Origin of the sequence: Cohnella yongneupensis (genome assembly GCF_042655785.1) — a bacterium.
Taxonomy (GTDB): domain Bacteria; phylum Bacillota; class Bacilli; order Paenibacillales; family Paenibacillaceae; genus Cohnella; species Cohnella yongneupensis.
Genome location: NZ_JBHSNC010000051.1, coordinates 1 through 115,343 on the forward strand (window position 1 = coordinate 1; position 115,343 = coordinate 115,343).

The following is a 115,343-nucleotide window of genomic DNA, read 5'->3' on the forward strand; positions in this document are numbered from 1 at the left end:
TATATCGGTCTATGTTTGGACATCTTTTACCGGCTAATTTCGGTCATGGTAGGTTAGCGGAAACAGCTTACTTTGGAATGAGTACTGCAAGAACTGCCGGTCGTGCCGAGAGATCCCACTCATGTATTCGCAATTCTGCCACCACTATCAGCAGTACACAATGAAATCGAACGCCACCATGCGTATTCATCGCAAGCCGGGTGAACAACTTGAAGTGGATTGGGCCGGGCAAACGGCGTCCATCATTGACCGAGAGACGGGCGAGATGGTTACCATGTATGTTTTTGTAGGTGTTCTCGCCTACAGTCAGTATGCGTATGTAGAGGCCTTTGCTTCGCAAAATCAGGAAAGCTGGATTACCGCCCATATCCATATGTATCATTTCTTCGGGGGCTCGACTCGTGTACTCATACCGGATAATCTAAAGACCGGCGTGGATAAGGCATCTGGGCACGAGCCAGTAATCAACAAGATCTATCACGAGATGGCCGAGCATTACAACACTGCCGTCATTCCTGCACGTGTCCGTAAACCCAAGGACAAGCCCAGTGTTGAGGGGGCCGTTGGCGTGGTCTCCACATGGATTCTAGCCGCGCTGCGCAAGCAACAATGTTTTAGTGCTGTGGAGTTAAATCAAGCCATCCGGGAGAAGCTTGACGTCTTAAATGAAAAGTCCTTTCAGAAAAAAGAAGGGAGCAGGAGCAGTGTATATATGACGGAAGAAAAATCGTATTTACTCCTACTGCCTGCTACCCCCTATGAGTTGGCGACCTGGAAGACCGCCACTGTCCAATTCAATTATTATATAAGCATTGAGAAAATGCACTACTCCATTCCTTATGAATATATCAAGCATCGCGTAGATGTACGAATGACACGCAACGTTATCGAGATCTTCTTCAACAATAATCGCGTATGCTCCCACCCGCGCCTCTATGGGAAACCGGGGCAATACAGCACACTAGAAGATCACATGCCGGACAATCATAAGAAATTCATCCAATGGAACGCGAATCGCTTTATCTCTTGGGCGCAAAGTGTTGGCACACATACAGCCACCACTGTCCAAGCGATTCTCACTTCCCATAAGGTAGAGCAGCAAGGCTATAGAAGCTGCATGGCTCTGCTCAAGCTTGCTGACAAGTACGGCATAGTTCGTCTCGAAGCGGCTTGTGCTAGAGCATTATCGTACACGCCAAGGCCTAACTTCCAGAGCATCAAAACGATCTTAATTACCGGACAGGATCGGTTTGAAGCACAACTGGAAACAACGGATTCATCACTCTCTTCTGAAAGCCATGGATTCATCCGCGGCGCAGATTATTACGGGAGGGCTTAACGATGATGCAAGAACCGACCTTGCGCAAACTCCAAGAAATGCGCCTCTCCGTTATGGCGGAATCGTACCGAAATCAATTGTTAGACCCAAACTTCCAAGTCCTATCGTTTGAAGAACGTTTTGGACTCCTTGTTGACACAGAGTGGTCCAGGCGAAAGAACAACCGACTATCTTCGTTAATCCGTAAAGCTGACTTTCAGCAAAGTAACGCCTGTATCGAAGACGTTGAATATCACGCTGATCGAAAGCTTGACCGGACTCAGGTCCTTCGTTTGGCAACCGGCACCTATATTCAAGAGAAGCTAAATATCATCATCATGGGTGCATCAGGCGCTGGAAAAACCTACTTGGCATGCGCCTTCGGTATCGCCGCCTGTAGGAGCTTCTATCCGGTCAAATATGTACGGTTATTACCCGAATTGCTGAATGAACTGGCAGTAGCCCGGGGCGATGGCATCTATCAAAGAGTAATGAAGACCTACGAGAAGATACCATTATTAATCCTGGACGAATGGCTACTTGTCTCACTCAAGGAGAGCGAGGCTAGGGATCTGCTCGAGATCGTAGAGGCTCGCCATCAACGAGGGTCCACGATTTTCTGCTCACAATTCGCCCCTGCCGGTTGGCATGGGAAAATCGGTGAAAGCACATTGGCAGATGCTATTCTCGATCGGATCGTACAGTCATCCTATACGATCACAATCGAAGGCATGGACTCAATGCGCAAACGTAAAGGACTCATCACCTAGCTATCAACTATCTAATTCAAGGGGCTGCCGCAAGCTGGCGGCTCCTACCACCAGAAGGGTGGCTCATTTTCTCCGGAGGGCTGGCTCACTTATCACCGGAATGATGGCTCTATTTCATCGAAATATTCAATCGCTTCATGTTACGGCTTGGTATGTCGCTCGCCCTGTCTCCGACAAATACTTTCGTCGATACGCTATTACGAACAGATTTCGCCATAGGCAAGTATCCTAGCTATGCGAGGGCTTGGCCCCTATGGCGACTGGACTTTCACCGGTTAGAAAATGCGTGCCTCTGGACACAAAAGAAACCCTCTCGATTTCCAAGAGGGCAATCCATTAACCATTCCATCAATTAATCATTATTTCCTTTATAATAAACCAGTCATATCCTGTATCGCCCGCACCATCGATTCTTGCTTTTATTCTTGTTGCCCCGTCAGGTATATCCATATCCAATGATACCCATTCCTGATTATACTTATCGGGCCCATAATTGAAAGTTGCAACATTTACCCATTCATTGTTCACTTCTGCATCCCAATAAAAGTTAATACCATTCGACATATTAGGTTGTTTAGCTCCGGATGTTAATCCAAACGTTGCGTGTGCCTTAGTCTCTTTCTCTATCGGAAATACAATTTCAGCGGGGGGATGAAGAAATAACGCGTCTACCCCATATTCTTTAAGCATATCGTATTCGATTGGCGAACTAATATTTTGAGGTTCCTTATTCATTACATTCTGCCATACAGCAGTTAAACTACGGTAATTTTCTATTGGTAATTTAGTATACGATATGTCTTTGAAGAGACTTATATGGATATTAGTGTGATAAAAAGATGAGTTTTTCACTTGAAACTTTACGCTTACCACCTTATTGATATTTTGCCCTGACAAAAATTTAAGAACATCTTTATTACCCATCAAAACGGACGATATTAGCGTTGGCTCAGATATCATTTCTGGTATGATCCTAAATGTTCTACTTTGTTGATCCTCTAAGGTGACAACTATCTCTACTATTGGCGGCTTAAATAGTAGCGTTCCAAGTTTCCCCTTCAGTGTTTCCTCAAATTGTGCGGTAATATATAGGGGATTACTCAAATTGGGGAGCGTGAACTCTTCATTGAATTTCACATTTCTCTCAGCGACAATATCCAACTTAGGCAATGCGTGAACATTATCATCTCTCTTAAATAATAAATATCCCTTATCATTAAAAATCGGGGTATATCGATGAAATAAGGACCGAACCCATAAATTATCATCGAGAAGCGGCAATCGATTATCAATGGTTTCATTACTAAATAAGACATACTCCGATGGTTTTTGTAGAATGTGTTTCTCATTTATTTTTAACAACCCAGAGGTATACGCAGCATAACTTTGAAAAGCGGGTCGCGGGACCCAATTTAGATTGTTACTAATTAAACGTGACTGATTATAGTTATAGATGTCTATTGTGTCCTCTTGAACAATAGCTTTAATTTTAGGTATTTCATTTGCCAACTGGTACGCTACTGTCTGTGCCTCTAATGATGCAAGATGTTCTTTTAAGTGAAATAGATTTGAAAGATTACTCTTTGTTACTGTTATTTTACCGCGTACTAATTCAAATGAAAGAAAATTTTTATAGAATGCATAATTTATTGTCATTATGGAAATCACACTTATCATTACAAGACAACAAATTCTTAAGTGACCTGTCTTAATCAATTTTTCATTTTTATTATCCATGAACTTAAGGCTAACAATAATACGACCTTCTACACTCTTATTCGAATCACGGAAATTTTTCAGAAGAACAATAACAAATGCTGGGGCAACTATTAGATACATGAAAAATTGTGTGTAATGAAGGTCATGCCGAACATAACCCTCTTTCCATGCAATAAAACCTATTCCAACAATAGAAAGAAAAAAAAGCAGAAAAGAATAATTCTCTCTGTATTTTACTAACATAACCTTATATATAACACATATACACAAAAGGAAAGCCAATAAAAGCCCCACAACAATGGTTGTGTTGCTCCCTACTAGAGACATCGCATCAGAATATCCATTTGAATACTGCCAACTATATTTCATATAGGAGAACCAGTTTGATAGATTTTGACCAGATAACATCCAAATTAAAAATTGGGATATTGCAAATGAAAACAATACCAAATAGGTGCTGATTTTATTCTTTTGCAAGAATAAAACGATAGCCATTAATACTAAGATAAATATAGAAGTCAAAAAATAGGTAAATTTGATGTAACCAAAAACAGACAAGATAATTACGCTGGATATGATAATAATTGTTCGAATTGCATTACTATTTCTATACAAAATTAATAAGAGTAGCATTCCAATCTGACAGGAAAAATAGAAAGTATCGTCACCCGCATTTAAGACAAATCCAGTCGCAAGAAAAATCGTAGATAAAATGCCAGCCTGCATTCCAATACCAAATAATTGAATGGAGACTATACCAGAAAGAATTAAAGAAAATACAACTTTATACCAAAATAACTCAGATGCAAACGAATTCATGAAGTAAGGAGCTAGTGGGCCATAAGTAAATACGATATCGTCACCAAATTGAAAATTATTCTTGATCGCATAATCTAAAGCATTATGCCACGATGGATCTAGTCCTTCTCCAAATAAAACTTGACCAATTCCCATAATAAATAAAAAACTTATGAATGATATCATGAATATACCAATAAATTTTAGCCTTAATCTTAATGCCATTATTTGCACCTCAATAATCTCAATATATAGAATGAATTTAGTAAGAGTCCTTTTTTATAAAATTTCCATTTGATAACCAATTTAATTTTGTTTATCCTACCAGGTTTCCTTAAAGCTAAATATGCTGTCAAAGTGTTTATTAATCGATCATCCATTATGTCTTCAAATGATCTAAACAGAATAAAACACTGATTAATATTAGGATCTATAGAAAAGGGTTCCCGAATCTTCGCTACTGCACTTTTGAACCTATATCCATTAGTGCCGACCTGGTTCTTCCCATGCTGTCTATAAAGAATGGTTCCCTTGTTTAAATGCCCGATATGTCCAAAGCAACTTGCGACCAGACCAATCCACCAATCATGCATCATACAGTGTTGGGGAATCGGTTGGCATACCTGGGCAAGCTTGCGATTAATCATCATTGTACATCCCGTAATTACATTTTGTACAAGAAGTTGGTTTAGTTGCGTTCTTGAAGGGTCTAAATTTTGATAATCCCAAAAGGATGGAGAGATCACATTTGCTATTTCATCGCATATGATTAGATCCGTATGGATTAGAACAGGCTCACCTGGATGTTCATGCTCCAATGCTTTCATTCTGGTGAAAGTACTTTCAATTTTATCTGGCAACCAAATATCGTCCTGATCTGCAAACATAAAGTATTCATATTTGAAATTATTCTCAGTGTACTCCAATAATCGGTTAAAACTTAGCTTAGCGCCCAGATTCGATCTTTCTTCCAAAAGATGAAGGGTTAGTTTTTCTTTGTATGTCTCGATAATACTTACTGTCTCGTCACTTGAGCCATCGTCTCTAACAAACAAAATAAAATTTTGGTAGGATTGTGAGGCTAACGAATCTAGAAAATCTTTCAAATATTTATGTCCATTGAACGTGGAGAGCAATAGCGCAATTGTGCTAGATTGATCCATACTCCCTCCCAGCCCTTCAATCAACTTGTTTCCACCTATTTCAACATCAACTTAGTCCTCTCGATGCCTTCAAATAAACTCATCTTTGGTTCCCAAAGCAATAATTTCTTTGCTCTCTGAATATCAAGGACGTTTACAGGAACATCAAGTTTTCTCCCACCAATATAATTAACATTCAACGTTGTATTTGCAACGTGTTCTATGATTTCAATTAATTCAATTAAGGTTTTACCTACGCCGCTTCCTATATTAAAGATCTTCTCTTTTCCTTCATAATCCAATAGCTTTATCGCTGCAGATACTACATCAGATATATAAATGTAATCTCGAATGACGCTACCATCACCCCAGATTTCAATTTTTTCATTCTTAAGTGACCGATTCAAGAAAGTCGCAACGACTCCCTGGCCTCTATCGGGTAATTGACCCTCCCCATACGGGTTAGATATTCTCATAACTGAATAATCAAGACCGTAAAGCTCGAAGTACATATGTAAATACTTCTCTACAGTAAGCTTATGTATCCCATAAGAGCTCGTTGGAAAAGTAGGGTGCGTTTCTGGGATAGGAATTATCGATGGCTTTCCGTAGACGGTCCCTCCCGAAGAAGCAAAGATAATCTTTTTAATGCCTTGATCTTTAGCCGCATCTAATAGTTGCAAAGTTGGAATAACATTGGACGACATGTCTATTATTGGGCTGTCATTCGAAGTCTTTGGATTTGTCGTACTTACTAAATGAAAGATTATATCAATATTCATCATCGACTTCTTTATAGTTTCAAGATTTGAGAAGTCTCCCATAATCCATTCAACATTATCTAATATAAGTTTATTTGCCTTGTCGGGTTGAGTCCTTCCAAGAACTCTCACGTGATGCCCTTCACGAAGTAGTCCTTCGCAAATATGAGTACCAATAAACCCGCCGCCGCCCAGCACTAGACAGTTCAATGTGCCGCCCCCATTTTTACCTCCCTCCATAGACTAGTCTGCATTTCTTGCACATACCTAGCGATATTAAGAGGCTCCTTTATGTGAGTTGAAATTTCATGAATCAGATGCCTGTTATCGGAGATGTGTTTAATTGTGTCAGCTAAAGCTTTATAGTCGCCTGCCGGGAAAGTATATCCACTGGTTCCGCTCTCCACCAATGAAGATAATCCTCCTAAATCCGAGACAACTAAAATACGTTTGGCCGCCAGTACCGATAACGCGGTCAGTGGCGTATTCTCATACCAGATCGAAGGTATGACGACGACATGTATGTCACGTAGAACATCGGCAAACTTCTCTTGCGGAAAAACGCCGCAATAATGAATTTGACTGGAGTTCCCAGACAGCTCTTTAAGCGTCATCTCGAATTTTTCGTTTTCCGCGGCGCCCCAAATATAGTACTCGATGTTGGTTTCATCTTTTAAATGCCTTGCCGCTTGAAGAAGAATTTGCGGTCCCTTCGATGGTCTCAGCGTGCCAATAAACGCTACTTTTAGCACCCCGTCTTTCTTTGCCAGAGGTAGATTAACCGTGCCTCTTGACTGCTCAGGAATAGGGAATGGGATTATGTATTCGTTTTTGTTTTGGAATTTATTGTCGTGGAAAATGGATTGAATAAATGGATTCGACCATACTACGCCATCTATCATTCCGAAAAAGTCTTTATGACGGTTAATTCTAACCCCTAATGATTTTATGCTGGAATTCGCTCCTGTGTTTACCCGCGATGCGATGCGTGGCAACCGCTTTGCTACCTTAAATTTGACAGGAACTTTTGCCATGCCCTTGGTATATGCATCGATGAGGCACGAAAAGCACTTTGTATCGCTTGGCCCACTGCATAGTTTGTTATTGTACTTAATCAATTGATAGGTCGGGCACATTACCCAAAAATCGGTTACGGTCAAGCAAAACGGGATACGATGCTGTTTAACTACTTTGGCAAAAGTCTGCGTTAATCTCATCAAATGAAAACAATGCACGATATCCGGCTTCCAGCTATTGATAATCGCGCTAACATGTTGCTCTATCGATGGATCATTGGATTCGCTTTCTAACCTCTTGATCGGATCATGGACCTCGGGTATGACGAGTTTCCATACCGTAATTCCTCGTACGGACTCCTCGCGGCATTCGACTTTCTCTGGTACGGTGTCACCCGGTAAGATTGGCTCCGTCGTGAGTATGGCCACATCATGTCCTAATCTTCTTAATTCCTCTGCTACTTCTAGAGTAAGCGTTTCAGTTCCCGTATAAAATCTGGGGAAAAATTGATGGCATGCAAGGAGAAATTTCCCCAAATCTTACACCCCCTTAGAGTTTTCCTCGATAAGTAAAGCAATATCATGCGGCACTACGCCTTTTTGTTTATAACTTGCATAAGTCTCGCCGTACAACCCGCCAACCATACTGCCTACGATTTGATCGACCGTATCATTCAATTGTTCATTAGTCGCGTTTGAATACTGTTCTTTAATTAATTGCAGGACGTAATTTATATGATTCTGAAAAGCCAGCACTATACCTGAATTGACTGCCGAATTCAACTCCGCTCGCTTTGCAAGCTTCATAATAAACCAATAGATAGCCTTTATTGATTTGCTTTTCTTTAGCAATTTTAATGAATACCCTTGACCTGCCGACTTATGACCTAGTTCTTCGTGAATCTTTGAAGCCATTTGATTCGTTTTTTCCGTTATCATCAATAAATCATTGTATTTTAGGAAAGTCATGTCTCTTTTCAGTTTTCCCATTACTTCTGCACATACAACATTATCAATAATCGCTCTTCTAAAGCGGTAATTGGGACTACGATTATGAGAATGGTGTACCTTAACGCGAGGATCATACATTATGACATGCCCTTGCTTAATTACTTCAAAAGCCCATGCCATATCTTCACCGAATGGTACGTCTGGGAATGGAGTCTCCAACAATACTTTCTTTTTATAAATCGCGCAAACGTTGTCAAATCTTATTCTACGAAGACCTTCATCAAAGGGAAGCATCTCGAATTCCTTTATGGAACCAATCTCTTGAACTATCGGAGCGTCACCTAAATATTTCGAATGATAATCTACTTCGAATCTTGCGTATAGATCGGCATCATGATGTGGAATTTGTTGTCCATATGCTGCTACCACATCATTATCCTCAAGCGCGCTGACGAGTCGTCCAAGCCATTTTTCATCTACTGGAATAGCATCTTGAACCAACAAAACGACATTCTCATACGAAGTCATGGCCACCGCTTGATTTCTCGTTCTGCTATGATGGAAATCCTTATTGCTGATCGTATGCACGATGGCGCCTGCACTCTTTGCAATCTCCACTGTATTGTCGGTAGAGCCTGAATCGATCACTACTATTTCAATGGGACGAGCAAAGTCTTGCTTTAGCAACATTCCCACGGAATGTTCGAAAATCGAACCGCCGTTAAATGTAGGGATTACTATGCTTACGCCTGATTCCATCTAGATTGCCCCCAAGATTATCTATTTTTAGCTCGTCTTCTTATAAACCTCTCAATAGCCCGCAAAGGTCTTCCAAGCTTCCACGATAAAGTGGAAGTCATGTCGGCAACCTCCATCCTATATCTGCCTATCTTTTCTTCACGTTGCTCGATTTTTCTGTTTAACTGTTGAATTTCCTCGCTGAGATCAACAATCGTTAACTGTAATCTTTTGATTTCTTCGATATTATTGACAATGTTTTCTCTGAATTTTACGTTATTATCATTCAAAATTTTGATTTGCTCATTCATTCTTGAATTCTGAATTATGTATTGTTCGCTAATCTCTTTATGCTTATCAACCTCAGCTTGTCTTTCCGCCACCTGCTTTTTAACAAGTAGGATCGTTTGATCTTTTTCGTCAACCGTCTTAAGATGTCCACGATTAACGTCAGCAAGTAGTTGGGCATATTTCGATTCGACAATTGTAGCTATTCTATAAACAATCTTAATAGAGATTATCTCTTGAAGTTTTGCTGCTTCTGGGATACTTACAAATATTTGAGGATCATCGGACATGGAAGCAATGGAGTAACAATCATCTATTGCGATCGATTGCGAGTTCAACTTATCAACCGATAGATTAACGAAATTATTACTGCTCGAGATTCTGAACGCGCCGTTATTAAACTCGACATCAATACTCAAGATATCTATAAAACAAGATACTCCACTCGGATCTATGCGCAAGTTACCTTGAACTCCCTTGGGGAAGTACAAAGTATATTCGTTGAATCTTCCATTCGCCTGTATATTTCTCTTTATTGAGCTTGCTTCATTAAAAGTCTTGTTATCTGTCTCCCAAAAAACTTGTAAAAACGTATTGGTTGCATCGTCTGATAAAAGTTGACTTGTCGATAAATAGTTTAAGTACAATTTGCTAATATAAAGATTAAATGAAGCGGAGCCCAAATCGTTACCGTCAATTTCTTTGCAGGCATTGTATACTTCCTTAATCGAATGCAAATGCTCGTTCCGTTCCAATTTATTATCCAACGACTTATTTCGCCGCAACCCCGGTTTGATAAACTGACTTATACGAGCATGCGCGGTCACTTCATCGCAAGGCCATATAATGTCCAGGCCATTAGTGATTGTTTCCAAATCTTCTTTCCAGTGTTCTAAAAAACTCTCATACTGTACAACTGTCCTGCTACAGGAACTGGTCCAGTACAAAGATGACAAAGTATAGTTATACCAGATCCCTAACGACTTCTCTTCAGAAAATCCGTCCCTCTTTTGAAGCGATAGACTTACTTCGTTTGGATTTCTCATGCAAATCAAATACTTGATCTCGAATTCAAGTTCTAACGCGATTTCCTGCCAAAGAGGTAATAATAGACACGTCCTTGGATCTTTCCATGCCCATAGCGGTTTATCTATAAAGCTTTTATCGACAATCTCGATCAGCTCTTTTTTGCATTCATCAATTTCCGGTAGCTTCGTCCAACCACTTGGCAATGGAAACGCAGTATCCCACCGCGATTGCAAAATATCAAGTATTTTGTTGTGTGTCGTAACGATCCCTGTATGTTCCCAATAGCCTTCAGGATTGTCTTCAGTCGCAGGCATCAAATCATGGTCTTCACCCAAATAAGCTCCCAGTAAATTCAATGTGCGAGTGAAGACCGATGTGCCGCTGCGATGCATACCAAGTATGCAAACCGCCGTTGATTTCGTAGTTCGCATAACTAGTACCCCCCCATTTTTTTGGAAACAATCATTTTCTGTCTACAAAGTTTCTGAATGGACGGTTGGACTTAATCCAAAGTCAACAAAACCATTAGCCAAGGATCCGTGATCCCTCTCCGAGAATGCTGGTCGGTGCTCCCCCAAGTTCAATTCCTTGTGCTGTTTTTATGTGATAATTTCCGCGCCCGATTTTCGTATCTCAACGACTCCGCTACTATCTTAGGGTCGTACATGGCTTGCAGTTTATTAGTTAACGATGTTAATAGCCGCCCGAATAATTGCAGAACCCTGTACCGAAAATCTCCAGGGGGAATACAACTTTTTTAGGGTTCCATGCGACACTACTCATAAAAAGTCTCCTCTAAAGGCTAATAGGACTATATCAACACTTGTCCTTTTAAGAAGGATATGATTTTTGAAACGCCCTCTTCCACCGACAATTGATCCGTACGGATTTCGATTTCTGGTTCAATTGATTCTTCGTATGGAGAACTTATACCCGTAAATTGTTGTAATTGGCCGTTTCTGGCTTTGCGGTACAACCCTTTCGGGTCTCGTTTCTCGCACAACTCCAGCGGACAATTCACAAATACTTCAATGAACTCTTTTTCCGAGAACATCTCTCTCACTTCGACTCTATCTTCTAAATAAGGTGATATGAATGCGGCAATCGAGATTAATCCCGCACTAACGAATAATTTCGAGACTTCTCCTACGCGTCTGATATTTTCTTTACGGTCAGCAGGGCTAAACCCCAAGTTTTTATTCAATCCTTGGCGGATATTATCGCCATCTAACACATAAGAACTTAACCCATTATTAAAAAAATACTGATCCAAAGCGTTTGCTAAAGTGGATTTTCCCGATCCTGACAACCCAGTCAACCATATTACAAAGCTTCTGTGCTTATTCTTAGCTTGACGATCTTCTTTAGAAATCGCATAACTTTGACTGATAATATTAGGGTTTATGTTCATCTATCTCACCTATTCTCTATTATTGCAGCTGATATCCTCCACGTACCAAAACAATCAATCCCTTAGCCTGCTTAGGATCCGCCTCGACTCCCCGTCCGCCTCTTGGGAACAAAATGAGGTGATTCGTCTTGATCGGCTTACCAGGCGCGATATCAATGCCGTCCGTCATATCGGACAATCCGTTAGCATCAGCACTGTATGCGATCGCTTTGCCGGTGCGTACGATTAACTCCCCGCCATCGGCGACGATAATTTTACTGCCCAGCGGAACTGTAACGACTTCTAGCTTCGACGAGGACGACGCCTCGCCGCCTCCAACGCCAGCCGCGAGTTGCTTTTGTAGCTCTATCTGAACCTGTTCGGCGATACTCTTATCCACATAGCTTTTCGTTACGATCGGATCATTCGTAGACCCCGGATTCGATGAACTATCAGCTTCGGCAGATTGATACCAACTGAAAGCGCCAATTAATGCGACTGAAAGAGTTGCCGCCAAAAGCGTAGTTTTTCGCTTATTCATTTATAGTTACTCCCCCCACTGTCTTAGTTGAATTAACGCGATCCCAGAAAAATGGATGCATGCTGCACTTTTTGCGTAGCTTTGAGGGTAACTTGTGATGTACCAACCCCATTCGATAGCCTGCATACTTAACAACCGTCTCAGCTGCCAGTCGTGGAAGCCACCGCCACTCGCTTGGCGATTTCAGATACGACAATTGTCTTCTGATAAGTCGAAAGCCTTCTCCTTCAGCTCTAGCATAAGCCAATATCCAGTTGTGGAGTTGCAAAGAGCCACCTATATCAAAATAGCGGGTGAAAAGTTGCTTTAACGAATAATTGTGGGAATGAACGACCTTAGCTTCTGGAGCGTACATTATGACGTGGCCAGCCTCTATCATTCTAGCAGCCATGATCATATCTTCATTGCTTACGATCGGCTCTACGAATCCTTGCAATTCACGAAATACGGACGCACGATAGGCTGCACATACGTTGGACAGGAAGAAGGTTTTAATGCCGAATCGTTTAATATCTGCAAGCGATTTCTTCATCGGCTCGGTCGGATAGTTAAACTCTCGATTCATCCTCTCAAGAATATGGGCATCGGGGTATGCAACTTGTCTGCCGCCTACAGCAGCTACTTTCTCGTCTGCGAAAGGTTTAGCAATCCGTTCAATGAAGGAATCATCAGCCGGAATGGCATCTTGCGTCATGAATACAAGAACCTCGCCGGATGCATGTGCAGCCGCCAAGTTACGCGTCTTGCCATGATCGAAATGACGGCGCTCTATAGAAAGAACAGTAGCCCCCCTATTGGAAGCCATTGACGCCGTACGATCTTCTGATGTCGAATCTACTACTAGAATCTCGAAAGGACGGACGGTTTGATTCTGAAGCGAGTCTAGCAAATCAGAAATATACTTCTCCGCGTTTAATGTAGGAATGATAACTGATACTCTGATCGGACTCGCCTCCTCTTTAGCTTTGCGTCCTCAGTAAGCGCCCGAGCCCTTAATTACTGCAGGAATCGTCTTAATCAAGATCTTCATCTCCAACGCAAAACTCCAACGTTCGATATAGTAAATATCCAAGTCGATCCAATCTTCGAAATCTAGATCGCTTCTACCACTAACTTGCCAAAGACCAGTCATTCCCGGCAGAACGTCCATTCTACGCCAATGGTAATCTGTATATTGCGCGACTTCCGAAGGTAGCGGCGGCCTAGGGCCAATCAGACTCATCTCGCCTTTGAGCACGTTCCATAGCTGCGGGAGCTCGTCTAATGAATATCTGCGCAACCATGCCCCGATTCTTGTTACCCTTGGATCGTTACGCATTTTGAACACGGGTCCCGAAGCCTCATTAGCTTTAAACAATGCACGTTGTTCCCACTCTGCCCCTTGTTGCATGGAGCGGAACTTGAGCATTTGAAACGGAATGCCATTTTTACCGACTCGCGATTGTTTGAAAAATACTTCACCCTTGGAATCTAGCTTTATCCATATGGAGAGTACCAGTAGAAGAGGTGATGTTAGTAGTAATAGCAGAAAACTTCCTACAATATCGGCTACTCGCTTTAAAAATACGTTGATGCCCCTTAAAGGCGTCTTAACGATTTGCAAGCACGGCAGCTCCAGGTCGCTTCGGAATGCGAACACCGTTGCCATGCGATCGAACATCTCCGGGATAATCCGAATATCTACATCATACTTGTAAACGGTATGAAGCATCGATTCAATGATGTGTCTTTCGGATGGAATTGTTATGTAGATCGTATCTATATGTTGCTGTTGGATGATTCTCTCTAACTCCGAAGTTTTCCCCAAAATATCTTTCCCTTGCTTACGATCATCAAGGTAGCCGATTACGTCATGCTTTAAGTCGGCGGATTGGGATAGTTGTTCCTGTAATTTCGTCCCTACTCTACCTGCGCCGACAATAAGCACTTGTTGTTTAACGACGCCGGCTCTATAACGTTTGTTAATGATCACTCCCTTTACGCCTAACAATATCAACGACTCCAACATCACCATTACTAGGAAGGTTACTAGCGTTACCCTAGAATACAGAAATGTCGTCTTGAGCAAGAATGTTATGCCTAGCGTAATTAGGAAGGCATAGACAAGTGATCGAAAACTTAGCCGATACTGTTCGAAAAATGATCTTTCCGCTTTACCCGAAAACAATTGATTTTGTACAATTGCGAATGCATGAATGACTAAGAAAATCAGTAAGAAAATCGCATAATCGGTGAACACCGATATTTCACGCGACCATTCTATGGGGTTAAATCTATTGATTTGAGGATAGTCCTGCAACACCTTGGCAGCCATCAGCAAATAGAAGGTGACCACATAGCCCACATATTCCATCGCTATGAACCATCTGCCGAGGAATACCAAGCTTCTCTTCTTAGTTAATCTTTCTTTGGCAACCGTTCCAACAGTGCGCACGCGATGAGGATACACTTGCTGATTCGCCAATTCGCTAATTCGCATAAGGGACTTCCCCATTATTTAAAATATTTTGATTTAATCTTATCACAGTTCGCCTATTCCAAGGCTAAATATTGTCCTAAAAGCACGGAATAGCGAGCCATTTGTCTATTCCAATAATGCCTGTAATTGACTTGCTTCATTCGAATTTGCGGCAACTAATTTCTGATATAGCGCGTCATCGTCTTGACCAAGCTTACGAATCGAAGCTAGATAGTATCTTGCGATTTCTTGATCTACAGCACCGGTTAATTGTTCCATTAAGCCTTGCTTCAATTCGCTTGCGGCAACCTCATACTTTTCTTCGTAGAAAGCCAACTTACCGACATTCAATCGCATGTTAGGAGTAACCATATAGGCACGATTAATGATGATTGCTTTAGGCAGTTCTTGCAGCTTCTTTACTTGCTCTTGAACTTGTCCATATATGTCTGCGATCTTCTTACTCTCGCTCTCCATTGATGCGCGATCCGAACGATCGTAAGCTTCTTTCCATAGGTTGTACCGATCGATAATCGATTGCTCGTAATAGGACAACTCATATGGATAGTGCTGTATAGCAAGGTCGAGCGAATTAACCGCCAGCTGCTTATCGCCCATTACCATCGCTCGTGTGTACGAGATATTTGGCAATGCTCTATACTTAGGTTCAGACTCGCTCAATCGGTTCAAATATTGGTCAGCAATATTCAAATAATTTTTGTCCTTCGTCTGCTCATAAGCCTGATAGTTCAACCCTGCCGCTCTCTCGAGCAAATAAGGATGGTTCGGCAGTTGCTTCAAACCAGCTTCAATTGTCGCCATCACTCGATCCATGCCCTGTTGTACTTGCAGCTGTTTGGAGCTAGTCAGATACTTCCCATTTACGTATAGCGTTGTAGAGACACTATATAACAGTACGATTGCAATAACACCCCAGGCGGCTCCTGTGACGCGCTTAATTACAATCTGACGTTTCACTAGCGATACGTTCGTAATTGGTTCATTATGTTTTCCGGCAAGAATACCTAGACAGAAAAATACAATCGCATTAAACAGGAAATAGCTCATCTCGAAGTCGATTAAGCTATGAATGAGGATACTGAGCGCAATCAATAATACTAGTAAGCTTTCGCTACCGTCGGCTGCTTTTTCTCTAAAATAACGAACAACATACGAAATTACGATGTACAAGATAAATAAGCTAGTTAGCAATAATCCTATAATTCCTGTCTCCACGAGAAGTTGCACAGGATAACTATGCGTCTGCGAGCTGCTATAAGGATAGGACTGATATTGATCATACAGTGCCTCCCACGCTCCGCCACCGCCTCCAACTAACGGGCGGTCTAGCCACATCGAGATAGAATCTTTGTAGAAAGTCAGCCGTTCTAGAACGCTGTGCTGCTGAAAATTAATGCTACTCAATCTTTCGGATAGCGCAGCCGGCAAAATTGAATTTAATACACCCGTACCGATGACAATGATTCCGATAACACATAAAATCACGAATACTCCCGGCAACCAATACCTAGAAGATTTCTTATGTTCCCACTGCTCTAATCTGTTAGCTAAACGGCTTAGTAAATATTTATTAAAAAATAACACGAAGATCGACATCGCGACCGCAATCCCCAATACCCTTAGCCAACCGCTCAGCGAATCCGATGTAAACCATCCGACTGTGGTTATAAGTTGCTGGGCCGCAATCATTTGCTGGGTGCTTTGATAAACCTCGTTACCACTGTTCGTCAAATAGGATTGAATCAAGAGCGACAATATCATCGAGACGACAAAATATACACTCATGAGGATTTGTTTTCTAAATCCGGATACAATAAGCGTTACTAGCGCTATGACCGGTATAGCGATAATTGCTCCACGAGATAACGTTAACAACAACGAAGCTGTAATGAGCGCAAGCGAGAAACCTAACGATAGTAGCACCCATGTCTTACAGACCTTAACCAGATAGTGTAGATTAACCAAAACAAGAGTCAACAAAAATACGGCGTATGCGTTCGGATACGTAAACACAGATGCTAAGCGTACATTCTCCACAAACATCAGAGAATCTAGTTTATAGCGATTTCCTATCAGATAGGTAAATCCGTATAGTACGAATAAACTCCCTATAGTTAAATAAGCCTGAAGTAATAAATTGATTATTTTTTTATTATCTGATAGATATATTCCTGTCAAATAGAATGCATATACCGCTACGCTGAAAAGCACTGAGATTCTAGATAAGTATGACGATTCCGCATTAAACGAACTGATCAAATAGACCAAGGGTATTATTAATCCAGCTAAAGTTAGCAGATGTTTGCGTTCGAATTGTTTCGAGCGAAGGATATACATTAATGCAAAAATAAAAGCCGGTATACCAAACATAACTCCATACATAAGGCTTTTTTCAAATAAAATTTGATTCGCGCTATGTAAACCTACACCATTAAAATACCCATAGTTGAATAATGAAACTAGAAGAAATAGAATAATCATTCCGCCAGTCAAATAACTTAATAAATCCATTTGATTATTAATTGTACTGGTCTTTTTGCTAGCACCCACGAAGTACTGCCTCCCCTGAAATTCCACTACTTGTCTCCGTGTATTATAACATACAAGATAAGACAAAAACTGCCGGACGTTATGTCCGGCAGTTCCTGATTATTCCGAGGATCTAATCATCCATTCGTAATCTTTGCTTCCGATCAATCGCTTATTACCATCAAGCTCTTCGTAGACATTAAGTTTATATCCGTTAAAGGTCGGTACTTTACTGAAGAACTGGGAATCATTGAACGATAGCGTAATGCTTTTGTTTTTGCCCAGTTCCAAATAATCGCCAGTTGTCGAGTTCAAGCTAATTTCCTTTTCATACGTTGCTCCGTGAGGATCGACGAGCTCAACGATGATATTACGAACGCCTGCGCTCCAGTCGTAACTCTCCAAGCCTTCCGCATAATCGTAATCGAATTCCAACTGGAAGCTCTTCTCATCGTGTATTTGCGCAAGCACATGTCTGATCGATAACTGGTTTGTACCAAGTTGGAATGTTGTGAGTCCAGTTGTTTGTGCCTTCGTAAAAATAATGCTAATGGATACCGGATTGTAGAGTGCCTTTTGATCTCCCGCGTTAAGCTCTTCTCCAATTATGAGATGGAGATCTTCAAGAGAGACATTCTTCGGAAGGCTCGCTTCGATTAAAGCCTGCCCCTTACCGTTAGGTCCTAAATCAGTCTTAGTCGGGAGTACAATATTGGCTGGATAAATATCGCCTGCGGTGTTAATTAAATACGATTTCAGAGTCTTAACAGAGCCGAGTCTGCTCTCTAGGTTCTTATAGTCAAGTTCTACAGCGACAAGATCTGTCTTCGTACCTTCATATGCTATTGCTTGAGTCGCCGTAAGCTGCGAGCTCTTGTCATACGAGTTCCAGAACTGATTGAGTTCTTTCTTGTTAATAATCATGCCTTGCGGAATATTCGTCTTATATTTTGCAATTGTAGACGTTGTAGTCTCGCCCTTGGACTTCAGTTCAATCGTTATCGTGCTGTACTTTTCCTTGTACGAAAGAGGTACAAGTACAGTGATATGCTGATTGGACTTAGCCGAAATCAGGTTATTGCCATCCGTCACGATAATTGGTTTAATACTTACTCCAACGCCATTGAGCGCTATCGAGGCTTCAAGATTCGGCGACTTAAGATCGACTTGAGTCGGGTTGTTAATAATAAAGCTTGCTGCGAACCAATCCTGCGACTGATCAGGGTAACGGAAGATTTGTTCTCCTCTGATCGAGATATCTTGCTCTTCATACGTAAAACTCACGGATTTATCAAACGCTACTGCGTTTGAATCGTCTGTCGAGGATCCCGATCCCTTACCTGGTGTAGGGATTTGATAAGTGACATATGGCATAAGCGAATTCGTCTTGCTTTCCTTCGTACCTATAAGCAGTACAGCATTTGCAAGATTTACGCTTAATGGAATTTCTCCATTGAGTTCAATAGATTTCGTTTGTTGCGGGAGTAACGACATCGTATCGTCTTTAGGCTTCAATGGATAGATATACCCTGCCTGCGTACGAATATAGTACAAGGTTTCTTGTCCTAACGATGCAGCCCATTTACCTGTATTGGATAAATCAATGATAATCTGATACTTCTCCGTATCATCTTCCGTATAGCGCTGAGAGGACTTAATCAACGATTTAAGCGTTGTAGTCCCTACCGGGAAGCTAGCTGTCTTGGATGCAGCAACAACCTTAGTGTAACCGGCTGGTATTACGATCGTACCAATCGTTCTTTCATAGTTCTTAGCAGAGAAATCCCATTTCACGCAAACGATGTTGAACTCATCCGCTTTTCTCTTCTGGCCTACATCCGCGATAAATACGAGATCTTGATAAGATCCAGTAGCTACAGGTTTGCTCTGATCCGGTTGTACGAGTTTCGCCGTATAGCTCTTGCCTTTCTTGTCTTTGAGTCTAAACCAGTAGTTAAGAAGATCAAGGCTAGTCGATTCATTATTATAAACTCTCAAGCGAATTACAAATTGCTCTTTGTCCTCATTAGGTACTACATCCGCAGACAGCAGCTGCACAGAGCTTTTCTTGGATAAGTAGACGAGATTAGGTGACTTTACAGCGGTAGTGGTAGTTGCCGCATTAGCAATAGAATTGTTCAGAACGTTATTTGGTACTATTACACCGCCAGTAATGGCCATACTCATAGCTAAACATATTGCCACGATTTTGTTCTTGGAGTTACTCATATTTTATATTCACCTCGTATTAGTAGCTACTATATATACGAGTAAAAGCACCAAAAAGTTCTAGTAAACGCAAAAAGACTTCGGGGAAACCCGAAGTCTTTTTGTGGTTATTGGTATTTAGCCAATTACTACCGTGATCGTAACAGATTTGTCAGCGATGACAGACGTTACTTTGTATTTGTCGCCGGTGGAACCGGAGAACGTCACAGGACCCGTTACTTTAGAAATGACACCAGCAGGGGTCGTTACATATACCGTAGCTTGGTTGCTCAGGTACGTTGTACCGAATTGGTCCTTAACTTCTACATAGAAAGTGCCGGACAGAGTGTCGTTGTTAGCTACTGTGATAGTACCATTAGCAGCAATAACAGTATCATCCGAAACCTTCTTCACTTGGATCGAAGCTGCAACAGGTGTTGCATACGAGATCTTAACTGGAGCTTGAACAACGATTGGTGTACCGTCTACTTTAGAGATCGTTACGTTAACAATCGTGTTAACATCTGCAGTCGTAGGAAGTGCCCAATATGCTGAGATAACACTGTCGCCGTCTGTATTAAGAATCGCAGAGTCAGCCGCCGAAACTCCTTGTAGAGCATTATCAGGCAATGCTACTTTCGTGCCGGAAGCATCGACTGCAGAAACAGTAACTTCTTTTGCAAAATCAGATCCCAACCAACCATCATCATATCCGGAGATCGTACCGATAGCATCTACTTTGTAAGTAAGTGCTTCATCAGCTTTCGCGGATTTGATCGTTACCGTTCTGGAGTCGATCGCAACGCCAGCCTTAAGCAATTTAACCGTTACAACCGTTGTTTTGTCATGACCAACTGGAGTCAATGTAATACCAGTATCATTCAGAGCAGCAACGGTCGAATCAGCATGTGCAGCACCGAAATCAGTGTTATCTACTGCGAACTGGATGTTCGCACCAGCGTCGGAAGTGATTGCATCGCCGTATTGATCAAGGAACGTAGCTTTCAATGTTACAGTTCCGGAATGACCGTTAGCGTACACAACTTTCGTTACGTCTGGTACCAATGCACTGATGGAAGCAGCATATTTCGCGTCAACAACAGTCAGAGCGATCGTGGAAGACTTACCAGTCGAGTTAACAGTAACCGTCAGGTTAGCCGTACCGTTAGCAGCAGCATCTACAGTTACGTATGCTTTGCCGTCAGCCGTCGTCACGAAATCACCTGCAGTACCAACTACAGAGAAAACGCCAGAGTTGCCGCTTACTACCGTAAGTTTGCCAGCAACAGCCAGATTGTTGATTTCGTCAGCAGTCAGTGCGTTGCCGAATTGATCTTTAACTTGAAGCTCTACTTTGAATGCATTGTCGTTAGCGCCGAAACGAGACGTAGGAGCTACGAGCGTAGGTTCAGCCAACGTTTTGTTGCCAGTTGCCGTGAAAGTGATCGTCGATACTTTACCAGTAGCGTTAACGATAACCGTCAGAGTAACCGATTTGGAACCTTCGAAGCCAGCCTTAGTATCGAAAGTCAATTTTTCGCTAACGATAGCAATGGAAGCTGCGTCAACTACAGAGGAATCGCTGGAGATGAACGTAAGGCCCGTCGTATTAGCAAGCGTAACAGCGTTGCCGAATTGATCTTTCGCAGCATACGGAAGAACTACGTCCGTTTTGCTAACGCCGATCGTCGTATCGCCAGTTGGAACAACTGGAGCTTGAAGCGTTACTTCAGCTACAGCTTTGAAAGCTTCGATAGAGATCGTTTTCGATACGGACTTAGCGTTAACTACGTCAACGATCGTCAGGTTGATGGAAGTGTTACCACCAGCGCCAGCGCCGATAATCGTGATCGCTTTGTTTGCAATGCTGATGTCACCATGACCAGCAGTAGCAGTACCTTTAGAAGAAGTTACGATGAAGTTCGTAGCAGTTTGTGCAGCCGTGATGTCTTCGCCGTATTGGTTCAGTACTTTAAAGCCAACAGCAGCGTCGTCTCCGCCAGCAGTCGTGCGGTATGCACCAGCATCAACCGTGATGGAATCAACTTTCTCAGCAGCTACAGTGAAGTTAGCAGCAGCTTTGCCTTCAGCGAAAGTAAGGCCGCTAGCCGTTACCGTGTAGTCGCCAGCAGTAAGAGCTACAGTCGTTTCAATCGTAGCGATCGTTTTAGCATCGTTCCACGTTACCGCGTTGATGTTGGAACCGATCGTACCTTTTTTAACTGCGAACGATACTTTGGAAGTATCAACAGCTTTTTTGAACGTTACAGTGACTTTCTTAACGCCTGTTACAGCAGCGGAAACAACTTCAGCTTTGGAATCGAAGCCAGGAAGCTTCAAGAACTCGCCGAGTGTTACGCCAAGAGCAGGAATTTCAGTGTTAAGAGCAGCGATGACGCCTACGAACGTGTCGCCACGAACAGCAGGAGCGTCAGCTTTTGCGCCAGCTGGCAAGATACCAGCAGCGATTGCCAACTCAGTAGCATGTGCATAGTCGTCCGTGCCAAGAGCACGAAGAACGATTGCAGCGAATTGTTGGTTCGTCAACTCTTCGTCCCAACCGAATTTCGTTGCGGAGTGGCCGAGGATGTAACCTTTCTCTCTAGCCCAGGAAAGGTATCCGTCGTACGCAGTACCTTTAGCGTCTTTGTACGTGTGGGATTTAGGCGTAGCTTTAGCTGCAGGTTCTACACCCAGCAAGCGGGAAAGAATAACAGCGATGTCTTGGCGCAACCAAGTGGAATTTTCCATCAGGTTGCCGTTTTGGTCGCCGATAACGACGCCCAGTTCTTTCAATTTAGCGCCAGCTTCAGAAGCTGTTGGCGTTGCTGCGGATGCCATGGCGGAGAACATTCCGAAAACCAGGGCGATCGCTAGCAAAAAGGATAAACTTTTTTTCATAACCTTTTTTTCTCCTCCTCGAGAAAGTATCTGTTTTGATTGATGGGAAGAATTATAGCTCGAATCTCTCATCGTTGTTTCACCCCCTTCCTTGAGTAGAGCATTGTCTATAATTGATGTCTGCTGGCATGCCTATGTAGTAGATACATGTCGCAGAAACTCGTAAACAAAGGTAGAGACGCAAAATGGGCAGGGTAAATTATGCCACTTTCCCCATTATACATGAGCCGCAGGTTAAGCGTAAAGAGGATTTTAGTAGAACATTCAAGAGATTAGGGCTACAGTCCCTCTCGCAAGACTCATCATGTTAAACGCATGAGCGGCGAAAAAGTTGCGGATGAAACGGAAATCCCTGAACTTTTTTTGTTCTATTACGCCTCAACGACTCCCGGATACTTATGTAAGGGCTTAAGACTTCTTTAGTATAGCGGGGACTAAGTCTTTCGTCATTGTATAATCTTTACCTATTGCGCCAAGAAAGAGTAACAAGTAAGGGAGTTGCCAATTGCGCAACTCCCTCTTGTCCTATTAATCTAACTTAAGTTTTTAGGGAAGATACTCGTATTCTTGAGCAACAGTGCCACCGCGATCTTGCCGGCTTCCGCGCGCGTCATGTATCCCTTAGGGTTGAAGCTGGTAAGCGGCTTCGCCTGGCCAGGAATCGTCGTAGCCGAGCCCGTCATGATCTTAGCCTTATTGACCGCTTCTACTGCCGGCCTAGCGTAGTAACTGACGCTACCGGAGTCTACGAACGCTTTGGCCAGATTGCTCTCAAGCTTACTGTTGTTGATCGACATCTTGAGTTGCAGTGCCTTGGCGATCATTACAGCAGCATCTTCGCGGGTGATCCGGATATCCGGACCGAAGAATCCTTCGCTTAGTCCGTTGACGATACCAGCTCTCGCAGCCGTCTCGATATGATCGTAATCCCAAGTTGCGGATCTCGTATTTGGCGTAATGTCAAAGAACGTTTGGTTGCCTTCCGACTTCAGCGGGAGGTTCAGTCCTTTGACGATCAGCGTCGCGAACTCGCCTCGCGTCGTCAGGTCGTTAGCACCGAATTCATCCACGCGCATATTCGTCATGATTCCTTTGGAGTACAAAGCGTTAAGAATGTTACGCGCCCATCCATGGTTCGTAACGTCGTTATACCCTTTTCTCAGCTTCACGACTTGGTAATAACCGAAATCGTCGAACGGTACCGTAATGGTGCGGGCTTTGGTGTTGACTTCGCCGCCCACATTCTCCCATGAACCGGCATCCGTATAACGGAATACGGTGACGGTGTAGCTTACATCTTCTACGACGCTACCGTCGAAAGCGATGGTGAGTGTTCCACGTTTGGAAGGAACGACTTTGCGTCCTGCTTCGTATTCCGTGAAGTTGCCTTCAATAGAGTACGGTGGCAATCCGTTCGTCGCCGGCTTATAGCCGATGTCGCCACGGTTGCCTAGCTCGCCTTCGCCACCGCTGATCCAGTAAATCGGCGAGATGCGGGTAAAGTTGCTCGTATTCGTATTATTGGCGAACCGCAACGCTATACGATCCGGAATAATAATTTGCGATTTACCTTGGGACGTTCGAGCGTCGAAGTCTACATTAATAATGTTACCGTAATCGTTTTTACGCTCGACGACACCGTCAGTAGCGTTTGCGATTCCGAACAACAGCTTCGTATCGTTATAGAGCTTTGGCGCCATTAGACTGTTTACGTTCACCGACTGAAGAACCGTGCCTTTAGGGAACGTAAGCTGCAAGCCTTTGTTGAACACTGAATGCTTCGTACCTAGCTTCTCCATGTACTGACTGTCGATCTGTACCGTACTCGTGTAGAACACTTGGATCTTATCATTCAACGTGCTATCCGCACGCTTGATCTGAATCTTGATTTCCGACAGCTTGTCAGGCTTCAATCCAACATAATCATACACGAACCGATCGTTCATATCGGAACGCTTAGTAGCTTTTTGGCCTTCGATCAGTACGTCGGTCGCGCCTTCGGCTTCAATGTCGAAACGAACGAAGTTTTTGTTCACGATGATTTGATTTCCAACCGTAGGCTGTGGCGATAGGATGCGATATGCCGATACCTCGCGCGTAATCTCCAACGTTTGGTTCGTTCTTGCGCCTGTACCGTTGATTAATTCAAGATTATAAACGTGCGTACCCGGTGCAGCGAAAGGAATCGCTCTTACGCGGAAAATAAAGTCGTCTTCGTCCCCCGCGAAATCGTACGTGTACGTTACGTTATCAACTGGCGACGTGAAAGGTTGTCCAATCACTAGCTTGCTTGCAGCCGGGTCTCCATCGAGCGGGATATTCTTCGTGAATATCACTTGGGAACCCAACTTCAGGTTCATGATCGTGGCACCGCTGCCACGTATAACAAGATCGTAGCTTGTCTCGCTCGTAAAATACTTATTGTCCTTTAGAAGAAATTCAGGCGCTACGGAGAAGATATCCGACATCTGCTTTTGCGTATAAGTCGTCAAATCCTCGGAGAAAAACGGTTGTCGCGTACTGACGTTAAGCGTCGGCATGAAATCCTGAATCAAGGATAAGTTCTTATCGGTAATGTAAATGCGGACTTCCTTGATAATATCCTGTTTGTTGCCGTTTCCGATATCGTTGGTGCCTTTAAATACGATTCGGTTCTCGCCGAACACCAACGGTCCATTATTGGTAACCGCCAACTTGAGATTAAAATTGCCCGACCCTTGAACCACAGACTTAAATGTCGGATCGGTCGTGATCGTGGAATCCGTATCCAGGTACTCAATCCCGTTAACGAAATATTGCGGAGTTGCCACAACCCCGTTAAAGCCTAAGAAGCTACCTGAAACATCGACCGTGTTCGATTGTTTGGAATCTAGTTTGATTTCCTGCCCATCGAAAAGGTTGGCAACATAGATATAGCTTTTGGAAATGTACGAAATATTCACGATGAAAGTCGAAGCTGAATCGTGCAAACTAAATTGGACTTTTTGTTGTCCGTTCGGGAAAGCGGAAATTTTGTAAATCCGTTCGTCGTCACCCAAACCAGTAGCCGTGGACTTATCTATAGCAGTACCGATCGTGAACGACGCGCCACTGAACGGTAACAAAACGCCCTTCAAATCATCTAAGTATGTTGTATTCGTCGAGCTCCCTTTCACTAATACGTAGAAGGACGGACTACTCACTTCGGCATTATTGAGCGGTTGCCTATCCGCAACAGGGCCAGACCCGCTGTATTTCGGCAAGTATTCCATATTAACGATAGCCGTTTCGCCAGGCAAATATTTAAATTTGGCTTGGAACGTAGCTTGGTAATTGCCGACTTTAACCGTCAAGTTGTGAATTTGGTCTTTCTTATACTTTATGCCGTCATCTTGCAATGGGAAGACGTTAGGCAGTTCGAATGTGACGAGACGATACTGCGGATTACCGTCTTGGCCAGGGATGACAATATCGGCTTTGACGTCGCTCGCATATACCGTCGTGAACACGCTTGTCGAGTTAATGCTGTAGCTACCGGTTCCCGCGAAGCCTGTCGGGGCGTCAGAGTCTCGAATGAGCATCTGAACCTGCATGCTCGCCGTTTGTGGCGGAGTCAGCGTATTACCCGTTCCATAAGTAATCTGAGGAACGTTGTTCGTCAGAGGATACAGCGTCTTGCCTGGTTCCATTCGGATTAGGTTAACGTCCGTGAACGGATTGTTCTGATCGAAGAAATAAATCTGGCGAACGACATTAATCGTATTCGAGCCGTTCGTGATCGTTAAATTAACGGTATTCAATCCCGCTTTAAGCGTCATTGCAGGTGTGAAGAACGACCCGTCGTCGTACACGGTTGTTACCATCTGAGATCCACCGTTAACTCCCGAGGTTACTTTGGTCGCATTCTTGGCAACCCCTTGCAACGATACGGAAGCTGTCGGGACGACCACTTGCGTTCCTTCGTTCAGATCGACAAGCGAAGAGCCGCTCGTAACCTTCAAGCTTTGAATATACGGAATTTGATCGAATAAGACGTAGAATACGTCGGAGCGTTGCAGGTTGCCTTCGTTACCGCTAAACGTAATTCTGTTCATACCGCTGAACAACGTCAGATTACTCGCCGTAAAGCGGTTGGTAGAATTCGCATCCGCCAACACGGTGCCCGTCGTGAAGTGAGACGGATCCGTAGTCCAAGTGCTGTTCGCATTCAAATTTAGCTGCTCGATTTTGACGGTCATCGAATTCGCGGTTACGTGCGAGAACGCGCCGGTAATCGTAAGATTTCCGCCATTCGTCGTAAATGCCGACGTTCTCGTTAGTTGCGCCGTTCCGCTGGTTGCCATCGGATCAAGCGCCGCCGTTTTCCGAATAAGGGTATTGTCGGGAATGAAGTAAGTTGCCGTGCTTGACGGCGCCGCGTTGGCCACGCGAACAAGTCCCGGAGGGATCAAGGTCACGAGAAGCAGTACCGCGAGCATCGTTGCTAATAATCTTTTCACGTAAGTTCCTCCTTATGTATCACTAAGAACCATCAAGGTTCAAATTTAATGAGATCGATGATAAAATGGCCATCTCTTGTCCGAAGGGCTTGTTCGATTGCGTTCCTCCCCTTTGGCGTAAATGAACATCTTCGTCAAGATATACCATTAGACGTGTCATTTCCGCAAAAGTTCTGTACTGTTGTTATCGGTTTTTCGGACAAAATGTTTAGTTCTGCGCGCGAAAAAAAGACTCAATGGCTTGTCCTTTGCGAAAAGGATCAGCAATTGAGTCTTTGGTCTTAGGTTGTTGCGACTTATTTACCGCGAGATTCGGTTTGCGGTTTCATGCGGAACCGGCCGATAAAGTCGAGCACCGGACGACGCGATTTGTCCACGATACCGATAAGCTCGGCGCCGATCTGGAGCAAGAAGACGAGCGCGCAGATAACGATGAACGTAATCCAGTTGCCGAGACCCGTGTTGGATATGCTCGCCTGGATAACCGCGCATGTACCGAAGAACGCCGCGATACCGTAGATGATGAGCACCGTTTTGCGGTGGCTGAACCCGAGTTGCTGCAAGCAATGATGCAGGTGGCCTTTGTCGGGCGCGAAAATCGGTTTCTTCTGAATCCAACGACGCACGATCGCGAAGAATGTATCCGACAACGGTACGCCGATGATCAGTAATGGCGTAACGAAGGAAACGACAGTAATCTGCTTGAACCCGAGCATCGACAGCGTCGCCAGAGCGAAACCGAGGAATAGTGAGCCCGAGTCTCCCATGAAGATTTTCGCGGGATGGAAGTTAAAGAACAGGAACCCGATAACGCTGCCGAGCAAAACCGTTGATAGCAAAATAACGGCCGAGTTGCCCATGATGATGCCCATGACGAGAATCGTTCCGATTGCGATACCGGATACGCCGGCCGCTAGTCCATCGAGACCGTCGATCAAGTTGATCGCGTTTGTGACGCCGACGATCCAGAAAATCGTGAGCGGGATACTGATCCATTCGCCGAGCGGCTGCATAGCCTCTCCGAACGGTACGTTCAGCAAATTGATCTTAACGTCGAAGCCGAAGACGACGATGCAAGCTGCCCCAATCTGAATAAGCAACTTCAGCTTGGCGGACAAATCGAATTTATCGTCGAGCGAGCCGAGCAATACAATCAAGGTGCCGCCGGTCAACAACGCGCCGATAAGATGGCGGTCATGATTGCTGAGCATACCCTCAGGCAGCCAAGGCAGCAACAATAATAGTCCTACGGTAAAAGAAGCATAAATAGCGAGGCCGCCCATGCGCGGCATAATGCGTGTATGAACTTTTCGTTGGTTCGGTACGTCGACCGCGCCTATGCGCACGGCGAACTTTTTGACGAGCGGCGTTAAAATAAGCGCTAAGGCCAGCGCGATCGCAAATCCGGACAATCCGATTCCTAGCAACCAGCCAGAAAACATCTTCAACTCTCCCCTTTGTGTACACCGGAATGAATTATACTCCCGTCATGCGGATTACAACAAGGCGACAATTCTGTCGTTTTCAGCCCTTTTCACCGATTTAGATCATTTTCATAACTGTTTTCATGACGGCTTGGTCGGTTTCAGGACTTTTTCGCCGTCTTTAATCACTTTAAGCGCAAACCGGGGCAATACCAGCATTCTCTTGTAGCGCGAAGGCTCCTGCAGCAGACGGTAAAACCACTCTAAATTCAATTTTTGGAAAAGTACGGGGGCCCGCTTGACCTTGCCGGCGACGACATCGAAACTGCCGCCTACCCCCATAATGACCGGAACACCGAGCACCGACGCGTATTTCTCGATCCACGGCTCCTGGTTCATCGTGGCCCGCGCGACGAACAACATATCCGGGTTCGCCGCTCTGATCTCGGCGATTACCGCACCGTCTTCGCGATCCGTAAAATAACCGTCCCGATAGCCGACGAACCGAACGCCGGGGTATTTGCGCTTGAGGTTATCGTGCGCCGTCTTAATGATGTCCGCGCTCGCGCCCAGCAAATACACGCTCCAGCTCTTCCGATCTCCTTCTTGCAGCATTTGGTGCATAAGATCGAAGCCCGCGACGCGTTCCTTAACCGGTTGCTTCAGACGACGCGCCGCCCAAACGACGCCTGCCCCGTCCGGAACGACGAGATCGGCCGTTGCGAGCGCGCGATGAAAGTCTGGGTTTTCAAGGCCGACCATCAGCATGATCGGATTACCCGTAATGACGCGGTTCGGTCTTCTGGATTCAATAGCCTCCGTCAAATAAGCGACGGTCTCCTTCATATTCATTTTGGAGAACGGCACGCCGTAGAGGGATACCGTCGGATACGGTCTTGTGTTCAAAGCCTTCAGCCTCCAACTTATACGTTAGATACGCATGTAATCGACAATTTGTTGCGCGGGCCTGATCGCTTCCCGCTTAAGCTTAGAGACCGCGGGCCCGCACGCCGTAAGCCATTCGGCCGGTTTATTAATGATTTCTAATGCCTGCTGCGCGGCGTATTCCGGGTCGAGCTCCTCTGTCGTTCCGACGGCGCGCTGTCCTAGCCGCGCGAGGAACTGATCGATCTTGGGATCGTACGAGATCCCAAGGAGAGGCACTTCGCGATTCGCTGCATAGATCAGCGAATGAAGCCTCATGCCGATGAGCAGCGCGCATCGGCCGACCTCCCGCAGCATGCGCTGCGGGTCATCGTGCGCCGGAGCCAGCTCCGCGGCGCACGTCAGCCGTTCCATCACGTAGCGCGACGCATCTTCGTCGCCCCCGTGATGGAACGGCAAGAAGCGCAGCCGGACGTCGCAGCGTCCGGCGAGCGCTTCAAGCGCGGCGGCCACGCGGTCCATGTCCGCGCGGTCGCCGCGCCAAAACCGGACGGACACGCCGACAATCGGTCGTGTGTCCTCTCCTGCCCCCTGCGAACCCGCAATCTCTCCTGCACTCGCCACACCCGGCGGCATGCCCATAACCGGGTCCGGCACGATTTCTACCTTTGCCTCAGGCACGCCGTAACGGCGCAGCAGCGTTGCGGACTCCTCATCGCGCACCGAAACGTATTTGGCCTTCTTGAACGCGCGAGCGATGAACGGCTGGAACAGCTTCCGATTAACCGGTCCGATTCCTTGCGCATAGACGAATGTCGGCTTGCCGCACCAACGCGCGAGCGCCATGATTCCCAAGTAATACGGAATCGAGCCGAGCCCCGTCGCGTCTTGCAGCAAACTGCCTCCGCCGCTGATGAGTCCATCGCTATTTTTAAGTGCACGACGCACTTCGGCTAATTTCATCCTAGGCACCGCTTCGACATCGTAATGCTTGCTTGTCCACTCCGGATCCCCGGAGAGTACGACCGGCACGATCTTGATGCCGGCCGCCGTGCCCGCTTCTTCCAATGCGGTCAATATGCTCTTCAGAACAGCCTCGTCGCCGCTATTGTGAAACCCGTAATAGCCGGACAACACGATACGGCGAACATTAGACTGAGGTCCCTGATTGTTCTTGTGTCCCAGATTACCCTGATCCCCCAGATTTCCATCAGTGCCCAGATGCCCCCTACTTCCCTTACTCCCTACGCTTCCTGTCTCGCCCATCGTGCTTTGACTCCTTCACCGATTTGCCAAACCGCGATACCGACTAGTCCGATGCATACGCCCAGACCAAGGCCGAGCATTACGCGAATGACCGACAAGATCATTGGCGTATGAATATGAGCGAACGTATCGACCATCGATAGCTGTGCAATCGTACCAGCGATAATAAGCGCCATCGCCCAACGATAGCGAAGCGCAAGGAAAATACCGACGAGGAACAACGGATGTCCGAGCAGGAACTCCTTGGTGCGCGGACGCACGCCGAACGTATTTTCCAATAGCGAACGGAACTTCAACTCAACGCCGGACACCGTACCCGCATTGCCGGTTCGCGTCAAATAGTACAGGCCCGCTACCGCGATAACGCCAACGCCGACGATCCAGAGCACGGTAAGTGGCATTGCGAGAATGCGTCTCGCGTTGCCGAATACCGTGTTGCCCGAGCCGTAGAGGACGACATATAGGGCGACCAGCGCGATTGGTACTAAATGAAGCAAGCTCACCCCTCTGAATTGCTGAAGGACGAGGTTATATTCGATTTCGTTAAGCAACGCCACGATGAACGGAATCGCCACGATCGACAATACCGTCGTCCGCGCGAACAAGATTAGGGATCCGCCTAACCGTCTTGCTGCCGAGAGACGACCGTCCGCCGAACTTTCCCGCAGCTCGCGCAATCTCTTCACGAGCAGAATAACCGCGGTCGTCGGAGCGGCGATCCCCACGAAGAGCGCAAGCGCTTGTAGCATCGTGTTAGGACTTAGCACATAAAGCCCAGCGGAACCAATAGCACCGATTACGAAGGCAAGCACCTGCAGCCCCGGGAGGAACAATCCGATCAGAATAGAGATTAACGCGATTGCCCCTAGCGCCGCGACTCCTTTCAACACTGACTGCTGAGGTGCGCTGTGCACTTCGAATGCTTTCGGTTCGCCCAAGTTAAAGCCGAAATCTTCGATTTTCTTAATTACGCCCGTAGAACCGTCGTAACCCCCGAGCGTCTCGGTTATTTTGTCCAAAGGGTTATAGACGAGACCTTTGATCGTATCTTTAGTCGCTACGGCGTTCAAATAAATAAAGCGGATATTGCGGTCTTTCACCGCAAGCACGAGTCGATCCTCGATCGGCGCGTTTTTCAGCACCGTCATTTCGCCTTCGCTGATCGAATGGGCGCGAACCGCGTTATATTCGAGCAGGTTCGCAAGCTTGGCCATGCCCTTCATCGGAACCTTCAAGTTCTCGAACATCGCGATTCCCATGCCATGCTCGTCCAACATTTGCGCGAACTTTTTCACGTCTTTCGGGTTTTTGCCCTCGCCATAGCCGGTAATGGCATCGCCGTCGAACAAGACGCGGGTAACGCCGAGCGCTTGGAACGAATCGAGCCACTTGTTCATCTCCGCGGCATCGAACGGCAAAATGCGGTTAGAGAGCCTCGGGAACACTTGGAAGCCTTGGTCCTTGAGCGCCTGCATGGCGATCGGGTTCGGCTGCATCGGATGCATAATGGCATCGTCATAGCCCATTCCGATGCTTAAGCCGGATAGTCCTCCGACAGTCCAGTCTTTAATATCCGCGCCATAGTGGGTGAAAGCCCACTCGATGATCGGCCGCAACGTAGCGGCATGCTCGGCGTTATGGAAAACCACATAAGTGCGATTATCCGACGGCGGCGAAACGCGTTGCTCGAGCATCGCGGCTTGCGTCGCGTTATAGACGTTGATTTCGCCCGCCCAGCCGAGCTCCTCCAGCGTGCTTTCGAATACGGCCATGCCGTTAACGCCCGCCGCCTTCAGCTTGGCGAGCTCCTCTTGCAAATAGGCTTGCGGGACTTCTTTCGTAGAACTAACTTGCAACAAGTCGCGATAATCCATCACAAAGGCAACGTCTTTAGCCGAAGATTCGGTCTGCGCCCGCGCGTACATGACGGGCAAAGCGGCGATAACGCCTACGAGCACGACCCACCATAGCAATTTCGACAATCTAGAATTCCATGTATGCAGCCATTGGGGCACGACCGTTCACTCCATTATTCGATAGTTTGATCTTCGCTTTGCGACCCGCGAACGCGAATTTGCTCGCATGACCCGCAAAAAGCAGCGGCTGGTCTTCACCCTCCGCTGCTCCTTAATTTAAGCTTCGCCGTCCACGCGGATCATGACCGTCCGGACTAGCTGCTGCAAGGCGGCCGATGCTTCCTCGAGATTGCTTCCCCGTACGGCGAAGTACACTTTGATCTTCGGCTCCGTCCCGGATGGGCGCAAGCAGAACCATGAACCGTCCGCGAGCATATATTTCAGCACGTTCTCGACTGGCAAGCCGTCCAAGCCGAGCCCGTAATCGAGCACTCGTTCAACGGCGACGCCAGCTATCTGCTGCGGCGGATTCGACCGCCAATCGTCCATGATCGCTCCGATTTGCGCCACTCCGTCTTTGCCTTTGAGCGTACGGGACTCCAGCTTCTCCAAGTACGTTCCGTACTTCTCGTATAGCTCAAGCAATACGCCGTATAACGTCTTGCCTTGCGATTTGTAATAAGCCGCTGCCTCGCAGATCAGAAGCGAAGCGACGACCGCGTCTTTATCTCGCGCGTACGTACCGGTTAAGTAGCCATAGCTTTCTTCGTAGCCGAACAGGAACGCGTGCGAACCGTCCGCTTCGAATTGCGACATCTTCTCTCCGATGTATTTGAAGCCCGTCAACGTATTAATAACGGCGCAACCATAAGAGGCGGCGATATCCGCACCCATCTCGCTCGTTACGATCGTCTTGATGACGGCGCCATTCACTGGTAGTTTACCCTGAGATTGCAAATTCGATAGCAAATAATGAACCATTAGCGCTCCGGACTGATTACCGGTTAGCACGACATATTCGCCTTTGTCGTTTTTGACCACCGCGCCCATGCGGTCGCAGTCTGGGTCGGTACCGACTATGATGTCCGCGCCGATCTCGTCCGCAAGCTTCATCGCGAGCGTGAACGCTTCCTGCTCTTCCGGATTCGGCGACTTCACGGTGCTGAACATGCCGTCCGGCTGCTCTTGCTCCGCGACGATATTCACGTTAGTGAACCCGGCTTGCGCCAAAACATGGCGAATAGGCATATTACCCGCTCCATGCAACGGCGTAAACACGACGCTCAACGCTTCTCCCGCTCCGCTCTTCAACACATCGGGACGAACGGACTGCGCCACCACCGTATCGACGTAACGCTGATCGTCCGCGTCGCCGAGCCAGACGAGCAATCCTTGCTCTTCCGCTTCGGAACGGGAAATCCGCTTCACTTGATCGAACGACGCGATGTCGCGGATTTGCCCTATGACTTGTTCGGCTTGATAAGGTACTAATTGGCCGCCATCGGCACCATATACTTTGTATCCATTATATTCGGGTGGGTTATGGCTCGCCGTGACGACGATGCCGCCGGTAGCCTTCAGATCGCGAACCGCGAAGCTAAGCTGCGGCGTCGGGCGAAGAGACCGAAAAAGGTAGGTGCGAATGCCGTTCGCGGCAAGCACGCAAGCAGCCTCGAGCGAGAAAGTATCCGAGTTATTGCGGGAATCGTGCGCGATGACGACCGATGGCTTATCGGTTTCCCCCAGCAAAAAGTTGGCGAAGCCTTGCGTAGCTTTGCCGATGACATACCGGTTCATCCGGTTCGTGCCCGCGCCCATAACGCCGCGCAGCCCTCCCGTTCCGAACTCCAGTTCCCGATAGAAGCGATCCTCGATTTCCCCCGGCTGAGCTGCGATTGCGCGAAGCTCGTTCTTCGTTGCTTCATCTACGTTAGCATCATTCAACCATGCTGCGTATAGCTCTTGCGGCGTATTCGACATCCTTCATCTCTCCCTTTTCCCTCTTTGTTTAACCTTTGTTCGGGTCGGACAACGCGAACATCAGCTCTCCCTCGGCTACTACGGTATCTCCGACCTTGGCGGTCGCGCGTCCTTTGCCGATCGGCCCCTTAAGACGGGTAATCTCTAATTCCAAGATGAGCGTATCTCCCGGCTTAACTTGACCGCGGAACCGGAACTCGTCTATGCCCGCGAAAAATCCGAGCTTGCCGCGGTTCTCTTCGAGAGCCAAGATAGCAACCGATCCGACTTGAGCAAGCGCCTCGACGATCAATACCCCGGGCATGACCGGGTATCCCGGAAAATGTCCGACGAAGAAAGGTTCGTTCATCGTGACGTTCTTCAACCCGACTGCGCGTTTGCCCGGCTCCAGCTCCAATATCCGGTCCACTAGCAAGAACGGCGGACGGTGGGGAATAATTTCTTGAATTTGTACGATATCGAGCACTAAGGCTTCCTCCTTAATTCCGCTATTACGCGGTTTGTCTTTTGATTTCAGCGCTAATCGCGCATAAGCCGCCAATCGGCGGCAATACTAGCATTATCCCTTTGGCGAAACTGCAGTCGCGAAGGTTGACTATAAGAGAGCTCGCCTCGGTCTGCCCCTGTTGTTCAGCCCTTGGGCGAGCTCTTTTGTCGGAACAGTTACGACGATGCACGGTTTAGCATTCTGAATTTAACGAAATAGATGCCCGACGCTACATAGGATAATCCGATACCGCACCATAGCACTGCTGTGCCTCCCGGTTCCTCCAAGAAAAGCAACAGGATCGCGAGATAATACACGACCGCCGTCAGCTTGCCTAGTCTGTTAGCGGGAACGGTCTTGTATCCCGTAAAGTAAAAATAGGCAGTAGTAATAATCATACCGACTTCCCGGAATGCCATTACGCCGAACGCCTCCCAAGGAAGCGAACCTCCGGCAAGCAGCGCGACGATGACCGCGAGCATCATCAACTTATCCGCCAACGGATCAAGCATCATGCCTGTCACCGTAATCTGGCCATTGCGCCTAGCAATATATCCGTCCAGTACGTCGGTCAATCCCGCTAGTAGGACAACGATCAATGCCGCAATCGAATAGTCATAGAAGTATAACGCTAAAAAGAGGGGGATAAGTATAAATCGGGACATAGTCAGCGTATTAGGTACGTTCATTCCCGCCCCCCTTTCTCCGAAGTTCCACATTATTATAACCGTTCACCCCTACAAATGAAAACTCCCCGGACGTTAAGCCGGGGAGTTTGCCGTCCCGGTCAAAGGGCGGCCGGCAGGGCATTAGCTGCCCTCCGCGAACACGAGATCGTACATATGCTTCCAGGTTTGCGCATCGAACACTTCGGACAGCGGCTTGTCGCCTAGCACGACGTAACCGATCGCCAGACCGATGATAAGCGCCGTAATGCACAATACCGGAATGATAAGTATTTTGAAGCTGGTCCATAATATGCGTAAAATCGTCCGTCCAGAAGAACCCGATGCGCGTTTTTTCTGATCCGACGAACGGGTAGTTACTGTCATTTCGGTATCTCTCCTCTTGCAAGCAACCGCGCAGGCTTATGCGCGCATGTTATTCGCCATAGCCATCATTTGATCGCTGGAGCTTAGCGCTCGGGCACTTAATTGGTAAGCGCGCTGTACGACCATCAAATCGGCCATCTCGTCGGTCATGTTGACGTTGGAGTTCTCCACGAAACCTTGACGCACCGATATGCCTAACGTCTCCGCCGGTAGCTGGGTCACGTTTTTTACGACGTCGGCAATATTAATATTTTCCGGAACGCCGTATAGGTTGTCCGATATCGCCTGAAGAAGCTCCGGATTCGTTGCTTGCGCCATCTTTAGTTTGCCCAAATCGATCGGCGCCGAGCCTTGCGGTCCGACTCCCATCAAAGTGCCGTCGGGTTGGATGCTAAGATTGTAGCCTTCCGGCACGACGATGAAGCTGTCCACTCCTCCGACTTCGGCAACGACGGGATAACCCGAGTTCGTGTAAAGCGTCCGATCCCCGCCTCCCGTAGAGACGAGTTGGAACGATCCGTGTCTCGTGAATGCCCGAGAACTATCCAACGTACCGCCCGTCCGAACTTCGAATAGTCCGTTGCCTTCGATCGCGACGTCGGTCATGTTGCCGGTCTGCTGCAGCACGCCTTGAGACAGATCAAGCTGCATCGACGACATTCGTGCGCCCCAGCCTTGGGTAATCCCAAGCGGCGTTCGGCGACCAGGTTGTTCGAAATCTTGTTCCTGCGGGTTGAGGCTAGTCAATATATCTTCGAATACGGCCGTCTTGCGCTTATATCCGACCGTATTAGAGTTTGCGATATTATCCGCGAGAATATCAAGCTTCTGTTGCAATGCGCCCATGGAGACGGAAGCAGAGATCATTGAGCTATTCACTTAATCGTCCTCCTCTTATACGCGTCCGACTTCGTTCGCGGCTTTCTCCAAGCTTTTGTCGTAGAACTGGATTACCTTCTGATTCGCCTCGTAGGCGCGAAGCGCCGCCATGATGTCGACGGCGGATTGCGCCGAATCCACGTTCGAACGTTCCAGGAAGCCTTGACGGATTTCTACTCTTTCGTCCGCCGCGATTTGCCGAATGCCTGCCGCTTCGCCCTCGTAGCGGAACCGGCCGTCGCCTTCGCGAACTAGCATGTTAGGATTGTCTACTCGCATGATACGCAGCTGCGGAGCACCGTCGAGCGGTAATCCGGTCTTGTTGTTCATGAGTTCGCCGGTCGCGGACACCTTAACGTCATCCCAAGAGACGTTCACTTGAATCGGTTGACCGTTCGCGCCGAGTACCCGCAAGCCGTCGGACGTTAGCAACGTTCCGTCCGGAGCGGTTTTGAAGCTGCCGTTCCGCGTGTAACGCTCTTCGCCTTCCGGAGTCAGAATGCTGAAGAGAGCTTGAGGCTGGTAAGTGACCGATCCGTTCGCGTCCACGTATTTGCCCGATTCGTCAAATTGAGCGCCGGGAACGAGAATGTCGGAGATGAGAGCCAAATCCTGCGAGCGGTTAGTTTGCTGAAGGTCGCCTTGTCCCATGGAGAGCAGGTTCTCTTCGGTGAACACGCCCGTGCTAAGCTTGCCGATCGAGCTGATCGAAGGATCCGGTCCGCCCATTGCCGAGAGTAACATATCGGGGAAAGAGCGCTCGACCGCATTCGTACCTTTAAAACCCGGGGTGTTAAGGTTCGCGATGTTGTTCGTGATCGTGTCGTGGCGCCGTTGTTGCGCCGTCATTCCTGAGGCTGCCGTGTATAACCCTCTAAGCATTGGGAGAACCTCCTTGTGTCGTACCGGCCGAATCGTGACAATCGCGCGCTGATTCGACCTAGCTCTGTATTAGCCCATTTTGCGAGTCATTTTATCTAAATGGTCCAGCATAATGCCGGTACCTTTAACGACGCAATGCATCGGATCTTCCGCGATCAGCACCGGGACTTTGATTTCGTCCGCGAGCAACGCGTCCAAACCGTCAAGCAGCGCCCCGCCGCCTGTCAAAATGACGCCGCGGTCGATAATGTCCGCGGACAATTCCGGCGGCGTGCGCTCGAGTACGGTTTTCGCGGAGGATACGATCGACATGACAGGTTCCCATAGCGCTTCGCGCACTTCGTCCGAATGGATCGTGACGGTAAGCGGCAAGCCGGAAACCATATCGCGGCCGCGAATGTCCATCTCTTCGCGACGGCCGCCCAGATGGACCGTGCCGATCTTGATCTTAATGTCTTCGCTCGTGCGTTCGCCGATGAGAAGCTTATATTTGTTCTTTATGTACTTCATAATCGCGGCGTCGAACTTGTCCCCTGCGACTTTAAGAGAAGAGGCGGTCACAACGTCGCCCATGGACAGCACGGCGACATCCGTTGTACCTCCGCCTATATCAACAACCATATTGCCGCTCGGCTGGAAAATATCCATTCCCGCTCCGATTGCGGCCGCTTTCGCTTCTTCCTCTAGGAAAACTTCTTTGGCGCCGCTGCGTATTGCAGCTTCGCGGATCGCCTTTTGCTCGACAGACGTAATATTCGAAGGCGCGCAGATCAAGATGCGCGGACTGCTGTACCAGGTCCGCCCCCCGACGCGTTGAATGAAAGCCTTCAGCATCATATCGGTTACTTCGAAATCTGCGATAACCCCGTCTCGCAACGGGCGAATCGCAATAATATTGCCTGGCGTCCGTCCGACCATTCGCCTTGCCTCTTCACCGACAGCGAGCACTTTCCTCGTGTTGCTCTCGATAGCGACGACCGAAGGCTCGTCAAGAACGACGCCCTTGCCTTTAACATGTATGGATACGTTAGCCGTACCTAGATCGATTCCGATGTCTTTGCTAAACATGCGTTTAGGATCCCTCACAACGTATGGAATGTCTGCTACTGAATATGAAGCGGTATCGTAATAGTATAATATTCGCCGCGAATGCTGCAAACCCTTCTTTTCGTCGACAAAGTTCCAAAAATTATGCTTTGCCTACTGTCATAACCTCCCGTTTTTTGATAGTCGTCTTTTTGTATTTGATCTTGGTAGCTTCCCCGCCTCTGAGGTGCCGTATCGACTTATGGTACTCAAGAATGTGCTTTACTTGGTCCGCCAAATCGGGATTGATTTCCGGCAAACGCTCAGTCAGGTCTTTATGCACCGTGCTTTTGGAGACGCCGAATTCCTTGGCTATCGTACGCACCGTATGGCGCGTCTCCACAATGCATCGGCCAATCTTAATCGTGCGTTCCTTGATATAGTCGTGCACGCTCCCGCCTCCCTGCTGTGATTGATTGGTACAGTATATGAGGGGCGCGTTCACTTATTCTTTGTTGCCAAGCCTGACAAGCTAGGAAAGTCCCGATTCTTGCTTCTTAAGCCCTATACGAAAAGGCGGAAGGGGGGATCCCTTCCGCCTTTGAACCGTCTTGGATTCGTTTATTTGTCGGCTTTGCCGGTGATTACGACATTATTAAGCTCCTGCAAATCCAAGATATAGGGCAGCTTAGCAACCGTACCGTTCGCTTCGCAAAAGATTTGCACGACCGGACGGTTCATGGGACGACCTGCCGTCTCCAATACGACTCCGATCTGTCCGGTGCTCAGCTTTACGACCGATCCGATCGGATATATCGTCAAGTACTTCAGGAACACTTGCACGAGCGAAAGATCGAAATCGTAATTGCCGGAGGCGAATAAATATTCCGTCGCTTCGCCTGGCGCGAACGGTTTGCGATGGTGACGCGGGGAGATCAATGCGTTGTACACGTCCGCGAGCCCGACGATTTGCGCGAATTCGGGTATTCCCTCCTGCTTAACGCCGAGCGGATATCCTTCTCCTCTATACCGCTCGTGATGCAATAACGCGATCTGGGCCGAAGAAGTCGGCACATCCTTCATTCCTTTAAGCAAATGGTAGCCTTCGGTCGTATGCTGGCGCACCATCTTGATTTCGGTTTCGCTAAGCGCGCGGTTGACTTTCGTCAGTTCCATCGGCAGTCTGGTCATCCCGATGTCGGAGAACAACGCGCCTAGCGAGAGCTCGTACATCTTGGCGCTATCGAAATTTTTGGCCGTGCCAATTATGTCCGCGCACAGCGTTACGTTCATGGCGTGATTGAACAGGATGGGATCCGTCAACATCATGACGCCGAGTTCTTCCGCGAACTCCCTTCGCGACGCGATCTCATGGAGCACGTCACGGAAGTTGGCGCGAAACTTCTCTTCCGGCACCGGCAAAATAAGCCGATCCTGCATAAGTCCCTTGTCCGCGAAATCAGCGACGAGCTTGACCGCCTTCTCCCTTGCCTTATCGTCGTCCTTCATTCTATCGATATCAGGCCGAATCCAATGCGGGTCAAAGAACGACGGGGGCACCTTGCCGCTACGATACGAAGAGTCGCTCCCTCCGTTAATACGCGGTAACAGATGTACGGCATTAATCCGAAGATTTCTAAGACGATTGATATATTGTTCGGTCAGCACGGTGCCGGCTTCAAGCATAACGACTCCATTGCGACCGTGTACAGCTTTGCCTAGCACGTCCCCGCTTTCTAGCTCCGCGATTCCTACTAACCTCACTTCATTTCCCACCTTTTCTATGCTCGCGATCAAGTTGTCCGAACGATTTCTTATGTTAAAAATTATGCCATAGATTTTATAGATTTGTCGATATAAAGTCTTAGTGCAAATTCGCTACTAAACGACACTTTGCGGGCATTTTCTAGTACTCTTGTCGCTAAAATAGCAAAAATACGCCCCTGCTAGACAGCAGGGGCGTATTTTTCTTCAATTGCTAGTTATTTATTTTCTGCCTTGATCAAAGATGCGGGATTTACCGAGTTGCCGTTGCTGCGAACCTCGAAGTGTACGTGGTACCCTTCGCTTGCTTCTTGCTCGCTTTGGCCGGCAGTCGCGATCAGATCGCCTTGCTCGACTTGGTCGCCGACTTTCACTTGCAGGTTATCCAAGCTTTGGTAGACGGTTACGAGACCGTCGGCATGCTTGATTTCCACTACGAAGTTGTTGTTAGGCGTTTGCTCCGCTACCGTGACTTCTCCGCTAAGCGCCGCGAGTACGTCGAACGTTTTGGCGTCCTCTCGTGCCAGGTCGATAGCCATGTGCGGTTTGAAGTTGCCCTTGTACTCTACCATGGCAGCTTCGCGAGCTTCCAAGGATGCCGATTCGTCGTAGAACGGCATGGTCGTCTTCATGTCTTCCATTTTGTCTACCGGCCAGCGTAGCGTTTCAGTATTCGCTACTACTGGTGCGGCATCCGAGTCTTTCGCGCCGGTCGTCGCATCGCCATTGACCTCTGTCGGATCGGTAACGGTTTGCTTGGCTTCGTCTTTGCCCGTCCCCGAATACACCCAGAGAATCGCTACGATGATTGCTGCCGCGGCCATGTAAGCTGCAGGGAAGACCCAGCGTTTGGAGAGCAGCTTTTTCCATCCGGAAGGCCTGACAGCGGAAGACGATCCTACTACCGACTTAGAAGACTCTTCGATCTTGCGTGGCGTTTTGTTGTTTCCATCATTCATTGTTATCATCACCTCAGTAAAGCATTCTTACCAGGTGAAGAGGTTTTATACCTGTTCGGGTTGAAAGATTGCAATTTTTATAGTTAGGAAATGCGATTGGCGTATTCCGGTAGCTTCGAAGCTTCAGCGATTCGCGCTCCGGAATAGTAGTGTTCCACGATTTGCTCGGCGCTGCTGCCTTCCTTGGCCATGCCCTCGGCTCCCCATTGGCTCATGCCGACCCCGTGGCCGTTCCCGTAAGTCGTGATCCGGATTTGGCCGTCTTTTATCTTCCAATCGAACGACGCCGAACGAAGTCCCAGCTTGCCGCGAACCTCTTCGCCCGTGAGCTTGACGGAGCCGACTAGCAATAGTTTCACGCGATGACCTTCCGTCCACTCTAGCACGCGTATGTTAGGCTTGCTCGCCCCTTTGCCTAGTACGGCGAACGCGGAGACATCCAACTTGGCGAAAAAATCTTGCAAAGACATCGAGACCGTCTCTACCGAGTTATGGACGCTCTCTTTGTCCCCGGGGCTTGGTACCGCGCGAAGGTAAGGTAGCTTGTTAGGAAACACTTCCTCCGAATCTTCCGTATAGCCATTGCTAGCCGAGAAAAATAACGCCTCGATCGGTTGGTCCTCGTAAGTGAGCACGAGATCGCGCGTACGCTCTACCGCCAGCCGAGCTTTGCGCAGCCCCTCCGGATTCGTCTCTTGCAAAGCGTTCACTTTTGCTAAGGACAAATAGGCTTGATGCGTCACTTGATCGGTTACGAGCGCTTTGCGGTCCGGCACGCCCTCTCTATTGTCCGCTATCCATCTACGCACGATATAGGTCCGCGCTGCCATCGCTTGCGCTTCCAACGCGGCCTGCTCGAATTCCAAAGGCATCTCCGCCGCGACTACGCCGAGCACGTATTGCTCTAACGGCACGTTCTCGACCTTACGCTTGTCCGATATATATACGCTTATGTTAGGTTGGTTCTCATCTGGTACCGCGGCGCTTTCGGTTGTATTGGTGTTGCTGCTATTATGGCGGTTGGGGTTGCTTGGTGCGTTACCGTTATCGGTATTGCTCGTTGGCCTCTCATCCGTCGTGACGTAAGCCGTATTCTCAGACTGCAGCGTATACGGGATCGCCGTATTCCCAGCGGATGCGCCGCTAAGATGAATGATGATCCATGCCGTAATCGCTATAGCCGCGCCGCCCGCGAATGCGCCGCCCAGCACGTCCCACTTCAGCTCGCCGGATGGCATAAACCATTTTCCCATTACCCTTTGCCTCATTCCGACTCACCTCTATCCGTGAACTCCAATGCTCTCAAAATATGCAAGAGTGAGAGGAGCTAGAACGAGATGTGGGGATGTTCATAAATGGGGGATGCTACTCTCTAACCTCGTCTCATTCCGTTACAGCGTCAATCTCCTAGGATGCGGCGTTCTAACCTCGTCTCGCACCGTTACAGCGTCAAATTTCTAGGATGCAGCGTTCCAACTCTCCGTATTTAACATGATTAGCTTACTCTTGCGGAAGCGACTAATTTGGTATATGTTTTGTTTATACGCGTGAAGCACACCGTCCACTCCCCTATTCGGGGCGTCGGGCGGTTATTTTTTTGCCCAGGGAGAGGCGATTGTGGATGAGTAAGTTTGAAAAGGTTTATGCGGAATGGCTTGCTGGACATAAGTCTGAAGCAAGCGGGGAGCGATTGCGCAGGCTGACGAAGAAACACGGTTACGGAGAAAAATTGCTACTCGAGCAGGCATGGTGGCCGGTTATAGGTAACCTCGATCATCTGTACCCTGAGTATGAATTCATCAACAGCGAAGGGGGCTATTACTATATCGATCTGGCGTACGTTCGCTTGCCTCGGCCCGCCGCCCTTGAATCCGACAGCTTCGGTTCTCATGCTAGGGACATCGATAGGGATAAGTTTTCCAGGGACCTCGATCGCCAGAATGATATAGTCTTGGCCGATTGGAACATCCTTCGTTTCTCTATAGACAAGCTAAAGGAAAATCCGATCGGTTGCCAAAATACGCTCCGCCGTATGCTGGTTATTTGGTATGGTGCAGAACATTCGAACATGGAGGGATTGAACGTTTACCAAAGAGAGATAGTTCGGTTTGCAATACGGTCGGGCTCCGCTTTCTCGGTTGAACAAGCCTGTGGTCTGGTAGGTAGAAAAGAGAAGTTTGTACGTAAACAGCTTCACGAGTTGCTGGAGATGGATATTCTGGAATCTGCATCAATTGGATCACGCGTTTGTCGTTACAAAATAAAACCCAACGGTTTAATAGATCGTTGAGCGAGTGTGAAGATGGTTGTTGGCGGTTCAACGGTCTTGCAGACTGTTGAGCGGAAGCGGCGGTGTTGGTTTGGCGGTTAAAAGGTCTCGCAGACTGTTGAGCTTGCGTTATGCTGGTGGTTTGGCGATTCAACGGTCTCGCAGACTGTTGAGCGGACGCGGTGTTGGTGGTTTAGCGGTTCAGCGGTCTCATGGAACGTTGAGCGAGCGTGGTGGTGTTGGTTTGGCAGGTCAACGGTCTCATAAGCTGTTGAGCGGACACGATGGTTGTGGTTGGACGATTCAACGGTCTCATAGACCGTTGAGCAACCGTGATGATGGTGGTTTAACGGTTCAACGGTCTCACAGACCGTTGAGCGACCGTGAGAATAGTGGTTTGACGGTTCAGCGATCTCACAGACCGTTGAACGGATGCGGTGGCGTTGGTTTGGCGGTTCAGTGGTCTCACAGACCGTTGAGCGAGTGTGATGGTGATGGTATAACGGTTCAACGGTCTCACAGACCGATGAACTCGCGCGATGGTGGTAGTTCGACTATTTAGTGGTCTCATAGACCGTTGAGCTGGCGCTGCGGCATTGGTTACCCAACCCCCAAAAAAAAAATCCCCCTGCCCGAAGGCAGAGGGATTCGTAAAACTACCGTATGAATAAGTACTAGGCTAACGTTGGTTGAACCTTCATCGAGCTAGGCTAACGTTGGTTGAACCTTCATCGAGCGGATGACTTCGGCAGGCGCGGATGCGCGTTGCTCCAGCTGTTGCAACAGGTTCTCCGGCTGCAAGGACGCTTTCTCAGCTTCTTCGAGTACTTCTTCCGGGGAAGGCGCGCGATAAATATCCGCGCCGATTGCCGCCAGCTTGCTGACGAGATCCATATAGCCGCGTTCGATATGATGAATGCCGCCAACCTCGGTGCTACCATCAGCAACCAACGCCGCGCAGATTAGCGCCGCGCCGGCGCGCAGATCGGTAGCGCACACGCTAGCGCCGGACAGCTTCGCGCCGCCGGTAATAATCGCCGTACGTCCGTCTACTTTAATCTCCGCCCCCATCTTGACGAGCTCTTCGACATGCATGAAGCGATTTTCGAATACGGTTTCCGTCACGATGCTCGTTCCGTCGGCGACGAGTAAGAGCGCCATCATCTGGGCTTGCATATCGGTAGGATACCCCGGATAAGGAAGCGTCTTAACGTCAACGGCCTTAAGCGGATGCTTGGCGATAACGCGAATGCCGTTCTCTTCGCACTCGATTTGAACGCCCATTTCCTCCAGCTTCGCGACGACCGGACCCAGATGATCCCGAATCGCGCCTTCAACGTAGACGTCGCCGCCCGTGATCGCGGCAGCGATCATATAAGTCCCGGCTTCGACGCGGTCCGGAATGACATGGTGTTCGACGCCGCGAAGCTTCTCGACGCCTTCGATCCGAATGACGCCCGTGCCTGCTCCGCGCACTATCGCGCCCATCGCATTAAGGAAATTCGCCAGATCGACGATTTCCGGTTCTTTGGCCGCGTTCTCAATAATCGTCGTGCCTTCCGCCGTAGCGGCTGCCATCATAATATTTTCCGTAGCGCCAACGCTGGCGATATCTAGATAAATTCTAGCCCCGCGCAACTTGCCGTTCACGCTGGCTTCGATAGTGCCTTGACCGAATCCGATCTCCGCGCCCATCGCTTCGAAACCCTTCAAATGCTGATCAATCGGTCTTGTGCCGATTGCGCATCCTCCAGGAAGTGAAATCCTAACCTTGCCAAGACGGGCCAACAAAGGTCCCATCACTAAGAACGAAGCTCGCATTTTCCTGACTAACTCATAAGGCGCTTCATACGAAATTAACGATTCAGCTTGTAGACGGACGCTTCCGTCACTTTGCTGCGCGTGAACCCCCAAAGCCGCGAGCACTTGCAGGATATTCTTCACATCGTCCAGGGCAGGCACGTCATGAATGACGCTTGACCCTTCTTCCGCCAATAAGGCGGCTGCAAGGATCGGAAGGACGGAATTTTTGGCGCCGTGCACGCGAACTGTTCCTTGTAAGGTACGTCCGCCGCGGACGATGATTTTGCTCATGGGTGGTTCCCTCCGCGCGTTATAGATTCATTCCGAAGCCATTTTGACTTCAGACCGACCCTGAAAAACCCAAATTCCATCATACCACCGGGATTTTGATGACACAAGCGGCAAGTTTTGCCGTAAACCGACTTCATTCGACGAAAATCTTGCATGTCCAAGCCGCTCATTATCCAATTCGCATTATAATTCATTGTGAGCATTCCGACTTCCCGCTATGCGAAAATACGGTTACTCCGAGCCGAACAGCCATTTGACCGTACCTGCCCAGGTCCAATAATCCAGAATAAATCTCGCTGCAGAATGCCCCAAGACGATCGCGAAAAGCAGCTGCAGCACGCGCGCTCGCGGGCTTCGGGGGTGCCGGACGATTTTGTCGAAGTTCACTTCGTGCAGTACGAACCAGGCAACGGCCACGCACCCAAGCGTTACGAATATGGAGAACAGTCCGTTCCAGCCTACTGTCGCGAGCACTCCCGATTGATCCAGCATGCGTATTCATTCCTTCTACGTCGACTAGGGCAAATGAAAATTCGTTCATTTATGCTTTGTGTTCAAGCAACTTCGCTAACAGTACAGACCATTCCGCCCGGGTAATCGTTGCATCCGGTTTGAAATTTCCGTCCGGATACCCGCTAAGCCAGTGCCCCTCTTTAAGCGCTTCTACGATCGCCGCAAGCTCATCTTTAGCCGGGATGTCCTTAAACACCTGCTTTGGACGCTGAGGCAAGTCAAGCTTCAAGGCCGTTGCGAACAGCTTTGCGGCTTCCGCTCGCGTCAGCTCGGTCGCAGGTTGAAGCTGCCCGCCCGTATACGACGCCAGCCAGCCCGCTTGGTCGGCTTTAACGACCGGATCGTAAAGCCAGCTTCGAGGCGCGATATCTTGGAATCGCATCGTCGCCGAAGGCTTCTTCAGATCGAAAGCGCGAACAAGCGTTGCGATGGCTTCGCCCCGAGATAACGACGCGCCAGGACGAAATTGTCCATCCGGATAGCCGTTAACCCAACCGGCTTTGACCAAAGATTGTATGCTTGGGCTAGCCCAACGATAACCGGTCAAATCGCTGAAAGGATCTTGCGTCGCTTCCGCTTGCATTATGAAATGATAAGCTTGATTCGGTTCCGCGCGGTCAGCCTCGATCGACATATAGTAGGTACCGGGTTCCAGCACGCGTTCCCCGGCAAGCGAGTCGTTATCCTTCGCGTTGCGCCAGGTATTTAGCGTTTGCTGTTTGCGATCCCTTAATGCGACCGTGACGACCGTTCCATCGGCAATGCCGCCGAACGATAATTGTATCTTTTTTCGCTCGGAGAGCGTAAAACGATACCAGTCTACGTCATCATCCGGGTTAACGAGTCCCTCGTATCGTTCGCCATACGATAACGGCGTAGCCGTTACGGGACTGTTGTTCGGTTCATATGGGTCTTCGTATTGGGTAATATATTCCAGTGATGCGGTATACGTCCCGATGACAGGCTCCGGATTTGCGGATACCGCATTCGTAATTCTTATATAATACTTGCCCGCTTTGGCCTGCTTGATGATCAGCTGTTCGCTGCCACCGTCGCCTCGTTCATCCACGATAGTCATGGCGCCGCCCGCTGGCTGAATCATGAGCGCCAGATCGATTCTCGCCGTATCCGTCGTAGCCGACAACGCGAGTTCGCCATCCTTCGGAACATTAACCGTCGTCCAGTCCTCGTCGTTGCGCTGATGGAACGTTCCCGTCCATTGCTGCGTACGAGGAGGTAACGTAAAGGCGGTCGTTGCCGAATCGTTCGGTTCCCTCGCATCCGCGTTCATTTCGAAGCCGGAGGTTAGTCGATACCCTGGATACAGGCCGATTTTGCCGGACGCGGCCTTCGATACCTTTAACCAGTAGCGGCCTTTAGGTACGAGCCATTGGACAACTCCAGGCGTCGCGTCATCGCTCTGGTCTAGTTCAACGGAGCTTGGGTTGCCGCCGAATAGGGAAAACTGAGCCGTATCCTTGCTAATGGTAAGCGTACCGCCGTAAGGAATGTCGATCGTATACCAATCGACATCGCTTTGACTGCTCCAAGCCCCCGCTACTTCTTTGCCTAACGGGAACGTTGAAGCTTGATCTCTCGCATCATTCGGCTCCCGCCAATCCGCAACGCTGACCATTCGAACGGCGTTGTTCGCGGAAAGAAAGCCGTAACCGATATTCGCGTTCCAATCCGCGGAGCCCGACTTCAAAGCAGCTCCACGCAGCGCTTCCCGCACCTGAACCGGCTTCCAATCCGGATGCGCGGCCATCAGCATCGCCGCAGCGGCCGCAACTTGCGGCGCACCCATTGAGCTGCCAACCATCGTCGCACGTCCGCCTCCGATCGCAAGCGTGTCTACGGACCACGACGCGCTTAGATCGATCTCGGGTCCCGATGTCGACTGCGAAACCGGCTTAAGCACCTCTGAGCCGGACACCGCCAGAACGCTCGCATACGCGGCCGGATATTGCACCGCCGCCTTGGAACCTAAAGTTGCCGCATCGTTGCCGCTAGCCGCAACCAGCAATACGCCTTTGCTCTCCGCCTCCGCTACCGCCTCGCGCAATTTAGGCGCATCCCGCCTTAACCCGAGAGACAGCACGATGATATCCGCGCCTTGCGCGACGGCATAGTTAATCGCTTGCGTCAGCTTCGATTCGTCGCCGGAGCCATTCTGATCGAGCGCCTTGATCGGCAAAATCCGCCCCTTCCACTTCACCTTGCCGGACGCTTCTCCAGCACTTGCGACCGCGGCAATAATACCGGCTACCGCGGTTCCGTGACCGTTGTCGTCCTGCGGCTGACGGTTCGTGTTAACAAGATTTTTGCCAGGTAAGAGAAAGGGCTTAAGGCCGGGGTGATTGAAGTCGACGCCCGTATCCACGACGGCAATCGTTGTCGTGACGTCCGCGGATATTGCCGACCAAGCCTCAATAAATCCCGAATCCTTCAGAAACGCTGCCGTGCCTGTAGCGGACGCGGCTTCCAAGGCTTGTACCTCTACTAACGACGAACTTCTGACTTCACCTATGGATATTGAACGCTCGCGTGCGATCCCGGTCGGCATGATCAGCATCGCAGCGCAGCACACGGCGATGACGGAGAGCGTTAGGCGCATTCTTGGACGAATGTTTCCTTCGCGCTTCCCGAATCTATTTCTCATTCCAACCACGCTTTCTGGGACTGCATTAGGTATACATATCCCATTCGATTTTCGACAGCAATTCCCTTCTTTCATCATAAAAATCGGTCTTTGGTCACATCAGACGGAGAGGCTGCCCGAAGCAAGTTATTCATGCCTGGGGCAGCCTCCATTACTTAAGTCTTATTAGGAAACGAACATATCGTACGGCCACGAGAACACCTGATCGATCCACTCCATAATCGGTTTCGGGAAAAATCCAAGCGCAAGCGTTGCCGACACGCATAACCAAATGCCTATCGTTGCCGGAACGGTCATCCGAAGTCCCGAATCGATTTCGCCGCTTCTGAGGTACATTTGGCGAATGAACGAGAAGTAAACGGCATAGGACACGACAGTGGTCACGAGTAAAATCGCAGCTAGCCAGTAAGTCTTGTTCTGCACGGTAGCGAAGAGGATGAACAGCTTCCCGAAGAAACCGCCCGTAACAGGCAACCCGGCAAGCGAGCATAGCAATACGGTCATCCCTACGACCGTCCACGGCGCGCGATGGTACAAGCCCGCGAACCCCGAGATCGTCTCGTTACCCGTATCCCGCGATACGATCGTCAACACCGCGAACGCCCCGATGTTCATGAACGCGTAAGCGATCAGGTAATAGAAGAACTCGTTGAAAAGGGACGTGTGCAAAGGCGCAAGACCGAGCACGAGCGGCGTCAACAGAATGCCCGCGTTCGCGACGCCGGATAAGGCGAGCAGTCGCTTAACGTTACGTTGCCGCAACGCTCCGGCCGTACCGACTATCATGGCGGCGGCTGCCAGCACGGCTAGCGCCAAGAAAACATCGTTGCTCATGACATTGTTCTGGCTGAAATAGGATTGCGTCATGAACGTGAAGAAGATTCGATACAGCATAGCGAATGCGGCGCCTTTGGCTACGACCGCCAAGAATGCGGTCACCGGCGTCGGAGCGCCCTGGTAGACGTCTGAAGCCCAAGCGTGGAACGGCGCTAGCGCCAGCTTAACCGCGAACCCCGAGATCATTAAGAAGAAGCTGACGTATAACAGCGCTTCGCTAGTTAACATCGCGTTCTCCATGCCCTGATAAATGTCCGACAACAGGGTGCTTCCCGTCACGCCGTATAGGAACGACATGCCGTACAAGATGAACGCGGATGCGACGCCGCCCGTTACGACGTACTTGAATGCCGCTTCGCTCGACTGACTCGACCGCTTGCGGGCCGCCACCAGTATATACGACGTAATGCTGAGCAATTCTAGGCCCACGAACAGCGTGATTAGATCACCCGAGGAGGACATAACCATCGCACCGAGCACGGCCGGGAGGATAAGGTAGTAGAACTCGCCTTTGATCGGCACATCCTCGTCGCGGACGGTTCCGAGCGAAGAGAAGACGATGAACGCCGATGAACCTAGGAATAAGAGCTTAAGCAAATTGCCGAAATCGTCGATCCGGTAGCTTCCTCCAACGAGATTGACCACTTGTTGCGGCACGTCGGTCGTTCCGCTGTCTTTTAAGTCCATGATTAGCAGAATGACGAATACCGCCGCCGCGAGCAACCCCGCTAAGGTAAACCATCCGATTACGTTGCGACTCACCCGTCTCGGCAACACGAGATCGAGGACCGCCAGCAAGATCGCGACAATCGACAACGTTATTTCGGGGGAGAGGTACCACGTATCGCTCCATGTTAAAGTCTGCAAGCTATCCATGTTAACCCCCCATCCTCGTGTGAAGTTGTTCCAGCAGCCCGTTAAATCCGTTCTGCATCAGGTCCGTTAAGATGGACGGGTATACGCCTAGCAGGACGATCAGCGCCGCTAACGCGATCATGGGCAGCGCCTCGATGAAGCGCGCGTCTTTCATATTCGCGAACGACGCCGGCATGCTTCCGTAAGTAATGCCCAGAATGCTGCGTAACACATAGATAGCCGCGAAGAGTATGCCGAGCGCACCGATAGCGGTAATCCACTTCATCGAACCGAATAAACCAAGGAACGATAGGAATTCTCCGACGAAGCCGGACAAGCCCGGTAACCCTAGCGATGCCAAGCCCCCGACGAGCAGGATGCCGGACATGAACGGCACCGCCTTAGCCAAGCCTCCGAGTTCATCCAACTGCGTCGTATTCGTTCGCTCGTACAAGCTGCCTACGATAAGGAATAACAGCGCGGAGATGAGACCGTGCGAGACCGACTGATAGATGGCGCCTTGTAGCCCGACTTCCTCGAGAGAAGCGATTCCGAGCAGGACGATACCCATATGGCTAATACTCGAGTAAGCCAGTACGAGCTTGAATTCTTTTTGCACGCATGCCAGTATCGCGCCGTACAAAATGTTGATGACGCCCAATATGGCGATAACCGTCGACCAAGATTGCAATTGCTCGGGAAATAAAAACGCTCCGAACCTTATTAGACCGTATACGCCCATTTTCAACAAAATACCGGAGTGAATCATGACGATCGATGGCGGCGCTTCCGTATGTACCCGAAGCATCCAAGTATGGAACGGGAAGATCGGCACTTTGATGCCGAACGCGATCAGAAGCAAGATGAACGCGCCCCATCTCATATTATCGTTCAGCATAAAGTCCGCTTTGCTGCCGACCTGATCGACCGTCAAATTGGCCATGGCTTGCGGGTCGGATAAATTCGCGAGCAGAACATCGTAATTTCCGCTGAACAAGATGTGCGAGCCCGCTTGCGAGTCGACTGCGCTAAACCCGAGCGTCGCGATGAGTAACAAGAACGATAGCAACATCGCCGCCGAGCCTATTCCGTTATAGATCAGGAACCGCGTAGCCGCCTTCTCCCTGCCGTAGTAGCCCCAAATGCCGATCAGGAAGAACATCGGAATGAGCGTTACTTCGAAGAAGATGAAGAACAAGATTAGGTCGCGAGATAAAAATACGCCGTAGATTCCGGTTAAAAGCAGCAAGAACAAGACGTAGAACATTTTCCAACGTTTCCGGATATGGACGGAGGCTAGCGCCGCCATCGTAGAAACGATGCTCGTCAGAAGCAACAGCGGCATCGAGATGCCGTCGACCGCGAGATGGTAATCGAAGCTCAGCAACGACGACGTGGCTCCCTGCAACAATTCCTTGTTAAGCGGAATCGATAGCCAGGTCGCGTGTTCCGTGTATACGGCCCCGCCGATCGAAGGCTGGTATGCGGCGAATAGCCACAGCGTCAGCACGAGCGGAATGACCGTGAACGCGATCGCCGTCATGCGAAGCCACTGGCTTCGCTGGCTCGGCAATAAGAGTACGATTAAGGCTCCGACTAAAGGTGCAAATGTAATGAGCGATAAAATAGGTACGTTGTCCAGCATTACCAGAACCTCCTTCCCGCAATGGCGAGCGCCAGGATGACGATTCCGATTAACGCTGTAAGCGCATAGGTTTGCACTTGCCCGCCTTGCAGACGGGAGTTGAGACGTCCGAGCGCGGAAGTCGAATAACCGGCCAAGCGAACGACCCCGTCGACGATATAATCGTCGAACAACTGCAGCGCTTTGCCAAAGCTTTGAAGCGGCTTCACGAACAAGAAATGGTACAATTCGTCGACATAATATTTGCGCTCGAGCAGCTTAACCAAGCCCGGTGCGCGAGACGAGACCGCATCGCGACGAACTGTGCCTTTGACATAAATAAGCCATCCGATATAAATACCGAGCAACCCTACCGCAACGGAGACGACCATAACGATGCCATTGGAGTGATCCTCCGGCGCAACCCCCGTCAGCCATTCTCCGAGCCAGCCCTTGAACGGCGTATCCACGAAGCCGGCGACGACCGCCAGGACTGCGAGCACGATCAGAGGGATCGTCATGACGGAAGGAGACTCGTGGGCATGGCCTTCCTTCTTCGGCTTGCCGGTGAAGACAAGGAAGAACAGGCGAGCCATGTACAGCGCCGTGAAGAAGGCGGCAATAACGCCTACGGCGAAGAATATGCCGTTCTTCTCAAGCGCCGCTGCCAAGATCGCATCCTTGGACCAGAAGCCCGCGAACGGCGGAATGCCGGACAGCGCGAGCGCGCCGATCCCGAACGTCCAAGCCGTGATCTTCATCGTCTTGCCGAGACCGCCCATTTCTCGAATATCTTGCGTGTGGGCGCCATGGATGACGCTACCCGCGCCGAGGAACAAAAGCGCCTTGAAGAAGGCGTGCGTGAATAGGTGGAACATGGCCGCGGATACCGAGCCGACGCCGAGCGCTATCATCATGTAGCCGAGCTGGCTGACGGTCGAGTAGGCCAATATCCGTTTGATATCGTTCTGCGCCAAACCGATCGAAGCCGCGAATATTGCCGTGAAAGCCCCGATAATGGCGACCGTGTTCATCGCAGCGTCCGATGCCAAGAAGATGTCGTACGTGCGAGCGACGAGGAACACGCCGGCCGCAACCATCGTCGCGGCATGGATCAAGGCACTGATCGGCGTAGGACCTTCCATCGCGTCGGGAAGCCACGTATGTAACGGGAATTGACCCGATTTGCCTACCGCGCCGAGGAAGATCAACAACGCGATCAACGTCGTGATGCCCACCGAGATCACTCCGCCGGACGTACCGAATACGTTATGGATCGACGTGAAGTCGAGCGCGTGACCAGGCATGTACCAGAAAAGAAGAAGCAGAGCGATGAGCAAGCCCAAATCCCCGATTCTCGTGACGATGAACGCTTTCTTCGCTGCGGCTTTAGCCTCCGGCTTTTGGAACCAGAAACCGACAAGCAAGAAGGAGCAGACGCCGACAAGCTCCCAGAAAATATAGAACGTCAGCAGGTTATCGGAAATGACGAGACCGAGCATCGAGCTTGTGAACAGCGCAACATAAGCGAAGAAAGTCGAGATGCGCTCGTCGTCTTTCATGTAGCCTTGCGAATACAAATTGACGAGGAAGCTGACGAGCGTGACGACGACTAACATAAGCGAGGTTAGATTCGTCACTTCGAATCCCGCGCTCAGCTTGAGCGTGCCGATCTGAAGCCACTCGAATTGCCGGCTGTATTCCGGCGTATTGTCGGCCAGTCTTTCTATGGCGATGCATAACGACAAGACGAGCGAAGCGAACGTCGCGACCGTGCCGATCCACGCGCCGGTCTGTCTTGCTCCTTTGCCCATAGCCGTCAAAATAGCGAAAGCCGCTAGCGGGAATACCGGGACGAGCCAAGCGTATTCCGCGAAAGAGGTGCTCATGTCGTTACCTCCCCAACTCGTCGAATTCGTCCACGTTGACCGTGGCGCGACCGCGGTACCAGACGATCAGCACGGCCATGCCGACCGCGGCTTCCGCCGCTGCGACCGTTATCGTGAACAAAGAGAATATTTGGCCCGTCAGAGACGGGTTAACCCCGTACTTGGAGAAGGCGATTAGGTTAAGATTGACCGCGTTGAGCATCAATTCGATCGACAGAAGCACGACGATCGCATTGCGTTTCGTTAGCACGCCGTACAGTCCTACGCAGAACAGCACCGCCGCCAGCGTCAGATAGGAACCCAGCATCGTCATTGCGGGTCCTCCTCTCTCTTCGCCAGCGCGACGGCGCCGATGAATGCTACGGTTAATAGCACGGAAATCAGTTCGAACGGCACCGCGTAACGGCTGAACAGCTCCAAACCGATCGCGCGCGTATTGTCGAGCGGCAGCGTATTCTCACTCGCAGGCGGGAAATCCGCGTTGCGGATCGCATAGAACAGGATGCCGAAGAGGCATAGGCAGCCTATGGCGGCTAACGTCTCGAGCAGCGGACGCGCCGGCTCCTTGCCTTCCCCGTCGTGCTTCGTCATCATAATGCCGAAGATCATAAGAATCGTTACGGCGCCTACGTACAGCAGCACTTGCACGAACGCGACGAATTCCGCATTGAGCAAAATGTAGAGTCCGGCCAGCGCGATGAACGTGAACGCGAGCGAAACGACGATATGAACGACTTTCGTGAAGTTAATCGCCATGACCGCTCCGATGATCGCACAAATCGCAAGCAGGAAAAATGCAAAAAACTCGCCGCTGAAATCAACGTTGAAGTTAAACACGGTTTATTTGGCGCCTCCTTTCGGAGAGCCGATATTGTTATTATCTAGCCGTACGTTCTTGTTGTTCGCGAACAGCCAATCTTTGTCCTTGTACAACTCGTCGCGGCTGTAAGTCGCGAGCTCGAAGTTGTTCGTCATGACGATCGCTTCCGTAGGACACACTTCGGTGCACAGGTCGCAGAGGATGCAAATCTCGAAATTGATATCGTACGTGTCGATGACTTTGCCCTTCTTCTCCGGATCCGGATTCGCTTTGCCGGTCAGCGTGATGCATTCCGTCGGACAGACGCGGACGCATTGATTGCACACGATGCACTTATCCGGCTCGAAATATTGAATCCCGCGGAATCGGTCCGGCATAATGACCGGCATATCCGGATACGACATCGTAACTTTTTTGGACCCCATCGTTTTGAGCGATACGCCCAAGCCTTTCAGCATTCCCTTCATGTCGCTAGCCCCCCTATCCGATCAATTCTATGCCTAATGCCGTCAAGAAAATATTCAATATCGCGAGTGGCAAGAGCACCTTCCATGCGAGGCCCATCAATTGATCGACGCGAAGCCTTGGGAATGTTGCCCGAATCCAGAAGAGCGTGAAGACGATGAAAGCGAACTTGAGGAAGAACCAGATAATTCCCGGGATAAAATCAAGCTGCGGGAACGGCGGGTTCCAGCCTCCGAGGAACAGAATGGTCGTAAGACAGGCGATCGCGTACACGTAGATGTACTCCGTAAGCATGAAGAACGCGAACCGGAAGCCGCTATACTCGACGTGATACCCGGCCACGAGCTCCGATTCCGCTTCCGGCAAGTCGAACGGCGTCCGGTTCAGCTCCGAAATCGCGGAGATGATAAATACGCCGAAGCCGATAATCTGAGGCAGGAAGTTCCATTCCCAGAAGTAACCTTCTTGATGGATTACGATATCCCTCAGGTTCAAGCTGCCGGTCATCATGACGATCCCGACGACGGACATAACGAGCGGAACTTCGTAGCTGATCATTTGCGCGGCCGAACGCATGCCGCCGAGGAGCGCGTACTTGTTGTTGGACGCCCAACCGCCGACGACGATCGCGATCGTCGTGATGCCGGACAGTGCGATGTAATAGAGGAAGCCGACGTTAAGATCGGCGAATTGCAAATTCAGACTGTAAGGAATGAACGCGAGCACGACGAACGAAGGTACGAACGCTAGCACAGGCGCTAGAATGAATAACCCTCTGTCTGCCTTGCTCGGAATCGTGTCTTCCTTAAGGAGCAGCTTGGCGACGTCCGCGACCGATTGGAGCAAGCCGAGCGGACCGACGCGGTTCGGGCCTTTGCGAAATTGCATCCAGCCGATGAACTTGCGTTCGAAGTAGATCGCATAGGTAACGAAAAAAATAACGATGGCTAAAATGGCGACGGCGGTTGCGGCAAAAATACCGGCCGTTCCCCAGCTAAGCTTATCGTCCCAGAAGTGCTGCATCAGCAATCAACCTCCCCTAGCACGATATCGATGCCGCCGAGAATCGTAACCATGTTCGTCATATTCTCTCCGATGAGCAGCTTGGGCAAAATTTGCAGGTTGACGAACGAAGGACGACGGAATTTGAGCCGGTACGGTTCTGCCTTGCCCTTCGATACGATGTGGCAGCCGATCTCGCCTCGCGGCGACTCGATGCGTACGTAGATTTCTCCGGCAGGCGGACGAATGACGCGAGGAACTTTGCCCATCGTGTCCCCTTCGCCCGGGAATTGCTCCAGCGCTTGCTCCAGAATGCGCAAGCTCTGCGTAATCTCGCCGAGCCGGCACAAGTAACGGTCGTAGCAATCGCCGTTTTTGCCGACGACGACGTCGAAGTCGAAGCGGTCGTACAAGCTGTAAGGCTCGGTTTTGCGCAGATCCCAGTTCACGCCCGTGCAACGCAGGTTCGCGCCGGATAATCCGTATTCGATGGCGGTTTTGGCTTCGTATTGGCCGATCCCTTTGATTCGGGACAGGAAGATCTCGTTGCCGCTGACCAGGTTGTTATATTCGTCGAGTCGGAAGTACATATCCTTCACGAACGTCTTCACGCGATCGAGCCAGCCTTCGGGCGCGTCCCATTTTACGCCGCCGACCCGCATGTAATTGTAGGTTAACCGGGCGCCGCATAGCTCGTTGAACAAACCGAGAATCCGCTCGCGGTCGCTGAACGCGTACAGGAACGGGCTCATCGCGCCGATATCGAGCAAATACGTCCCCCACCAGACGAGGTGGCTTGCGATCCGTTGCAATTCCATGACTACGAGTCTCAAATACTCCGCGCGTTCCGGAATTTCCAGTCCCATCATTTTCTCGACGGCATGTACGAGCACGTAATTGTTCGTCATAGCAGAGACGTAATCCATGCGGTCGGTATAAGGAATAATCTGCGTGTAGTTTAAATTCTCGGCAAGCTTCTCCGTGCCCCGGTGCAAATACCCCATGACGGGCGTAGCTTCCGTGATGATTTCCCCGTCTAGCTTGACGACGATCCGAAATACGCCGTGCGTGCTCGGATGCTGCGGGCCGACATTGAGCAACAGTTCTTCTGTACGAATCACGTGAGCCTTACACCTCCGGATCGAGCGGAACGTAGTCTTTGCGTAGCGGATGGCCTTCCCAGTCGTCCGGCATCATGATGCGCCGAAGATCGGGATGGCCTGGAAAATCGATGCCGAGCAGATCGTATATTTCGCGTTCGTTCCAATTCGCGGTCTCCCAAATCGGAGTTACGGACGGCACGGATGGCTGCTCGCGCTCTGCACGTACTTTGATACAGTAAGTCTCGCGTGCTCCCATGTTCAACGGATAATAGACGACTTCCATATACGTCTCATAATCTACGCCGGATACGTTACGCAAATAATCGCATGCAAGCTCGGTATGATTGCGGAACAATTGAGCCGATTGCAGCCAGCGATCGTTCTTTACGACGAGCGTCGGCAAGTGATCGTTCGGCTCATTAATGTAAGCTTCTTCTACCGCGTCTTCCGCGACCAATTCCCGTAACAACGTAACGACCCGGTTTAACTGCGGTTGGTTAGGAGATGGAGGAGCGACCGGCGCGGGAGGCTCATCCGTAACCGCTGGCGCAGGCGTTCCGTCCGCGGGCGCGGCAGGCGCTGCCGCCGGTACTGCGCTCGCTTGCGCTTGTTGCGCGGCTTTGGCAGCCTCCGCCGCTGCTTCCGCAGCCGCGGCTTTGGCGGCTTGCTTCGCCTCGAAAGCGGCTTTGCGTCTGGCAGTCTTCTCTTCGTCCGTCTCTTTGCGAGGCGCATCCTCCGCAGGCTGTGCTGACGCAGCAGGCTGATCAGCCTGCGCGGCATCCGGCTGAGAAGCTTTCACTTCTTCGGCAGGCGGCTCTTGGCTAGGCTTGTTCTCGTTCTCTTCGCTCATCGGTCGGTCACCCGCTTTCCGGTTTTCGCCTCGTAGCGGATCTTCTCTTGCAGTTTATTGATACCATAGATTAGCGCCGCCGGATTCGGCGGGCAACCCGGGATGTATACGTCGACGGGGACGAGCTGGTCAACGCCCTTGATGACGGAATAGGACTTCACGTACGGACCGCCGGCGGTCGCGCACGAGCCCATCGCGATTACCCATTTCGGCTCAGGCATTTGATCGTACAGCCTCTTCAGCAGAGGTCCCATCTTCTTCGTCACGGTACCGGAGACGATCATGACGTCCGCCTGACGCGGCGACGTACGGAAGATGACGCCGAAGCGGTCTAGATCATAGTGGGCGCCGCCCGAAGCCATCATCTCGATCGCGCAGCACGCGAGACCGAAAGTGAGCGGCCACAACGAGTTGCTTCTTGCCCAGCCTTTGAGCTGTTCGATCGTACCGAAAAACACGTTGCGCTCGATTTCCTTGCGATCCTCAGGCGATACGTTCTCTAGATTGAGTTCCATTTGAATACCTTCTTCCTCCAGGCATATACGAGCCCGATGCATAATAACCCCGCAAAGATGACCATTTCGACCAATGCAAAGAGGCCCATTTGCTTATACGCAACGGCCCAAGGGTAGAGGAATACGGTTTCGACATCGAACACGACGAACATCAGCGCGTAAAGATAATAACGTACGTTGAAGCGAATCTGGCTGTCGCCGACCGGATCGTTCCCGCTCTCGTAAGTCGTTTCTTTGGCGGCATTCGGCTTATGAGGACGCAGCTGCTTGCCAAGCCATAGTACGGCAATCGGGAACAGAATGCCCAAGATCAGGAAGGCGGTAACAATGACGTAAGAATTAATGTACTTCTCCAAATCATCGCCTCCGCGATCAGTAAATTTGACGCGCTGTACGGCAAGCTATGTAGATAAATCCATCCATAATTATAGCAAATGCTCCCACGCGCGTCCATGAAAAAAGCGGTTTCATTAATCCCTGCAAAGTAATGCCTATATACGAAAAAAGCCATTTCATGGGCCTTGCGCTCATGAAATGACCTCTATACTCCAAACTGCTATCGCTATGCTAAAGTTGCGCTCAGTAACCAGACCTGCTTCTGAAGCTCTCCGATTTGTCCGATGAACAGATCCGCTGTCGCATCGTCGCCGACTTCCGTCGCGAGCATCGCGGTATCTTCCAAACCCGAGACCAGCGCTTTCAAGTCCTCGATAGCCCCCGCAAGTATGTCGCTCTCGGCTCCGCCCTTATCGGCTTCCTTAATCGTTGCCAGCTCAAGGTATTCTTTCATCGTAGAAGCCGGTTTTCCTTCGATCGTAAGTATGCGTTCGGCCAGCTCATCCCATTTCTCGGCGGCTAGATCGTACAGCTCTTCGAATTTGGCGTGCAAAGTCGGGAAATGAGGACCCTTCACGTACCAATGCTTATGATGGAGCTTTACGTATAGGACGGCCCAATTGGCTAACTGAACATTCATCGCTTCTTGCAGGTTGTTCATAACTTTTCTCACCATCCGTATCAGTCTCCATCCTACTTTACCCCGATACGGTTATTTCAAACCGATGCTTGGAAAAATCCGCAGTTATCCACAGGTTATTCTTGTTTTATCCCCGAATCACTCTTTTTTATCCCCGTTATGCACTAACTTATCCTCAATTTCCACCGTTTTGTCCACATTCCTGTGGATTAATGTTTGAAATGTAGCGTAACCACGCAAAAGTTATGCCCTTGTGAATAAAAAAAATCACCCCGCGCCGGAACGAATCCAGTGCGGGGTGATCGGGGTAATTCTATTCTTTGCGGTGTTCTACGAGTTCGAGACGGCTTACCGCACGTCTCAGTGCCATCTCGGCGCGGTGAGCGTTGATGTCCGACTGCTTTTGGGCAAGCCGGCGCTCAGCGCGCTCTTTCGCGAGACGGGCACGCGAAACGTCGATGTCCGCTTCTAGCTCGGCCGCTTCGGCGAGGATAACCACTTTGTCCTTGCGGACTTCCATGAATCCGCCGTGAACAGCGATAAACGTATCGGTGTTCCCGATTTTGGCTTTGACCGGAGCGATCTTCAAAGGGGTTACCAAAGGGATATGATGCGGCAAAATACCGAGCTCTCCCCCGACGCCCTTGACGACGACCATGTTTACGTCTTGCTCGTAAACTTTCCGTTCAGGCGTAACGATTTCCAAACGCATGGTGCTCATGTCGATTCCCTCCTAACCGGCGGCGGATTAAACCGCGGCAGCGAGTTTCTTCGCCTTCTCGACGGCTTCTTCGATGACGCCGACGTTGTGGAAAGCCGGTTCAGGAAGATCGTCGTGTTTGCCTTCGAGGATCTCCTTGAAGCTGCGGATCGTTTCTTTGATCGGCGCGTACACGCCCGGGATGCCGTTGAACGCCTCGGCCACGTGAAGCGGCTGGGAGAGGAACAATTGCACGCGGCGAGCGCGGTGAACGACCAATTTGTCTTCCTCGGACAATTCGTCCATACCGAGGATCGCGATGATATCGAGAAGCTCTTTGTAACGTTGAAGAAGCTTTTTAACGCCTTGAGCGACGTTATAGTGCTCATCGCCAACGATTTCAGGAGCCAAAATACGGGAAGAAGATGCGAGCGGGTCAACGGCCGGGAAAATACCCATTGCCGCGATGTTACGCTCCAAGTTCGTCGTCGCGTCCAAGTGGGCGAACGCCGTTGCCGGTGCCGGGTCCGTATAGTCATCGGCAGGAACGTAGATCGCTTGGATGGACGTGATGGAACCTTTCTTCGTGGAAGTGATACGCTCTTGCAGTTGACCCATCTCCGTAGCGAGCGTAGGTTGGTAACCTACCGCGGACGGCATGCGGCCGAGCAATGCGGATACTTCGGAACCTGCTTGGGTAAAGCGGAAGATGTTATCGACGAACAAGAGAACGTCTTTGCCCTCTTGGTCGCGGAAGTACTCAGCCATCGTAAGACCCGTAAGAGCAACGCGCATACGCGCTCCCGGAGGCTCGTTCATTTGACCGAATACCATCGCAAGCTTAGCGATAACGCCGGACTCGCTCATCTCATGGTACAAGTCGTTCCCTTCACGAGTACGCTCGCCTACGCCGGCGAATACGGAAATACCGCCATGCTCGGAAGCGATGTTGTGAATAAGCTCTTGCATAAGAACGGTTTTGCCTACGCCGGCACCGCCGAACAGACCGATTTTACCGCCCTTGGTGTACGGAGCAAGAAGGTCAACGACCTTGATGCCCGTCTCGAGCATTTCCGTCTGCGTCGACAGTTCTTCGAACGTCGGTGCAGCGCGGTGAATTGGGTTCACGCTCGAACGGTCTGGCGCAGCCGCGCCGTCGATCGGATCTCCCAATACGTTAAATACGCGACCAAGCGTAGCAGGTCCAACTGGAACTGTGATAGGACCGCCCGTATCTACTGCGTCCATACCGCGAACAAGTCCGTCGGTAGAAGACATAGCGACCGCGCGCACGAGGTTATCGCCCAAATGTTGAGCGACTTCGGCCGTCAGGCTAATTTTCAAGTTGCCTGTCACGCCTTCGATTTTAATCGCATTCAGAATGTCCGGCAGTTGGCCGTGGTCGAACTCGATGTCGACGACCGGGCCTAGTACCTGGACAATACGTCCCTTGCTCATTCGTGTCCCTCCTTCTTTTTTCCCCATAACATAATTCTGTACTATTGTTGTGCGTTCGCGCCGCCGACGATTTCCGCGATTTCTTGCGTGATCGCCGCTTGACGTGCGCGGTTATAAGTCAATGTCAATGCGCCGATCATCTTCGTCGCATTTTTCGTAGCGTTGCCCATCGCAGTCATACGGGAACCGAACTCGCTTGCTTTGTTGTTCAGCATCGCGCTGTACACAAGCGTCTCCGCGTATTTCGGCAGGAGAACGTTCAGCACTTCTTCCGCAGACGGCTCGTATTCGTAGTCCGCCGTCGCGCCTTTCGATCCGCCGAGTTGGGAAGGATCGAGCGGCAACAGTTGCTTAATCGTCGGAATTTGCGTCAGAGCGTTAACGAAAAGGTTGTAGACCAAGTAAACTTCGTCGTACTGTCCTTCTTCGAACCCTTTGACCGCCGCCGAAGCAACCGGCTTAATATCGGAGAACGTCGGAGAATCCGACAGCCCCGTTACGACTTCCGCCAGAGGATAACCTCTGCGAGTCAAGTAATCGCGGCCTTTGCGTCCGATAACGAACACCGCGTACTCATCCTTGGACTTATGCTTCTCGCCGAACGTTGCCGTCAGCTTCCGAAGCAAGTTGGAGTTCAAACCGCCGGCAAGACCGCGGTCCGAAGTGATTACGACGTAAGCCGTCCGTTTGACCGGACGTTTCTGGAGCATGGCGTGCTTCACGGAACCGCCGCCCGAAGCAATGCTGTCTACCACTTCCTTAAGCTTGTCGGCATAAGGACGAGAGGCGACCGCCGCGTTCTGTGCGCGTCTCAGCTTCGCTGCCGCGACCATCTCCATCGCTTTCGTGATCTGCTTCGTGCTCTGCGTGCTCTTGATCTGGCGTTTAATATCGCGCATACCTTTAGCCATTCGATTCACCACCTTATTGCCGGGCTCGGCGGCATACCAAGCCCGGGTGCCAGCTTATTTAAGCGGATGGCTTACGCCTTAACGGCAAAGCCTTTTTTGAAAGCGGCAATCGCTTCGACAAGCGCTTTGTCGGTGTCGCCGGTCAAGTCTTTCGTATCGCGAATGGAAGCGAAGATCTCAGGACGGTTCGCATCCACGTAGGACAGGAATTCAGCTTCGAAGCGGCGTACGTCCCCAACCGGAATATCGTCCGTGTGACCACGGGTAACGATGAAGAGGGAGACGACTTGGCGCTCAACCGGAAGCGGTTGGTTAACGCCTTGCTTCAAAATTTCGAGCGTGCGGATACCGCGGTCGAGACGCGACTTCGTAACTTTATCGAGGTCGGAACCGAACGCCGCGAACGCAGCAAGCTCACGGTATTGGGCAAGGTCGGTTTTGAGCGTGCCCGCTACCTTTTTCATAGCTTTGATTTGAGCGGAGCTACCTACACGGGATACCGAGATACCGACGTTAACCGCCGGACGTTGGCCGGAGTAGAACAGATCGGACTCAAGGAAGATTTGACCGTCGGTAATCGAGATAACGTTCGTCGGGATGTACGCCGATACGTCGCCTGCTTGCGTCTCGATGAACGGAAGCGCGGTTAAGGAACCGCCGCCAAGTTCGTCGTTCAGCTTCGCAGCGCGCTCGAGAAGACGGGAGTGTAAATAGAATACGTCCCCTGGATAAGCTTCGCGGCCCGGAGGACGGCGGAGCAAGAGGGAAAGTTCGCGGTAAGCCGCGGCTTGCTTGGACAAGTCGTCATAGATGATCAGAACGTGCTTGCCGTTATACATGAAGTACTCGCCCATTGCGCAGCCCGTATACGGAGCCAAGAACAAGAGCGGAGAAGGTTCGGATGCGGAAGCCGTAACGACGATCGTGTAATCCAATGCGCCTTGTTTACGAAGGTTTTCGACAACGCCGCGAACGGTCGATTGTTTTTGGCCGATGGCTACATAGATACAGATAACGCCGTTGCCTTTTTGGTTAACGATCGTGTCGATCGCGATTTGCGTTTTACCCGTTTGGCGGTCGCCGATGATAAGCTCGCGTTGGCCGCGGCCGATCGGAATCATCGCGTCGATCGCTTTAATGCCGGTTTGCATAGGCTCATGAACGGATTTACGTGCCATAACGCCTGGTGCCGGCGATTCGACTGGACGGAAAGCCGTCGTAGCGATTGGACCATTGCCGTCGACCGGGTGGCCTAGCGCGTTAACGACGCGGCCAAGCAAGGCTTCGCCGACTGGAACTTCCATGATGCGTCCGGTTCTTTTAACTTGGTCGCCTTCGCGGATGCCTTTATATGGACCCATGATAACGACACCGACGTTGTCTTCTTCAAGGTTGAGCGCCATGCCGACGACTCCGCCCTCGAATTCAAGCAATTCGCCGGCCATACATTTTTCCAAGCCGTGTACGCGGGCGATACCGTCACCAATCTGGATGACGGTGCCTACGTCAACGACTTGAATATCGGATTCGTATTGTTCGATTTGCTTCTTGATCAGCGTGCTGATCTCTTCGGGCCTAATACTCAACTCGTTCACCCCTGTCTCCATTGCTTAACTAAATATAATGTTAGATCGCCGCGTTCCGCAGCGCTTTATCCAAACGATCGAGCTTGCCCTTCAAGCTGCCGTCGTACAGCGTGTCGCCGATACGAACGGTCAAGCCGCCGAGCAGTTCCGGGTTGACGGCATTCGTAACGCGCACGGTTTTACCGAGCAACGCGCCGAACTTGTCCGCCAGCTTCTTCTTCTCGTCTTCCGACAACGGCTTGGACGAGGTTACGTGCGCATCCGCGCGTCCGAGCATGTTGCCCGCGACTTGCAGGTAAGCTTCCAGTACGGAACCGAGCTCGCCTTCGCGTCCGCGTTCGATCAGCAAGCTGACCGTGTTCAGTACGAACGAAGAAGCTTTGTCGTCGAACGCCGACTTCAGCGCAGCCACTTTAGCGGCGAGCGTAACGTTCGGCGCGCTCAGGAACGCGCGAATCGTCGCGTCGCTCTCGATTGTGCTGACGATCAAGCTGAGCTTGTTCTCGACTTCCGCTACGAGCCCTTGCTCTTGCGCTAGCTGGAACAATGCTTTTGCGTAGCGTTTCGCTACGACCGTACCGCGGCTCATGACTTCGTTCCTACATTGTCGAGATACTTGTTAACGAGCTCCGCTTGCGCGCTCTCGTCCACTTGCTTCTCGATGATTTTGGAAGCGATCTGTACGGACAGGCCGCTGACTTCGGCTTTAAGCGATGCGACCGCTTTGTTCTTCTCGGTCTCGATATCGCGTACGGCTTCGTCTTTCAGACGGGTAGATTCGTTGCGAGCGGCTTGAACGATTTCGTCCGCTTGCTTGGAACCCGTCGTCTTGGCTTGCTCGATAATATCGTAAGCTTCTTTGCGCGCTTGTTGCAGCGCTTGCTTCTGTTCTTCGATCAGGCGTTCAGCCTCAGTGCGGTTGTTAGCCGCGTTATCCATCTGCTCTTGTACGAGCTGACGGCGCTTTTCCATTACTCCGAACAAGGGTTTAAACGCATACCGCGACAACAGAAGGAACAACACCGCGAATGCCACTAGTTGGATGAAAAAATTGGACCAAGTAATTGTCACCGATCTACACTCCTTTCACTCGGCTCAATCAAGCTTCGTGTATTAACTGCAAAAGGAAGGCGTGGAGGCTAACACGACTCCGCGCCTTGCGTTCTGATTGACTTGATTATTTCGCCCACATGAAAGCAAGAACGAGGGAGATGATCGGCATTGCTTCTACCAAACCTACGCCGATGAAGGCAGTTGCAGTCAACGTACCGCGAAGTTCTGGTTGACGGGAGATTCCTTCTACCGTTTTGCTGAAGATCAAACCGTTACCGATACCTGCGCCAAGTGCACCAAGACCAAACACGATACCGCCTGCGATATAACCGTAAGTATTCAAATCCATTGTGTAAATCCTCCTCGAAATATTAGGGTTTTGTTATTAGTGATCCTCTTCGTGCACGATCGATTGCGAGATATACACCATCGTTAGCATCGTGAAGACGAAGGATTGGATTGCGCCTACGAAAATACTAAAGCCTTGCCATACCAGCATCGCCGGAATACCGACCCAGCCCATGCCGAGAATTACGCCGATCATAACTTCCCCCGCGAAAATGTTACCGAATAGCCGCAAGCCGAGCGTTAGAGGCTTGGACACGATCTCGATAAGGTGAATCGGGAGAAACACGATGTTCGGATTGCTCGTGTAGTGCTTGAAGTAATGCTTAGCATTCGTTCTGATGCCTTGAACGTGGGAAAGTACGATGACGATCAACGCCAATGCCATAGTCATGGCCGCGTCAGCCGTTGGCGATTTCCACCAAGACCACGCCAGATGCTTACCCTCTTCTAAATCATCCGCGCTCACGAACAACTCATGCCCGAACACGGTCGGGATGTGATTGCCGTGCGCTTCCGTAATGATGCTGAATGGAAGACCCAGCATATTCGATACGAAGATGTACAAGATGAGCGTCAGGCCAAGGGCCAGATAAGGCCGGCCTTTCTTCGGATCCATCGACTGTCCGATGATGCCTTGGACGAATTCGACGACCCATTCCAGGAAGTTCTGTATTTTGCCGGGATTCTCAACTGATAGGTTGCGAACCGCCAGGCGGGCGATGATGAAGACGATAAGACTGGAAATGACCACCATCATGATCGCAGCCAAGTCAAATTTAATGCCGCCGATCTCGATTATTGGTGCTAAGTGTTCCATGTTGTCATTTTTCACCCCTTTCGTCAGTGGACTGTCCATCTCGTTGATGGCGAATGGCGAACAAACCCAATAACAGTGTCACCAACGGCAAAGCGAATATTCCTGCCGCGGTCGCCGCGAGATTGAAGTGAAGCTTCTCTACGGAAACCAAGACAGCTAACACGCCGATAGCCGCGCGCGACAGGAAGCCGAAGCCTCTTCTGCTCTTGCGGCCCGATGCCGCCATCTCACCGATAGTCGTCACTCTCCAAGCCAGATGGTACGCCGCCAGGAGACCTCCGATTAAACCGATGATAAATCCGCCGAAATAAGGTTTGCCCTCAGGCCATGCCGCAAGTCCAATACAGCCTATGGACAAAAAAAAGAAAGTAATTCGCTGTGTACGTCTTAGTAAAGCGGGCAAATCGTCGTTCATGGTTTTCCAGCTCCCGTATATTTGCGAATCAGCGCCACGGCCGATCCGATACCGGCAACAAGTCCGATCACGACTCCGGTCAAATAACCGTAGTCCGTGCCGTTCCGGTCATCATACACGGTGCCCAGCCACCAACCGAGACCGATGCAGACGGCTAGCTCCATACCCAACCCGGCGACAAGCCCTGCAGTGCGCCAAGGGTTCTCGTCTTGAGGCAATTCCGGTTTCCGTGGAGATTCCGCCATAGATTTGTCGCTCCTTCGACGCAACATAGGTTATGAAAAATGGCTAGAGTAAGCCCTTTCTCCCCATGTTCACGATATATTGTAGCCTTGCGTAACAACGTTTGTCAATTGATCGAAATTCAAACTTTATGTGAACGGAATCGCCGAAAATGCCGTAAAATCAGCCTTTCCGAGGTTTTCCAACCATACAGTTGAACTGTATGCTGTACGTCGATCGCCTGTTCTCCCCGGCATAGTGGATGATATTTCCTTACATGGACAGTCTATTGGAAAGGAAAGGAGATTCCGCCATGCTGTCCAAAAACCTTAACGACAATATTCGCCATATCCGCGAAGCCATGGGAGACAGCAGCGACCTTCGCTTGCGCAAGCTTACGCTGCCTTGGGCGAAGTTCGGAGGGACGGACGCCGCGCTGATGTATTTGGATGCGATGTCCGACTCTAACGCCCTTCAACAATCCGTCATACCGTCCTTGCTCGGGTATGAGCCCGCCACCCCTCCCCCATCCTCCGCATCGTTGCTCGAATGGATCGGCGCCCAAGTACTGGACGCTAGTGGGTATAAGCGGCAGACCGACTGGGATAGCCTGCTGCAAGCGATGTTATGCGGCGACGCTATTCTGCTGGTTGACGGCGGGAGCGACGCGCTGGCGATTGCCATGGCGGGTTACGAAGACCGGGGAATCTCCGACGCGAAAAACCAAGCGGTGACGAGAGGCCCGCAGGAAGCATTCACCGAGACGATGCACAAGAACATCACTTTAATCCGAAGGCGGATTAAAGACAGCCGCATTCGCGTGGTTACCCAAGTCAAAGGCAGCATTACGCGCACGAACGTCAGCATCGTCTATCTGGAAGGCATCGCGGGCGCCCAATTGGTACAAGAAGTGCTTAGCAGCTTGGACAAATTCAATCTGGAAGGCCTGTTCGATGCACATTATTTCGAAGAATTTTTCCAGAAGAAATTTACGCTCTACCCTACCGCTTACAATACGGAGCGGCCGGATACGGTATCCGCCATGATTTTGGAAGGACGAGTCGCCGTCATCGTCGACGGCAGTCCTTATGTCCTTGTCGTACCGGCGCTTCTCGCGGATTTCATCCAATCGGCGGAAGACTATTACCAGCCATCCTACTTCGCCATTCTTATTCGGTTCCTTCGCATGCTCGCGTTCGGAATCGCTTCGTTCGCCCCGGCTACTTATATCGCCGTGACGACGTTCCATCAGGATTTGTTGCCGATGCAGCTATTGCTAAGCTTGGCCGCTCAGCGGGAAGGCATTCCCTTCCCCGCTTTCGTCGAAGCGTTGTTGATGGAAATCACGTTCGAAATTTTGCGCGAAGCCGGCCTGCGCATGCCGCGCGCGATCGGACAAGCCGTCTCGATCGTCGGAACGATCGTCATCGGACAAGCCGCCGTCGATGCCGGCATCGTATCCGCGGCCATGGTCATTATCGTATCGATCACCGCCATATCCAGCTTCGTGCTGCCGTCTTATTCGTTCACGCTCGTCGTTCGCGTGCAACGGTTCTTCTTCATGATGCTTGCCGCCACGTTAGGTTTTTACGGCATTTACTTCGGCATCATTCTACTCGTACTCTGGTTATGCAGCCTGGATTCGTTCGGTTTCCCTTATTTGCGTCCCTTCACCCCTTACATCAAAAAAGAGCAGCGAGACGCGTTGTTCCGGGATGGCTTTTTGTATTGGAAAAAGAAACCGTCCGGCGGGGGGCTTAATGGATGGTAATGACCAAATATCTCATGACGTTCGTTCTGCTCGCGGTTTGTTGCCCGTTGTCCGGCTGTTGGAACCGCAGGGAAATGAACGATCTCGCGATCGTACTTGCCGCCGGCGTCGATCGCGTCGGCAAGCAATATCTCGTTACCGTCCAAGTCGCCGATCCTTCGCAGATGATCCGCCCTTCGCCAGGCAACCGCGCCTCAGGCATCGTGTATAGCGAGAAAGCTCTAACCGTGTACGAAGCATTGAGGAAAATTACGACCAAGTCCCCCAGACAGCTGTATTATGGGCATCTTAGCATGCTCTTCTTGAACGAGTCGGCCGCGCGGGAAGGGTTTAGCGAATTCGGAGATTTGTTCTTCCGCATGCCGGAGACGCGGCCGGACTTCGATGTCGTCGTCACCCACAAGGTGTCGTCGCGGGACATGCTGTCCATGGTGCCGCCATTCGAGATCGCGCCGGCGCTGGACTTCTTCAAGTCGTTGCAAATCTCCGAGCAAGAATGGGCGCCGACCAGCTCTGCCAGCATCTTCGACCTCATGCATCAGATCTCGACGGACGGCTGGGAGCCCGCCCTCACGGCCATCACGATGGTCGGGGACCGTAAGGGCGCAATGAGCCAAGACAACGTCAAACAGCCTAGGTCGCTCGGAGAATACAAATACGAAGGGATAGCCGTATTCAAAGACGATAAGCTGATCGGCATCATGAACGAAGAGGATAGCAAATCGTATTCTTACATGCGGAACAAAGTAGCTTCCACGGTCGCGCATCTGCATTGTCCGTCCTCGGACGATGAAATGACCGTCGAAATTAACGAAGCGAAATCGAGGATCGTTCCCTTGATCCGTAACGGGGAGCCCTATGCGCAAATCAGAATGCATTTCGAAGTGGCACTCGCGGAGTGCGATTGCAAGGACTTGGATTTAACAAAAGACGATGCCTACCGAAAGATCGAGAACGCGGGCCGCGAGACCGTCGATGAAATCGTCGGCGGCGGCATCCGCCACGTTCAAGAGAAGTTCGGTTCCGATATATACGGCTTCGGCGCCGCGTTTCATCGCAAGTATCCGAAGCATTGGAACGGTTGGAAGGACGACTGGAACCAGTATTTCAGCAAAATGCCGATCGAGCTGATCGTAGATTACCATGTTCGCAAAATCGGCGAGATCACTAATCCAGTGCAACCCGCTAATCGAGAAAGGAAGTGAACGCCAATGCGCTATGTCATTGCAATAACGGGAGTTCTCGCCTTTGCATTGACGATTGCGACCAATCGCAAAGCGAAATCCCCTTCTCCGGCCATAGCAACCGTAATCGCCTATAGTCTAGCGATATTCCTAGATACTTGGTATGCGCTGAGATTGCCGCTCCCCAGCGTCGGCAGGTGGGTCATTTGGTTCTCCAATCCGATGGCCGATGCCGTCGGGAAATGGTTGAAATAACGAAAGGAGGGGCTCCTATGAAGCCGCAAACGCTCACGACGCGGCAAGCCACGCTTTGGTTGACCCTCTATTATACGGGGAGCGCCATACTGGTCGCGCCCACCACTCTAACCGCCGTCGCCAAACAAGACGCTTGGATCGCCGTGCTCCTCGCGCTGGGCGTACACTTCGTCGTACTTCTGATCTTCGGGCCGCTCGGACGGCTTTCGGGCAAGGCCAGCGTCGGCGAGTTTCTTGCCAAGCTGCTCGGCAAGCCGATCGGGAAAATCGTTTTAGCCTTGCTGTTGCTTACGGGACCGTTGCCGGTGACCGTCTTTAACATAAGAGATTTAACGGACTTCACGACCAACGACATTCTCAATCGCACGCCTATCGAAGCGATCGCCTTTCTTGGGCTGCTCGTAGTGGTGATCGGGTTATATCTCGGAATCCAGACGTTAGGCCGCGCGGCGGACGTCCTTTTCCCCCTTGTCATGGTGCTCTTGCTAATTATGCTCGTCTCGCTTCTGCCGTCCATTACGGTCCATCATATTTTGCCCGTAGGGGAGTACGGCTTGAAACCGATTGTCGCCGCCTCCATCCTGCTGCTCGGTTACCCTTACTTGGAGCCGAGCATCCCATGGATGATCAGCTTCAAGATGGAGAAGCCCGCCCAATTCGGCAAAGTTCTGCGTAATAGCGCCTTGATCAGCGGTCTATTCTTCTTGTTAACGACTACGCTTACGATCATGAGAGCCGGTCCGGAGCTGGCCGCGCAGTTGTCCTATCCAACCTACTTCATGGCGAAAATGATCAACATCGGAGATTTCTATCAACGGGTGGAGGCGCTGCTCTCTTTCCTGTTCTTCATCGTGATCTTCTTTCGCCAGTCGATGTTGATCTATGTGAGCGCTACGGGACTCGCCGATCTTTTCTCCCTTAAAAATCATCGGACGTTGCTCATTCCCTTGGTATTAATCGTAATGCCGCTGGCTTTCAACGCGTGGTCGAATCCAAGTATGCTGTTCAAGCTAGACCAGACTTGGCCTTACTTCCGCATGATCTTCGGCGTGTTGTTGCCGCTCGCGGTGCTCATCGCCGCGATATGGAAGCAACAAAGAACCCAATCCGCCGCATAAAGCGAGGATGGGTTCTCTTGTTGGACGGCTATCGGATTAAGTCCGGAACGGTTCGGGACGGTCGCCTTTGCCGAAGTGATGCATGATGGCCTCGACGATGCGCTTGGAGGCTTGACCGTCTCCGTATGGATTGGCAGCCTTGCTCATTTTCTCGTATAGCGCGGAATCCGTTAATAGCGTGCGAGCGCGGTTGTATACGTTGTCTTCGTCGGTGCCGACCAACTCCAACGTACCGGCTTCGATGCCTTCGGGACGCTCGGTCGTATCGCGCAACACGAGGGTCGGAATGCCGAAGGAAGGTGCCTCTTCCTGCAGCCCGCCAGAATCCGTCATGATCATATAGGAATGCGGATAGAAATTGTGGAACTCGAATACGTCGAGCGGCTCGATCAGCTTAACGCGCGGATGATCACCAAGAATTTCGTTCGCCGGCTCCCGCACGGCCGGATTCGGATGGACCGCGTAGATGATCACAACGTCTTCGAATTCGTCGGCGATTCGTTTGACCGCCCGGAAAATATTCCGGTGAGGCTCTCCGATCGCCTCGCGGCGGTGGGCCGTCATGAGAATCATCCGTTTCCCCTTTGCCCAGTCCAGCACGGGATGCGTAAATCCGGTATCCACCGTGTATTCGAATACGTCCGTAGCCGTATTGCCCGTAACGTAAATGCGATCTTCGGGCTTATTCTCCTTGCGGAGATTGTTCGCCGACCATTCCGTCGGAGCGAAATGCACGTCGGACAGAACGCCCGCGAGCTGACGGTTCATTTCCTCCGGATACGGGTTCAGCTTGTTCCATGTCCGCAATCCGGCTTCGACGTGTCCTACCTGAATTTGCTGCAGGAACGCCGCGTAACTCGCCAAGAAGCAAGTTTGGGTATCTCCGTGCACTAATACGATATCGGGCCGCGATTCCTGCAGAACGGGCTCCAAGCCTTCCAAGACGCGCACCGTCGTTCCCGTAAGGGTCTGCCGTTGCTGCATGACGTTTAGGTCGTAATCCGGCACGATTTTGAAAAATTCAAGCACCTGATCGAGCAATTGACGGTGCTGCGCCGTCACACACACGATCGACTCGATCGCCTCCGGATGCTTCCGCAGCTCAAGCACGAGCGGCGCCATCTTGACCGCTTCCGGCCGGGTGCCGAATATCGTCATTACTTTAATTTTGTCGCTCACGTCCGATTGTCTCCCCTTTATCTATGACGGCGTACCGCTATTTCGTGCCGTACAGTCTGTCTCCAGCATCTCCCAATCCCGGTACGATATATCCGTGCTCGTTCAGCTTCTCGTCCAGCGCGGCCAAGTAAATATCGATGTCCGGGTGCTGCTCCTGGACCGCCTTGACGCCTTCCGGCGCCGCGATCAGGCACATCAACTTCGTCGGACGGCAGCCCTTCTTCTTCAGCATCTCGATCGCCGCGTTAGCGGAACCGCCCGTGGCCAGCATCGGGTCGATGACGATGAGCTCGCGCTCGGCAACGTCGGACGGCAGGCTGCAGTAATATTCGACCGGTTGCAGCGTCTCGTGGTCCCGGTATAAGCCGATATGGCCTACCTTCGCCGACGGAATGATTTTCAATACGCCGTCCACCATACCAAGACCCGCGCGCAAAATCGGAATAAGTCCCATCATTCGCCCGGCGATGACTTGGCCTTCGGCGTGCGCGACCGGCGTCTGCACCTTGACGGTAGTAAGCGGAACGTCGCGGGTTACTTCGAACGCCATGAGCATGGCTACCTCGTCGACGAGCTCGCGGAACTGCTTCGTGTTCGTATTTTTGTCTCGGATGAACGTTACTTTGTGTTGGATTAGCGGATGATCGCAAATCACGAGTTTCCCCATGATTTTCCTCCCTCTCGCGACTCGACATAATCCCCTTGCGGAAGACATTCGGTCGTCACTCTATGTAGTTTGCCCGTACATTATATCATTGTCTCCGAACGGGTGCATAACATCCGTTCGGCGTTGCCGGTAGGCAATATTCCTAAGCGGTTGTCACTTCCGATGGACATTCGCATAGCATGTAGCAAAATATGGCGAGGAGGAATGCCCATGCCTACCGGTTCGGTTCGCAATCAGGGTCAGCTCTACTATGCGGATAACCATTGGTGCGACCAAGTGAAGAAAACCCGTCAGAAGCTCGCTGGCATTTGCGGTCAATGCCTGAACCGCAAAGTGAGAGTTCAGACGATCGACGGACATACGTACGAAGGGGTCGTCGTCGGTCACGACAATACGTATTTGCATTTGGCTAACACGGACGCCCGCTTCTTCGGTCCGGCCGCGATCACGACGCTCGTGTTGTTCGAGTTACTCGTTATTACGCTGCTGATCTGAATTTACCAATGGCTAAGCGGTCATTACCACCGCTTAGCCATTGGTCTTAGGGAATGCTATAATAGGGACTGTGCAACAAATTCCACAGATCGATCTTAAGGGGGTTCTTTCGAGCTTATGAGTTATTTGAGCAAACCTTATACGTTAAAAGGGCTGACTTTGCGCAACCGGGTCGTCATGAGTCCGATGTGTCAATATTCGGTGGACGCGGAAGACGGCATTCCGAACGATTGGCACTTCGTTCACTATACATCTAGGGCAATCGGCGGAGCCGGATTGATCATCATCGAAATGACGGACGTCGATCCGGACGGCCGGATCACCAATCGCGACCTCGGCTTATGGTCGGACGAGCAGGTTCCGGCATTCCGTAAGCTGATCGACCAGCTTCACAAGTACGGCGCTAAGGTAGCGATACAAGTCGCGCATGCCGGACGCAAGGCGCAGGACGCGGTCCAGCCGGTTGGTCCCGAGAATGTAGCGTTCGACGCCAAATATAAGCAGCCTCGAGCTCTTACTACCGAGGAAGTGTGGCAGCTCGTCGGCAAGTTTGCGGACGGAGCCCGCAGGGCGGTTGAAGCCGGCGTCGACACGATCGAGCTGCACGGGGCGCACGGTTACTTGATCCATCAATTCCAATCGCCGAACTCGAATCGCCGCGAAGATGAATTCGGCCAAGACTTATCGAAGTTCGGCGTCGAAGTCATCAAAGCGGTCAAGCAAGTCCTTCCGCCGGACATGCCGCTTATCATGCGCATATCCGCGGTTGAGTACGCCGAAGGCGGCTACGATGTCGACTATGCTATCGACCTTTGCCGCAAGTATCGCGAAGCGGGCGTAGACGTATTCGACGTATCGAGCGGCGGAGACGGCGTATCCGCCGGGCGCAAGCCGGGCAACTTCCCCGGCTATCACGTTCCGCTCGCGCGGGCGATCAAGAAGGCGCTGGACGTGCCCGTGATCACGGTAGGCTTGATCGACGACGAGAAGCTCGCAGAGAGCATTCTAGGAGGCGGAGATGCCGACCTCGTAGCGATCGGACGCGGCATGCTCCGCAACCCTTACTGGGCGGTCGACGCGCTTCGCAAGCTGGATGGCAAGACGGACGTGGTGAAGCAGTACGAGCGAGGCTATTAAGGCGCGACGCGATAGTCGCGCTCCTGCGATAATACCTGCGCATGCGGCACCGGGTTAGCGGAACTACGTGCCGTTAATACGCTATTGCCCGTGCTTGGCGGCACATTAGCAGAACCACGTTCCGCTATTCCGCTATTGCCCGCGCGTGGCGAATCACCAAAAAAGCCCCGACACGGAACCAAGGTTCCACGTCGGGGCTTTTGCGTATGCGCGTATTAGTACGCCATGTTAGGGTACAGAGGATATTGCGCCGTCAGATCAGCCACAAGACCGCGGGCTTTCTCGAGCGTCGCCGCGTCTTTAGGGTTCTTGAGCGTAAGGGCGATGACTTTAGCGATCGTCTTCATCGCTTCCGGACCCATGCCGCGGGTCGTGACGGCCGGCGTACCGATACGGATACCGCTCGTGATGAACGGGCTCGTCGGATCGAACGGGATCGCGTTCTTATTGACCGTGATCGCGACGGAGTCGAGAACATGCTCGGCTTCTTTGCCCGTGATGTTCAAGTTGCGCGTATCGATCAGCATCAAGTGGTTGTCCGTGCCGCCGGAAACGATATTCAGGCCTTCCGCGACGAGCGCGTCCGCAAGCACCTTCGCGTTAACGACTACATCGCGAGCGTAGTCTTTGAAAGAAGGTTGAAGCGCTTCGCCGAAGGCGACCGCTTTGGCCGCGATGATGTGCATGAGCGGTCCGCCTTGCGTGCCCGGGAATACCGCTTTGTCGATCGCGGCAGCCCATGGTTGACGGCACAAGATCATACCGCCGCGAGGTCCGCGGAGCGTCTTATGCGTCGTCGTCGTAACGAAGTGAGCGTGCGGTACAGGGCTCGGATGTTGACCGCCCGCGACGAGACCCGCGATGTGCGCCATGTCGACCATGAAGAGCGCGCCTACGTCGTTAGCGATTTTGCCCATTTTCTCGAAATCGATCGTGCGCGGGTATGCGGATGCGCCGGCAACGATCAGACGAGGACGGTGCTTGAAAGCCGCTTTGCGGACTTCTTCGTAATCGATCGTGAAAGTCTCTTCGTTAACGCCGTAAGCGACGAAGTTGTACAGCAAGCCGGACGCGTTCGCCGGGTTACCGTGCGTCAAGTGGCCGCCGTGCGCAAGGTTCATGCCGAGAACCGTGTCGCCCGGCTTGAGCACTGCCAAGTAAACCGCAAGGTTAGCTTGCGCGCCGGAGTGCGGCTGAACGTTCGCATGCTCTGCGCCGAACAGTTCTTTGGCGCGGTTGCGCGCGATTTCTTCCGGGATGTCTACGTATTCGCAGCCGCCGTAGTAGCGTTTGCCCGGGTAGCCTTCCGCGTATTTGTTCGTAAGCACCGTGCCCATCGTCTCGAGGACCGCTTCGCTTACGATATTCTCCGATGCGATCAATTCGATGTTGTCGCGCTGACGTTTCAGTTCGAGGTTAAGCGCCTTTACGATTTCCGGGTCTTGCTTGTTGAGATTGTCCAACATGATGATATGCCTCCTAAGGAATTAGTTCTATGGGTACTGCATTAGTCACAAGTATTCGTAGAAGATTGCGCCGGAGCGGCGTCTTCCAGGGTATAGACCGCGCGAGCGCCGCCGATCAGCTTCGGACGCGTCATCGCCATCGCGACCCGCGCCTGCCCGATCGTCCGGACCGACGGTCTGAGCGGTACGGCGACCGGACGCAAATGCATGCCGATCATCGTCTCTCCGATGTCGATGCCCGCGTGCGCTTGCACCGCCTCGACGAGACAAGGTTGTTGCAATTGACGATAAGCGAAGGAGGCCATCGAGCCGCCCGCCTTCGGCATCGGAATCGCCGATACCTCGGTCCAGCCCTGCTGTTCGGCCAAGGTCCGTTCCGTCACCAGCGCGCGATTCAGATGCTCGCAGCATTGCCAGACCGCTTGGAATCCGATCCGCTGTCTGACCCGCTCTACGCCCGCATGAATTTGCGCGGCAACCGATTCGGCGCCGGAGGTCCCGATGCGCGCCCCTTGCACCTCGCTCGTGCTGACGCCGAATACGACGATCTGCCCCGGCCGCAAAGCCGCGGCTTGCGCGAGCTCGCTTAGCACCTGCTCCACTTGCTCCGTTATCGTGTTCGCAGCTTCCGACGTCATCACGAGACCTCCTTCTATCGCCGATATCGCGAATGAATTATTTCGATTCCAATGCCATCACTTTGTTGATGCGGTTCTTATGGCGTTCGCCGCCCGAAAACGGCGTCTCGAGCCAGATCTTCACGATTTCCGCGGCAAGCCCCGGACCGATGACGCGTTCGCCCATGGCGAGTACGTTCGTATCGTTATGCTCTCTAGTCGCCTTGGCCGAGAACATGTCGTGCACGAGCGCGCAACGAATACCGTGCGTCTTGTTCGCGGCGATCGACATGCCGATGCCGGTTCCGCATATAAGAATGCCCCGCTCCGCTTCGCCGCTAACGACTTTCTCGCATACCGGCAATGCGTAATCCGGGTAATCTACGGAATCTCCGCAGCTGCAGCCAACGTCGATCAATTCATGGCCCAGCGCCGTAAGCACGGGTACGATCTCATCCTTTAGCCGGTAACCGGCGTGGTCTGCCCCAATCGCGATTTTCATCCCCAATGACCTCCCTCGTATACGTAGCTATTATACCTGAATTGCTCTGAGCCAAACAGAATTCGACATCCATAATACCGTCAAAAGACAAAAAAGAGCAAACGTGCGTTAGCACGTTGCTCTTTGCCCAGGCGACCGGCCGGGTGTCCGATGCTCCACCGTGGTTTCATCCACTACGCGTCGCCAGTTACATCGGAACCTTGAAGTTATGCTCTAATCATACCGAACGAAGCGATAAAAATCAATCACCCTTCGCGCCCATTCGAGCCGGAATCATCTGGTTCCAGCTTCTCGACGATGCTCAGCAAAGCGTCCTCGATCTCGTCCGCGCACTGCTCGTAGAGCGAGAGCGAGCCGCCGAACGGGTCGGCGATATCGAAATTCGGAATGCGCCGTTGCAGCTCGAACAGCCGCGCTTGCTCCTCGGCGGACAACTGCTGCCCTAACGCTTGCCGAACCTGCCATTCGCTGTACAGCCTCTCCGCCTCCGCCACGTCGTCCATTACCGGATCGCCTCTGAGCGCGTATTCCTTAAGCGTGTGCGTCTTCGCGATAGCATCCGGGTAAGACTGCACGATGGCTCGCTTATGGCTGGTCGATAGCGTAAGAATCAGATCCGCCCAGCGCACTTCGTTCGCCGTCAGCGAGGTCGAAGTGCCGGGTACGTCCAGGTTGCGTTTGCGGAGCGCGGTCGCCGCGTGCGGGGACGCCGGAAGACCGTTCATCGTGGCGACGCCCGCCGAGCGGACTTCGATCGACTTGCCTCCGCGGGCAGCCAAATCGGCGAGCATCGCATGTGCCATCGGGCTGCGACACGTATTCCCCGTACATACGATCAGAATGCGAAGCATGCTTGTGCCCCCTTTATCTAGTTATTCAGAATTTATAAGTTTCATGGCTACTCATTTCTGAATAACCTCCGACATAAACGTTTTTCCGCCATCCCTTAGGACGGCGTAAGTCGTTTATGCTTGGCCGTCTCTATATAAGAAATAATAATCCAAATCCGAACAAAATAACACCGCCGAGCGCTTCCCCGTATCCGCCCAGCGAACGGCTGACGTGCCGTCCGAGCATCAATCCCATTACGCTCATCAGCCCGCCGGTCAACCCGAATAGCAGCACGGTGACGAACAAGTGAGAGGAGAACATGCCTAGCGACACTCCGACGGAGAACGAATCGATGCTTACGCTAAAAGAAAATACGAGCGTGCCCCAGACGGTGCGATGATCGATCGAATCGACCGACTCCCCGCGCACGGAGCTATAGACCATATGTCCGCCGAGCAGCAAGAGCAACGCTCCCGCGGCAGAAGTCGCGATTCCGCCGAGCAGCTCGCCGACGTATTGTCCCATGACCATGCCGCCGAGCGGCATCAAAATATGGAACAGCGCGATAATCGCGCTCAGCTTGAGCACGTCGCGGCGCCGGATGCCTTTCAATCCGATTCCGATGCCCAGAGAGAAAGCATCCATGCCCAGAGCGACCGCCATGACGAGAATCGTCAGCATTTGCCCGGATGCGATGGACCAGTCCGTCATCGCTTGTCCCCCCTCATGCGGCGAGCTAGCCTCCGCATCGCCTTATCCTCTATCCAACATATGCGGACGAGTTCGGGATCATGCTCTTAGGGGTGGAAGCTTATGGAAGATGGAGGGGTGCTTCCCTTTAGACGTTCAGAACGCGGCCGCCGGCGGCTTTGCGCAGGCGATTCATGAGCGCGGTGCCTATGCCTCGCTCCTCATAGCCTTCCGCGACGATGAAATCCAATTCCCTCGCGTCGCATTCCCGCAAGTGCGCATACAGAGCCTGCGCCGCGACTTCAGGGGAGCTGCGCGGCCCGCAGTCGAGCACCGCGTCCGCTTCGTAGCGGCCCGCATGCTCCGTGCACGCCAGCACGCCGACGCGCGACCCAAGGGCGCGCGCTTCATCGACCTTCGATTGGACGGCCGCAATCATCGCCTCCTGCTCGCCCGTGACGAGCAGCAACTCGCCCTTTGGCGCATAGTGAGCGTATTTCACGCCGGGCGACCTTGGCGCCTGTTCGAGGGACGCTTCCGTCTGCCGACTCTCCTCGCCTTGTACCGATGCGCGTCCGCCGACCGCTTGCTGCAGCATCTCGCAGGTTACGCCGCCCGGTCTAAGAATATGAATCCGATCATCGATGACTCGGACAACCGTCGATTCAAGCCCGACGCCGGTCGGACCGCCGTCTAGTATGCCGTCGATACGCCCGTCCAAGTCTTCACGCACATGCGACGCTTGCGTTGGGCTTGGTCTGCCGGAACGGTTGGCGCTCGGCGCGGCCAGCGGGCAGCCCGACTCCGCGATCAGCCTCCGCGCCGTCTCGTGCGCGGGCACGCGCACCGCCACCGTATCGAGTCCTGCCGTCACGAGCGGCGATACGACGCCTTCCCTCACCGGAAGAACGAGCGTCAGCGGTCCCGGCCAGAACGCCTCCATCAGCCGTCGTTCGATTTCCGTCACCTGCGTCGCGAGCCGTCCAACGTCCGCCGCTTCCGCCAAGTGAACGATCAGCGGGTTGTCCGAAGGCCTGCCTTTGGCCGCGAAAATCCGCGTGACCGCCTCCGTATTGCCCGCATCTCCTCCGAGCCCGTACACCGTCTCGGTCGGGAACGCAACGATGCCGCCATCGGCAAGCGCCGCGGCGGCTTCTTTCAGACCGGCCTGCGCCGGATCCGAGGACCAATATTTCGTCATCATGCTCATGTCCATCCTTGTCTGCCGTCATCGCCGCATGCGCGGCAAGCCTATGCTTTGCCGCTATTATAGCACATTACGAGAACAACCCCGCGATGAACGCGATCAGCTTCTGGATGATGACCCACAGGAAAAACTTCGGCTTCGGCTTCTCCGCTTCCGTTCCGTTGTCCGAAGCGTTAGACGCATGCGCCGGTTTAACGCTGGCCGTCGCGACTTTGGCGTCGTCATCTTGAGCGGTAGCCGCCGTCAAGCACATAGGCGGGAACAGCACGCACCACCAGTTCGCTCCTTTGCCTTCGCCCAGCGTAATGCGTAACGCCTCGTAATCGCCAGCCGCGTAGCTCTTGCCTTTGAACTGTTTATCCGGAAAAGGCACTTCCCCAAGCTCCACGCGGCCTTTGTAGTCGACGTCGTAATCGTTCAACTTAGCGTTCACCAGCTTTTGCAGCTGTTTCAAGTGATTGCGAATCAAGCTTTGCGCCTTGTCATGGTCGGCGGGCATCTCGCCCCATGCGAGAATCGCCTCGGACACGCTGGCGCGCACGGCTTGTTTTACTTTCTGATCGAAGTCGCTATCGGAATTGGCGATAATCCGAATCCGGATCGCGTCTTCGGGAATGATCTCGGATGCGCTCGCCGAAGCGAATCGGCCGAACGTTGCTATTAACGCCAGGAATAATGCCAACGACAGGACGATAATTTTAACGAAATAATAGGATTTGGAAGATGATTGCGGATAAAAATGAACGCGCATAGACGATTTCTCTCCTCGGGCACCCGTCGGTGCCGATCTATGCGTTCCGGAACGTCGTAATGTTCAGTATGTCCGGGAAACGAGTCTATAAACCTATCAATTTTTATTCGGCAAAAGCCGATGATATCTAACATGACATCAAGTAGCAGGAGGCCTATATGAGCATTCGAAACAAACTGATTTCCGCTTTTGCCGTCCTATCTCTTCTTCTCCTCTCCCTCGCCATCATGACCAACCTGTATTTGGAGCATTCCCGATCGGCCCAGCAAGAGACCGTTGCGGACGGGGAATTGCGTTACACGCTCAAAAATCTCCAATATCGGTTAGCCGGCATGTCGAACGACGAACGGGCGTATATCATGATGCAAGACAGCCAGTACACGTCGGAAATTACGGCGAAAGGGCTTGAAGTCACCGCTATTATCGATCGGCTTAAGTCGGACTCGACTTTAAGCGATGCGGATAAATCCTCGGTTGACCAAATCGAGGAATTGTACGCCGACTATACCAAAGAGAGCCAAAAAGCAATCGATCTGGTGCTAGCCGGTCAATTGACCGAAGCCAAGCTCGTTCATTTCGACGAAGAGCGCGCGGCCCGCAAAAAGCTCGACCAGGTAACCGCGGAAGCGGTGGATCGTCTGAACGCGGAAATCGCAAGCGACAACAAGATCCAAAAATCGAACGATAAGAAAGAACAGACGCTCATGTACGGATTTTTCATTGCGGGCGTTCTATTGTCCATCGTGGTCGCATTCCTGATCATTCGCGCCATAACGAAGCCGCTTGCCGCCATGAACGGTCAAATGCGAGAAATCGCCGACGGCAAAGGCGACCTGAGCCGCGAGATCATCGTGCGCAGCCGAGACGAGATCGGGACGCTCGCGGACAGCTTCAACCGGATGCTGCGCAACCTGCGCGGCATTATGAGCCAGGCGCAGGATACGGCCATTCAAGTAGCGGCGTCCTCCGAGGAGCTGACCGCCAGCGCCGAACAGACGACCCGCGCGACCGAACAGATCGTCGAAGCGACGAACCAGATCGCGGACAGCTCGACGACCGAACAGAACCATGTCGCCGAAGCCGTAACCGCCATCCAACAAATATCGAACGGCATCTATGAAGTATCTGCCAGCAACGATGAGGTGTCTCGCTTGGCGCAAGCCGCATCCGAGGCATCCGCGGAAGGCACGAAATCCGTGCGCGAGGTTCTGACGGACATGCAGGTGCTCGACGAGACGGTGCAGCAGGCGGCCGTCGTCATTCAGTCTCTTGGCAACCGCTCGCAGGAAATCCAGGGGATCGCGATCATGATTACAGATCTCGCCTACCGGACGAATCTCCTGTCCCTGAACGCCGGCATCGAAGCTGCCCGCGCGGGCGAACACGGCAGAGGCTTCGCCGTCGTAGCGCTAGAAATCCGCAAACTCGCCGAAGAGTCGCGTAAATCCGCGGAACAGATCGGCTCGCTCATCGAAGATATCGTGACGGATACCGGCTACGCGGTCGGCGCGATGAACGCTGGTACGGCGAAAGTCACCCAAAGCTTAACGAAGGCGGATACGGTAGACAGAGCGTTGACCGTTATCGAAGAGCACGTCAATGCCGTTACCGCCCGCGTAGATCACACCGCGGCAACGACGCAGGAGCTCGCGGCTTCCAGCAAGCAAATCGTCTCCCTCATGGAAGATATCGCCGACGCGGGCAACGAAGTGACGGCAGCGTGCCAGAACAACTCGGCTTCGACCGAAGAACAGCTTGCGACGATGGAAGAAATCTCTTCCTCCTCGCAGGCGCTGTCCAAGCTCGCCGAGGATTTGAATAACGTCTTGTCCCGATTCAAGTTGCATTGATCGGCCAGTACACGACAAAGGGCAAAGCGCTTAGGCGCTTTGCCCTTCTTTGTTGGCGGTATGATAATCACACGCGTTGGCTCTATTGGCTCCAAACCCGCGAGTTTCCACGATTTAAGCACACATGGCGGCTCTATTGGCTCCCGCCCCCGCGCGACCTACTCCCTAACCGCCATGACATGGCGATCGATGCCCGCGTAATCCTTCACGAAGCGGATGTCGCTCCAATCCGCTACTTCGCGAAGAAGCGCCGCGGCGTCCTCCGCCTGACCCGCGCCGACTTCCCAAGCTACGACCCGCGGCACCGCGCGGAGCGACTGCAATTGTTGCGCCATCGCGCGGTAGGGGTTCAGCCCGTCCTCGCCGCCGTCTAGCGCAAGATGCGGTTCGTGTGCGCGCACTTCGCGCTGCAAGCCGGGAATGTCCGCCGAAGGGATGTAGGGCGGGTTAGAGACGAGGATATCGATCGGCGGATAAGCATCCGCACCTCCGTCGGTCGCAGCCATGAACGGCGTCAGCAGATCTCCCTGCACGAACGTCACTCGCTCCGCTACGCCAAGCGTCTCCGCGTTGCGCCGCGCCATCACTAGCGCATCCGGCGATAGATCGGATGCCATCACGCGCCATTCCGGCCGTTCGGCCGCCAACGTAACCGCCAACGCGCCGCTCCCCGTGCCGACGTCCAGCACGACGGGTCCCGTGGCGCCCGTGCCCGATGGCCAGAGCCGATCCCCGATCGCCAGCACCGCTTCGGCCAACAGCTCGGTCTCCGGCCGCGGAATCAGCACCGCCGCCGACACTTCGAACCGCCGCCCGTAAAAATACTGCTCCCCGATGATATATTGCACCGGCTCTCCCGCCGCTTTGCGCGCCAGCATCTCCGTCCATGCCCCGCGCTTCTGTTCCGGCATCGGTTCTCGCCAATCCATCAGCAAATCCGCTTTGCTCATTCCGAGCAAATAAAGAAGAAGAAGCTCCGCGTCCGCGTCAGCTTCTTCTACTCCGGCTTGCCGTAAGCTATCCGCGCCTAGGCGCAATGTCGCGCCTATCGTCAGAGGGTTAAATCCGTCTTTCTCGCTCACGCGTCACGCCTCCAAGCTCCAAGCCTAAAATCGCTTAACCCATATTCTCGCGTTCCAAAATTTCCGCTTGCTCGGCCAGCGTCAACGCTTGAACGATCTCGTTCATATCGCCGTTTAGGACGTAATCGAGACGATGCAGCGTCAAGCCGATCCGATGATCGGTAACCCGGCTTTGCGGGAAGTTATAAGTGCGAATGCGTTCGCTACGGTCGCCCGTGCCGATTTTCTCGCGGCGTTCGCCGGAATATTTCGCTTCCTCTTCTTGGCGTCTCACGTCCATGATCCGCGTACGAAGCACCTGAAGCGCTTTGTCTTTGTTGTCGTTTTGCGATTTGCCGTCCTGACAAGTCGCGACGATGCCCGTTGGCACGTGCGTTACGCGAACGGCCGATTTCGTCGTGTTAACCGACTGTCCGCCCGCTCCGCTGGAGCAGAACGTATCGACGCGGATATCTTTGTCGTGAATGACGATATCGATTTCTTCCGCTTCCGGCATGACGACGACCGTGGAAGTCGATGTATGGATGCGCCCGCCCGATTCCGTCTCCGGCACGCGTTGAACGCGGTGCGCGCCGCTTTCGTACTTCATCATGCGGTAAGCTTCCGCTCCGCTGATCGAGAAGATCACTTCCTTGAAGCCGCCGAGGTCGCTCACGCTGGCCTCAAGCACTTCGGTGCGCCAGCCTTGGCTATCCGCGAATTTCGCGTACATCCGGTACAGCTCGGCCGCGAATAAGTTCGCTTCCTCGCCGCCTGCCGCGCCGCGGATCTCGACGATGATGTCTTTGCCGTCGTTCGGATCTTTCGGCAACAGCAGTACGCGGACAAGCTCCTCGAGCTCGTCGCGCCTAGCGTTCAGCTCTTCGATCTCCAGCTTCACCATCTCGCGCATTTCGTCGTCCAGCTTCTCGTCCTGCATCGCCTTCGCATCTTGCAGTTGCACCAGCACTTGCTTGTATTCTTCATAGGCGCGGTATGCTTCCTCAAGTCCGGATTGCTCCTTCGCATAAGTCCGCAGACGCGTCGTATCGCTTACTACGTCGGGATCGCTCAATAACTCGTTAAGCTTCTCATATCGATCCGCCAACACTTGCAGACGGTCTAGCACTTCTCCTCAACCTCCGTTATAACCATGCGTATTGACTTTAGTATAGCACAACTTGACGGTTTCGTGAGGAGGCGATGACTGCCAGAGCCGTTTACCCCGTCGTTCTATACACTTCGCGGATCGCGTCCTCGATATCCGGCTCCTGTACGCTAAGATCCCGGATCGGGAGCCTGCCGGACAGATCGGCGATCAAATCCGCCGCCGTAATGCCCGACTTGGCGAACTGATACCATACTTTCAGCCCGTCCTGGCGGACGACTTTAGCGTGCGCGTGTTCGGGCAGCTTCACCATTTTCGACAGCTCGATGACGAGCAGCCGATGAGGCGCCAGCTTGCCGACTATGTCGTCCAGTGGACCGTCCTCCACGATTTTGCCGTGATTGACGACGAGCAAGCGCGAGCATAACTGCTCGACGTCGTCTAGATCGTGCGTCGTCAGCACGACCGTCATTTTGCGCTCGCGGTTCATCGTCAGAATGAATTGACGGATCGCGTGCTTCGCGTCGGCATCTAGCCCGATCGTCGGTTCGTCCAGGAACAGCACCGTCGGATCGTGGATCATCGAAGCCGCCAGATCGCCCCTCATCCGCTGGCCGAGCGATAACTGGCGCACCGGCGTATCGATGAAATCTTGTATGCGCAATACTTCGTTCAACATATCGAGCGTTTCCTTGTAGCGTTTGTCTTCGATCCGATAAATCCGCTTCAACAGCTCGAACGTCTCTCCGAGCCGCAAATCCCAATACAGCTGCGTCCGTTGTCCGAATACGACCCCGAGCTGACGCACGACGGCTTTGCGATCTTGCTGCGGCGACAGTCCGCATACGCGAATGCTTCCTTCCGTCGGATGCAGGATGCCCGTCATCATTTTGATCGTCGTGCTCTTGCCCGCGCCGTTTGGCCCGATATAGCCGACGATATCCCCCTGCTCGATATCGAACGACAGTCCGTCGACGCCCCGCACGATCTTTTTGTCCGGAACGACCAAGCTGCGCAACGCGCCAGCTAAGCCCGTCTTTTTCCGAACGACGACGAACTCTTTCACCAAATCCTTAACCTCGATGATCGCCATAATAATCGCCCCTTATGAGCCTGCGCTCTCGTATCTACGTAGTCCGAACCGGAAAACCGCATAGGCGACCGTCATGCTGACGAGTCCCGCGACCGGCGTCCAGATGGCCATCCCGAGCGGAAGCTCCAACGATTCCGTCTTGCCGAGGAAGCTCTCCGCCGGATAAAAGCTGATGAAGCCGATCGGGAACAAAAAAGTAAGCGTAGCCTGTACGGCGTGCGGGTATAGCGTCAGCGGGTACATCGTCGTCCGCTCCAACGTCGCCACCGACATGTTGATCAGGCTACGGCTTCGTTTCGTCCAAAACGCGATCGCCCCGACGATCGTATAGAGGCTGCCGCGTATGAACAAGCCTCCGATGACGACGAGCGCCAGCTTGACTATATTGTCGAACCCCCACCCGAAGTTCACCATGTGCGCCGCATATACGAAAATGACGACGCCCGGGATAAGATCGATTAAGCCGATAAAGTTGAAATAGCCGGTTACGAATTGGAAAAACACGTTCATCGGACGCAGCAACAGCCGGTCGAACTCGCCGCGAATAACCGCGAACTCGGTCCCCCACGTCGGGATGAAGAAGACGACGACCAAGCCGTGGCTAAGCAATCCGAGTCCGTACAAAAACGCAAGATCGTTGAACCCCCACCCGTGAAGCGGTTGGAAGCGGTCGACGATAATTCGGAGCATCCAGATGCCGGCAAAATATTGCGTAGGAATCATAAGCAGCCAGCTGACGAGGAACAGGGGGTATTCCAACTGCCTTTGAATCGCCAGCTTCGCGTAATAACCGAATACGGACAAATAGTGCTTTGCTCCGCTCATCCTAAGCTCACCCTCCCTGAACCATGACTTTGCCGCGGGCGTGCGTCCAAATCCAAGCGAGCAGCGCCCCGAGCAACGCGATCCACACTGCTTGCACGCCCATCGAGCGAACCGCTTCGCCGGGCTTCGTCATGCCTATGTAGATGCTGATCGGCAGCTGGTACGTATACTGGAACGGGAGCCACTCCGACACCCGCTGCAACCCCGCCGGGAAAAACCATAGCGGCACCATGCTGCCGGATAACACGCGAACTAAAGCGTCCTTCACCATTCCTAGATTGCCTAGCTCCGCCACCCAGAACGCCACAAGCCCGATCATGGCGCTCATGAGCCATAAAATCATAAAGCTTAGCAAGCAGCTGAGCGCGAACAGCCCTCCCGCGAGCGCATTGTCGGGCATCGGGAAGCCGAATAGCAGCGCGGCCATCAGGACAAGCGGGATCGCTTTGTTGACGAGCGAGCTGACCATGCTGCCCAAGTCTTCGGAGAAGTAGATGCCGAGCAGGTTGAGCGGACGCATAAGATCCATCGCGATATTGCCTTCCCGCACCTGCTGGTAGATCGTGTTCTGCACGCCGGTGCTGAACACTGCAGCCATCAATACGGATATGACGGTGTACGTAATCATGCCTTCCAATCCGACGACCGAAGCCCCGGAACCTAATGCATCGCTGCCATAAGCCGCTTTCCAGACGAAGACGGACGCCGCGAGCATGATAACGTCGCCGACCATCCCGATCCATACGTCGAAGCGGTAAGCAATGGCGGTCAATATTCGCATTTTGATCAAGTAACCGTAAGCTCTCATGGGGCTTCCCATCCTTGTTCGATTAGGAATAAATTAGGAATAAATTGGATTTACAATAACAGAAACATTCGTTCCCGTCACCTAAAATTTTTGCAAAGCATTACGCAAAATAAAAAGCCCGGGGCACCAGCCCCGAGCTCTTCGTTCTCTTATGCGATTATTTGCGAATGAAATAGCCTAGCAGCTGTTTCGTATCGGGATCGAAAGCCATAACGAGCGGTCCGATGAGCGCGTCGCGATCCGTCGTATAGGTGACCGTAACGATTTGACCGCCGGCTGCTTTCAGTTCCTCGAGCCGTTTCTTCTGCGCGTCCGTACCGCCGAATAGCGGCGCGCCATCCGCCGGGATAAACTCAACCTTGGCTTCTTCCTTCTTCGTCGTCAGATGAGGCTTCTCGCCCGCCGATATTAGCGCCCAGGCGATGTCTTGGAATTCTTTCACGGCTGCCGGAGCTAGAGATGGCGCAGCGTCAAGCAGTACGAGATAGTGCAACGGGCTTTGAGGAGGCAAGCTCTTCGTCATGGCCGGACCATAGTACGCGCGAACCTTCATGCCCGGTTTCAAGCTCTCCCATGTTACCGATTGCCCCTGCGCGTCGAGCAACGTCGTTTCCTTGCCTGCGTTCACGACGAGCGTAGTCGTCTCTACGCCGTTCTTCGTCTCGCCGAATTTGACTTGCCAGCCGTCGTCCGTGTGCTCGACTGCTTGGATCGTCGATTCCTTGATGAGCGAATCCGACCGTACGTTGATCGTAGCCGCATGGGACTGTCCGGGGAAGCTCATCGTCATGATCGGTCCGAACTCGGCGATGATCCGTTGACCGGCTTTAAGGTTTTTCGCGGCAAACGGCTTGCCGTCCGCGTCGGTAAGCACCGTGTCCTTATCCGCGAATAGAATGACCCAGCTTTGCGGCCCTTTGCCGAGCACTTCGATCCGATACTGACCGTCCTTCGTCTTCTGCACGTCGACGATGACTCCCATCGTACGCATGTATTCCACGGCTTCCTCCTCGGCGATTTCGTTCAGCTCGATTTCTTTGCCGTTATAGCTTACGTTATAGCCTAGCGCCGGAGCCGCATCGCGGACCGGCAAGTAAGCCTTGCCGTTAATGTATACGGGATGAAGAGACGTGTGCTCGCCGTTGATCGAGACGGATACGTCCTTTCGCAGCAAGCCGCTGACTTTATCCACCATGCCTCTGGCTCCTACCGCCGCGGTTGTTCCCATTAATCCTACGACCGCCGCCAATATGAGAATGACTTTCTTCTTGTTCATTGCTAGTTGCTCCCTTCACATTGCGCTAAATTATGCCGCCATCGATCGTTCTTGGCTGATGTTTCCACCTCCTCAGACGCGCTAGCCGCGTGGAAGGTTGCACGTCGGTGTTCATTTAGAATGGTCAAGGGGCAGGCTCGGGAGCGGACGGACACCAGGAACGTTATTTCGGCAAAAGGTTGAGTTATCGGTGTAGTCGCGGACACTAGAGGCGTTATTCGTCGGTTGCTCCTAACAAAAACGTCTTTTTCAGGCAAATAGCATCTCCCTTGTCCCTCGTCCCCGCACAAACCTATTATCGGCACAAAATAGCGTCCATACGGTCCGCGTCCTCCATCTAACCGTTACATTGGCGTCCGAAACAACAAAAAAAAGCCAAGCTGCGTCACCGCAAGCTTGGCTCTTACCGTTATCGATTATACGTTGAACAGGAAGTGCATGACGTCTCCGTCGGCAACGACGTACTCTTTGCCTTCGAGACGGGTAAGTCCTTTTTCCTTCGCGACTTTCATCGAGCCGGAGGTGATAAGATCTTCGTAACCGACGACTTCGGCGCGAATGAAGCCCCGTTCGAAGTCGGAGTGGATGACGCCCGCCGCTTGCGGCGCCTTCATGCCTTTGCGAATCGTCCACGCGCGGACTTCTTGGACGCCCGCGGTGAAGTAGGTGTATAGTCCGAGCAGCTTGTAGGAAGCGCGGATGAGACGGTCAAGGCCGGACTCGGTCAAGCCGAGCTCCTCGAAGAACATTTCCTTGTCTTCGCCTTCCAGCTCGGCGATCTCCGACTCTACCTTGGCGCTGATGTGAACGACTTCGGAGCCTTCGGCCGCAGCGAATTCGCGCACTCTTTGTACGTAAGGGTTGCCGTCAGCGTTAGCCGCGTCGCTCTCGCTGACGTTAGCCGCGTAAAGCACGGGCTTCATCGTAAGCAGGTGAAGATCGCGCACGAGCAGTCTTTCTTCCGCCGACAGCTCGACGCTTCTCGCCGGCTTCTCGGCATGAAGCGCCGCGTGAATGCGCTCGAGCACCTCGAGTTCTTGCGCGACTTTCTTGTCGCCGCCCTTGAGGCCTTTGCGCGTACGGTCCATGCGCTTGTCGACGGACTCGATGTCGGTCAAGATGAGCTCGAGGTTAATGACCTCGATATCGTTGATCGGGTCGATCTTGCCCGCCACGTGGGTAATGTTCTCGTCTTGGAAGCAGCGAACGACGTGAACGATCGCGTCTACCTCGCGGATGTTGGCGAGGAACTTGTTGCCCAGACCTTCGCCGCGGCTCGCGCCTTTGACGAGACCGGCAATATCCACGAATTCGTAAGCGGTAGGAACGATCTTGTTAGGATTGACGATATCCGCCAGCTTCTGAAGCCGCTCGTCCGGCACTTCCACGACGCCGACGTTCGGATCGATAGTACAGAACGGGTAGTTAGCGGATTCCGCGCCCGCTTGCGTTATTGCATTAAATAAGGTCGACTTCCCTACATTGGGCAGTCCGACGATTCCGCACGACAGTGCCATTACGTTAACACTCCTGACTTCTTGCGACCGCCGCGGCATTGCCGCCGATCGTCAAGCTGTTCAATTCTCACGCCATTATACAAGAACGGCGGCGTAACGTCCACAGATGTCGCATCCGCATGGCGTCATTGACCGTTTTTGAGATTTAAAGGGTCGTCCCCGAGCTGTTCGTCGATTTGGTCGGGATCGAGCGCGCCCTTCGCCGCCTCGGGCAAAGTAACCGCGGTCGACTTGTTGATCTCGCTGTAAGAGCCCGAGAGCGACATTTGCACGGTGGTCACCTTGCTAGTTTCTAGCTCCAATGATAATTCGCTCTCGATGGTATAGGACATCGGCCAATGGTTCGCGGCATCCAAAGTCAACGTAAGCTTCAGCTTGCTCACCTTCAGGCTATCTTGCGTGCGTTGGTCCATGTCGGACAGTCCCATCGTGCTTTTCAATAGCGTAACCGCATAGGCCTTGGCTTCCGTGCCGTTGCCTTCATAACGAACGATTTGCGTTCGGGCGTCTTTCTCCACCGATGCGAATTCGGCCAGCGTATCGATGTCCTGAATCGCTTGCCCCGGGTCCACTTGAAAATCGGATAGCGTTGCCGTGTTCTCCGCCGCGTTCGCGGGGGTCAGCTTGCTCCATTCCTCGTACTCCGGCAAATACATATAGTACCCTTCGGGCACGATGACCGTCCGTACGACGGACGTCTCGCCGTCGATCGTCGTGTTAATCGTCTGATCGAGCTTCAGCGGCTCGCGTTCGACCAAGCCCTGCATGTCCACTTTAATGTCTGCCGCAGTCTCCGCCGTACCGCTAAGCTTCTGATCGAGTTGCATCTCGAAGGCGTATTTCTTCATTTGCTTGGCCGCCGTCTGCGCTTCTGCAAGCGCCGAGGCAACGGGCGATTCGGCTTTATTCGCTTTGCCGCACGCCGAGAGCAAGATGACGAGAATAAGCGCGGCGACAAGCGGCCCTCGCCGTTGTTCCCTATCGAATCTACACATTCAGTCGTTTCCTCCTCATGGATAACGGGGTTCTGGGATGCGCACAATGACGGAAGGAAGGAGGCTATACTACAGCATGGAAAACAAATCCCACAAAGGCAATTACAAAGGCACGACGAACATGAAAGCACGCAATCAAGATATGGCATTCGTCAACGATACGTTGGAGCGGACGAAATCGGTTGCTCCGGTTCCGACGCCGCAAAAAGAAACAGACTAAGCCGCATACGGCCTAGTCTGTTTCTCTCGCGAGCACGCTCCGCGCGCGGCGCTCGGACGGCGTATATCGCCTCGAGCGTCACCCGCGGTGCCGTACAACCCACGACTATCCCGCCTCGTTAACATACCCCAAAGCAAGCGCTAATTCGCATCAAGCCTTGACCCACGCGTTGGTGTCGTAGCCTCTGTCTTCCCAATACCCGATTTGATCTTTGTCGATCAGTTCGATCCGATTAAGCCATTTGACCGATTTGTACGCGTACATCTTCGGCACGAGAAGCCGAACCGGTCCGCCGTAATCGCGATGGATCGGCCTGCCGTCATGCAGCAAGGCGACCAATACGTCGTCCATGTACGCTTGCTCAAGCGATAGCGTATCGGTGTATACGCCGTCTCCGGAATAAAATTTCACGAATTTCGCTTGCGATTGAAGCCCCGCTTGCTTAAGAAGCTCCGACAGCCGGATACCTTCCCACGTATTATCGTAGACGGACCAACCCGTCACGCAATGAAAATCGCTGACCTGCACCGTCCGGGCGATCGTCAAAAACTGCTCCCAGTTCCAAGTCGTCGGACGATCGACGAGTCCGTCCAGCGTAAACTTCCACGTCGCCGAATCGAAAGTCGGCAGCCGCGTTACCGTGTACATCTCGAAATAGCCTCTCGCCCCGCCTCCGACGACATTAACCGAATCGGGCAGCGGAGTCGGCTCCGGCAACATATTGTTCGCGTCCGGCATTACGTTGTCCGTAACGCCGGGAAGCCCTCCCTCGCCCGTTCCGAGCTCTCTCTGCAACCAGCGAAAGAAGGGCGGCGCGAACGTTACGGCGAGCGCGGCTCCGACCGATAACTTGATGAATTGCCTGCGGTTCATCCACGGCGCCGGAGAAGCAGGCACGGCGGCACCCTGATCCGCCCAGCCTCGGCCGCCCGGAATCTGAGCCGGTTGCTTCGCTTGCGGCTGAGTCGCAGCCACCGTTCCCGTCGTATTCACGGCCCTGCGTCCAGGTTGCTTCGCCCAGCGCAAGCGGGTTATCGAATGATACACGAGATAAGGAACGCCGAACCAAGTGAACAGATCATGGATGGCAAGAGCCGCATTCGCCCAAGCCGGCGAAAAATGCCGAAGTTGCCATAGCACGATGCCCGAGAGCAGCCAACCGACGAGCAGGGCGATTACGAGAGTAAGGTTGCCTTTTTGGCGGGGACGATTGCGAATTTGCTTTAAGTGCCGTTTCATCAAAGGAATGTAGAGGAGTAGAAAAATACCGGTTACGAGCCCCAGCGCGATGTGCAGCTGCTTGATCGGCTGCCGGGCATGGCCGTCCAGCCACCCGCGAACGGGTTCCCAGAAGAGCAGCACTCCCGTAATAGCCAGAATGACGACGATCCACGCGTTCCAACGGTGCAAATCCGCTAGCTGCTTGCCGAAACCCGGCTTTTTGCGGTCCATGCCATCGCCCCCTGAGGGATAAAAGTATACGTAAATTATAACATATACCCGAAACACGAGAAGCCTGAAGCCATGCGGATTGTCGGGTTTCACAAAAAAATTTTCCGGCCCGTTTTTCACCGGAACATCTTGGCTTAATCTGCGTCTAACTGAGTACATAAACGCAAGGAGGTAATGAATAATGCGCAGAATGGCACCGCTATTGATCGCGGCACTTCTCGCGCTCTTCTTGGCTGGCTGCGGCTCGTCTTCCAACGACACCACGAATGCGACGAATACGATTACGGAGACATCGACACCTTCCTCCGAGCCGTCCGAACAGACAGCTACCAATAGCAGCGAACCGTCCACGATTCCCGCGGACAACGACGATACGGAACAAACCGCAAGCCTCTCCGAGGAGTCTCTGAAAGATGCCGCGACGAACATTATCGAGCTCATTCGCGACCGGGACCTCGGATCGTTGGCCGATTGGATCGATCCCGAGCAAGGACTGAGATTTTCCCCGTATGCGCACATCGACACGAACGAGAGCCAATTGTTCCAAGCCGGGGAGCTTCCCGACTTCAAAGATACGACGAAGCTGACGTGGGGCACCTCCGACGGCAGCGGTGAACCGATCTCGCTTACGTTCCGCGAGTACTACGAGAAGTTCGTATACAACCAAGATTTTGCGGAAGCGCCTAACGTAAGCGTCAATAAGCTCATGGGCAAAGGGAATGTCGCGTTCAACGGAACGGAGACGTATCCCGGCGCTTCATACGTCGAATTCTACTTCCCGGGATTCGATAAGGCCGCCGACGGCATGGATTGGCAGAGCCTCGTGCTCGTATTCGTTCCTTCCGGAGAAGAGTGGAAGCTCGTCTCCATCGTCCACGGCCAGTGGACGATCTAAGCCCTTTGTAAACGACGAAAGCCTCTTCCGATCCGAGCTGGATGCTCGGACGGAAGAGGCTTTTTATTAGGCCGCGGCTGCGGCCGTCGATTGCTGTTTGCGGTACGACAGGAAGAAGTAGGCGAACGACAGCGCCGCGAATATCGCGAGGATGCCGAGAAGCACGCTTGCGTTGCTCCACATTTCCGCGATATCGCCGCTTGTAATGACTGATTTAAAGCCGGCGATCGAGTAGGTCATCGGCAGCCATCCGCTGATGTTCTGCAACCAGCCCGGAATCATCTCTAACGGGAACGTGCCGCCCGAGCTCGTAAGCTGGAAGATCAGAAGCATGATAGCCAGGAACCGACCGGGATTGCCCATCATGGAGACGAGCAATAATATGATGCTCATGAACGTTAAGCTAGTTAGGATGCTGAACAATAAGAACAATGGGATGCTTTGCACTTTCAGCCCGATGCCATAGAGCAAGACCACGTCCGCGATAAGCGCCTGCAGCGTGCCGATCAGCGCCAGCGTCATCGCTTTGCCGGAGAACCAACTCCATGCGCTTCTAGGCGCGGCCGCCGGTTCTTTCACCGCATAGACGACCGTCAGCAACAGCGCGCCTACGAACAAGCCGAGCGACAAGAAGTAAGGCGCGAAGCCCGTGCCGTAGTTGGCGACCTCCGTCGTCTTGACGACGTTAAGATCGACAGGGTCGGCGAACATATTAGCTAGGTTATCTTCATTCGCATCGCCTAGGCCGGAAGTCTGCTGCGCCGCGTCGCTCAATTTGCCGGACAGCTGCTCCGTGCCGTCGGCCAGCTTCACCAGTCCGTTTGCCATGTCGGATGCGCCTTGGTCCAGCTTCTCCGAGCCGCTTGAGATAGCACCGAACCGTTGGGACAATTCCGCGAGCCCGTCTTTTATTTGCGTCGTGCCTGCAACCAATTGATCGGTTCCTGCGGCAAGCTTATGCCCGCCTTCCGCAGCCTCGCCCAGCTTGTCGCCGAACGTCGCCAATCCGCCGGCCAATTGATGCGCCCCGGCGCTCAACGTATCGGCGCCGTCCGCGAGCTTCGCTTGGCCCGAATAGGCGTCCGCGGCGCCGGTAGCCAACTGTTCGCTAGCCGCAAGCAATTGCTTAAAGCCAGGATCTTCCGCTAGTTCAGGCTTCGCCTGGGCTAGCTGCGCCAATCCGGCAGCTAGAGCCTTCGCGCCTGACTGAAGCTTAGCCGAGCCTGCGGCGGATGCACCTAGTCCGTCCGCAAGCGACTTCGCGCCGCTGTCGACGGTGCTTGCGCCCTGCGACAATTGATCGTTCGCGTCGTCCAATTGCTTTAAGCCGCTTGCCAATGCGACGCTTCCTTGTTGCAGGTTCGACGCGCCCGTATCCAACGAACCGGAACCCGCGACAAGCTTATCGATGCCTTGCTGCATCGTCACCGAACCCGTCGCGAGCTTGTGCAGGTTCTCCTGAATGAGCGCTGCGCCGTTCTTGGCGTCCGACGCGCCGGCGGCAAGCTCGCCTGCTCCTGAGCTTGCTTGGTTCAAACCGTCGGCGAGCGCGGTCATCTGTTCCATGACCGTATGCGCGTACGTTTTCGTTATCTCTTGGCTTAACTGCGTCTTCATCCGTTCGACGGCGTTGTTCCCGATCTGCGAGGCGAGAAAATTGCTGCCTTCGTTTTTCAAGAACACGATTTGAGCCGGCGTCGGTTCGCTTGAGGCCAACGTCGCCGTCTTCGCCGAGAAATCGGCCGGAATTTCGATCGCCATGTAATATTCGTGATCGTCGAGCCCTTCCGTCGCTTCATTCCGATCGACGAAATGCCACTCGAAGCTCGCGTTATCTTTCAGCTCGTTCGTGAAGTCTTGCCCGATATGAATCGCTTTGCCTTCCGACACCGTTCCAGCGTCCGAGTTCACCACGGCGACGGGAAGCTTATCCATTTTGCCGTACGGGTCCCAGAAAGCCCCGAGAAACATCCCGCTGTACATGACGGGGATCATAAGCACCGCCACGACCGGGATGAGCGTCTTCGGATTGCGAACGATCGACGCTACCTCCTGGGTAAATTGTTTGAATCCTTTCATTTTCATGCCGCATCTCTCCTGACTGACTAATTTGTTCATTTGGTCAATATAGGGGGTAGAAAAACGGTACGCCCCCACCTTGCAGCCGTTAGGCCAGGCGGATACTACCGTTCGTTATTTTCAATCCAACGTATTATTTGACCGCAATACCCTCCATCAAATAAAGCCGGAACATCCCCGTAATCTGCTCTTTATCCAGGGGCTCGTTCGATTTCTGCCACTCGGTGGCAAGAGCCAGGTACAGCTTCAGCAACACGAACGCCGTCAACGCCGGATCGCATGGCTTGAGCTCGCCCTTCTCGATAGCGGTCTGGATCTTGGCTTGAATGTAGGCCAGCAACGCGCGCTCGATCTTATCCAGCCCCTCGATCGCTTTCGGCGTGCCCATATCCCGAACTTCATGCGCTATCTTCAATGCCAGTTGATGCTTCTCCCGATAGTCGAGCAAACGATACAAGATCCGGCTCAAATTATCGAAGAACGGCAGCGACGCATCGTACGCTTCGTCGGCCACCAGCTTCATGTCCCGAATGAGCGTGTTCATGATCTCGTCGAACAACTCTTCCTTAGTCGCGAAAAAAGTATATATCGTGCCTTTGCCGACGTTGGCGAGCTTAGCGACCTGATCCATCGTCGTCGCCTTGTATCCATACAACGCGAAAGATTGCGAAGCTGCGTCCACGATTAACTTACGACGATCGACCGACATGCGCATAAGCCCCTTTCGTTTGAGACTGACTAAAAATCAATTTCGGTCAATTGGTCATGAACTCATCTTACCATCGTTACTATCGGTTTGCAACATCCTCGCTTATTCCAATCCGCACAAACAAAAAACTGCCGCGAAATCGCGACAGTTCCCTGTTCGAATCTATTCCGCTTAAATCCCGCCGGGATTAAGCCAGGCCTTGGATTTTCGCTTGCAGCGCGGCTTTGGATTGAAGACCGACAAGCTTGTCGACCGGTTGGCCGTCTTTGAACAGGATCAGCGTAGGGATGCTCATTACGCCGAATTGGCTAGCGAGTTCCGGCTCTTCGTCAACGTTCACTTTCGCGATCGTCGCCGTGCCTTGAAGCTCGGTGGACAGCTCCTCTACGATCGGAAGCTGCATTTTGCAAGGTCCGCACCAAGGTGCCCAGAAATCAAGAAGGGAAACGCCTTGAGATACGGTGTCTTTGAAGTTGTCTTTCGTCACGACTACTGCCATGGTTATCTCTCCTTATCGTTATATCGAAATGTATTAAAGCCTATGATGATCGGGCAATCGTGCGAACCCTTACCCGCTGCACCCGACTGCGGTAACGCTAGCCTAAGCTTTCGCTCTGGCTTCGATCCGGGATAACATCTGCGCGATCGTGATCGACTCGAGATACGACGCAAGCACTTGATCCGCTCCGCAAAATACGGCGTCCATGACGTCCCGCATGTTGGAGCCGACGACGCACTCCATCTCCGGGTTGCCGCTGCACCAGCTTGGCGCGAGCGAACCTGCCGCGAGCGCGCGGTACACGCTTGCCAGCGTTACGTCGGCGGGCTTAGCGACTAACTTGTAGCCTCCGCCCGATCCTTCGCGCGTATCCACGAAGCCATGCTTCCGCAGACAACTCATCACTTTGCGAACCCTTACCGGGTTCGTGCAGACGTTACTGGCGATCTCTTCGCTAGAAGCCATCCCGTCGGGACGATGGGCCAGCAGCACAAGGCCGTGGACAGCAATCGTAAATTCACTGTTCATGCAGCGTGCTTCGCCTCCCTGTCGTTACTGTAATGATATCAGTTACAGTTGGAGCTGTCAAGCACACGGGATGCCCTATCTTAGTATGCCCGAGGGCAACGCCTAGAAATCAATATGGTCCGGGTCCGCGCCGAATCTGCGGTTTTCGTTCAAAGCATCGATGCGCACGATATCCTCCGGCTCGAGCGCAAAATCGTACAAGCTCGCGTTCTCGCGAATGCGCTCAGGCCGCACCGACTTCGGTATCGTTACGATGCCAAGCTGCAGCTGCCAACGCAGCGCGATCTGCGCCGGGGTTTTGCCGTACTTCTTCGCCAGCTCGGCGAGAAGCAGCACGTCCAGATTGCCATTCATGAGCGGACGCCACGATTCCAACTGGATGCCTTCCTTGCGGCAAAATGCCAGAAGCTTCTTCTGCGTCAGCAGAGGATGCAGCTCCACCTGATTCACCATCGGCTTAATGCGGCAAACGTTCATCAGATCCTCCAAGTGGTGAATCTGGAAGTTGCTTACGCCGATCGCCTTGATTTTGCCTTGCACATACAAGTCCTCGATCGCGCGGTACGTTTCTTTGTACTTGTCCACGACAGGCCAATGGACGAGAAACAAGTCCACGTAATCCATCTCGAGTTGACGCAGGCTATTGTGGAATGACGCGATCGTCGATTCATAGCCTTGCTCGCTGTTCCACACTTTCGTCGTAACGAACACTTCTTCGCGGGGAATGCCGGACGAACGAATCGCTTGTCCGACGCTCTTCTCGTTCTTATATAGAGACGCGGTGTCGATGCTGCGATACCCGGCTTCAAGCGCAGCGAGCACCGCGCGTTCCGTCTCCTCGCCTGCTTCGGCGCGCCACACGCCAAGGCCGAGCTGCGGCATCGTTACTCCGTTCAGCAGCTCGACCATAGAATCCATCGCCAATTTCAAGCGGACATCCTCCTCTATTGCGGTTACAGGTCATTTTTTCCTCTATTCTATCATCTGTAAACCCCGTTCGCACATTGATCAATGCTCGGATGTCTGCCATACTAAGAGGACAACAGTTCGTTTAAGAGGTGATCGCGATGAAAATCGATATTTATTCCGACATGGTGTGCCCTTGGTGCCGCATCGGCAAAAAGAATATGAACGACGCCATCGAAGCTTGGCAGAACGCGACCGGCGAGACGATTACGGTCAACTACCACGCGTTCCAGCTCGATGCGACCCTTCCTCCGGAAGGCTTGCCGTACAACAGCGTCATGGAAAAGAAATTCGGCGGAGCCGAGCAGATGCGTCCGATGATCCAACGCGTGACGGATGCGGGCGCCGCGGTCGGCGTTACTTTCAAGTTCGACCAAGTATCTCGTATGCCTAACACGGTGCTGGCGCATCGGATTACGTCACTTCTCGAAGAAGCCGGTCAAGCACACTGGGTGGATGCCGTCATGAAAGCTTATTTCGAAGACGGCAAAGACATCGCCCAACTGGACGTGTTGCTCGAGCTCGCGCGGGAAGAACTCGGAGTCGATACGGCCGAACTTAAGAAGCTGCTCGATGAGGGCGAAGGCAACAAAGCGGTTATGCAGGATCAGCAAAGCGCGCAAAACATCGGGATCAGCGGCGTGCCGTTCTTCATCTTGGACGGCAAATACGCATTGTCCGGCGCCTATCCGGCGAAGCAGTTCCTTGAAGCGTTCCAGAAGATCGCGCAGAAGGACTAAATCTTAACTGCAACAAAGCGCCGTCCCTCGGGACGGCGCTTTGCTTTTTTCGCTTGAAGGAGGACAGAGATGGCGCTATTCATCGAGATCAACGCCAAATCATAGCGGCGGCGGACACCACTGGCTCTAATCGTCGTTAATCTCGCGCAACTATCGCTGTTGCCACCCAATAAAGCCACTAGTGTCCGCTTACCCGCCCGTAATCGATTAATCCGGCCAAATAACGTCTCTACGGTCCGCTAACTTTGGCGCGATGGATGTTCAGCGCCATTTACTTACGTCCCGCGCTTGTCCGCGATCGCGCGAGCGATCCAAATGCCGGCGGCGCCCGCTTGTGCCAGACCGCGCGTAACGCCTGCGCCGTCGCCGCCGCAATAGAGCCCCGCGATCTCGGTCTCCAGCGTCTCGCTAAGCTTCGGCCTAGCCGAGTAAAACTTCGCTTCCACACCGTAGAACAAAGTGTGCTCGGAAGCTATGCCCGGCGTCACCTTGTCGAGCGCTTCGACCATCTCGATCAAGCTCTTCATCGTGTTGTACGGAAGCACGAGTCCGAGATCTCCCGGTACTGCTTCGCTCAAGGTCGGCTCAATGAAGCCCTCCTTGATCCGGCCTTCCGTCGATCTGCGACCGCGCATAATATCCCCGAACTTCTGCACGATTACGCCGCCGTTGGAGAGATCGTTCGCCCGCTTGCAAATTTCGCGCGCGTATTCGTTCGGCTTGTCGAACGGATCGGTGAACTTGTGCGAGACGAGCAACGCGAAGTTCGTGTTCGACGAGCCTAGCGCCGGATCCTTGAACGCATGGCCGTTCGCCGCCATTACCCCGCTATGGTTCTCGACGACGACGTGTCCGGACGGATTGCTGCAGAATGTGCGAACCCGGGTGCCGACCGACGTGTTGTATACGAATTTGCCCTCGTACAAATGCTCGTTGATTTCCCGCATGACGACGTCCGATGTCTCCACTCTTACGCCGACGTCGACCTGGTTGTTCACCATGCGCAGACGGCGTTTCTTGAGTACTTCGGTAAGCCACGCCGACCCGTCGCGACCCGGCGAGACGACGACTTGATCCGCCTCGATCTCCTCTCCGCCCTTGAGCAAGATGCCCCGCACGCGATGCGCTCCGTCCGCTTTGTCCGTCAGCAAGTCCGCGACTTCCGTCTTGAACCGCATCTCGATTCGGCTATCGAGGTAATCGGAGATGGACTTCATAATTTCCAAGTTCTGCTCCGTGCCCAGATGCCGTACCTGAGCGCGCAATAGCTTCAAGCCGGCGGCGAAGCCCCGATGCTCGATGCTTTTGACGACGTCTGTCGTCGGATCGGTGATGTTCAGCGTCGCGCCGTGCTCAATGTTGATGTCGTCTACGTATTTAATAAGACCGAGCACTTGCGACGGCGCCAAATAATCCGTTAACCAGCCGCCGAACTCCGTCGTAATGTTAAATTTCCCGTCGCTGTACGCGCCCGCGCCACCGAAGCCGGCCGTAATCGAACAAGCGGGCAAGCAACCGGCGAAGTCTTTTTTGCCTGCCGGCGGCGGGCAGAGCTCGATTTTATTTTCTAGAATTGGGCAATGTCTGCGTCGAATATCGTGCCCCTTATCTACGAGCAGCACCTTAAGCCCCGGCGCCTTTCTCGTTAGCTCGTAACAGGTGAATATACCCGCCGGACCCGCTCCGACCACGATAACATCATACGTTTTCATTCGGCTGTCTCCTCCTTATGTGCCCTTGCCGCCGTCCGAATACGGACACAAAAAAATCCCTGACCGGCGAAGGGTGTGGTTATCCCACATCCTTCGTAGTCAGGAATTTGCGGTTCCCGGTAGAGACCCCCAGCCCATATTGCCGAGGATATACGAATGGACGATATACGCATGGATTATCGGCAACCGATTCTCGGTCGCCCCTACGTAGATTATCGCACCCATCCGTACATGTCAATATGCTAATGCATAATCGTTCGTCATTTTATTGATAAAATCCACACATTACACGATATGAATCAATTATTAGTTCTATTTCCGAACATTCCGTCAACCTGTCTCCGCTAGCCGAACATCGACCGACACTTGAAGCGATTGGTCTCCCGTTCCGCGATAAATGCCTTTCACGGGCACGATATCCTTATAATCCCGGCCATGCCCCAGCTTCACGTATCGCCAATCGATCAAGTTGTTGTTCGTCGGATCAATGCCCTGCCAACCTACGCCGGGTATGTACACTTCCACCCAAGCGTGAGAAGCTTGCTCGAAATCCGCATTCCGTCCCTGAAGGTCGCCCACGAAATGATATCCGCTGACATAGCGCGCAGGTACGCCTCTTAGCCTGCAGATCGAGATGAGCAGATGAGCGAAATCCTGGCATACGCCCGTTCCGATTCCGATAAGCTCGTCCGCCGTCGTATGCACGCCGGTCGATAAAGGCTTGTACTCAAAATCTCCGAATATCGAGCCCGCGGCATTCCTTACAAAGCCGAAGACGCCCGACTCCTCGCCGCGAATGTGCGCCGCGTATTCCTCGACCTTCGGATGGAACGTCGAGAAGGAAGTCGGTAGCAAGTATTCTGCGTAGCGATCGATGAATTCGACGCTTCGCAACCTTTTCCAAGATTCCTCCGGCCCCCATGCCGCTTCCCAGACCACGTCCCGATCACGCGTCACGACGGTGGAATAAGACGTAATGACAAGCTCCCGATGCGGAAAATTCGCCGTGAACGAATGCACCCGATTGCCGAAAAAGTCTTCATACGATAGCAGCTGCACGTTCGGATCGATCGCCAGCCGATGCTGGTAGCATGCCTGGCGTTCATCGGTCCGAGGGGTAAGGCGAATCTCATTGACACTGTCCGACACTGCCGAGGCGTATCGGTACTTGGTAACATGGCATATTTCCAGCTTCATGCGATAACCTCCCGTCCCGGGGAAAAAAAGTATTTAGCTATAGAATCTCCGAGCTGCCTGCTCGTAGCCATAAGCTGCTGCAACACGTCGCCGAGCGAATCCAAATGGATCTCGTTGCGGTCGATCCAACCGAGCTCGGACCTGGCTTTGCCCGCCATGCGAATGACGCGTTCCAGCGCGGAGCCCGACGTGTCCGTCTGTCCGCGCATCGCCTTCAGATGCTGTTCGAACGAGGTGACGGCGAATTGAACGGAGCGCGGAAACTTCTCCTGCAGCAACAGGAATCGCGCTACCCCCTCCATGCAAAACTCTTCTTGATCGAGCTTACGGAATGCCTCGTACCCTCCCGCGGATTTAAGCACCGCGAGCGTGAACGCATACGAAGCTTTGTTTTGCTCGGGAACTTTCTGCGATACGGATTGCAACAGCCGCAACACGTTCTCCGAACGCTCCAAATACCGGCCGCATTCCATCATGTGCCACGATTCGTCGCGCAACGTAATAGACACCGCGGTGCCTTGGAAAGCCGAAAGCCCTTCTTTGACGCGCTGAAAAAAGCGGTGCGGCGATTGCTGGATGACCTCGTCCACATGGACGCCTTTGAGCCATAAGTAGAAGCCGTTCATAAGGTTCCACAGCTCGGTTGGCAGCTGCTCGCGTATTTTTTTCAAATTTTCGCGCGCCTGAATAACGCAAGTCAGGAGGGAATTCGCCTGCGTCGGATCCAGCGTAAGGAAATGCAACACGTCTCTTTCCTCGTAATTGCTATACCGTTCCTCATAGCTTGCGCTATCGCCGAGCGTGCTCGCGATTCTCCGCCATACCGATTCGTCTTCCCCCGTGCTGTCTTCGCGCAAGTGATAATACACATCGAGCAACCTTACGTGATTTTCCGCCCGTTCCGTATATCTACCGATCCAAAATAACGATTCCGCGATTCGATCCAGCATGGGTGGCACCCCTTCCTAAAATTCGCTTTATTAATCGGATATTACCCACGTGTCCTTGCACCCGCCGCCTTGCGAGGAGTTAACGACAAGCGAGTTTTCCTCCATCGCCACGCGCGTCAATCCGCCCGGCAGCACGTGAACCTGATTGCCGTCGGCCAGCGCGAAAACGCGAAGGTCGATATGGCGATGAACCATTTTTCCTTCAAGACTAATCGGCGCGGTGGATAGCTGAATAGTCGGTTGGGCAATGTAATTGTCGGGATTAGCGCGGATTTTCTCCGCGAACATCGCGCGTTCCGGTTCCGTGGACGCCGGCCCGATCAGCATGCCGTAACCGCCGGAGAGCGAAGTTTCCTTCACGACCATCTCGTCTAGCCGTTCGAGCACGTGTTCCCGCTCGTCCGGGCGACTCATCAGGTAGGTCGGAACGTTGTTCAAGATCGGACGTTCGTTCAAGTAATACCGGATCATCTCCGGTACGAACGTGTAGATCGCCTTATCGTCCGCCACTCCCGTTCCGGGCGCGTTCGCGATGGCGATGTTTCCGAACCGGTACGCGTTCATGAGCCCGGCGACGCCGAGCAGCGAGTCCGGACGGAACGTCAACGGATCGAGGAAATCGTCGTCGATGCGGCGGTATAGGACATCTACTTTTTTGTACCCGTTTAATTTACGTATATAGATTTTGTTGTCCCGGCATACCAAATCTCGCCCTTCTACGAGCTCGAGGCCAAGCTGTTGCGCCAAGAACGTATGCTCGAAATAAGCCGAATTATAGCTACCCGGCGTGAGCAGGGCGATTACCGGCTCGCTCTTATCGGTCAGCGCGAGATTGCGAAGGGATGCCCGGAAGTCGTGAAGCGTCTGCTCGATGCCGCGGACGGCGTACGAGAAATATAGCTCGGGAAAATCGTGTTGCATGATCGAGCGGCTTTTGAACACGTAAGAGAACCCCGACGGGGAACGCAAATTGTCCTCCAGCACGAAATAGTCGCCCTTCTCGTCCCGGATCAGATCGATACCCGCAGTCGTAACGTATGTACCGCCGGGAACCGGCAGCCTCATCATTTCCGTCCGGAAATAGCGGTTGGCCATAACCATCCGCCGCGGCACGAGTCCGTCCTTCAGGATGCATTGCTCATGATAAATATCCGCCAGGAAAGCGTTCATCGCGCGGACGCGTTGACGCGTACCTTGCTCGATAACGCTCCATTCGCGGGACGGGATAATGCGCGGGACGAGATCGAACGGGATCGTCCGCTCTAAGGAATCTTTGTCTCCGCCCGAAAGCGTGAACGTAATCCCTTCTTCCAGCAACCGGCCGTTCATCTGATGCTGACGCATGATTCGTTCTTCGACCGACATGCGGGTTAGCGTTTGGTGAACTTTGCCATAGTGTCCGCGCACCTGAGACCCGTCGTACATCTCATTGAAGAAACGGGAGGAAGGCGATGTAATATAAGCTTCGTTGGTCATCCCCATACGGAACGACTCCCTCCATTTATTGGGTTTTACTGTAATGATATGCCCCACATAGGGTGATGTCAATAATAATGACATAGTATTGCCCTAATCCGCTCAATATATAACATTAAATTAACATTTAATATCGTTAAACTTGCACTATTCCGCGAGTCGTTTGTATTTTTTGCTTATCGTAATGGTCGGCACGGTATGATACAATACACTTGCAGCTTATTTTGCGTGAGTGCGAGGAAAGGGTGATTGTCACCCATGAACGGGTATAACTTATTTATATGTAAACATGTCATAAACATATGTGGGCATAATAATGTTGAATACAGGCTCTCAACCCTACGGTTGGGAGCCTGATTTATTTTTTGCGCAGGGTAAACTTTATTTGAAGGGGCAATCTTTGTGGCGGATAGGCATCATTCGGGATTACTGGCAATCTGGATCAGTTTGATCAGCAACATATTACTTACGATTTTGAAAATCATTGCGGGAGCGCTGCTGGCGAGTCCCGTATTATTAGCGGACGGCGTCCATAATGCAGGGGATATCATCGCGTCCATAGCAGCTTTGACTTCTTCCATGGTCTCCAAAAAACCCGCAGACGAAGACCACCCCTACGGGCACGGCAAAGCGGAAGTCGTCGCTTCCGCGTTCGTAGCCATCATTCTCATAGTCGCCGCCGTATGGATTGCCTTCCAATCCATCGGCGCGTTATTCGAACCGCCCGGAGAAGAAAGCTGGTTAGCGCTCGGAGCAGCCGCCTTATCCTTGGTCTGGAAGCAATGGCTATACGTCTACACGATTCGCGTCGGCAAGACGACGAAAAGCAAGAGCGTGCTAGCTACCGCCTATGATCACCTGGCGGATGTATATGCATCTTTGGCCGCGGTCGTCGGCATCGGGATCGCTTTGCTTGGCCATCGGTACGATTGGGCATGGGCCGCTTACGGGGACCCGGTCGCGGGCATAATCGTCTCGCTCCTCGTGCTGAAACTCGGCTACGAGATCGGACATGAAGCGGTTAACATCTTGATGGAGCGCAACGTCGCGCCGGAGAAGCTATCCCGATACGAGAACCTCATTTCCGCCATCGAGCCGATCAAACGGATCGATCGGGTACGCGCCCGCGAGCACGGCCATTACATTACCGTCGACGTACGCGTCGGCGTGCCGGGTGACTACACGATCCAGCGCGGGCACGATATAAGCAGACTGATTAAGCAGCGCATTATGGATGCCGATTCGGACGTCATCGAAGTGATGGTGCACTTGAATCCTTGGTACGCGGAATAAACGAATCTCGACAAACGCGGATATAACAAAACCCCCTTCCGATCAAATCGGAAGGGGGTTTTTAGCCTGCAACAAGGCTTAAGACACTTTGTTGTACGTCATGATCCAGATAGATCCGGCAACGATCGTCAGGACGATGGCGATGCCGAGGATAAGAACCATGAGGTTGTAGCGCGGCTTCTTCTCTTCTTTCAGGTGCATGAAGTAGAACAGCTGCACGACGAACTGCAGGACTGCCGTGCCGAGCAACAGCAGCTTCGCCGGCGTTCCCTCCATCAGGTCGTTCAGCACGACGATGAGCGGAATGGCGGTCAGCACGAGCGACAACAAGAAGCCGATTACGTAAGATTTCAGCGAACCGTGCGATTCGTGCTCGCCATGCTCATGCGAATGATCGTGCGAATGCGTACCGTGTTGCGCCATCTTACATCACCTCCATCAAGTAGACGATCGTGAAGACGAAGATCCATACGACGTCGAGGAAATGCCAGTACAAGCTAACGATGCCGACTTTACGTTTCGTAACCGGCGTAATCCCGTGCTTAGCAAGCTGCAGGATGATCGAGATCATCCAGACGAGGCCTACGGAGACGTGCAAGCCATGCGTGCCGACGAGCGTGTAGAACGCCGACCAGCTCGCGCTTGTGGAAATTTTAGCTCCTTCGTGCACCAAGTTCATGAACTCGGTAACTTCAAGCGTAATGAACGCGGCGCCGAGGACGACGGTAACCGCGAGCCAGCTCATGAGTCCTTTGCGGTCGCCGCGGTTCATGCACAGCACAGCGAGTCCGCTCGTGAAGCTGCTCGTCAGGAGGATGAACGTCTCCGCGATAACACCCGGCATTTCGAGCATATCGGAGAGCATCGGTCCGCCCGCGGAATTGCCGTGCAATACCGCGAACGTCGCGAACAACGAGCCGAACAAAATACAGTCCGTTATAAGGAAAATCCAGAAGCCCATCATCCGGAGCGCCTCGAGATCGTGATGCCCGTCGTCGTGACCGTGGCCTTGGGCATGCGCCGCCGATGACGAATGATTAGCGTGTGCCATTTAGACAGCCCCCTTTGCCGCAGCCTCGGTACGTTTGATCTCGTCTACCGGGATGTAATAGTCCGTATTATAGTTGAACGAATGAGCGAGCATACATGCCGCGACCCCGACCAACCCGGGAATCGCGATCCAGATCCAGTCGAATACGAATCCGAAGCCCGCAACGAACCAACAAGCCGACATAATAATTGGAATACCCGAGTTTTTCGGCATGTGAATCGGTTCAATCGCCGGAGGCGGCGGAGACATAATGCCCTTCTCGCGGCGAAGCTTCTCTTCCCACCACGGATCGCGTTCACTTACGCGAGGCACCGTCGCGAAGTTGTACATAGGAGCAGGAGAAGGAATCGTCCACTCGAGCGTGCGTCCGTTCCAAGGATCGGCGGGCGCCTTCTTCATAAACTTGATGCTATGGAGAATTTGCCACACTTGGAACAGGAAGCCGATCCCCATCAAGAAACCGCCGATCGTCGACACGAGGTTAAGCTCCCACCAGCCGCGATCCCAACCGTACGTGTTCATACGGCGAGTCATGCCCATCAGGCCGAGCACGTATTGCGGCATAAAGCAGACGTAGAATCCGATGTTCCAGAACCAAAACGCCCATTTGCCAATGCGCTCGTGCAGCTTGAAGCCGAACACCTTCGGCCACCAGTAGTAGAGGCCCGCGAAGTAACCGAACGCCACGCCGCCGATCAACACTTGGTGGAAGTGGGCGATCAGGAAGTAGCTGTTATGGAATTGGAAGTCGGCTGGAGCGACGGAGAGCAGCACCCCGGTCATACCGCCGACGACGAAGCACGGAATAAAGCCGATCGTCCACAGCATCGGCGTCTCGAACGAGATGCGCCCGCGATACATCGTGAACAGCCAGTTGAATACTTTTACCCCGGTCGGTATGGCGATCAACATCGTCGTAATCGCGAAGAACACGTTCACGTCCGCGCCGGAGCCCATCGTGAAGAAGTGATGCGCCCACGTGAAGAACGAGAAGAAGCTTATGCTCATGAGCGCGAATACCATCGATTTGTAGCCGAACAATCTTTTCTTCGAGAACGTCGCGACGACCTCGGAGAAGATCCCGAACGCCGGCAAAACGACGATATACACCTCAGGGTGACCCCACATCCAGATGAGGTTAATGTACATCATCGGATTGCCGCCGCCGTCCAGGGTGAAGAAGTGCGCCCCGAGGTAACGGTCGATGAACAATAGAGCCAGCGTTACGGTCAAAATCGGGAAAGCGAGAATGATCGTTAAGCAGCTGGACAGCGTGGACCAGGTGAACATCGGCATTTTCATGAGCTTCATGCCTGGCGCGCGCATTTTCAAAATCGTAACGATGAAGTTAATACCGGTCATCAAGCTTCCGATACCGGAAATCTGAATGCCCCAGATATAGAAGTCTTGGCCTGGACCCGGACTGAAGAAGCTCTCGGAGAGCGGCGGATACGACAACCAGCCCGCGTCCGGCGAACCGCCGATGACGAACGACATGTTGAACAGCATCGCGCCCATGAAGAAGAGCCAGAAGCTAAGCGAGTTCAAGAACGGATACGCGACGTCGCGCGCGCCGATCTGGAGCGGCACCACCAAGTTGAACAAGCCGAACATGAGAGGCATCGCCATGAACAATATCATGATGACCCCGTGTGTCGTGAAGATCGCGTTATAATGCTCCGGTTCGAGGAAATCCAGATTAGGCATCGCGAGCTGCGTGCGCATGAGGAGCGCGTCGACGCCGCCGCGGAACAGCATGAGGAGCGAAGCGATAACGTACATGATGCCGATCCGTTTGTGGTCGACCGTCGTCAACCACTCCCGCCAAAGCCAAGTCCATTTCTTGAAGTAAGTTAAGGCGGACACGATCGCGATCAAAGTAAGTCCGATCGAGACGTCCGCGCCGTAAATGAGCGGATCTCCGGTTACGAAGAAGTCGCCCGCAAAGTCTTTCAGATTATCCCACATGTAAGTTCCCCCTTCCTGCCGTTAATGATGATGTTCGGATGCGGTCGCATCCATATCCATGTTGCTCATATCCATATCCGCATCCATGTCCATGCCTTCATGCTCGTTATGCTCCGAGGACGAAGAATGGCCTTCGTGCGCGCCGTACTTGTTCACGATCCGATCGAACAATCCGTCCGGAATGTCGGAGAACTCCATCGTATCGGTCGTGCTAGGCTTCGCGAGCTGTGCGTAGCCTTCGTCGGTCAGCTTCGGCGTAGACCGCTTAATATCGGCGACCCACTTGTCGAAATCTTGCTTCGACGTCGCCTTGGCGACGAACGACATCTTCGCGAAGTCTTTGCCGCTGAAGTTGGCGCCGGAGCCCATGTAGTCGCCCGGTTCGTCGGCGATCAGGTTTAGCGTCATTTTCATGCCGGACATCGTGTAAATTTGACCGCCGAGCTGCGGAATCCAGAACGAGTTCATCGGCGCGTCGGAAGTCAGTTCGAAGCGAACGGGTACGTTCGCGGGAAATTCGAAGTAGTTGACGGTGGCGATCTTCTGGTCTGGATATTGGAACAGCCATTTCCAGTCAAGCGAGGTCACTTGAATGACTAGCGGTTTCTCCGCGCTCTCGAGCGCTTTGGACGGCTCAAGCTTGTACGTGTAATTTATCGTTATGACAGCGAGGATCGCGATGATAAGAATCGGGATACCCCACCACGTCACTTCCAGCTTGGTGTTATGTTCCCATTCGGGCGCGTACATCGCTTTGCTGTTCGTTCTCTGGCGATAGCGCCAAATGATGACGAAAGTAATGACGAGCACCGGAAGGATGACGACCAAACATAATGCAGTCGATATAAGTATGAGATCTAACTGTTGTTTGCCGACGGCCCCTTTCGGGTTCAGCACGCCGAATTTATCGCTGCAGCCCGCCATTAGCACCGTCATTGCGACCAGCGATACCGCCGCGGCCCAACGCCGCATTTTTGTCGCCATATCTATCTCTCCCATCTCTTTTTGCACGAGTCCGATTAAAGGACTCCGATCTATCGAAGTTCAGCATAACCGCTTATGTACCCACCATATCAGAAACATCGGCCGACTTCCGCACTGTTAACAATTGCGTCAAATATCCGTCTTAATTTCGCAATACAATGTTCACTCCTTTGACACATTGTGATTTTTGTCACATTCATTTCGATAAAAACGCATAACAAAAACAGGGTTGCCCCCAGGTCCGACAGACCCGCAGAGCAACCCTGCATGATTAGGCTTTCGTTAAGTTAAATTATTGCGCTTGCTCTATAGCCATCTCAGGTACCGGTTCCACGACTTCTTGACTGCGCTGCATAAGCGGAGCGATTACGCCGAACAGCATGATCTGGCTTCCGCCGATCAAGAATCCGAGTCCGACCATTAATCCGAGGTTGCGATCGTTGAACTGCGCGATATTAAGCAAGCAACAGATTATTCCTACTCCGATGACGACCATAGCCACCCATTTAAGCATCCGTGCCATTTCTCGATTTTGCATTTCGATAACATCCTCTCCGTGCTCGTGCAATCGAATTAACGCGTCTACGGACGTCGCGATTCGGCTGTCACTGAAAACGCTTTAGTTGTGACTATTTTAGCACAGAATTGTGACGAAATGAAGTCATAAATGTCCGGTTTTTTAAATTAGGCTTGCCGCCTAGCACTTATTTTATTCATTGGTTATGTTCAGTACCTTGCATTGTTCAGTACAGTGTGTTAATTTATAGCCAACAACCGAAGATCGTAAAGCGACCCGACCGGATCGGAGGATCATGATGGACATTAACACGCAATTCAAAAAAGGCGTTCTGGAGTTGTGCGTGCTCGTACTGATCAATAAGCAGGATCGCTACGGCTATGAGCTCGCGGAAGCGGTATCGAAGCACGTCGAGGTGGCGGAAGGCGCGCTCTACCCGCTCCTGCGCCGATTGGTGAACGAGGGACGATGCACGACGTACTTGCGGGAATCGAACGAAGGCCCTCCGCGCAAGTACTATAAACTCACCCCGGACGGACTGGAATACGCCACGGAAATGATCGCCGCATGGAACGCTTTCGTCTCGAGCGTGACCGACTTGATCAACGAGGGAGATTTCCCCGTCCGTTAATCAAGAGACTTACAGAAAAACCCACCTCAAGTCTAGGTGCAACACGAACCCGAGGTGGATTCGGCTTGTTACCGGCACGGGTACAATGAAAGTATCGGATGCCGACCCTTGTACGGAATGTCGTACGCACACAATAAATTAAGTAAAGGGAGAGTCCCATGAACAAACAGGAGTATCTCTCGGCGCTTCGCGAATATTTGGCTCCGATGCCCTCTCAAGATCGCGAAGAGTTGCTGCAAGATTATGAAACGCACTTCGACTTCGGAACGGAGAACGGCAGATCCGAAGAAGATACCGCAAGAATGCTGGGCGAACCTCTCGCGCTGGCCAAGGAGATTCTCGAACAAGGTTACCTCCCCGCGCAGCCGGTACAACAACCGCCTAAGAGAGATATCGCGCGCATGATCGGCGTTACGATTGCGCTCTTATTCTTGAATATGGCCGCCTTGCCGATCTTGGCATCGCTTTGGGCAGTATTCGCCTCTATTTGCGCGGTAGCGGTTGCCGGTTGTCTATCCCTTGTCCTTCTATTGATCGAGCATTTGCTATACGGAGGAATTACGCCCGCCAAAAGCTTCGTCGCGGCCGGATCGACGGGCGTCGGAATGTTGGCCGCATTTTTCGTACGTTATTATGGCGTGAGATGGATGTTGCTGCTGACGGTCGGTTATTGGAAATGGACGGCAAGAACATGGTTAGGGAGGAAGTAAGCGATGGGTAAAAGATTATGGATTATCTCGGGGATCGCACTTATATTAGTCGGCTTAGCCGGCATCGCCTCTTACGGTTGGCATACCGGCGGCGACTTGAATCCCGTCGAGAAATCGTGGGCGTTCGATAAACAGGCGCTGCAACGGTTGGAGATCAAAAGCGATTATAACGTGGAAATTTCGTTCGTAGAAAGCTCGGACGGGTTGAATTCGATCCGACTAGTCGGAGAAGGCACCGAGCAAATGGCCCGGGATACGCTTAGCACCGACATCGCGGACGGAGCTTTGAAGCTGGATTTGACGCAGAAGCCGCACCGCTGGTTCCACTTCTTCGACTTCGACTCCTTCAACGCGAAGGAAAAGCTGACGATCTCCCTTGCGGCAGGCGTGCAGTTCGACTCTCTCGATCTGAAGCTGGATTCGGGCAACATTACGGTGACCAACGCTTCGCTAGCCGCGCCGCGGGACACGAAGATCAAGATCGATTCGGGTAACGTAACGCTAAATAAGTTCAAAGGAACGCAACTCGATATCGACATCGATTCGGGCAACGTGACGGCGAACGGCCTTGCGGCAAAAGTCAGCGTGGATGCGGATTCCGGCAATATTAAGCTGTACGACGTTGCTGGTGCCGCCGACCTCTCCGTCGATTCGGGCAACATTAAGCTCTACAAGCTCACCAACGAAGATACGACGATCAAGGCCGATAGCGGCAACGTGTACGTGCAAGTGCCTAAAGGCTTCGCCGGATTCTACGATCTGCAGGCCGATTCGGGTAGCATCCACAGACCGGAGTCTAAACGCGAGACGACCGATTACGTAAAAGTACGAACGGATAGCGGCAACATTACGATCGAAGAACGAGAATAACGCATTGAAAAGAGACGCACCTTTCGCTCATCGCGAAGGTGCGTCTTTGTTATTTCGGATGATGGTTTAATCGTCGCTTGGAGTCGAAGTCGCTTCTTGTAACGCGCGTTGCATCTCCTGTCGATACGTTTCGCACTCGGCATCGCTCCACGCCAGCAGTTCCCTCATCGCTGCATGAATATGAGCCTCCCATTGCCGCACGTACGCGATATCGAAGTAAAGGCGCCCCGTCCGGCGAACCCAGAAATCTTCGGGTTTGCACACGCCTTCTTCCGAGATCGCATACACGAGTTCCGTCGCCAGTCCGATAGGCAGACGATGCCGCGACGCCCATTCGGCTCGGCCAAATCCTGCGGCGATCGCATACAGCTTCGCCGCGTTGGATCCGTATCGTCGCGCCAGATGCTCCGATTCCCGTTCGTCCAACCCGGAAGCTACGCCCTCCGCGATGCTTGCCTGAACATACGCTTCAAACCGATGCGATCCGCCTACGTCGCCGCCGGATATCGCCAACCGTTTCGTCGCGCTTGCAACCGGGCGTCCGTCCCCCTCGTTCGCCAATCTTTGCTCGACGCGGTTAACGACGGATTCCGCCATCTTGCGGTACCCGGTCAGCTTTCCCCCGGCAATCGATAGAAGACCCGACGGCGATACGAATATCTCGTCGCGCCTAGAAATATCCGACGGCAACTTGCCCTCTTGATAGATGAGCGGCCGCACGCCCGCCCAGCTCGATTCTACGTCCGCTTCGTTTAAACGTAAGCCCGGGAACATTCGATCGATCGCATGCAATAAATAACGCCGATCCTCGGCTGTCGGCCGCGGATTCGCGATATCCCCCTCGTATACGGTATCCGTCGTCCCGACATACGCTTTGCCGTCGCGCGGTATCGCGAACACCATCCTACCGTCGGGCGCATCGAAGTAAATCGCCTGCCCGAGCGGAAATCGGCTCCGATCGAATACGAGGTGCACGCCTTTCGTCAGACGTAGCGTTTTGCCTCGCTTCGAACGGTCCATCTCCCGGAGCTCGTCGACCCACGGCCCGGCGGCGTTAACGATCGTCTTCGCGCGGACGTTATACGCGCCGCCGCCGATTGCGTCGCGAATGACTGCTCCGACCAGCTTGCCGCCTTCGTATCGGAAAGCTTCCGCGCCGGCGTAATTGACGGAACTCGCCCCTAACTCGGCCGCCTTCTTCAGTACCTCGATCGTCAGCCTAGCGTCGTCGGTGCGGTATTCGACGTAATAGCCTCCGCCAAGCAAGCCATCCTTATTGAGCAGCGGCTCCAACCGCAAAGCTTCCTCGGCGCTCACCATGCGCCGGCGCTCTTCCCGCTTAACGCCGGCAAGAAAGTCGTATACGCGCAGGCCGAGCGACGTCGTCAACGGCCCGAACGTCCCACCCTTATACAGCGGCAACAGCATCCGTTCCGGCGTCGTAACATGAGGGCCGTTCTCGTAGACGATCGCCCGCTCTTTGCCGACTTCGGCAACGACTCCGATCTCGAACTGTTTCAAATATCTAAGCCCGCCGTGCACAAGCTTCGTCGAGCGGCTCGACGTGCCCGCCGCATAGTCTTGCATCTCCACAAGCGCGGTCCGCAAGCCGCGGGACACCGCGTCAAGCGCGATTCCCGCGCCGGTTATACCCCCGCCGATAATAAGCAGATCGACGGGCTCGGCAGACATCGCCGATAAGCGTTCCATTCTATTCAAAGCAGACAATGAGCCATTCCATTCGAAGTTCGTCTCATTCGTCATAATAAGCCCTCATTAGCCTTTGAACGCGATCGCCGCGCGTACCGCCCGCAACCATCCTTCGTACAGCGATTCCCTAAGCGCCTCGTCCATTCCCGGTTCGAACGTCCGCTCGACTTGCTTGAGCGCGCGAACTTCGTCCCGATCCCGCCAGAACCCTACGGCTAGACCGGCCAAATACGCCGCGCCGAGCGCCGTCGACTCTTGCTGTACCGGACGCGTAATCGACACG

The 115,343-nt window shown here is 52.2% G+C and carries 105 protein-coding genes, 1 pseudogene and 2 riboswitches (1 of these 108 running past the window's edge); of the genes and pseudogenes, 18 read left to right on the forward strand and 88 right to left on the reverse strand.

The features are described 5' to 3' along the window. Positions 1–79: 79 nt before the first annotated feature. From istA to istB, 3 genes and pseudogenes are all read left to right on the forward strand, one after another. Positions 80–739, forward strand: a pseudogene (istA, locus tag ACFPQ4_RS16530) (IS21 family transposase); the annotation flags it as partial. After that, positions 713–1,339, forward strand: a complete 627-nt coding sequence (locus ACFPQ4_RS16535) for a Mu transposase domain-containing protein (protein ID WP_378113151.1) — start codon at positions 713–715, stop codon at positions 1,337–1,339. The pseudogene istA and the gene ACFPQ4_RS16535, both read left to right, overlap by 27 nt. A gap of 2 nt (positions 1,340–1,341) precedes the next feature. Beyond that, entirely contained in the window at positions 1,342–2,088 is a 747-nt protein-coding gene (gene istB / locus ACFPQ4_RS16540) for an IS21-like element helper ATPase IstB (RefSeq protein WP_378112972.1), read from the forward strand. Between the two features lie 348 nt (positions 2,089–2,436). Here the strand turns inward: istB and ACFPQ4_RS16545 are convergent, their stop codons facing one another. The 29 genes from ACFPQ4_RS16545 to spoIID all read right to left on the reverse strand — a co-directional run bounded on the left by ACFPQ4_RS16545 (position 2,437) and on the right by spoIID (position 42,769). Further along, positions 2,437–4,830: a hypothetical protein gene (locus ACFPQ4_RS16545; RefSeq protein ID WP_378112973.1), complete on the reverse strand. Its 2,394-nt coding sequence runs from the start codon at positions 4,828–4,830 to the stop codon at positions 2,437–2,439. Further along, positions 4,830–5,792, reverse strand: a complete 963-nt coding sequence (locus ACFPQ4_RS16550; RefSeq protein ID WP_378112974.1) for a glycosyltransferase family 2 protein — start codon at positions 5,790–5,792, stop codon at positions 4,830–4,832. The genes ACFPQ4_RS16545 and ACFPQ4_RS16550 overlap by 1 nt, the downstream gene beginning before the upstream one ends. Before the next feature lie 11 nt (positions 5,793–5,803). Next, a complete protein-coding gene (locus tag ACFPQ4_RS16555; RefSeq protein WP_378112975.1) occupies positions 5,804–6,718 on the reverse strand; it encodes an NAD-dependent epimerase/dehydratase family protein in 915 nt (304 codons plus the stop codon). Then, positions 6,715–8,061, reverse strand: coding sequence for a glycosyltransferase (locus ACFPQ4_RS16560; RefSeq protein ID WP_378112976.1), 1,347 nt, complete (start codon positions 8,059–8,061; stop codon positions 6,715–6,717). Before ACFPQ4_RS16560 ends, ACFPQ4_RS16555 begins: the two co-directional genes overlap by 4 nt. 3 nt (positions 8,062–8,064) lie before the next feature. Further along, on the reverse strand, positions 8,065–9,234 hold the full coding sequence (locus ACFPQ4_RS16565; protein WP_378112977.1) for a glycosyltransferase family 2 protein: 1,170 nt from the start codon (positions 9,232–9,234) through the stop codon (positions 8,065–8,067). Between the two features lie 17 nt (positions 9,235–9,251). Then, positions 9,252–10,961, reverse strand: a complete 1,710-nt coding sequence (locus tag ACFPQ4_RS16570; RefSeq protein WP_378112978.1) for a sulfotransferase family protein — start codon at positions 10,959–10,961, stop codon at positions 9,252–9,254. Positions 10,962–11,341: 380 nt separating this feature from the next. Continuing rightward, positions 11,342–11,941 (reverse strand): adenylyl-sulfate kinase, encoded by a 600-nt coding sequence (gene cysC / locus ACFPQ4_RS16575; RefSeq protein ID WP_378112979.1) that lies wholly within the window; start codon positions 11,939–11,941, stop codon positions 11,342–11,344. 19 nt (positions 11,942–11,960) lie between these two features. Beyond that, complete coding sequence (locus ACFPQ4_RS16580; RefSeq protein WP_378112980.1) at positions 11,961–12,461, reverse strand: hypothetical protein; 501 nt, start codon at positions 12,459–12,461, stop codon at positions 11,961–11,963. After that, a complete protein-coding gene (locus ACFPQ4_RS16585) occupies positions 12,454–13,404 on the reverse strand; it encodes a glycosyltransferase family 2 protein (protein ID WP_378113152.1) in 951 nt (316 codons plus the stop codon). The genes ACFPQ4_RS16580 and ACFPQ4_RS16585 overlap by 8 nt, the downstream gene beginning before the upstream one ends. Before the next feature lie 30 nt (positions 13,405–13,434). Further along, the gene (locus tag ACFPQ4_RS16590) at positions 13,435–14,940 is read right to left on the reverse strand and encodes a sugar transferase (protein WP_378112981.1); all 1,506 of its coding nucleotides are present in this window, start codon (positions 14,938–14,940) and stop codon (positions 13,435–13,437) included. A 105-nt stretch (positions 14,941–15,045) separates the two neighbouring features. Continuing rightward, a complete protein-coding gene (locus ACFPQ4_RS16595) occupies positions 15,046–17,490 on the reverse strand; it encodes an O-antigen ligase family protein (RefSeq protein WP_378112982.1) in 2,445 nt (814 codons plus the stop codon). A gap of 99 nt (positions 17,491–17,589) precedes the next feature. Then, positions 17,590–19,698, reverse strand: a complete 2,109-nt coding sequence (locus tag ACFPQ4_RS16600; protein ID WP_378112983.1) for a hypothetical protein — start codon at positions 19,696–19,698, stop codon at positions 17,590–17,592. Positions 19,699–19,815: 117 nt separating this feature from the next. Continuing rightward, positions 19,816–22,578: a hypothetical protein gene (locus ACFPQ4_RS16605; RefSeq protein WP_378112984.1), complete on the reverse strand. Its 2,763-nt coding sequence runs from the start codon at positions 22,576–22,578 to the stop codon at positions 19,816–19,818. A gap of 533 nt (positions 22,579–23,111) precedes the next feature. Next, entirely contained in the window at positions 23,112–27,056 is a 3,945-nt protein-coding gene (locus tag ACFPQ4_RS16610) for an S-layer homology domain-containing protein (protein ID WP_378112985.1), read from the reverse strand. A gap of 296 nt (positions 27,057–27,352) precedes the next feature. After that, positions 27,353–28,483 carry a glycosyltransferase family 4 protein gene (locus ACFPQ4_RS16615; protein WP_378113153.1) on the reverse strand — a complete coding sequence of 377 codons (1,131 nt, stop codon included), beginning with the start codon at positions 28,481–28,483 and terminating at the stop codon, positions 27,353–27,355. A 138-nt stretch (positions 28,484–28,621) separates the two neighbouring features. Beyond that, positions 28,622–29,332: a WecB/TagA/CpsF family glycosyltransferase gene (locus ACFPQ4_RS16620; protein WP_378113154.1), complete on the reverse strand. Its 711-nt coding sequence runs from the start codon at positions 29,330–29,332 to the stop codon at positions 28,622–28,624. 78 nt (positions 29,333–29,410) lie between these two features. Beyond that, entirely contained in the window at positions 29,411–30,631 is a 1,221-nt protein-coding gene (gene csaB / locus ACFPQ4_RS16625) for a polysaccharide pyruvyl transferase CsaB (protein WP_378112986.1), read from the reverse strand. Beyond that, a complete protein-coding gene (locus ACFPQ4_RS16630; RefSeq protein WP_378112987.1) occupies positions 30,610–32,646 on the reverse strand; it encodes a DUF5693 family protein in 2,037 nt (678 codons plus the stop codon). The genes csaB and ACFPQ4_RS16630 overlap by 22 nt, the downstream gene beginning before the upstream one ends. A 117-nt stretch (positions 32,647–32,763) precedes the next feature. Beyond that, complete coding sequence (locus tag ACFPQ4_RS16635) at positions 32,764–34,467, reverse strand: phospho-sugar mutase (protein WP_378112988.1); 1,704 nt, start codon at positions 34,465–34,467, stop codon at positions 32,764–32,766. A 28-nt stretch (positions 34,468–34,495) separates the two neighbouring features. Continuing rightward, complete coding sequence (gene fabZ, locus ACFPQ4_RS16640) at positions 34,496–34,933, reverse strand: 3-hydroxyacyl-ACP dehydratase FabZ (RefSeq protein ID WP_378112989.1); 438 nt, start codon at positions 34,931–34,933, stop codon at positions 34,496–34,498. A gap of 197 nt (positions 34,934–35,130) precedes the next feature. After that, the gene (locus ACFPQ4_RS16645) at positions 35,131–35,643 is read right to left on the reverse strand and encodes a CDP-alcohol phosphatidyltransferase family protein (RefSeq protein ID WP_378112990.1); all 513 of its coding nucleotides are present in this window, start codon (positions 35,641–35,643) and stop codon (positions 35,131–35,133) included. A 120-nt stretch (positions 35,644–35,763) separates the two neighbouring features. Continuing rightward, on the reverse strand, positions 35,764–36,006 hold the full coding sequence (locus ACFPQ4_RS16650) for a DNA-directed RNA polymerase subunit beta (protein WP_378112991.1): 243 nt from the start codon (positions 36,004–36,006) through the stop codon (positions 35,764–35,766). Between the two features lie 36 nt (positions 36,007–36,042). Further along, positions 36,043–36,885: a flagellar hook-basal body protein gene (locus tag ACFPQ4_RS16655; protein ID WP_378112992.1), complete on the reverse strand. Its 843-nt coding sequence runs from the start codon at positions 36,883–36,885 to the stop codon at positions 36,043–36,045. A 15-nt stretch (positions 36,886–36,900) separates the two neighbouring features. Then, positions 36,901–37,767, reverse strand: a complete 867-nt coding sequence (locus ACFPQ4_RS16660; protein WP_378112993.1) for a flagellar hook-basal body protein — start codon at positions 37,765–37,767, stop codon at positions 36,901–36,903. Between the two features lie 69 nt (positions 37,768–37,836). Then, entirely contained in the window at positions 37,837–38,835 is a 999-nt protein-coding gene (gene mreB / locus ACFPQ4_RS16665) for a rod shape-determining protein MreB (protein ID WP_378112994.1), read from the reverse strand. A gap of 121 nt (positions 38,836–38,956) precedes the next feature. After that, positions 38,957–39,244, reverse strand: coding sequence for a sporulation transcriptional regulator SpoIIID (spoIIID, locus tag ACFPQ4_RS16670; protein ID WP_378112996.1), 288 nt, complete (start codon positions 39,242–39,244; stop codon positions 38,957–38,959). A 170-nt stretch (positions 39,245–39,414) separates the two neighbouring features. Next, complete coding sequence (locus tag ACFPQ4_RS16675) at positions 39,415–40,557, reverse strand: HD-GYP domain-containing protein (RefSeq protein WP_378112997.1); 1,143 nt, start codon at positions 40,555–40,557, stop codon at positions 39,415–39,417. 218 nt (positions 40,558–40,775) lie between these two features. Next, positions 40,776–41,516, reverse strand: a complete 741-nt coding sequence (locus ACFPQ4_RS16680) for a peptidoglycan DD-metalloendopeptidase family protein (protein ID WP_378112998.1) — start codon at positions 41,514–41,516, stop codon at positions 40,776–40,778. A gap of 83 nt (positions 41,517–41,599) precedes the next feature. After that, the gene (spoIID, locus tag ACFPQ4_RS16685) at positions 41,600–42,769 is read right to left on the reverse strand and encodes a stage II sporulation protein D (RefSeq protein WP_378112999.1); all 1,170 of its coding nucleotides are present in this window, start codon (positions 42,767–42,769) and stop codon (positions 41,600–41,602) included. 368 nt (positions 42,770–43,137) lie between these two features. Here spoIID and ACFPQ4_RS16690 point away from each other — a divergent pair, with 368 nt between their 5' ends. Then, complete coding sequence (locus ACFPQ4_RS16690; protein WP_378113000.1) at positions 43,138–43,806, forward strand: DNA-binding response regulator; 669 nt, start codon at positions 43,138–43,140, stop codon at positions 43,804–43,806. A 684-nt stretch (positions 43,807–44,490) separates the two neighbouring features. Here ACFPQ4_RS16690 and murA read toward each other — a convergent pair. The 25 genes from murA to ACFPQ4_RS16815 form a co-directional block, all read right to left on the reverse strand. Beyond that, positions 44,491–45,879 (reverse strand): UDP-N-acetylglucosamine 1-carboxyvinyltransferase, encoded by a 1,389-nt coding sequence (gene murA / locus ACFPQ4_RS16695; RefSeq protein ID WP_378113001.1) that lies wholly within the window; start codon positions 45,877–45,879, stop codon positions 44,491–44,493. Between the two features lie 231 nt (positions 45,880–46,110). Further along, complete coding sequence (locus ACFPQ4_RS16700) at positions 46,111–46,371, reverse strand: DUF1146 domain-containing protein (protein ID WP_378113002.1); 261 nt, start codon at positions 46,369–46,371, stop codon at positions 46,111–46,113. 49 nt (positions 46,372–46,420) lie between these two features. After that, a complete protein-coding gene (locus tag ACFPQ4_RS16705; protein WP_378113003.1) occupies positions 46,421–49,054 on the reverse strand; it encodes a S8 family serine peptidase in 2,634 nt (877 codons plus the stop codon). A gap of 165 nt (positions 49,055–49,219) precedes the next feature. Next, positions 49,220–50,767, reverse strand: coding sequence for an NADH-quinone oxidoreductase subunit N (locus ACFPQ4_RS16710; RefSeq protein ID WP_378113004.1), 1,548 nt, complete (start codon positions 50,765–50,767; stop codon positions 49,220–49,222). A 1-nt stretch (position 50,768) separates the two neighbouring features. Further along, positions 50,769–52,391 carry a complex I subunit 4 family protein gene (locus ACFPQ4_RS16715; RefSeq protein ID WP_378113005.1) on the reverse strand — a complete coding sequence of 541 codons (1,623 nt, stop codon included), beginning with the start codon at positions 52,389–52,391 and terminating at the stop codon, positions 50,769–50,771. Then, the gene (gene nuoL / locus ACFPQ4_RS16720) at positions 52,391–54,259 is read right to left on the reverse strand and encodes an NADH-quinone oxidoreductase subunit L (protein WP_378113006.1); all 1,869 of its coding nucleotides are present in this window, start codon (positions 54,257–54,259) and stop codon (positions 52,391–52,393) included. Before nuoL ends, ACFPQ4_RS16715 begins: the two co-directional genes overlap by 1 nt. 4 nt (positions 54,260–54,263) lie before the next feature. Then, entirely contained in the window at positions 54,264–54,572 is a 309-nt protein-coding gene (nuoK, locus tag ACFPQ4_RS16725; protein WP_378113007.1) for an NADH-quinone oxidoreductase subunit NuoK, read from the reverse strand. After that, complete coding sequence (locus ACFPQ4_RS16730) at positions 54,569–55,096, reverse strand: NADH-quinone oxidoreductase subunit J (RefSeq protein WP_378113008.1); 528 nt, start codon at positions 55,094–55,096, stop codon at positions 54,569–54,571. Before ACFPQ4_RS16730 ends, nuoK begins: the two co-directional genes overlap by 4 nt. 3 nt (positions 55,097–55,099) lie before the next feature. Further along, positions 55,100–55,546, reverse strand: coding sequence for an NADH-quinone oxidoreductase subunit NuoI (gene nuoI / locus ACFPQ4_RS16735; RefSeq protein WP_378113009.1), 447 nt, complete (start codon positions 55,544–55,546; stop codon positions 55,100–55,102). A 13-nt stretch (positions 55,547–55,559) separates the two neighbouring features. Continuing rightward, on the reverse strand, positions 55,560–56,567 hold the full coding sequence (gene nuoH / locus ACFPQ4_RS16740) for an NADH-quinone oxidoreductase subunit NuoH (protein WP_378113010.1): 1,008 nt from the start codon (positions 56,565–56,567) through the stop codon (positions 55,560–55,562). Next, entirely contained in the window at positions 56,567–57,667 is a 1,101-nt protein-coding gene (locus tag ACFPQ4_RS16745; RefSeq protein WP_378113011.1) for an NADH-quinone oxidoreductase subunit D, read from the reverse strand. Before ACFPQ4_RS16745 ends, nuoH begins: the two co-directional genes overlap by 1 nt. Before the next feature lie 7 nt (positions 57,668–57,674). After that, positions 57,675–58,499, reverse strand: coding sequence for an NADH-quinone oxidoreductase subunit C (locus ACFPQ4_RS16750; RefSeq protein WP_378113012.1), 825 nt, complete (start codon positions 58,497–58,499; stop codon positions 57,675–57,677). Further along, the gene (locus tag ACFPQ4_RS16755) at positions 58,496–59,014 is read right to left on the reverse strand and encodes a NuoB/complex I 20 kDa subunit family protein (protein WP_378113013.1); all 519 of its coding nucleotides are present in this window, start codon (positions 59,012–59,014) and stop codon (positions 58,496–58,498) included. The genes ACFPQ4_RS16750 and ACFPQ4_RS16755 overlap by 4 nt, the downstream gene beginning before the upstream one ends. Continuing rightward, the gene (locus ACFPQ4_RS16760; protein WP_378113014.1) at positions 58,999–59,370 is read right to left on the reverse strand and encodes an NADH-quinone oxidoreductase subunit A; all 372 of its coding nucleotides are present in this window, start codon (positions 59,368–59,370) and stop codon (positions 58,999–59,001) included. The genes ACFPQ4_RS16755 and ACFPQ4_RS16760 overlap by 16 nt, the downstream gene beginning before the upstream one ends. Positions 59,371–59,576: 206 nt before the next feature. Then, positions 59,577–60,026 carry a Dps family protein gene (locus ACFPQ4_RS16765; RefSeq protein ID WP_378113015.1) on the reverse strand — a complete coding sequence of 150 codons (450 nt, stop codon included), beginning with the start codon at positions 60,024–60,026 and terminating at the stop codon, positions 59,577–59,579. A 277-nt stretch (positions 60,027–60,303) separates the two neighbouring features. Beyond that, the gene (locus ACFPQ4_RS16770) at positions 60,304–60,711 is read right to left on the reverse strand and encodes a F0F1 ATP synthase subunit epsilon (protein ID WP_378113016.1); all 408 of its coding nucleotides are present in this window, start codon (positions 60,709–60,711) and stop codon (positions 60,304–60,306) included. Positions 60,712–60,738: 27 nt separating this feature from the next. Then, a complete protein-coding gene (gene atpD / locus ACFPQ4_RS16775) occupies positions 60,739–62,148 on the reverse strand; it encodes a F0F1 ATP synthase subunit beta (protein ID WP_378113017.1) in 1,410 nt (469 codons plus the stop codon). A 41-nt stretch (positions 62,149–62,189) separates the two neighbouring features. Beyond that, a complete protein-coding gene (gene atpG, locus ACFPQ4_RS16780; protein ID WP_378113018.1) occupies positions 62,190–63,059 on the reverse strand; it encodes an ATP synthase F1 subunit gamma in 870 nt (289 codons plus the stop codon). 71 nt (positions 63,060–63,130) lie between these two features. Then, on the reverse strand, positions 63,131–64,645 hold the full coding sequence (atpA, locus tag ACFPQ4_RS16785; RefSeq protein WP_378113019.1) for a F0F1 ATP synthase subunit alpha: 1,515 nt from the start codon (positions 64,643–64,645) through the stop codon (positions 63,131–63,133). A 40-nt stretch (positions 64,646–64,685) separates the two neighbouring features. After that, positions 64,686–65,234: a F0F1 ATP synthase subunit delta gene (locus ACFPQ4_RS16790; protein WP_378113020.1), complete on the reverse strand. Its 549-nt coding sequence runs from the start codon at positions 65,232–65,234 to the stop codon at positions 64,686–64,688. Beyond that, a complete protein-coding gene (gene atpF, locus ACFPQ4_RS16795) occupies positions 65,231–65,716 on the reverse strand; it encodes a F0F1 ATP synthase subunit B (protein ID WP_378113021.1) in 486 nt (161 codons plus the stop codon). The genes ACFPQ4_RS16790 and atpF overlap by 4 nt, the downstream gene beginning before the upstream one ends. 106 nt (positions 65,717–65,822) lie before the next feature. Next, entirely contained in the window at positions 65,823–66,047 is a 225-nt protein-coding gene (gene atpE, locus ACFPQ4_RS16800; protein ID WP_378113022.1) for a F0F1 ATP synthase subunit C, read from the reverse strand. Between the two features lie 36 nt (positions 66,048–66,083). Continuing rightward, complete coding sequence (gene atpB, locus ACFPQ4_RS16805; RefSeq protein ID WP_378113023.1) at positions 66,084–66,863, reverse strand: F0F1 ATP synthase subunit A; 780 nt, start codon at positions 66,861–66,863, stop codon at positions 66,084–66,086. A gap of 4 nt (positions 66,864–66,867) precedes the next feature. Beyond that, the gene (locus tag ACFPQ4_RS16810) at positions 66,868–67,278 is read right to left on the reverse strand and encodes an ATP synthase subunit I (protein ID WP_378113025.1); all 411 of its coding nucleotides are present in this window, start codon (positions 67,276–67,278) and stop codon (positions 66,868–66,870) included. Beyond that, on the reverse strand, positions 67,275–67,523 hold the full coding sequence (locus ACFPQ4_RS16815) for an AtpZ/AtpI family protein (protein ID WP_378113026.1): 249 nt from the start codon (positions 67,521–67,523) through the stop codon (positions 67,275–67,277). The genes ACFPQ4_RS16810 and ACFPQ4_RS16815 overlap by 4 nt, the downstream gene beginning before the upstream one ends. 290 nt (positions 67,524–67,813) lie before the next feature. Between ACFPQ4_RS16815 and ACFPQ4_RS16820 the strand changes: the two genes are divergently transcribed. From ACFPQ4_RS16820 to ACFPQ4_RS16835, 4 genes are read left to right on the forward strand one after another with little or no spacing between them, the layout of a single operon-like run. Next, positions 67,814–69,271: a spore germination protein gene (locus ACFPQ4_RS16820; protein ID WP_378113027.1), complete on the forward strand. Its 1,458-nt coding sequence runs from the start codon at positions 67,814–67,816 to the stop codon at positions 69,269–69,271. Beyond that, entirely contained in the window at positions 69,265–70,476 is a 1,212-nt protein-coding gene (locus ACFPQ4_RS16825; RefSeq protein ID WP_378113028.1) for a Ger(x)C family spore germination protein, read from the forward strand. Before ACFPQ4_RS16820 ends, ACFPQ4_RS16825 begins: the two co-directional genes overlap by 7 nt. Positions 70,477–70,482: 6 nt before the next feature. Next, positions 70,483–70,710 (forward strand): hypothetical protein, encoded by a 228-nt coding sequence (locus tag ACFPQ4_RS16830; RefSeq protein ID WP_378113029.1) that lies wholly within the window; start codon positions 70,483–70,485, stop codon positions 70,708–70,710. Between the two features lie 17 nt (positions 70,711–70,727). Continuing rightward, the gene (locus tag ACFPQ4_RS16835; RefSeq protein WP_378113030.1) at positions 70,728–71,828 is read left to right on the forward strand and encodes a GerAB/ArcD/ProY family transporter; all 1,101 of its coding nucleotides are present in this window, start codon (positions 70,728–70,730) and stop codon (positions 71,826–71,828) included. A gap of 36 nt (positions 71,829–71,864) precedes the next feature. Here ACFPQ4_RS16835 and wecB read toward each other — a convergent pair whose 3' ends face one another. Next, the gene (gene wecB / locus ACFPQ4_RS16840; protein WP_378113155.1) at positions 71,865–72,986 is read right to left on the reverse strand and encodes a non-hydrolyzing UDP-N-acetylglucosamine 2-epimerase; all 1,122 of its coding nucleotides are present in this window, start codon (positions 72,984–72,986) and stop codon (positions 71,865–71,867) included. Between the two features lie 58 nt (positions 72,987–73,044). Further along, complete coding sequence (gene upp, locus ACFPQ4_RS16845; RefSeq protein WP_378113031.1) at positions 73,045–73,674, reverse strand: uracil phosphoribosyltransferase; 630 nt, start codon at positions 73,672–73,674, stop codon at positions 73,045–73,047. Between the two features lie 210 nt (positions 73,675–73,884). Here upp and ACFPQ4_RS16850 point away from each other — a divergent pair, with 210 nt between their 5' ends. After that, on the forward strand, positions 73,885–74,169 hold the full coding sequence (locus ACFPQ4_RS16850) for an LSm family protein (protein ID WP_378113032.1): 285 nt from the start codon (positions 73,885–73,887) through the stop codon (positions 74,167–74,169). Between the two features lie 117 nt (positions 74,170–74,286). Continuing rightward, the gene (locus tag ACFPQ4_RS16855; RefSeq protein WP_378113033.1) at positions 74,287–75,306 is read left to right on the forward strand and encodes an NADH:flavin oxidoreductase/NADH oxidase; all 1,020 of its coding nucleotides are present in this window, start codon (positions 74,287–74,289) and stop codon (positions 75,304–75,306) included. Between the two features lie 215 nt (positions 75,307–75,521). Here ACFPQ4_RS16855 and ACFPQ4_RS16860 read toward each other — a convergent pair whose 3' ends face one another. From ACFPQ4_RS16860 to ACFPQ4_RS16890, 7 genes are all read right to left on the reverse strand, one after another. Beyond that, on the reverse strand, positions 75,522–76,769 hold the full coding sequence (locus ACFPQ4_RS16860; protein WP_378113156.1) for a serine hydroxymethyltransferase: 1,248 nt from the start codon (positions 76,767–76,769) through the stop codon (positions 75,522–75,524). A 44-nt stretch (positions 76,770–76,813) separates the two neighbouring features. Beyond that, positions 76,814–77,410 (reverse strand): TIGR01440 family protein, encoded by a 597-nt coding sequence (locus ACFPQ4_RS16865; protein ID WP_378113034.1) that lies wholly within the window; start codon positions 77,408–77,410, stop codon positions 76,814–76,816. A gap of 37 nt (positions 77,411–77,447) precedes the next feature. After that, positions 77,448–77,891 carry a ribose 5-phosphate isomerase B gene (rpiB, locus tag ACFPQ4_RS16870; RefSeq protein WP_378113035.1) on the reverse strand — a complete coding sequence of 148 codons (444 nt, stop codon included), beginning with the start codon at positions 77,889–77,891 and terminating at the stop codon, positions 77,448–77,450. Between the two features lie 118 nt (positions 77,892–78,009). Then, positions 78,010–78,092: riboswitch (ZMP/ZTP riboswitch) on the reverse strand. A 44-nt stretch (positions 78,093–78,136) separates the two neighbouring features. Further along, positions 78,137–78,742, reverse strand: coding sequence for a low molecular weight protein arginine phosphatase (locus ACFPQ4_RS16875; protein WP_378113036.1), 606 nt, complete (start codon positions 78,740–78,742; stop codon positions 78,137–78,139). 130 nt (positions 78,743–78,872) lie between these two features. After that, positions 78,873–79,433, reverse strand: a complete 561-nt coding sequence (locus tag ACFPQ4_RS16880; protein WP_378113037.1) for a manganese efflux pump MntP — start codon at positions 79,431–79,433, stop codon at positions 78,873–78,875. Positions 79,434–79,560: 127 nt separating this feature from the next. Continuing rightward, positions 79,561–80,616, reverse strand: coding sequence for an L-threonylcarbamoyladenylate synthase (locus tag ACFPQ4_RS16885; RefSeq protein ID WP_378113038.1), 1,056 nt, complete (start codon positions 80,614–80,616; stop codon positions 79,561–79,563). Between the two features lie 73 nt (positions 80,617–80,689). Beyond that, entirely contained in the window at positions 80,690–81,370 is a 681-nt protein-coding gene (locus ACFPQ4_RS16890) for a stage II sporulation protein R (protein ID WP_378113039.1), read from the reverse strand. A 158-nt stretch (positions 81,371–81,528) separates the two neighbouring features. Between ACFPQ4_RS16890 and ACFPQ4_RS16895 the strand changes: the two genes are divergently transcribed. Beyond that, positions 81,529–83,220, forward strand: coding sequence for a methyl-accepting chemotaxis protein (locus tag ACFPQ4_RS16895; RefSeq protein ID WP_378113040.1), 1,692 nt, complete (start codon positions 81,529–81,531; stop codon positions 83,218–83,220). 158 nt (positions 83,221–83,378) lie between these two features. Here the strand turns inward: ACFPQ4_RS16895 and prmC are convergent, their stop codons facing one another. The 8 genes from prmC to ACFPQ4_RS16935 form a co-directional block, all read right to left on the reverse strand. Further along, positions 83,379–84,302, reverse strand: coding sequence for a peptide chain release factor N(5)-glutamine methyltransferase (gene prmC / locus ACFPQ4_RS16900; protein WP_378113041.1), 924 nt, complete (start codon positions 84,300–84,302; stop codon positions 83,379–83,381). A 34-nt stretch (positions 84,303–84,336) separates the two neighbouring features. After that, entirely contained in the window at positions 84,337–85,410 is a 1,074-nt protein-coding gene (prfA, locus tag ACFPQ4_RS16905; RefSeq protein WP_378113042.1) for a peptide chain release factor 1, read from the reverse strand. A gap of 91 nt (positions 85,411–85,501) precedes the next feature. Beyond that, on the reverse strand, positions 85,502–86,482 hold the full coding sequence (locus ACFPQ4_RS16910) for an ABC transporter ATP-binding protein (RefSeq protein ID WP_378113043.1): 981 nt from the start codon (positions 86,480–86,482) through the stop codon (positions 85,502–85,504). 12 nt (positions 86,483–86,494) lie between these two features. Beyond that, the gene (locus ACFPQ4_RS16915; RefSeq protein ID WP_378113044.1) at positions 86,495–87,307 is read right to left on the reverse strand and encodes an ABC transporter permease; all 813 of its coding nucleotides are present in this window, start codon (positions 87,305–87,307) and stop codon (positions 86,495–86,497) included. A gap of 7 nt (positions 87,308–87,314) precedes the next feature. Further along, positions 87,315–88,115, reverse strand: coding sequence for an ABC transporter permease (locus ACFPQ4_RS16920; RefSeq protein WP_378113045.1), 801 nt, complete (start codon positions 88,113–88,115; stop codon positions 87,315–87,317). 157 nt (positions 88,116–88,272) lie between these two features. Then, positions 88,273–89,391 (reverse strand): hypothetical protein, encoded by a 1,119-nt coding sequence (locus tag ACFPQ4_RS16925; RefSeq protein ID WP_378113046.1) that lies wholly within the window; start codon positions 89,389–89,391, stop codon positions 88,273–88,275. Between the two features lie 416 nt (positions 89,392–89,807). After that, on the reverse strand, positions 89,808–90,908 hold the full coding sequence (ychF, locus tag ACFPQ4_RS16930; protein ID WP_378113047.1) for a redox-regulated ATPase YchF: 1,101 nt from the start codon (positions 90,906–90,908) through the stop codon (positions 89,808–89,810). 125 nt (positions 90,909–91,033) lie between these two features. Further along, positions 91,034–91,903 (reverse strand): DUF6612 family protein, encoded by an 870-nt coding sequence (locus ACFPQ4_RS16935; protein ID WP_378113048.1) that lies wholly within the window; start codon positions 91,901–91,903, stop codon positions 91,034–91,036. Positions 91,904–91,979: 76 nt separating this feature from the next. Between ACFPQ4_RS16935 and ACFPQ4_RS16940 the strand changes: the two genes are divergently transcribed. Beyond that, positions 91,980–92,123: a hypothetical protein gene (locus ACFPQ4_RS16940; protein ID WP_378113049.1), complete on the forward strand. Its 144-nt coding sequence runs from the start codon at positions 91,980–91,982 to the stop codon at positions 92,121–92,123. A 150-nt stretch (positions 92,124–92,273) separates the two neighbouring features. On the opposite strand, the gene ACFPQ4_RS16945 is transcribed toward ACFPQ4_RS16940, so the two are convergent. Beyond that, entirely contained in the window at positions 92,274–93,575 is a 1,302-nt protein-coding gene (locus tag ACFPQ4_RS16945; RefSeq protein ID WP_378113050.1) for a molybdopterin-dependent oxidoreductase, read from the reverse strand. Between the two features lie 181 nt (positions 93,576–93,756). Here ACFPQ4_RS16945 and ACFPQ4_RS16950 point away from each other — a divergent pair, with 181 nt between their 5' ends. Continuing rightward, positions 93,757–94,470, forward strand: a complete 714-nt coding sequence (locus ACFPQ4_RS16950) for a hypothetical protein (RefSeq protein WP_378113051.1) — start codon at positions 93,757–93,759, stop codon at positions 94,468–94,470. A 66-nt stretch (positions 94,471–94,536) separates the two neighbouring features. Here ACFPQ4_RS16950 and ACFPQ4_RS16955 read toward each other — a convergent pair whose 3' ends face one another. The 5 genes from ACFPQ4_RS16955 to ACFPQ4_RS16975 all read right to left on the reverse strand — a co-directional run bounded on the left by ACFPQ4_RS16955 (position 94,537) and on the right by ACFPQ4_RS16975 (position 99,203). After that, positions 94,537–96,555 (reverse strand): YhgE/Pip domain-containing protein, encoded by a 2,019-nt coding sequence (locus tag ACFPQ4_RS16955; RefSeq protein WP_378113052.1) that lies wholly within the window; start codon positions 96,553–96,555, stop codon positions 94,537–94,539. Between the two features lie 127 nt (positions 96,556–96,682). After that, on the reverse strand, positions 96,683–97,258 hold the full coding sequence (locus ACFPQ4_RS16960) for a TetR/AcrR family transcriptional regulator (RefSeq protein WP_378113053.1): 576 nt from the start codon (positions 97,256–97,258) through the stop codon (positions 96,683–96,685). A 187-nt stretch (positions 97,259–97,445) separates the two neighbouring features. After that, positions 97,446–97,757 (reverse strand): thioredoxin, encoded by a 312-nt coding sequence (trxA, locus tag ACFPQ4_RS16965; RefSeq protein ID WP_378113054.1) that lies wholly within the window; start codon positions 97,755–97,757, stop codon positions 97,446–97,448. A 102-nt stretch (positions 97,758–97,859) separates the two neighbouring features. Beyond that, positions 97,860–98,285, reverse strand: a complete 426-nt coding sequence (locus ACFPQ4_RS16970) for an RrF2 family transcriptional regulator (RefSeq protein ID WP_378113055.1) — start codon at positions 98,283–98,285, stop codon at positions 97,860–97,862. 102 nt (positions 98,286–98,387) lie between these two features. After that, complete coding sequence (locus tag ACFPQ4_RS16975; protein WP_378113157.1) at positions 98,388–99,203, reverse strand: aldo/keto reductase; 816 nt, start codon at positions 99,201–99,203, stop codon at positions 98,388–98,390. A 149-nt stretch (positions 99,204–99,352) separates the two neighbouring features. On the opposite strand from ACFPQ4_RS16975, the gene ACFPQ4_RS16980 reads away from it, so the two are divergent. Further along, the gene (locus ACFPQ4_RS16980) at positions 99,353–99,991 is read left to right on the forward strand and encodes a DsbA family oxidoreductase (RefSeq protein ID WP_378113056.1); all 639 of its coding nucleotides are present in this window, start codon (positions 99,353–99,355) and stop codon (positions 99,989–99,991) included. Positions 99,992–100,266: 275 nt separating this feature from the next. Here the strand turns inward: ACFPQ4_RS16980 and ACFPQ4_RS16985 are convergent, their stop codons facing one another. From ACFPQ4_RS16985 to ACFPQ4_RS17000, 4 genes are all read right to left on the reverse strand, one after another. Next, positions 100,267–101,703, reverse strand: a complete 1,437-nt coding sequence (locus ACFPQ4_RS16985) for an NAD(P)/FAD-dependent oxidoreductase (protein ID WP_378113057.1) — start codon at positions 101,701–101,703, stop codon at positions 100,267–100,269. A 76-nt stretch (positions 101,704–101,779) separates the two neighbouring features. Then, positions 101,780–101,879, reverse strand: a riboswitch (purine riboswitch). A 154-nt stretch (positions 101,880–102,033) separates the two neighbouring features. Continuing rightward, the gene (locus tag ACFPQ4_RS16990) at positions 102,034–102,900 is read right to left on the reverse strand and encodes a transglutaminase family protein (RefSeq protein ID WP_378113058.1); all 867 of its coding nucleotides are present in this window, start codon (positions 102,898–102,900) and stop codon (positions 102,034–102,036) included. Continuing rightward, entirely contained in the window at positions 102,897–103,850 is a 954-nt protein-coding gene (locus tag ACFPQ4_RS16995) for an alpha-E domain-containing protein (protein ID WP_378113059.1), read from the reverse strand. The genes ACFPQ4_RS16990 and ACFPQ4_RS16995 overlap by 4 nt, the downstream gene beginning before the upstream one ends. A 30-nt stretch (positions 103,851–103,880) precedes the next feature. Beyond that, positions 103,881–105,332, reverse strand: coding sequence for a circularly permuted type 2 ATP-grasp protein (locus ACFPQ4_RS17000; protein WP_378113060.1), 1,452 nt, complete (start codon positions 105,330–105,332; stop codon positions 103,881–103,883). A gap of 396 nt (positions 105,333–105,728) precedes the next feature. On the opposite strand from ACFPQ4_RS17000, the gene ACFPQ4_RS17005 reads away from it, so the two are divergent. After that, positions 105,729–106,619, forward strand: a complete 891-nt coding sequence (locus ACFPQ4_RS17005) for a cation diffusion facilitator family transporter (RefSeq protein ID WP_378113061.1) — start codon at positions 105,729–105,731, stop codon at positions 106,617–106,619. Between the two features lie 78 nt (positions 106,620–106,697). On the opposite strand, the gene cyoD is transcribed toward ACFPQ4_RS17005, so the two are convergent. The 5 genes from cyoD to ACFPQ4_RS17030 all read right to left on the reverse strand — a co-directional run bounded on the left by cyoD (position 106,698) and on the right by ACFPQ4_RS17030 (position 111,160). Beyond that, positions 106,698–107,042: a cytochrome o ubiquinol oxidase subunit IV gene (gene cyoD / locus ACFPQ4_RS17010; protein ID WP_378113062.1), complete on the reverse strand. Its 345-nt coding sequence runs from the start codon at positions 107,040–107,042 to the stop codon at positions 106,698–106,700. 1 nt (position 107,043) lies between these two features. After that, positions 107,044–107,670: a cytochrome o ubiquinol oxidase subunit III gene (gene cyoC, locus ACFPQ4_RS17015; protein WP_378113063.1), complete on the reverse strand. Its 627-nt coding sequence runs from the start codon at positions 107,668–107,670 to the stop codon at positions 107,044–107,046. Beyond that, the gene (locus tag ACFPQ4_RS17020) at positions 107,671–109,638 is read right to left on the reverse strand and encodes a cbb3-type cytochrome c oxidase subunit I (RefSeq protein WP_378113064.1); all 1,968 of its coding nucleotides are present in this window, start codon (positions 109,636–109,638) and stop codon (positions 107,671–107,673) included. It abuts the gene before it with no gap. Between the two features lie 21 nt (positions 109,639–109,659). Then, positions 109,660–110,622, reverse strand: a complete 963-nt coding sequence (gene cyoA / locus ACFPQ4_RS17025; protein ID WP_378113065.1) for a ubiquinol oxidase subunit II — start codon at positions 110,620–110,622, stop codon at positions 109,660–109,662. A 292-nt stretch (positions 110,623–110,914) separates the two neighbouring features. Beyond that, complete coding sequence (locus ACFPQ4_RS17030; protein ID WP_378113066.1) at positions 110,915–111,160, reverse strand: hypothetical protein; 246 nt, start codon at positions 111,158–111,160, stop codon at positions 110,915–110,917. A gap of 277 nt (positions 111,161–111,437) precedes the next feature. Between ACFPQ4_RS17030 and ACFPQ4_RS17035 the strand changes: the two genes are divergently transcribed. From ACFPQ4_RS17035 to ACFPQ4_RS17045, 3 genes are all read left to right on the forward strand, one after another. Continuing rightward, positions 111,438–111,770: a PadR family transcriptional regulator gene (locus ACFPQ4_RS17035; RefSeq protein ID WP_378113158.1), complete on the forward strand. Its 333-nt coding sequence runs from the start codon at positions 111,438–111,440 to the stop codon at positions 111,768–111,770. 158 nt (positions 111,771–111,928) lie between these two features. Then, the gene (locus ACFPQ4_RS17040; RefSeq protein ID WP_378113067.1) at positions 111,929–112,480 is read left to right on the forward strand and encodes a DUF1700 domain-containing protein; all 552 of its coding nucleotides are present in this window, start codon (positions 111,929–111,931) and stop codon (positions 112,478–112,480) included. 3 nt (positions 112,481–112,483) lie between these two features. Further along, complete coding sequence (locus tag ACFPQ4_RS17045) at positions 112,484–113,350, forward strand: DUF4097 family beta strand repeat-containing protein (RefSeq protein WP_378113068.1); 867 nt, start codon at positions 112,484–112,486, stop codon at positions 113,348–113,350. Between the two features lie 66 nt (positions 113,351–113,416). On the opposite strand, the gene ACFPQ4_RS17050 is transcribed toward ACFPQ4_RS17045, so the two are convergent. Then, entirely contained in the window at positions 113,417–115,114 is a 1,698-nt protein-coding gene (locus tag ACFPQ4_RS17050) for a glycerol-3-phosphate dehydrogenase/oxidase (protein WP_378113069.1), read from the reverse strand. 12 nt (positions 115,115–115,126) lie between these two features. Continuing rightward, positions 115,127–115,343, reverse strand: partial view of a glycerol kinase GlpK gene (gene glpK / locus ACFPQ4_RS17055; RefSeq protein WP_378113159.1) — the 3' portion only. The gene runs 1,274 nt beyond the window's last position; the window shows 217 of its 1,491 coding nt (coding positions 1,275–1,491); its start codon lies off the right edge, out of view; its stop codon occupies positions 115,127–115,129.

Coding starts and splice junctions, on each gene's coding strand:
- ACFPQ4_RS16535 (WP_378113151.1), top strand. CDS start 713: ATGACGGAAGAAAAATCGTATTTACTCCTACTGCCTGCTACCCCCTAT.
- istB (WP_378112972.1), top strand. CDS start 1,342: ATGATGCAAGAACCGACCTTGCGCAAACTCCAAGAAATGCGCCTCTCC.
- ACFPQ4_RS16545 (WP_378112973.1), bottom strand. CDS start 4,830: ATGGCATTAAGATTAAGGCTAAAATTTATTGGTATATTCATGATATCA.
- ACFPQ4_RS16565 (WP_378112977.1), bottom strand. CDS start 9,234: ATGGAATCAGGCGTAAGCATAGTAATCCCTACATTTAACGGCGGTTCG.
- ACFPQ4_RS16570 (WP_378112978.1), bottom strand. CDS start 10,961: ATGCGAACTACGAAATCAACGGCGGTTTGCATACTTGGTATGCATCGC.
- cysC (WP_378112979.1), bottom strand. CDS start 11,941: ATGAACATAAACCCTAATATTATCAGTCAAAGTTATGCGATTTCTAAA.
- ACFPQ4_RS16580 (WP_378112980.1), bottom strand. CDS start 12,461: ATGAATAAGCGAAAAACTACGCTTTTGGCGGCAACTCTTTCAGTCGCA.
- ACFPQ4_RS16590 (WP_378112981.1), bottom strand. CDS start 14,940: ATGCGAATTAGCGAATTGGCGAATCAGCAAGTGTATCCTCATCGCGTG.
- ACFPQ4_RS16600 (WP_378112983.1), bottom strand. CDS start 19,698: ATGAGTAACTCCAAGAACAAAATCGTGGCAATATGTTTAGCTATGAGT.
- ACFPQ4_RS16605 (WP_378112984.1), bottom strand. CDS start 22,578: ATGAAAAAAAGTTTATCCTTTTTGCTAGCGATCGCCCTGGTTTTCGGA.
- ACFPQ4_RS16620 (WP_378113154.1), bottom strand. CDS start 29,332: ATGAATATGAAGGAGACCGTCGCTTATTTGACGGAGGCTATTGAATCC.
- csaB (WP_378112986.1), bottom strand. CDS start 30,631: ATGGGCGAGACAGGAAGCGTAGGGAGTAAGGGAAGTAGGGGGCATCTG.
- ACFPQ4_RS16635 (WP_378112988.1), bottom strand. CDS start 34,467: ATGTCGAATACGCCGCAAGAGCTATACGCAGCATGGTTGAATGATGCT.
- ACFPQ4_RS16645 (WP_378112990.1), bottom strand. CDS start 35,643: ATGAACGTACCTAATACGCTGACTATGTCCCGATTTATACTTATCCCC.
- ACFPQ4_RS16650 (WP_378112991.1), bottom strand. CDS start 36,006: ATGACAGTAACTACCCGTTCGTCGGATCAGAAAAAACGCGCATCGGGT.
- ACFPQ4_RS16660 (WP_378112993.1), bottom strand. CDS start 37,767: ATGCTTAGAGGGTTATACACGGCAGCCTCAGGAATGACGGCGCAACAA.
- mreB (WP_378112994.1), bottom strand. CDS start 38,835: ATGTTTAGCAAAGACATCGGAATCGATCTAGGTACGGCTAACGTATCC.
- ACFPQ4_RS16680 (WP_378112998.1), bottom strand. CDS start 41,516: ATGAATGATGGAAACAACAAAACGCCACGCAAGATCGAAGAGTCTTCT.
- spoIID (WP_378112999.1), bottom strand. CDS start 42,769: ATGGGAAAATGGTTTATGCCATCCGGCGAGCTGAAGTGGGACGTGCTG.
- ACFPQ4_RS16690 (WP_378113000.1), top strand. CDS start 43,138: ATGAGTAAGTTTGAAAAGGTTTATGCGGAATGGCTTGCTGGACATAAG.
- murA (WP_378113001.1), bottom strand. CDS start 45,879: ATGAGCAAAATCATCGTCCGCGGCGGACGTACCTTACAAGGAACAGTT.
- ACFPQ4_RS16700 (WP_378113002.1), bottom strand. CDS start 46,371: ATGCTGGATCAATCGGGAGTGCTCGCGACAGTAGGCTGGAACGGACTG.
- ACFPQ4_RS16705 (WP_378113003.1), bottom strand. CDS start 49,054: ATGAGAAATAGATTCGGGAAGCGCGAAGGAAACATTCGTCCAAGAATG.
- ACFPQ4_RS16710 (WP_378113004.1), bottom strand. CDS start 50,767: ATGGATAGCTTGCAGACTTTAACATGGAGCGATACGTGGTACCTCTCC.
- ACFPQ4_RS16715 (WP_378113005.1), bottom strand. CDS start 52,391: ATGCTGGACAACGTACCTATTTTATCGCTCATTACATTTGCACCTTTA.
- nuoL (WP_378113006.1), bottom strand. CDS start 54,259: ATGAGCACCTCTTTCGCGGAATACGCTTGGCTCGTCCCGGTATTCCCG.
- nuoK (WP_378113007.1), bottom strand. CDS start 54,572: ATGACGATGCTGGGTTCCTATCTGACGCTGGCGGCGGTGCTGTTCTGC.
- nuoI (WP_378113009.1), bottom strand. CDS start 55,546: ATGAAGGGAATGCTGAAAGGCTTGGGCGTATCGCTCAAAACGATGGGG.
- nuoH (WP_378113010.1), bottom strand. CDS start 56,567: ATGCAGCACTTCTGGGACGATAAGCTTAGCTGGGGAACGGCCGGTATT.
- ACFPQ4_RS16750 (WP_378113012.1), bottom strand. CDS start 58,499: ATGAGCGAAGAGAACGAGAACAAGCCTAGCCAAGAGCCGCCTGCCGAA.
- ACFPQ4_RS16755 (WP_378113013.1), bottom strand. CDS start 59,014: ATGGAACTCAATCTAGAGAACGTATCGCCTGAGGATCGCAAGGAAATC.
- ACFPQ4_RS16765 (WP_378113015.1), bottom strand. CDS start 60,026: ATGGTGAGAAAAGTTATGAACAACCTGCAAGAAGCGATGAATGTTCAG.
- ACFPQ4_RS16770 (WP_378113016.1), bottom strand. CDS start 60,711: ATGAGCACCATGCGTTTGGAAATCGTTACGCCTGAACGGAAAGTTTAC.
- atpD (WP_378113017.1), bottom strand. CDS start 62,148: ATGAGCAAGGGACGTATTGTCCAGGTACTAGGCCCGGTCGTCGACATC.
- atpG (WP_378113018.1), bottom strand. CDS start 63,059: ATGGCTAAAGGTATGCGCGATATTAAACGCCAGATCAAGAGCACGCAG.
- ACFPQ4_RS16790 (WP_378113020.1), bottom strand. CDS start 65,234: ATGAGCCGCGGTACGGTCGTAGCGAAACGCTACGCAAAAGCATTGTTC.
- atpE (WP_378113022.1), bottom strand. CDS start 66,047: ATGGATTTGAATACTTACGGTTATATCGCAGGCGGTATCGTGTTTGGT.
- atpB (WP_378113023.1), bottom strand. CDS start 66,863: ATGGAACACTTAGCACCAATAATCGAGATCGGCGGCATTAAATTTGAC.
- ACFPQ4_RS16810 (WP_378113025.1), bottom strand. CDS start 67,278: ATGAACGACGATTTGCCCGCTTTACTAAGACGTACACAGCGAATTACT.
- ACFPQ4_RS16815 (WP_378113026.1), bottom strand. CDS start 67,523: ATGGCGGAATCTCCACGGAAACCGGAATTGCCTCAAGACGAGAACCCT.
- ACFPQ4_RS16820 (WP_378113027.1), top strand. CDS start 67,814: ATGCTGTCCAAAAACCTTAACGACAATATTCGCCATATCCGCGAAGCC.
- ACFPQ4_RS16825 (WP_378113028.1), top strand. CDS start 69,265: ATGGTAATGACCAAATATCTCATGACGTTCGTTCTGCTCGCGGTTTGT.
- ACFPQ4_RS16830 (WP_378113029.1), top strand. CDS start 70,483: ATGCGCTATGTCATTGCAATAACGGGAGTTCTCGCCTTTGCATTGACG.
- ACFPQ4_RS16835 (WP_378113030.1), top strand. CDS start 70,728: ATGAAGCCGCAAACGCTCACGACGCGGCAAGCCACGCTTTGGTTGACC.
- wecB (WP_378113155.1), bottom strand. CDS start 72,986: ATGACGATATTCGGCACCCGGCCGGAAGCGGTCAAGATGGCGCCGCTC.
- upp (WP_378113031.1), bottom strand. CDS start 73,674: ATGGGGAAACTCGTGATTTGCGATCATCCGCTAATCCAACACAAAGTA.
- ACFPQ4_RS16850 (WP_378113032.1), top strand. CDS start 73,885: ATGCCTACCGGTTCGGTTCGCAATCAGGGTCAGCTCTACTATGCGGAT.
- ACFPQ4_RS16855 (WP_378113033.1), top strand. CDS start 74,287: ATGAGTTATTTGAGCAAACCTTATACGTTAAAAGGGCTGACTTTGCGC.
- ACFPQ4_RS16865 (WP_378113034.1), bottom strand. CDS start 77,410: ATGACGTCGGAAGCTGCGAACACGATAACGGAGCAAGTGGAGCAGGTG.
- rpiB (WP_378113035.1), bottom strand. CDS start 77,891: ATGAAAATCGCGATTGGGGCAGACCACGCCGGTTACCGGCTAAAGGAT.
- ACFPQ4_RS16875 (WP_378113036.1), bottom strand. CDS start 78,742: ATGCTTCGCATTCTGATCGTATGTACGGGGAATACGTGTCGCAGCCCG.
- ACFPQ4_RS16880 (WP_378113037.1), bottom strand. CDS start 79,433: ATGACGGACTGGTCCATCGCATCCGGGCAAATGCTGACGATTCTCGTC.
- ACFPQ4_RS16885 (WP_378113038.1), bottom strand. CDS start 80,616: ATGATGACGAAATATTGGTCCTCGGATCCGGCGCAGGCCGGTCTGAAA.
- ACFPQ4_RS16890 (WP_378113039.1), bottom strand. CDS start 81,370: ATGCGCGTTCATTTTTATCCGCAATCATCTTCCAAATCCTATTATTTC.
- ACFPQ4_RS16895 (WP_378113040.1), top strand. CDS start 81,529: ATGAGCATTCGAAACAAACTGATTTCCGCTTTTGCCGTCCTATCTCTT.
- ACFPQ4_RS16910 (WP_378113043.1), bottom strand. CDS start 86,482: ATGGCGATCATCGAGGTTAAGGATTTGGTGAAAGAGTTCGTCGTCGTT.
- ACFPQ4_RS16915 (WP_378113044.1), bottom strand. CDS start 87,307: ATGAGCGGAGCAAAGCACTATTTGTCCGTATTCGGTTATTACGCGAAG.
- ACFPQ4_RS16920 (WP_378113045.1), bottom strand. CDS start 88,115: ATGAGAGCTTACGGTTACTTGATCAAAATGCGAATATTGACCGCCATT.
- ACFPQ4_RS16925 (WP_378113046.1), bottom strand. CDS start 89,391: ATGAACAAGAAGAAAGTCATTCTCATATTGGCGGCGGTCGTAGGATTA.
- ychF (WP_378113047.1), bottom strand. CDS start 90,908: ATGGCACTGTCGTGCGGAATCGTCGGACTGCCCAATGTAGGGAAGTCG.
- ACFPQ4_RS16935 (WP_378113048.1), bottom strand. CDS start 91,903: ATGTGTAGATTCGATAGGGAACAACGGCGAGGGCCGCTTGTCGCCGCG.
- ACFPQ4_RS16940 (WP_378113049.1), top strand. CDS start 91,980: ATGGAAAACAAATCCCACAAAGGCAATTACAAAGGCACGACGAACATG.
- ACFPQ4_RS16945 (WP_378113050.1), bottom strand. CDS start 93,575: ATGGACCGCAAAAAGCCGGGTTTCGGCAAGCAGCTAGCGGATTTGCAC.
- ACFPQ4_RS16950 (WP_378113051.1), top strand. CDS start 93,757: ATGCGCAGAATGGCACCGCTATTGATCGCGGCACTTCTCGCGCTCTTC.
- ACFPQ4_RS16955 (WP_378113052.1), bottom strand. CDS start 96,555: ATGAAAATGAAAGGATTCAAACAATTTACCCAGGAGGTAGCGTCGATC.
- ACFPQ4_RS16960 (WP_378113053.1), bottom strand. CDS start 97,258: ATGTCGGTCGATCGTCGTAAGTTAATCGTGGACGCAGCTTCGCAATCT.
- trxA (WP_378113054.1), bottom strand. CDS start 97,757: ATGGCAGTAGTCGTGACGAAAGACAACTTCAAAGACACCGTATCTCAA.
- ACFPQ4_RS16970 (WP_378113055.1), bottom strand. CDS start 98,285: ATGAACAGTGAATTTACGATTGCTGTCCACGGCCTTGTGCTGCTGGCC.
- ACFPQ4_RS16975 (WP_378113157.1), bottom strand. CDS start 99,203: ATGGATTCTATGGTCGAGCTGCTGAACGGAGTAACGATGCCGCAGCTC.
- ACFPQ4_RS16980 (WP_378113056.1), top strand. CDS start 99,353: ATGAAAATCGATATTTATTCCGACATGGTGTGCCCTTGGTGCCGCATC.
- ACFPQ4_RS16985 (WP_378113057.1), bottom strand. CDS start 101,703: ATGAAAACGTATGATGTTATCGTGGTCGGAGCGGGTCCGGCGGGTATA.
- ACFPQ4_RS16990 (WP_378113058.1), bottom strand. CDS start 102,900: ATGAAGCTGGAAATATGCCATGTTACCAAGTACCGATACGCCTCGGCA.
- ACFPQ4_RS16995 (WP_378113059.1), bottom strand. CDS start 103,850: ATGCTGGATCGAATCGCGGAATCGTTATTTTGGATCGGTAGATATACG.
- ACFPQ4_RS17000 (WP_378113060.1), bottom strand. CDS start 105,332: ATGGGGATGACCAACGAAGCTTATATTACATCGCCTTCCTCCCGTTTC.
- cyoD (WP_378113062.1), bottom strand. CDS start 107,042: ATGGCGCAACACGGTACGCATTCGCACGATCATTCGCATGAGCATGGC.
- cyoC (WP_378113063.1), bottom strand. CDS start 107,670: ATGGCACACGCTAATCATTCGTCATCGGCGGCGCATGCCCAAGGCCAC.
- ACFPQ4_RS17020 (WP_378113064.1), bottom strand. CDS start 109,638: ATGTGGGATAATCTGAAAGACTTTGCGGGCGACTTCTTCGTAACCGGA.
- cyoA (WP_378113065.1), bottom strand. CDS start 110,622: ATGGCGACAAAAATGCGGCGTTGGGCCGCGGCGGTATCGCTGGTCGCA.
- ACFPQ4_RS17030 (WP_378113066.1), bottom strand. CDS start 111,160: ATGCAAAATCGAGAAATGGCACGGATGCTTAAATGGGTGGCTATGGTC.
- ACFPQ4_RS17035 (WP_378113158.1), top strand. CDS start 111,438: ATGGACATTAACACGCAATTCAAAAAAGGCGTTCTGGAGTTGTGCGTG.
- ACFPQ4_RS17040 (WP_378113067.1), top strand. CDS start 111,929: ATGAACAAACAGGAGTATCTCTCGGCGCTTCGCGAATATTTGGCTCCG.
- ACFPQ4_RS17045 (WP_378113068.1), top strand. CDS start 112,484: ATGGGTAAAAGATTATGGATTATCTCGGGGATCGCACTTATATTAGTC.
- ACFPQ4_RS17050 (WP_378113069.1), bottom strand. CDS start 115,114: ATGACGAATGAGACGAACTTCGAATGGAATGGCTCATTGTCTGCTTTG.